88 protein-coding genes and 1 pseudogene (1 of these 89 running past the window's edge) are annotated in these 115,343 nt (G+C 71.7%); 51 read left to right on the top strand and 38 right to left on the bottom strand.

What is annotated here, in order from left to right:
- The 6 genes in view from ACIRR9_RS43070 to ACIRR9_RS43045 are tightly spaced (at most 28 nt apart) and all read right to left on the bottom strand, a layout consistent with a single transcriptional unit that may run on beyond the window.
- Positions 1-1,810, bottom strand: the 5' portion of a protein-coding gene (locus ACIRR9_RS43070; protein ID WP_403764124.1) for an alpha-mannosidase. Its footprint begins 1,208 nt before the window's first position; only the first 1,810 of its 3,018 coding nucleotides appear in the window; its start codon is at positions 1,808-1,810; the stop codon falls past the left edge of the window.
- A gap of 28 nt (positions 1,811-1,838) precedes the next feature.
- Positions 1,839-3,839, bottom strand: coding sequence for an endo-beta-N-acetylglucosaminidase (locus tag ACIRR9_RS43065; protein WP_403764122.1), 2,001 nt, complete (start codon positions 3,837-3,839; stop codon positions 1,839-1,841).
- On the bottom strand, positions 3,836-5,086 hold the full coding sequence (locus ACIRR9_RS43060; protein ID WP_403764120.1) for a glycosyl hydrolase: 1,251 nt from the start codon (positions 5,084-5,086) through the stop codon (positions 3,836-3,838). The genes ACIRR9_RS43065 and ACIRR9_RS43060 overlap by 4 nt, the downstream gene beginning before the upstream one ends.
- 24 nt (positions 5,087-5,110) lie before the next feature.
- On the bottom strand, positions 5,111-6,010 hold the full coding sequence (locus ACIRR9_RS43055; RefSeq protein ID WP_403764118.1) for a carbohydrate ABC transporter permease: 900 nt from the start codon (positions 6,008-6,010) through the stop codon (positions 5,111-5,113).
- Entirely contained in the window at positions 6,007-6,894 is an 888-nt protein-coding gene (locus tag ACIRR9_RS43050; protein ID WP_403764116.1) for a carbohydrate ABC transporter permease, read from the bottom strand. Before ACIRR9_RS43050 ends, ACIRR9_RS43055 begins: the two co-directional genes overlap by 4 nt.
- Before the next feature lie 5 nt (positions 6,895-6,899).
- Positions 6,900-8,192, bottom strand: a complete 1,293-nt coding sequence (locus tag ACIRR9_RS43045; protein WP_403764114.1) for an ABC transporter substrate-binding protein — start codon at positions 8,190-8,192, stop codon at positions 6,900-6,902.
- 226 nt (positions 8,193-8,418) lie between these two features.
- Between ACIRR9_RS43045 and ACIRR9_RS43040 the strand changes: the two genes are divergently transcribed.
- A complete protein-coding gene (locus ACIRR9_RS43040) occupies positions 8,419-9,489 on the top strand; it encodes a LacI family DNA-binding transcriptional regulator (RefSeq protein WP_403764112.1) in 1,071 nt (356 codons plus the stop codon).
- Here ACIRR9_RS43040 and ACIRR9_RS43035 read toward each other — a convergent pair.
- Genes ACIRR9_RS43035 through ACIRR9_RS43025 form a run of 3 tightly spaced genes read right to left on the bottom strand, consistent with a single transcriptional unit; the run spans position 9,478 to position 15,233 of the window.
- Positions 9,478-11,013, bottom strand: a complete 1,536-nt coding sequence (locus ACIRR9_RS43035) for an alpha-L-fucosidase (RefSeq protein ID WP_403764110.1) — start codon at positions 11,011-11,013, stop codon at positions 9,478-9,480. The genes ACIRR9_RS43040 and ACIRR9_RS43035 overlap by 12 nt on opposite strands.
- 16 nt (positions 11,014-11,029) lie before the next feature.
- Complete coding sequence (locus tag ACIRR9_RS43030) at positions 11,030-12,877, bottom strand: family 20 glycosylhydrolase (protein ID WP_403764108.1); 1,848 nt, start codon at positions 12,875-12,877, stop codon at positions 11,030-11,032.
- On the bottom strand, positions 12,870-15,233 hold the full coding sequence (locus ACIRR9_RS43025) for an alpha-L-fucosidase (RefSeq protein ID WP_403764134.1): 2,364 nt from the start codon (positions 15,231-15,233) through the stop codon (positions 12,870-12,872). The genes ACIRR9_RS43030 and ACIRR9_RS43025 overlap by 8 nt, the downstream gene beginning before the upstream one ends.
- Positions 15,234-15,488: 255 nt before the next feature.
- On the opposite strand from ACIRR9_RS43025, the gene ACIRR9_RS43020 reads away from it, so the two are divergent.
- Positions 15,489-16,832 (top strand): amidase, encoded by a 1,344-nt coding sequence (locus ACIRR9_RS43020; RefSeq protein ID WP_403764106.1) that lies wholly within the window; start codon positions 15,489-15,491, stop codon positions 16,830-16,832.
- A gap of 20 nt (positions 16,833-16,852) precedes the next feature.
- Here ACIRR9_RS43020 and ACIRR9_RS43015 read toward each other — a convergent pair whose 3' ends face one another.
- The gene (locus ACIRR9_RS43015; protein ID WP_403764104.1) at positions 16,853-17,431 is read right to left on the bottom strand and encodes a TetR family transcriptional regulator; all 579 of its coding nucleotides are present in this window, start codon (positions 17,429-17,431) and stop codon (positions 16,853-16,855) included.
- Between the two features lie 103 nt (positions 17,432-17,534).
- Between ACIRR9_RS43015 and ACIRR9_RS43010 the strand changes: the two genes are divergently transcribed.
- Both ACIRR9_RS43010 and ACIRR9_RS43005 read left to right on the top strand, forming a co-directional pair.
- On the top strand, positions 17,535-18,518 hold the full coding sequence (locus ACIRR9_RS43010; protein ID WP_403764102.1) for an aldo/keto reductase: 984 nt from the start codon (positions 17,535-17,537) through the stop codon (positions 18,516-18,518).
- Positions 18,519-18,595: 77 nt separating this feature from the next.
- Positions 18,596-19,552: an SDR family NAD(P)-dependent oxidoreductase gene (locus tag ACIRR9_RS43005; RefSeq protein WP_403764100.1), complete on the top strand. Its 957-nt coding sequence runs from the start codon at positions 18,596-18,598 to the stop codon at positions 19,550-19,552.
- Positions 19,553-19,558: 6 nt separating this feature from the next.
- Here the strand turns inward: ACIRR9_RS43005 and ACIRR9_RS43000 are convergent, their stop codons facing one another.
- Both ACIRR9_RS43000 and ACIRR9_RS42995 read right to left on the bottom strand, forming a co-directional pair.
- Positions 19,559-20,041, bottom strand: a complete 483-nt coding sequence (locus tag ACIRR9_RS43000; protein ID WP_365336994.1) for a GNAT family N-acetyltransferase — start codon at positions 20,039-20,041, stop codon at positions 19,559-19,561.
- A 58-nt stretch (positions 20,042-20,099) separates the two neighbouring features.
- Positions 20,100-20,273, bottom strand: a complete 174-nt coding sequence (locus ACIRR9_RS42995) for a hypothetical protein (RefSeq protein WP_123978978.1) — start codon at positions 20,271-20,273, stop codon at positions 20,100-20,102.
- Positions 20,274-20,759: 486 nt separating this feature from the next.
- Between ACIRR9_RS42995 and ACIRR9_RS42990 the strand changes: the two genes are divergently transcribed.
- Complete coding sequence (locus tag ACIRR9_RS42990; protein WP_403764097.1) at positions 20,760-21,134, top strand: hypothetical protein; 375 nt, start codon at positions 20,760-20,762, stop codon at positions 21,132-21,134.
- A gap of 25 nt (positions 21,135-21,159) precedes the next feature.
- Entirely contained in the window at positions 21,160-21,918 is a 759-nt protein-coding gene (locus ACIRR9_RS42985) for an SDR family oxidoreductase (protein WP_403764095.1), read from the top strand.
- 172 nt (positions 21,919-22,090) lie between these two features.
- Here ACIRR9_RS42985 and ACIRR9_RS42980 read toward each other — a convergent pair whose 3' ends face one another.
- The 6 genes from ACIRR9_RS42980 to ACIRR9_RS42955 form a co-directional block, all read right to left on the bottom strand.
- Positions 22,091-23,593, bottom strand: coding sequence for an SDR family NAD(P)-dependent oxidoreductase (locus tag ACIRR9_RS42980; protein ID WP_403764093.1), 1,503 nt, complete (start codon positions 23,591-23,593; stop codon positions 22,091-22,093).
- 368 nt (positions 23,594-23,961) lie between these two features.
- Positions 23,962-25,287 carry a wax ester/triacylglycerol synthase family O-acyltransferase gene (locus ACIRR9_RS42975; RefSeq protein ID WP_403764092.1) on the bottom strand — a complete coding sequence of 442 codons (1,326 nt, stop codon included), beginning with the start codon at positions 25,285-25,287 and terminating at the stop codon, positions 23,962-23,964.
- A gap of 147 nt (positions 25,288-25,434) precedes the next feature.
- Positions 25,435-27,756, bottom strand: a complete 2,322-nt coding sequence (locus tag ACIRR9_RS42970) for a GH92 family glycosyl hydrolase (protein WP_403764090.1) — start codon at positions 27,754-27,756, stop codon at positions 25,435-25,437.
- Positions 27,757-27,952: 196 nt separating this feature from the next.
- Complete coding sequence (gene glgC / locus ACIRR9_RS42965) at positions 27,953-29,173, bottom strand: glucose-1-phosphate adenylyltransferase (protein WP_403764088.1); 1,221 nt, start codon at positions 29,171-29,173, stop codon at positions 27,953-27,955.
- Positions 29,174-29,289: 116 nt separating this feature from the next.
- Positions 29,290-30,441 (bottom strand): glycogen synthase, encoded by a 1,152-nt coding sequence (gene glgA / locus ACIRR9_RS42960; RefSeq protein ID WP_403764132.1) that lies wholly within the window; start codon positions 30,439-30,441, stop codon positions 29,290-29,292.
- Positions 30,442-30,479: 38 nt separating this feature from the next.
- The gene (locus ACIRR9_RS42955; RefSeq protein WP_403764130.1) at positions 30,480-31,247 is read right to left on the bottom strand and encodes a (2Fe-2S)-binding protein; all 768 of its coding nucleotides are present in this window, start codon (positions 31,245-31,247) and stop codon (positions 30,480-30,482) included.
- A gap of 232 nt (positions 31,248-31,479) precedes the next feature.
- Between ACIRR9_RS42955 and ACIRR9_RS42950 the strand changes: the two genes are divergently transcribed.
- Positions 31,480-32,610 carry a DMT family transporter gene (locus tag ACIRR9_RS42950; protein ID WP_403764086.1) on the top strand — a complete coding sequence of 377 codons (1,131 nt, stop codon included), beginning with the start codon at positions 31,480-31,482 and terminating at the stop codon, positions 32,608-32,610.
- A gap of 187 nt (positions 32,611-32,797) precedes the next feature.
- Here the strand turns inward: ACIRR9_RS42950 and ACIRR9_RS42945 are convergent, their stop codons facing one another.
- A complete protein-coding gene (locus tag ACIRR9_RS42945) occupies positions 32,798-33,964 on the bottom strand; it encodes a transglycosylase family protein (protein ID WP_403764084.1) in 1,167 nt (388 codons plus the stop codon).
- A gap of 352 nt (positions 33,965-34,316) precedes the next feature.
- Here ACIRR9_RS42945 and gndA point away from each other — a divergent pair, with 352 nt between their 5' ends.
- Entirely contained in the window at positions 34,317-35,756 is a 1,440-nt protein-coding gene (gene gndA, locus ACIRR9_RS42940) for an NADP-dependent phosphogluconate dehydrogenase (RefSeq protein ID WP_403764082.1), read from the top strand.
- 829 nt (positions 35,757-36,585) lie between these two features.
- Here gndA and ACIRR9_RS42935 read toward each other — a convergent pair.
- The 3 genes from ACIRR9_RS42935 to ACIRR9_RS42925 form a co-directional block, all read right to left on the bottom strand.
- A complete protein-coding gene (locus ACIRR9_RS42935; protein WP_403764080.1) occupies positions 36,586-36,930 on the bottom strand; it encodes a GNAT family N-acetyltransferase in 345 nt (114 codons plus the stop codon).
- 21 nt (positions 36,931-36,951) lie between these two features.
- Positions 36,952-37,371: an aspartate 1-decarboxylase gene (gene panD, locus ACIRR9_RS42930; protein WP_403764078.1), complete on the bottom strand. Its 420-nt coding sequence runs from the start codon at positions 37,369-37,371 to the stop codon at positions 36,952-36,954.
- 611 nt (positions 37,372-37,982) lie between these two features.
- Positions 37,983-38,552, bottom strand: coding sequence for a TetR family transcriptional regulator (locus tag ACIRR9_RS42925; protein ID WP_403764076.1), 570 nt, complete (start codon positions 38,550-38,552; stop codon positions 37,983-37,985).
- A 245-nt stretch (positions 38,553-38,797) separates the two neighbouring features.
- Between ACIRR9_RS42925 and ACIRR9_RS42920 the strand changes: the two genes are divergently transcribed.
- The 3 genes from ACIRR9_RS42920 (at position 38,798) to ACIRR9_RS42910 (ending at position 43,129) form a co-directional block, all read left to right on the top strand.
- A complete protein-coding gene (locus tag ACIRR9_RS42920; protein ID WP_403764074.1) occupies positions 38,798-40,204 on the top strand; it encodes a carboxypeptidase regulatory-like domain-containing protein in 1,407 nt (468 codons plus the stop codon).
- A gap of 271 nt (positions 40,205-40,475) precedes the next feature.
- Positions 40,476-41,984, top strand: coding sequence for a CoA-acylating methylmalonate-semialdehyde dehydrogenase (locus ACIRR9_RS42915; RefSeq protein WP_403764072.1), 1,509 nt, complete (start codon positions 40,476-40,478; stop codon positions 41,982-41,984).
- Between the two features lie 233 nt (positions 41,985-42,217).
- Positions 42,218-43,129, top strand: coding sequence for an NAD(P)H-binding protein (locus ACIRR9_RS42910; RefSeq protein ID WP_403764070.1), 912 nt, complete (start codon positions 42,218-42,220; stop codon positions 43,127-43,129).
- A 12-nt stretch (positions 43,130-43,141) separates the two neighbouring features.
- Here the strand turns inward: ACIRR9_RS42910 and ACIRR9_RS42905 are convergent, their stop codons facing one another.
- Both ACIRR9_RS42905 and ACIRR9_RS42900 read right to left on the bottom strand, forming a co-directional pair.
- A complete protein-coding gene (locus ACIRR9_RS42905; RefSeq protein ID WP_403764068.1) occupies positions 43,142-43,309 on the bottom strand; it encodes a hypothetical protein in 168 nt (55 codons plus the stop codon).
- A gap of 160 nt (positions 43,310-43,469) precedes the next feature.
- Positions 43,470-46,322 (bottom strand): helix-turn-helix transcriptional regulator, encoded by a 2,853-nt coding sequence (locus ACIRR9_RS42900; RefSeq protein ID WP_403764066.1) that lies wholly within the window; start codon positions 46,320-46,322, stop codon positions 43,470-43,472.
- A gap of 159 nt (positions 46,323-46,481) precedes the next feature.
- Here ACIRR9_RS42900 and ACIRR9_RS42895 point away from each other — a divergent pair, with 159 nt between their 5' ends.
- Positions 46,482-48,005, top strand: coding sequence for a 4-hydroxyphenylacetate 3-hydroxylase family protein (locus ACIRR9_RS42895; protein ID WP_403764064.1), 1,524 nt, complete (start codon positions 46,482-46,484; stop codon positions 48,003-48,005).
- A gap of 22 nt (positions 48,006-48,027) precedes the next feature.
- Here the strand turns inward: ACIRR9_RS42895 and ACIRR9_RS42890 are convergent, their stop codons facing one another.
- The 4 genes from ACIRR9_RS42890 to ACIRR9_RS42875 all read right to left on the bottom strand — a co-directional run bounded on the left by ACIRR9_RS42890 (position 48,028) and on the right by ACIRR9_RS42875 (position 53,210).
- Positions 48,028-50,247: a LuxR C-terminal-related transcriptional regulator gene (locus ACIRR9_RS42890; protein ID WP_403764062.1), complete on the bottom strand. Its 2,220-nt coding sequence runs from the start codon at positions 50,245-50,247 to the stop codon at positions 48,028-48,030.
- 134 nt (positions 50,248-50,381) lie between these two features.
- Positions 50,382-50,870, bottom strand: a complete 489-nt coding sequence (locus ACIRR9_RS42885; RefSeq protein ID WP_403764060.1) for a flavin reductase family protein — start codon at positions 50,868-50,870, stop codon at positions 50,382-50,384.
- A 344-nt stretch (positions 50,871-51,214) separates the two neighbouring features.
- The gene (locus ACIRR9_RS42880) at positions 51,215-52,084 is read right to left on the bottom strand and encodes a dioxygenase (protein WP_403764058.1); all 870 of its coding nucleotides are present in this window, start codon (positions 52,082-52,084) and stop codon (positions 51,215-51,217) included.
- 70 nt (positions 52,085-52,154) lie between these two features.
- The gene (locus tag ACIRR9_RS42875; RefSeq protein WP_403764056.1) at positions 52,155-53,210 is read right to left on the bottom strand and encodes a maleylacetate reductase; all 1,056 of its coding nucleotides are present in this window, start codon (positions 53,208-53,210) and stop codon (positions 52,155-52,157) included.
- Positions 53,211-53,590: 380 nt separating this feature from the next.
- On the opposite strand from ACIRR9_RS42875, the gene ACIRR9_RS42870 reads away from it, so the two are divergent.
- The 6 genes from ACIRR9_RS42870 (at position 53,591) to ACIRR9_RS42845 (ending at position 58,844) form a co-directional block, all read left to right on the top strand.
- Entirely contained in the window at positions 53,591-54,373 is a 783-nt protein-coding gene (locus ACIRR9_RS42870) for a CoA transferase subunit A (protein ID WP_403764054.1), read from the top strand.
- Positions 54,373-55,017 (top strand): CoA transferase subunit B, encoded by a 645-nt coding sequence (locus ACIRR9_RS42865; RefSeq protein WP_403764052.1) that lies wholly within the window; start codon positions 54,373-54,375, stop codon positions 55,015-55,017. The genes ACIRR9_RS42870 and ACIRR9_RS42865 overlap by 1 nt, the downstream gene beginning before the upstream one ends.
- Positions 55,014-56,255, top strand: coding sequence for a thiolase family protein (locus tag ACIRR9_RS42860; RefSeq protein ID WP_403764050.1), 1,242 nt, complete (start codon positions 55,014-55,016; stop codon positions 56,253-56,255). The genes ACIRR9_RS42865 and ACIRR9_RS42860 overlap by 4 nt, the downstream gene beginning before the upstream one ends.
- 122 nt (positions 56,256-56,377) lie before the next feature.
- Positions 56,378-57,061 (top strand): TetR/AcrR family transcriptional regulator, encoded by a 684-nt coding sequence (locus ACIRR9_RS42855; RefSeq protein WP_403764048.1) that lies wholly within the window; start codon positions 56,378-56,380, stop codon positions 57,059-57,061.
- Complete coding sequence (locus tag ACIRR9_RS42850; RefSeq protein ID WP_403764046.1) at positions 57,058-57,813, top strand: SDR family NAD(P)-dependent oxidoreductase; 756 nt, start codon at positions 57,058-57,060, stop codon at positions 57,811-57,813. Before ACIRR9_RS42855 ends, ACIRR9_RS42850 begins: the two co-directional genes overlap by 4 nt.
- Before the next feature lie 152 nt (positions 57,814-57,965).
- Positions 57,966-58,844: an ABC transporter substrate-binding protein gene (locus ACIRR9_RS42845; protein WP_403764044.1), complete on the top strand. Its 879-nt coding sequence runs from the start codon at positions 57,966-57,968 to the stop codon at positions 58,842-58,844.
- Between the two features lie 893 nt (positions 58,845-59,737).
- Here ACIRR9_RS42845 and ACIRR9_RS42840 read toward each other — a convergent pair.
- Positions 59,738-60,619 (bottom strand): helix-turn-helix domain-containing protein, encoded by an 882-nt coding sequence (locus tag ACIRR9_RS42840; RefSeq protein WP_403764042.1) that lies wholly within the window; start codon positions 60,617-60,619, stop codon positions 59,738-59,740.
- A 101-nt stretch (positions 60,620-60,720) separates the two neighbouring features.
- Between ACIRR9_RS42840 and ACIRR9_RS42835 the strand changes: the two genes are divergently transcribed.
- Positions 60,721-61,413 (top strand): SDR family oxidoreductase, encoded by a 693-nt coding sequence (locus ACIRR9_RS42835; protein WP_403764040.1) that lies wholly within the window; start codon positions 60,721-60,723, stop codon positions 61,411-61,413.
- Between the two features lie 226 nt (positions 61,414-61,639).
- Here the strand turns inward: ACIRR9_RS42835 and ACIRR9_RS42830 are convergent, their stop codons facing one another.
- Complete coding sequence (locus tag ACIRR9_RS42830) at positions 61,640-62,008, bottom strand: MarR family transcriptional regulator (protein ID WP_403764038.1); 369 nt, start codon at positions 62,006-62,008, stop codon at positions 61,640-61,642.
- A 679-nt stretch (positions 62,009-62,687) separates the two neighbouring features.
- Here ACIRR9_RS42830 and ACIRR9_RS42825 point away from each other — a divergent pair.
- Complete coding sequence (locus ACIRR9_RS42825) at positions 62,688-63,692, top strand: GlxA family transcriptional regulator (RefSeq protein ID WP_403764036.1); 1,005 nt, start codon at positions 62,688-62,690, stop codon at positions 63,690-63,692.
- 55 nt (positions 63,693-63,747) lie between these two features.
- Positions 63,748-63,963, top strand: a pseudogene (locus ACIRR9_RS42820) (hypothetical protein); the annotation flags it as partial.
- 46 nt (positions 63,964-64,009) lie between these two features.
- On the opposite strand, the gene ACIRR9_RS42815 reads toward ACIRR9_RS42820, so the two are convergent.
- The gene (locus tag ACIRR9_RS42815; RefSeq protein WP_403764034.1) at positions 64,010-64,633 is read right to left on the bottom strand and encodes a TetR/AcrR family transcriptional regulator; all 624 of its coding nucleotides are present in this window, start codon (positions 64,631-64,633) and stop codon (positions 64,010-64,012) included.
- Between the two features lie 73 nt (positions 64,634-64,706).
- On the opposite strand from ACIRR9_RS42815, the gene ACIRR9_RS42810 reads away from it, so the two are divergent.
- From ACIRR9_RS42810 to ACIRR9_RS42790, 5 genes are all read left to right on the top strand, one after another.
- Positions 64,707-65,363: a hemerythrin domain-containing protein gene (locus ACIRR9_RS42810; protein ID WP_403764032.1), complete on the top strand. Its 657-nt coding sequence runs from the start codon at positions 64,707-64,709 to the stop codon at positions 65,361-65,363.
- Positions 65,360-66,337 (top strand): hypothetical protein, encoded by a 978-nt coding sequence (locus ACIRR9_RS42805; RefSeq protein ID WP_403764030.1) that lies wholly within the window; start codon positions 65,360-65,362, stop codon positions 66,335-66,337. Before ACIRR9_RS42810 ends, ACIRR9_RS42805 begins: the two co-directional genes overlap by 4 nt.
- Positions 66,338-66,819: 482 nt before the next feature.
- Entirely contained in the window at positions 66,820-68,280 is a 1,461-nt protein-coding gene (locus ACIRR9_RS42800) for an MFS transporter (RefSeq protein ID WP_403764028.1), read from the top strand.
- Between the two features lie 59 nt (positions 68,281-68,339).
- Complete coding sequence (locus tag ACIRR9_RS42795; RefSeq protein WP_403764025.1) at positions 68,340-68,462, top strand: hypothetical protein; 123 nt, start codon at positions 68,340-68,342, stop codon at positions 68,460-68,462.
- Between the two features lie 450 nt (positions 68,463-68,912).
- A complete protein-coding gene (locus tag ACIRR9_RS42790; RefSeq protein WP_403764022.1) occupies positions 68,913-70,049 on the top strand; it encodes an acyl-CoA dehydrogenase family protein in 1,137 nt (378 codons plus the stop codon).
- A 169-nt stretch (positions 70,050-70,218) separates the two neighbouring features.
- Here ACIRR9_RS42790 and ACIRR9_RS42785 read toward each other — a convergent pair whose 3' ends face one another.
- Together ACIRR9_RS42785 and ACIRR9_RS42780 are read right to left on the bottom strand one after the other, a co-directional pair.
- Positions 70,219-71,130, bottom strand: coding sequence for an oxidoreductase (locus ACIRR9_RS42785; protein WP_403764020.1), 912 nt, complete (start codon positions 71,128-71,130; stop codon positions 70,219-70,221).
- 166 nt (positions 71,131-71,296) lie between these two features.
- The gene (locus tag ACIRR9_RS42780; protein WP_403764018.1) at positions 71,297-71,974 is read right to left on the bottom strand and encodes a uracil-DNA glycosylase; all 678 of its coding nucleotides are present in this window, start codon (positions 71,972-71,974) and stop codon (positions 71,297-71,299) included.
- Between the two features lie 316 nt (positions 71,975-72,290).
- Between ACIRR9_RS42780 and ACIRR9_RS42775 the strand changes: the two genes are divergently transcribed.
- Positions 72,291-73,286, top strand: coding sequence for an N-acetylglucosamine kinase (locus ACIRR9_RS42775; protein ID WP_403764016.1), 996 nt, complete (start codon positions 72,291-72,293; stop codon positions 73,284-73,286).
- A 142-nt stretch (positions 73,287-73,428) separates the two neighbouring features.
- Complete coding sequence (locus ACIRR9_RS42770; RefSeq protein WP_403764014.1) at positions 73,429-74,352, top strand: sirohydrochlorin chelatase; 924 nt, start codon at positions 73,429-73,431, stop codon at positions 74,350-74,352.
- Positions 74,353-74,521: 169 nt separating this feature from the next.
- On the opposite strand, the gene ACIRR9_RS42765 is transcribed toward ACIRR9_RS42770, so the two are convergent.
- Together ACIRR9_RS42765 and ACIRR9_RS42760 are read right to left on the bottom strand one after the other, a co-directional pair.
- A complete protein-coding gene (locus ACIRR9_RS42765; RefSeq protein ID WP_403764012.1) occupies positions 74,522-75,553 on the bottom strand; it encodes a lactonase family protein in 1,032 nt (343 codons plus the stop codon).
- Positions 75,554-75,656: 103 nt separating this feature from the next.
- Entirely contained in the window at positions 75,657-77,144 is a 1,488-nt protein-coding gene (locus ACIRR9_RS42760) for an FUSC family protein (protein WP_403764010.1), read from the bottom strand.
- A gap of 248 nt (positions 77,145-77,392) precedes the next feature.
- On the opposite strand from ACIRR9_RS42760, the gene ACIRR9_RS42755 reads away from it, so the two are divergent.
- The 5 genes from ACIRR9_RS42755 (at position 77,393) to ACIRR9_RS42735 (ending at position 86,327) form a co-directional block, all read left to right on the top strand.
- On the top strand, positions 77,393-77,869 hold the full coding sequence (locus ACIRR9_RS42755) for an Lrp/AsnC family transcriptional regulator (protein WP_384555511.1): 477 nt from the start codon (positions 77,393-77,395) through the stop codon (positions 77,867-77,869).
- Positions 77,870-77,884: 15 nt separating this feature from the next.
- The gene (locus ACIRR9_RS42750; RefSeq protein WP_403764007.1) at positions 77,885-78,574 is read left to right on the top strand and encodes an HAD family hydrolase; all 690 of its coding nucleotides are present in this window, start codon (positions 77,885-77,887) and stop codon (positions 78,572-78,574) included.
- A gap of 75 nt (positions 78,575-78,649) precedes the next feature.
- Positions 78,650-81,751 carry a carboxyl transferase domain-containing protein gene (locus ACIRR9_RS42745; RefSeq protein WP_403764005.1) on the top strand — a complete coding sequence of 1,034 codons (3,102 nt, stop codon included), beginning with the start codon at positions 78,650-78,652 and terminating at the stop codon, positions 81,749-81,751.
- 159 nt (positions 81,752-81,910) lie between these two features.
- Positions 81,911-84,709 (top strand): beta-L-arabinofuranosidase domain-containing protein, encoded by a 2,799-nt coding sequence (locus ACIRR9_RS42740; RefSeq protein ID WP_403764003.1) that lies wholly within the window; start codon positions 81,911-81,913, stop codon positions 84,707-84,709.
- A gap of 178 nt (positions 84,710-84,887) precedes the next feature.
- A complete protein-coding gene (locus ACIRR9_RS42735) occupies positions 84,888-86,327 on the top strand; it encodes an MFS transporter (RefSeq protein ID WP_403764001.1) in 1,440 nt (479 codons plus the stop codon).
- Positions 86,328-86,345: 18 nt separating this feature from the next.
- Here ACIRR9_RS42735 and ACIRR9_RS42730 read toward each other — a convergent pair whose 3' ends face one another.
- Positions 86,346-87,377: a methyltransferase gene (locus ACIRR9_RS42730; RefSeq protein WP_403763999.1), complete on the bottom strand. Its 1,032-nt coding sequence runs from the start codon at positions 87,375-87,377 to the stop codon at positions 86,346-86,348.
- Between the two features lie 126 nt (positions 87,378-87,503).
- Positions 87,504-88,292 (bottom strand): LysR family substrate-binding domain-containing protein, encoded by a 789-nt coding sequence (locus tag ACIRR9_RS42725; protein WP_403763997.1) that lies wholly within the window; start codon positions 88,290-88,292, stop codon positions 87,504-87,506.
- Between the two features lie 155 nt (positions 88,293-88,447).
- On the opposite strand from ACIRR9_RS42725, the gene ACIRR9_RS42720 reads away from it, so the two are divergent.
- The 18 genes from ACIRR9_RS42720 (at position 88,448) to ACIRR9_RS42635 (ending at position 114,227) form a co-directional block, all read left to right on the top strand.
- Positions 88,448-88,840: a DUF5997 family protein gene (locus ACIRR9_RS42720; protein ID WP_403763995.1), complete on the top strand. Its 393-nt coding sequence runs from the start codon at positions 88,448-88,450 to the stop codon at positions 88,838-88,840.
- A gap of 314 nt (positions 88,841-89,154) precedes the next feature.
- Positions 89,155-90,009, top strand: coding sequence for a DUF4132 domain-containing protein (locus ACIRR9_RS42715; RefSeq protein ID WP_403763993.1), 855 nt, complete (start codon positions 89,155-89,157; stop codon positions 90,007-90,009).
- Positions 90,006-94,940: a hypothetical protein gene (locus ACIRR9_RS42710; protein WP_403763991.1), complete on the top strand. Its 4,935-nt coding sequence runs from the start codon at positions 90,006-90,008 to the stop codon at positions 94,938-94,940. The genes ACIRR9_RS42715 and ACIRR9_RS42710 overlap by 4 nt, the downstream gene beginning before the upstream one ends.
- A 47-nt stretch (positions 94,941-94,987) precedes the next feature.
- On the top strand, positions 94,988-96,151 hold the full coding sequence (locus ACIRR9_RS42705) for an AAA family ATPase (protein ID WP_403763989.1): 1,164 nt from the start codon (positions 94,988-94,990) through the stop codon (positions 96,149-96,151).
- A 4-nt stretch (positions 96,152-96,155) separates the two neighbouring features.
- Positions 96,156-99,641 carry a DUF5682 family protein gene (locus tag ACIRR9_RS42700; protein WP_403763987.1) on the top strand — a complete coding sequence of 1,162 codons (3,486 nt, stop codon included), beginning with the start codon at positions 96,156-96,158 and terminating at the stop codon, positions 99,639-99,641.
- On the top strand, positions 99,638-101,416 hold the full coding sequence (locus ACIRR9_RS42695; RefSeq protein WP_403763985.1) for a hypothetical protein: 1,779 nt from the start codon (positions 99,638-99,640) through the stop codon (positions 101,414-101,416). Before ACIRR9_RS42700 ends, ACIRR9_RS42695 begins: the two co-directional genes overlap by 4 nt.
- Positions 101,417-101,582: 166 nt before the next feature.
- Complete coding sequence (locus ACIRR9_RS42690) at positions 101,583-102,395, top strand: LuxR C-terminal-related transcriptional regulator (protein WP_403764128.1); 813 nt, start codon at positions 101,583-101,585, stop codon at positions 102,393-102,395.
- A gap of 43 nt (positions 102,396-102,438) precedes the next feature.
- On the top strand, positions 102,439-103,179 hold the full coding sequence (locus ACIRR9_RS42685; protein WP_403763983.1) for a class I SAM-dependent DNA methyltransferase: 741 nt from the start codon (positions 102,439-102,441) through the stop codon (positions 103,177-103,179).
- A 139-nt stretch (positions 103,180-103,318) separates the two neighbouring features.
- The gene (locus ACIRR9_RS42680; protein WP_403763981.1) at positions 103,319-104,665 is read left to right on the top strand and encodes a helix-turn-helix domain-containing protein; all 1,347 of its coding nucleotides are present in this window, start codon (positions 103,319-103,321) and stop codon (positions 104,663-104,665) included.
- Between the two features lie 598 nt (positions 104,666-105,263).
- The gene (locus ACIRR9_RS42675; RefSeq protein ID WP_365337076.1) at positions 105,264-105,965 is read left to right on the top strand and encodes an iron-containing redox enzyme family protein; all 702 of its coding nucleotides are present in this window, start codon (positions 105,264-105,266) and stop codon (positions 105,963-105,965) included.
- A 1-nt stretch (position 105,966) separates the two neighbouring features.
- Positions 105,967-107,247 carry an ATP-grasp domain-containing protein gene (locus tag ACIRR9_RS42670; RefSeq protein WP_403763979.1) on the top strand — a complete coding sequence of 427 codons (1,281 nt, stop codon included), beginning with the start codon at positions 105,967-105,969 and terminating at the stop codon, positions 107,245-107,247.
- A complete protein-coding gene (locus ACIRR9_RS42665; protein ID WP_403763977.1) occupies positions 107,240-108,523 on the top strand; it encodes an acetyl-CoA carboxylase biotin carboxylase subunit family protein in 1,284 nt (427 codons plus the stop codon). The genes ACIRR9_RS42670 and ACIRR9_RS42665 overlap by 8 nt, the downstream gene beginning before the upstream one ends.
- Positions 108,520-109,611, top strand: coding sequence for an LLM class flavin-dependent oxidoreductase (locus tag ACIRR9_RS42660; protein WP_403763975.1), 1,092 nt, complete (start codon positions 108,520-108,522; stop codon positions 109,609-109,611). Before ACIRR9_RS42665 ends, ACIRR9_RS42660 begins: the two co-directional genes overlap by 4 nt.
- Positions 109,611-110,879 carry an MFS transporter gene (locus ACIRR9_RS42655; RefSeq protein WP_403763973.1) on the top strand — a complete coding sequence of 423 codons (1,269 nt, stop codon included), beginning with the start codon at positions 109,611-109,613 and terminating at the stop codon, positions 110,877-110,879. The genes ACIRR9_RS42660 and ACIRR9_RS42655 overlap by 1 nt, the downstream gene beginning before the upstream one ends.
- A gap of 58 nt (positions 110,880-110,937) precedes the next feature.
- Positions 110,938-111,927, top strand: a complete 990-nt coding sequence (locus tag ACIRR9_RS42650) for a 2-hydroxyacid dehydrogenase (protein WP_403763971.1) — start codon at positions 110,938-110,940, stop codon at positions 111,925-111,927.
- Between the two features lie 128 nt (positions 111,928-112,055).
- Positions 112,056-112,670, top strand: a complete 615-nt coding sequence (locus ACIRR9_RS42645; protein ID WP_123978937.1) for a DUF1326 domain-containing protein — start codon at positions 112,056-112,058, stop codon at positions 112,668-112,670.
- Positions 112,667-113,425 (top strand): DUF2182 domain-containing protein, encoded by a 759-nt coding sequence (locus ACIRR9_RS42640; RefSeq protein ID WP_403763968.1) that lies wholly within the window; start codon positions 112,667-112,669, stop codon positions 113,423-113,425. The genes ACIRR9_RS42645 and ACIRR9_RS42640 overlap by 4 nt, the downstream gene beginning before the upstream one ends.
- Before the next feature lie 163 nt (positions 113,426-113,588).
- Positions 113,589-114,227, top strand: a complete 639-nt coding sequence (locus tag ACIRR9_RS42635) for an RraA family protein (protein ID WP_403763966.1) — start codon at positions 113,589-113,591, stop codon at positions 114,225-114,227.
- A 134-nt stretch (positions 114,228-114,361) separates the two neighbouring features.
- Here the strand turns inward: ACIRR9_RS42635 and ACIRR9_RS42630 are convergent.
- Positions 114,362-115,343, bottom strand: a 982-nt coding sequence (locus tag ACIRR9_RS42630) for a serine hydrolase domain-containing protein (protein WP_403763964.1), incomplete at its 5' end; no start/stop codon positions are given.

Here is a 115,343-nt window from a genome sequence, read left to right as displayed (position 1 = left end):
GTTCGGCGGCGATCCGCTGGTAGGTGGCCCGCGCCTCCCGGTGCACCCAGGCGATCGACGAGCCGGGCAGGATGTCATGGAACTGGTGGAGCAGGACCGTCTTCCAGATCCGGTCCAACTGCTCGTAGGCGTAGGGGAATCCGGCGCGCACGGCAGCCGTCGCCGCCCACAGCTCGGCCTCCCTCAGGAGGTGTTCGCTGCGCCGGTTGCCCTGTTTGGTCTTCGCCTGGCTGGTGAGGGTGGCACGGTGGAGTTCGAGATACAGCTCGCCGACCCAGACGGGCGGGTCGGGGTATTCGGCCTCCGCCTTGTCGAAGAACTCCTCCGGGGTCTCCCAGACGACCGTCGGCGAGCCCTCCAGGTCGCGCACCCGGGCCGCCTTGGCGACCATCTCACGGGTCGTACCGCCGCCTCCGTCACCCCAGCCGGTGGGCGCGAGGGAGTGCCGGGCCCGTCCCTTGTCCTTGAAGTTGCGGGCCGCGTGGGCGAGTTCGCTGCCCTTCATGGAGCAGTTGTAGGTGTCGACGGGCGGGAAGTGGGTGAAGATCCGGGTGCCGTCGATGCCCTCCCACCAGAAGGTGTGGTGCGGGAACCTGTTCGTCCGGGACCAGGAGATCTTCTGGGTGAGCAGCCGTGTCGAGCCCGCCGCCCTGATGATCTGCGGGAGCCCGGCGGCGAAGCCGAAGGTGTCGGGCAGCCAGGCCTCGTCGTTCTCGATGCCGAACTCGTCGAGGAAAAACCTTTTCCCGTGCACGAACTGACGGGCCATCGCCTCCGAGCCCGGCATGTTGGTGTCCGACTCCACCCACATCCCGCCGGCCGGCACGAACCGCCCTTCCGCGACCGCCTTCTTCACCCGCGCCCACACCTCGGGCCGGTGCTCCTTCACCCAGGCCCACTGCTGCGCCTGGGACATGGCGAACACGAAGTCGGGCTCGTCCTCGATGAGCGCGGTCATGTTGGCGGTGGTGCGGGCGACCTTGCGGACCGTCTCGCGCAGCGGCCACAGCCACGCCGAGTCGATGTGCGCGTGCCCGACCGCGCTGATCCGGTGCGCGGACGGAGCCGCGGGGACGGCGAGGACGTCAGCGAGACATGAACGGGCCTGTGCCGCCGTACCGTTGACGTCCTGGAGGTCGATCGCGTCCAGGGCCCGCTCGACCGCGCGCAGGATCTCGTACCGGCGCGCCGCGTCCGCCGGCAGCTCGGCCATCAGCTCGCCGAGCACCTCCAGGTCGATCACCAGCTGCCACACGGTCTCGTCGAGGACGGCGAGGTCCATCCGGGTGAGCGTGTACTGCGGTTCGTGCCCGGCGGTGTCCTTGTCGCCGAGCCAGGTGGGCCGGAAGGGGTGGTAGTCGAGGATGACCGGGTTGGAGGCGGCCTCGATGTGCAGCCGTACCTCCTCGCCGCCCTCCACCGGGGCGCCGACGCGGACCCACTGGTTGCGCGGGTTGAGGCCCTTCACGGGAGTGCCGTCGGGCCGGTAGACCAGTCCCTCGCACTGGAAGCCGGGCATGTTCTCGTCGAACCCGAGGTCGAGCAGGGCCTCCACGGTCCGGCCGACCCACTCCTCGGGGACGGTCCCGGTCACCCGGAACCAGCTGGTGCCCCACGGAGCACCCCACCGGGCGCCCACCGCGATCGGCTCGGGCTCGGCCGCGAGCCCCTCCGCGACCGGCACGGGCTCGCCGGGCGCGTGCCACACGGCGACGTCGAGCGGCACGGACTCGGGATACACGGCGGGGCGGATACGCTCGTCGAGGACGCGCTTGAGGCGGGCTTCGATCAGGCTGCGGTCGTCATGCATGTGGGGTGCTCCGTTTGATCGTTACCGGTTACCAGGTGTGCGTGACGGTCACGGGGTCCGACGAGGTGTACAGCTCCCCTACGGCCCGTACTTCGAACCGTGCGGTGTCCTCACCCTGCTCCGGTTGAAGCCCGGTCAGGAAGTAGGCGCGCTGTCCGGTGGCGCCGAGGAAGCGTCTGGTGCCGTCGGGGAGCAGCCGGTGCAGTGTGTAGTGCCGCACCGCGCCGGGAGCCGCGTCCCAGGCGAGACGCAGGTCGCCGCCGGTGGCCGCGGTGATCTGCGGGGCGGCGGGCGCGGCGGGGGTGCTCTCCGCGTCCCGGACGGCGATGCCGCCGAGCCGCCACTGGACGGGCCCGTCACTCGCCGTGAGCCGGACGCCCAGGGCGTGGATCGTGCCGGAGAGGCTGGTGAGCGGGACGGTCGAGGTCGACCAGCCGTCGCCCTGGTCCACCGGCAGATAGGTGTACGGCGGTGCCGCGCCGGCGCTGCCCGGCTCGGCGGTGGCGACGGCGAGTTCGACCTCCACGCTCCCGGCGTCGGTCCGGTACGTCAGCTCGACAACCGTCTGGTCGCCGATCGGCAGCCGGGTCGCGTACAGGTCCAGCACCACGGGCCGGTCCGGATCACCGGCCACCAGCACGCTGCTGCCGCCCCGCCAGGCGTCGGCGAAGTCGAAGGTCACGGTGGGGCGGGTGCCGTCCGTCCGGACCGTCCAGCGCCGGGACGGCAGCCGGTCCTGCAGGCCGAGGTGGTTCCAGGCGGTGTCCGAGGTGATCCGACCGTCCTCGTACCAGCGCAGCCCGTGCCCGGTGTTGAAGACGCTCGCGAACGGCACCGCCGTGACCGTCGACCGGTCCGCAACCGACACCGCCGGCGCCCGCCACGGGTCCGTGCCGTCCGGCCCGGACGGGTCCAGTGACCGCCCGGTCCAGAACCGGTCGTCGGCGGCGTGGAAGTCGCCGGGGGTGCGGCTCGCGGGGAGGTGGTTGCGGGTCCACTCGGGCCGGTAGAAACCGATCGACGTGACGTGCGCAGAGCCACCGGGCACGATCGCGTCCCAGTTCACGGAGGTGTCGGACCCGTTGGACTCGACGTCGACGCCGGCCCACAACTCGTATCTGCTGCGGCCGAGCTGGACCGCCTTGGTGCCCGACGAGGCGAGCGTCGAGGCGCTCCAGCGGAAGTCCACGAACATGTCGTCGGCGGCCTGGAAGAAGGCCTGGTTCTGGCTGTTCAGCGCGCCCTGCCAGCTGACCGTGCCGTTCACGGTCATCGCGTCGTACCAGGTCACCCGCTGTCCTCGGGCCGCGGCGAGGGACTTGAGCTCCTTGACGAAACCGAGCATGGCGGTGCCGAGGGCGGTGTTGCCGCCGCCGGTCTCGGCGTTCACGAACCAGCCGTCGAAGCCGTAGGCGGCGGCCACGGCGACGAGTTGGGCGGCGAGTGGATAGTGCCCGGTGGAGTCCGTCTGGACCAGGTCGCGGGTCCACTGCAGCTGGCCGCCGTACGCGGTGGGCGGCAGGAAGATGTTGCCGAGGACGGGTACGCCGTGCCGGTGGGCCGCGTCGACGATCGGCGCGTTCGGGGCGAGGATCAGGCCCTCGCCTGCCGAGCCGCCCCAGAAGACCAGTTCGTCGAGGTAGGCCCAGTGGGTGAGCGCGTAGTAGTCGGCGGTGGCCGAGCCCTGGGAGGCGTTGCTGGAGGTGGGGCCGAAGGACACCAGTGCCTGGATACGGGCCTGCCCGGAGCGGGCGGTGGTGTTGGCCGGGGTCGGGGTGAACCGGGCGGCGAGCGGTACGGAGGCCGCGTTGAAGGCGAGGTCGGTGTCACCGGCGGCCGTCCAGCTCTTCAGACTGCGCCAGGTGATGCCGGTGCCGGGGCTGCCGGAGGGGAACGAGTCCGGGTACCAGTAGGAGGCGTACGGCGCGATGGCGGCCGCCGCGGCCTTCGGGACGGCGGCGCGGGCCGGGGTGGGCAGTAGGGCCGCCGTGGTGGCGGCGATCAGGACGGTGCGTCTGCTGGGGTTCACGAGCGGGTGCCTCCTTGTGGGATGGGGAGTACCTGATCGGGAGTGACGACTTCGGTGATGCCGCGTGCGGTCAGATGGTCCTGGTCGGCCGCGCGCGTGTCGAGGACGGTGGTGGGGCGGACGCCGTCCGCGACGAGCCGGAAGTAGGCGTCGAAGACCGGCCCGCCGGGGGCGCACCGGGAGCGCGAGGCCGGGGCGGACGGCACGACGAGGGCCGTACTGCGCTCAGGTGCCGTGCGGGGCTCGGCTGCCGCGAGGACGCGTGCGATGTCCTTGGGCTTGCGGTCGTTGCTCAACAGGCCCAGTCCGTATTCGAGTTCGGGGAAGTCGGCGAGGCTCCGGCTGACGTCGTGCGAGCACCACCAGGTGACGCCCCAGAGGTCCGGGCAGTCCAGTACGGCGGTGATCGTGGCCTCGGCGAAGGCGGCCGCGTGCTCGGCGGGGATCAGCGGGGCGGGCGCGCCGACCTCCTGCAACCAGACGGGCCGGTGCGGCCGATGGGCCCAGGCCTTGCTCAACTCCACCAGGTACGCGGCGTGCTGCTCGGTCTGGAGGGCGGTACGGCCGTGCCGCTGGGCGGTGCCGTTGAACACCCAGGAGTGCACGGCGGTGACATCGCCGAGGCGGGCCGAGTGGGCGGGGGTGAAGGGCTGGTCGTCCTGGTACCAGGCGGCGTCGTAGGAGGCGTGCAGGTGAAGCCCGCCCGGGGCGCCCTCGGCGCAGGCGGCCAGCAGCCGTACCAGCCAGCGCTCCGCGTCCTCCTCGGTGATCCGGTCCGGGTCCGGATGAGGGCCGGCGGCGAACTGGTTGACCTCGTTGCCGATGGTCATCCCGATGAAGTTGGGCCGGTCCGCGAGGGCGGCCGCGAGGGTGCGCAGATAGGCGGCCTCCGCGTCGACCGCGTCCGGGTCGGTGAAGAGGTTGCGCCGGTGCCAGGTCCGGGTCCAGGCGGGCAGGAAGTCGAAGCTGCTCAGGTGCCCCTGCAGGCCGTCGACGTTGACGTCCAGGCCGCGTTCCGCCGCCGCGTCGGCGAGGGCGGCCAGCTGCTCGACGGCGCGTGGGCGGATCAGGGTGCGGTCGGGCTGGAAGTAGGGCCACAGCGGGAAGACCCGGATGTGGTCCAGGCCGAGCGCGGCGATCGAGTCCAGGTCGGCGCGTACGGAGTCCAGGTCGAAGTCGAGCCAGTGATGGAACCACCCTTCGCTGGGGGTGTAGTTGACGCCGAAGCGCGGCGCGGCAGGAGGCATGCGGTCTCCTTGCGGGAACGGTGGTCAGCCTTTGACGGCGCCTTCGCCGACCCCGCGGAAGAAGTACCGCTGGAGGCAGGCGAAGAGGGCGATGAGGGGGGCCACGGCGATCACGGTGCCGGCGGCGACGAGGCGCTCGTCGTTGGCGAAGGTGCCGTGCAGATAGTTGAGGCCGATGGTGAGCGTGAACCTGGAGGGATCGCTGAGCACGATCAGCGGCCACAGGAAGTCGTCCCAGGCGCCCATGAAGGCGAAGATCGCGACGACGGCGACCGTGCCCTTGACCGACGGCAGGGCGATCCGCAGGAACCGCTGCCAGACGTCGGCGCCGTCGACGTAGGCCGCCTCCTCGATCTCGTAGGGCAGGTTGAGGAAGGCGTTGCGCATCAGCAGCACGTTCATGGCGCCGACGGAACCGGGCAGCACGACCCCGATCAGGGTGTTGTTGAGGCCGAGCTCCCGCATGGTGGTGAACTGGGCGATGATGATGCCCTCCACCGGTACCAGCATCGCGAGGATGAAGACCAGGGTCGCGATCCGGCGGCCCCGGTAGCGCAGCCGGGCGAGGGCGTATCCGGCGAGTGCCGAGCCGACGCAGTTGGTCACCACGCTCGCGCTCGCGACCTTCAGCGAGTTGAGGGCGTAGTCCCAGACGGGGATGGTGTCGGCGACCCGCTGGTAGTTGTGCAGGGTGGGATGCTCGGGCAGGAAGCTCGGCGGTGAGCCGAAGATGTCCTCGGTGGGGCCCTTGAGGGACGTGGACAACTGCCACAGGAACGGGCCGACGGTGAGGGCGAGGACGAGCAGCAGCAGAGCGTACCGCCAGACCAGTTCGCCGATCCGGATCCGGCGCCCGTGCTCGTCGGTGACGCGCGCCTCCTTGGCCCGGGGCACGGCCTGGACCCGTTCCTCGGTGACGGTCATGTGCGCTCCCTCCGGTCGGCGCGCAGCACGAGGAGCATCAGCGCGACGGTGACGACGAAGACGACGACGGAGAGCGCCGAGGCGTAGCCGACCCGGCCGGTCAGTCCGGTGCCGGTGCGCTGGACGAGCATGACGAGGGTGGTGTCCTCGCCGGCCGGGCCGCCGCTCGGGCCCGCCATCAGGTACACCTCGGAGAACACCTTGAAGGCGGCGACCGAGGAGAGCGCGGCGACCAGCACCATCGTGGAGCGTACGGCGGGCACGGTGACGGTGAGGAAGCGGCGCACCGCTCCCGCGCCGTCCACGGCGGCGGCCTCGTGCAGTTCGCGCGGGACATTGGCGAGTGCGGCCAGGTAAATGATCATGTAGTAGCCGAGGCCCTTCCAGACCGTGACGGCCATCGCGCTGAGCAGGAGCAGCCACTGGTCGCTGAGGAAACCGATCCGCCCGATCCCGACGGTCTCCAGCAGGGAGTTGACCAGGCCGCGTTCGTCGAGCAGCCAGACCCAGATCAGCCCGACCACGACGATCGAGGCGACGACCGGGGTGTAGAAGGCGGACCGGAAGAAGGTGATGCCGGGGATGTTCTTCTGCACCAGCAGGGCGAGCAGCAGCGGCAGGACCACGAGGGCGGGCACCACGCCGAGGATGTACAGCGTGCTGTTGCGCAGACCGGTCCAGAACATGTCGTCGTGGATCAGCTCACGGAAGTTGGCGAGGCCGACGAACCGGCCGGGGATCAGGGTGCGGCGGTCCGTGAAGGAGTTGACCACCGTCGAGACGAACGGATAGAGCACGAAGGCGCCGACGACCAGCAGCCCGGGGGCGGCGAACAACCAAGGGCTGGTGGGCAGTTGACGCCGCACCCGCGACACACCGGCCATCCGTGTCACCCCTGCTGCCGAAGGAGCTGGTCGCAGGCCTTGACAGCGTTGTCGAGGGCCGCCTTGGGGCTCTCCTTGCCCAGCAACGCCTTGGCGACCTCGTTGCGCAGCGCGGTCTTCATCTGGTCACTGAACAGCACGGGCGTGTAGTTGACCGCGTTCTTCAGGGACTTGGCGGCGGCGATCCGGACCCGGGTCTCGTCGGTGCCGTCCTCCTTGGTGAAGTACGGGTCGTCGAGGGAGCCGGCGGTGCTCGGGAAGATGGCGACCTGCTTGGCGAAGGACATCTGGTTCTGCGCGTCGGTCACGAAGTGCGCGAAGGCGACGGCGGCCGGGGTGTGCTTGGTCCTGGTGTTGACCATCACGCCCATCACGTACATGTTGACGTGCCCGGTGCTGGTGATCTGGTCGGTGATGCCGATGTTCTTGTACAGGTTCGGCGCCTGCTTCTTGAAGTTGTCGAGGTCGAGGGCGCTGCCGGGGTTCATGGCGACGGCCTCGGTGAGGAACTTCTTGCCGGAGGACTCCGGGGTCGCGGTCAGCGCCTGCGGGTCGAGTGCCTTGGCGTCGTACAACTCCTTGTACTTGGTGAGCAGTTCGACCCCCTTGGCGTCGTTGAAGGCGAACCCGGTGCCTGCCTTGTTCATCAGCTCGACGCCGTAGCGGCCGAAGTCCTCGACGGTGGGGACGTTGGCGAGGGTGGCGACCTTGCCGCCGCTCTGCTTCGCCATCTTCAGGGCGTCGGCGAAGAGGTCGTCGTATGTCTTCGGCGGCTGGGCGGGGTCGAGTCCGGCCTCCTTGAACAGGGACTTGTTGTAGAAGAGCGGCCCGGTGTTCAGGTACCAGGGGAAGGCGTACGTGCCGCTCATCCCCGGTATCCGGTGACTGGCCCACGCCCCCTCCAGATACTCGGACTTGTACTTCGCCGCCGCCTTGTCGAGGTCGAGGGCGAGGCCCGCCTTGGCGAGCGGGGCGACGAGGTCCGGGGAGACGTTGACGACGTCGGGCAGCGTGCCGCCGGCCGCGTCGGCGCTGATCTTGTCGGCGTAGCCCTCGGCCGGCTGGTCGATCCACTTCACGTGGACGGCCGGGTACTTCTTCTCGAAGTCCGCGACCAGACCGTCGAAGTAGGGCTTGAAGTTCGCGCGCAGGTTCCAGGTCTGGAAGGTGATGTCGCCCTCGACCTTGCCCGAGGCGTCGGTGGATCCGCCGCCGTCCTCCCCGGAACCGCAGGCGCTCAGCGGCAGAGCGAGCAGGGCGGCAGCGGCGAGGGCGAAGACTCTGCGGGAGATGTGCATGGTCCGTGACTCCTTTGCGGTGGGGTTGCCGAAGGTGCCGCGCCAGACCTTGCACGCCGTTTCCACGGCAAGTCAATGGATTCGGCTCAGCTAAAGTCATTAGTGGCCCAAAACCCCTGCTCAGCAGAGTACTTACGAGGTATTGCGGCCGATCGCTAATGCGCTTTAGGCTGTTTCAGCTCAAGCGCATTAGCGGATCACGCCCCGAACCGAGTGAGGCAGTGTCTTGGCGGAGAAACGCTCACCCGCGCGCCGGCCGACGATGAAGGACATCGCACGCCGGGCCGGAGTCTCCGAGAGCGCGGTCTCCTTCGCGCTCAACGGCCGCCCCGGCGTCTCCGAGACGACCAGGGCCCGGGTCCACCGGGTCGCCGAGCAGCTCGGCTGGCGGCCGAGCACGGCGGCCCGCGCGCTGTCGGGCGAGGGGGCTGCCACGGTCGGCTTCGTCCTCGCCCGCCCCGCGCACTCCCTGGGCGTGGACTCCTTCTTCCTCCAACTGGTCTCCGGTATCCAGGAGGTACTGGCCGAGCGCCATCTCGGCCTGCTCTTCCAGATGGCGGAGGACGTGGCCGACGAGTGCGCGGTCTACCGCCGCTGGTGGGCGGAACACCGGGTCGACGGCATCCTGATGGTGGACCCGCGCGCCGACGACCCCCGCCCCGGCCTCCTCGACGAACTCGGCCTGCCTGCCGTGGTGATCGGCGGCGCCCCCGACGAACGCCACCCCGAGCTGTCGACGGTGTGGGCGGACGACGCGGCCGCGATGGCGTCGGTGGTCGACGAGCTCACGGCGCTGGGCCACCGCAGGATCGTGCACATCGCCGGCCTGCCGGGCCTCGCCCACACCCAGCGCCGGATCCGCACCCTGCGCGCCGAGGCCGACCGGCGCGGCCTGTCCGAGGTCCGCTCCGTCACCACCGACTACTCCGACGCCGAGGGCGCGGCCGTCACCCGCCGTGTGCTGCGCGCGGCCCCGCCCCCGACGGCCCTGATCTACGACAACGACGTGATGGCGGTGGCCGGGGTCGCGGCGGCGGCCGAACTCGGCTACTGCGTACCGGACGACGTCTCCGTCGTCTCCTGGGAGGACTCGGCCCTGTGCCGGATGGTCAAGCCCTGGCTGTCGGCGCTCTCCCGGGACAGCGCGGAGTTCGGCCGCACGGCGGCACGGGAGCTGACGGCCCTGCTGGACGGCGGCTCGGCGCGGGCCGTGCGGGTGCCGGTGCCCCGGCTGACCGTACGGGGCAGCACGGCACCCGCCGCCGACCGCGACGCGCCGTCTCGGTCAGCCTCGTGACCGGTACAGCCCGAACTCCGAGATCCGTACGGCCCCCCGGGCCGCCGTCACCCGCACTCGCCATCTCCGTGCCGTCACCGGCTCCGCCAGCCGCAGGATCCTGCTCGCCCCCACCGTCCCGGCCGTGACCACCTCGGCCCACGCACCGGCCGTGTACGCCTCGACCGCGACCCCCTCCGCCTGCTGCCCGTACCGGATGTCCTCCGCGAGCCGGACCCGGTCGACCTCCCGCTCCCGGCCCAGGTCGACCGTCACACCGCCCGATGTCACCGTCTTCCGCGCACCCGATGCGAAGTCCTCGGGCAGTTCCCGGTCCACCCGCTCCCGGAACTCCCGCAGCCGGACCACGTCCGTGGCGTGCAGCCGACCGTCCGTGTCGGGCGGGACGTTGAGCAGCAGCACGGCGTTGCGGCCGACCGACCCGAAGTAGATCTCCGTCAACTCGTCCACGGATTTGGGCTGTTGGTCGGCGTGGTAGAACCAGCCGTCCCGGATGGACACATCGCACTCGGCCGGCCACCACTGGAGGTAGTCGGTCTTCGGCTGCGCCGCGACCAGTGCGGCCCGGCTGCCCTCGTCGGCGGTGTCGTAGGACAGGGCCCAGTCGGTGCGGCCGTACTGGTTCTCTTTGACGGGCAGCACACTCCACTCGTCCTCGCGGGCAAGGCCGCCCTCGTTGCCGACCCAGCGCACGTCCGGGCCGGTGACGGCGATGGACGCGTCCGGGGCGAGCGTGCGCACCAGCGTGTACCAGCTGTCCCAGTCGTAGTTCTCCACCTTGTCCGGCGGGATGTGCCCCTGGGCGCCGTCGAACCACACCTCGTCGACCGGGCCGTACTCGGTGAGCACCTCGTAGAGGGTGTTGAGCATGTGGGCGCCGTAGTCGGTGGCGTCGAGGGCGAAGAAGCGGCCGGGGGTGCGGTCGTCGCCCTCGGTGAGGGTCGGGATCGTGTGGGTGGTGCGGGCGCTGCCGTTGGCGTACACGCCGTGCAGGTACTGGTTCTCGTCGGCCGGGGAGAGGTAGACGCCGACCTTCAGGCCGTGTCGCCGCATCGAGTCCGCGAAGGAGCGCAGGACATCGCCGTGGCCGCTCTGCCAACTGCTCGACGCCACCGTGTGGTCGGTGTACCGGGACGGGTAGAGGACGAAGCCGTCGTGGTGTTTGACTGTGAGGATGGCGAGCCGGAAGCCGCCGTCGCGGAGGGCCTGTGCCCACTGGTCGGTGTCGAGGCCGGCCGGCTGGAAGACGTTCGGGTCCTCGTCGCCGGTGCCCCACTCCAGGCCGGTGAAGGTGTTGACGCCGAAGTGCAGGAAGGCGGTGCGCTCCAGCTGTTGCCAGGCGATCTGCCGTGCGGTGGGGCGTACCTGGGAGGCTTTGCGGACCAGGTCGGCCGGGGTGTCGCCGGGGCCCACGGGGATGCGGGAGAGGTCGGTGTCCGCGGCGGTGGCGGGGAGGGCCGGAAGGCCGGCCGTCACCGCCACGGCGGCGGCCGAGGTGACGAAGACACGTCTTGAGAGATCCATGCGGGTGCTCCTCGGGTCAGGAAAGGTGCCAGAGGGCCGGGGTGCGCTGGTCCGGCGGGTACTGGACCGGCCGGCCGTCGTCCGTCACGGTCACCGCCATGCGGGTGATCGCGTTGATCAGGTGGTAGCCGCCGGCCGCGGGCTCCAACTCCCAGCGCTGCAGGGTGTTCGCGCTGTCGCACGGCTCCCAGGTCGCCTCGACGCCGGGCTGGAGCGGGACGTTGAGCGTGAGCTCGCCGCCGCGTATCTCCAGACAGCCGTCCGTGCCGCGCAGGGTCGCGTAGCCGTCCGCCGTACGCTGCACGGCCACCGTGTACGACGCTCCGTCCGCGCGGAAGGAGTACGTCCCGTCCGGCACCGGCACCCGGTTCAGGTCCCGCCATCCGGGCGCGTGTCCGACCGCCGTGCCGCGCGCCGTGAACTCCGCGTACGTGGCGTCGGGATGCGGGTCGCCCCAGGTCGCCTGGGCGATGTGGCGCAGGGCGGGCCAGAGTTCGGCCGCGACCTCGTTCTCGGTCTCGCCGCGGCCGTTGTCGGGCCACAGGCTGATCTTCGCGCCGGTGATGCCGGCGGAGGAGGTGAGTCTCTCGCCCTCGAAGGAGCGGGGGTCCCAACTCTGGTCGTAGAGCGCCTCGGTGTCGCTGTGGAAGCCGCCCCGGACGAGATAGAGGGAGTACGAGGCGTTCATCACGTCATACCCCTGGGCGACAAGTCGGCTCGGTTTCACGGCCACGTTCAGCCAGTGCTCCACCGTCGTGCCGGCGGCCACGGGGACGGTGTTGGCGCCGGTGAGGCCGTCGTTCCAGATGCGCAGCCGGCGGCCCTTGCTCGCCGCGTAGGCCTGGACGCGGTTGATGAAGTCGACGTACGCGTCCTGCGGGGTGGCGCCGGGGCCGTACTTCTCCTGCGCGTACTTCAGCATCTGCGGGTACTTGGCGTAGTCCGAACCGAGCATGTACTCGTCGGCGCCCATGTGCCAGGACTTGGCGGTGAAGACCTGGGCGTACTCGTCCATGAGGCTCGTGTAGTAGTCGAAGGCCGCCTGCTGGGTGACGTCGAGCCGGGCGGGCTGCCTGTTGCCGTCGGAGTCCGTCAGCTGCAGGTCGGGGCGGTTCTCGATCCAGGGGTCCATATGGCCCGGGGAGTTGATCTCGGGGATGATCTCGACGTGGTAGCGGTCGCCGAGGGCGACCAGCCGGCGCATCTCGTCCTTGGTGTAGTAGCCCCAGGTGTTCGCCTCGGGATGGGCGTCGCTCTTCACCTTCAGCTCCAGGAGCAGCTGGTTGAGCTTGTGGTACGCCATCTCGCGGACGAGGTTCTCCAGCCAGGGCAGGGAGATGTGGATGTAGCAGGCGCAGACGCCGACGCCCCGCTCGCGGTAGCGCGGCACGTCGACCGTGCGCCCGGCCGGGATCCGGTCGCCCTGGGCGAGGAGCTGGAGGAGGGTGCGGGTGCCGTAGAAGGCGCCGGTCTCGGTGGCGCCGGTCACCGACAGCCGTCGGCCGGAGTGGAGTTCGTACCCCTCGGTGCCCAGCGTCGCCTCGTCCGACGGCCGGATGTCGATAACGATGTCACCGGGGCGGGAGGCACCCGTGACGACCGGGACGGCGCCGTGTCCGGCCGAGCGGAGATCGTCGGCGAGGGTGTCGGCGACCCTGCGCGCGGCCGCGCCGGAGGCGACCAGACGCGTCCCGGCGCCGAATGCGTAACTCCCCTGTTCCGGCGTCCAGTCGGAGAGGGCCGGCACGGTGACCGGCGTCCGCTGCGGTTCCTGTGCGACCGCCGGGGTCGGTGCCGTCAGCAGCGTCAGCAGCGCCACGACCCCGAGCAGCCGCAACAGTCCCTTTCGCAAGACGTCAGCCACGCCAGGCCACCTTGAACACCCACGCGTGCTGTCCCGCCCTCCGGGCCGCCTCGGGCACGTCGATCACCAGGGCGCCCTTGCTGAAGGTCCAGGTCAGCAGCCGGTCGTGGCCGAGCATGGTCACCTTGTCGCCACTGCGGACGGGTACCGGCGCCTCGACGGTGAGTTTCGCGCCCGGCCGGGTCAGGGAGTGGATGTAGAAGGCCTCGTCCGGGCGGACCGTGAACCTCAGGTCCTCGCCGAGTCCGGCCATGCGCGACCAGTAGGTCGTGCCGTGGATCGCCTCGCCGTTGACCGCGAGCCAGGCGCCCGTCTCACGCAGCCGGGTCTGCATGATCTCCGGGATGGTGCCGTCGGCGCGCGGGCCGATGTCGAGGAGGAAGTTGCCGTTCTTGGAGACGATGTCGACGAGGCTGTGCACGACCTCCTCGGTCGTCATGTAGGCGTCGTCCGGGGTCGCCCGGTTGTAGCCGTAGCTGCGGGGGTCGAGGCCCCGGCTGGCCTCCCACTTGGCGACCACGGTGTCGGCGTACGTCGTGTACTCGGGCGTCGTGTAGTCGTGGAAGCCGATGCCCGAACGGTCGTTGACGGTCACGTCCACCGGGCGGGCGCGGTTCTTGGCGTGGTTGAAGTACTCGGCGAGGACATGGACGCTGTCGTTGGCACCGCCGATGTCGCACCAGATGATCTCCGGGTCGTAGCCGTGGATCAGTTCGAGCATCTGCGGGGCCTGGAAGTCCTTCACATAGTCCTTGCCCGCGGTGTACCCGGTGTACGGCAGCGGTTCCAGGGTGTACGGGTTGCGCGGGGCGTGGCCCATCCACGGGCTGTCGGGGTTGAACCACTCGGGCATGGAGAAGTAGAGGCCGCAGTGGAGTTCGGGGGTGTGGCGCCGGGACGCCTCGAAGAGTTCCCTGACCAGGTCCCGCTTCGGGCCGAGTTTCACCGCGTTGCGATCGGAGACCTTGGTGTCCCACAGGGCGAAGCCCTCGTGGTGCTTGGACGTCAGTACGTGGTACTGGGCGCCGGCGTCCCGGAAGAGCTCCGCCCAGGCGCGCGGGTCGAACTTCTCGGCGGTGAAGCGCGGGATGAAGTCGTCGTAGGCGAAGTCCTCGCCGTAGGTGTCCCGGTGGTAGGTGTACGTGGGGTTGTTCGGGTCCTGCATCTGGTCCCAGTACCACTCGGCGTACTGCACCCCGACCGGTGCCCAGGCCGGCACCGAGTAGACGCCCCAGTGGATGAAGATGCCGAACTTGGCGTCGTTGAACCAGTAGGGCGCCCGGTGGCCGGCCAACGAGGCCTCGGTGGGCTGGTAGTCGGCGGTGCCGAGGGTCAGCGTGCGTCTGCCGGTGGCGACCTGGGTGCCGCGGCCGCGGACGGTCACCGTGCCGTCCTGCTCGGTCCCGGGTGCGGTGCCCGTGCGGTTGCGGATGCCGACCTGGACCCGGGCCTGTTCGCCGGGGTCGAGGCGGCGGATGCGGGCGGGCTCGACGGTGCGGGCGCCGGGGACGTCGACGCCCACGGACACCGCGTCGCCGGCCAGGATCGCGACGGTGCCCGCGTTGACGACGGTGGCCTCGACGCTCTGGGCGCCGGTGGCGGCCAGCAGGGAGCTGGTGGAGCGGGCGTCACGCAGGGCCAGCGCCCGCCCCTGGGCGACGGGCTGGAGGGAGAGCGCGAAGACGTGCAGGGCGGTCGTGCCGGCCTCGGCCGGGCCGGTCACCGGCAGGGTGAGGGCGACGGCCTCGCGCTGCGGGTCGATCCACACCTCCGAGGTGCCGATCCCCACACTGTGCTCGTCCTTGCCGCCGTCGGGCCGGTAGCGGTACGGCGCCGCCAGCGGGCCGCCCACCGCGTACCAGTCGCCGCCGCTCAGACCGGCGGTGGTGGTCGAGCCGTCCGCGTAGTGGACGGTGGCGGTGCCGGAGGCGTTGCCGTAGCTGCCCGCGGTGAGGAAGACGGCGGACAGGTAGCGGCCTCGGGGCAGGTCGACGCGCTGTCCGAGCGCGACAACGTTGTTCTTGGCGCCCGCCGTCGCGGCGGGGAAGTCGAAGGGGACGCCGTCCACCTCGACGCGGCCGGACGGGAGTTCCTCGCCCGGGAAGGTGTAGCCGGAGCCGTCGAAGTCGCCGCCCCGGGCGGCGGCGGTGTCGATGCCGTCGTTGTCGTAGAGGGAGTCGAGCGGTACGGGGATCGGAGCGGGGACGGGGACCCATGGCGATGCGGCCTGGTCAGCTGCCGTCGCACCGGTGGGTTCGGCGGCGTGTGCCTCGGGCGTCACGGCGAGGGGCAGGGCGGCTGCTGCGGCGGCACCGGCCGCTGCCCCCAGGACCTGGCGTCGTGGCAAAGGAGACATGCTCATGCGCGGCTCCATTCATCGGATGTCTGATGATTGAGCGGGTCCAGGGGCCTGTCAATGGGGCATGCACACGCGGGAGTTGAGGCAGTGATCGGATGACCTGCGGTGAAAGCATCGAGGACGAGGACGGGCCCGCAGCGGGCCCGGCGGCGGCCCCTTCGGCCGCCGCTCTCGACGCGGGGGCATACGGCGGGGCAGAGTGCCCTTTCGTACCGACGAGTAAGCCCGTTTTCCGCACCCCTAGGAGCGCCCGTGACCAGCTGGGCCGGCCGGACCGCCACCGACATCGCCGCCGCCGTACGCGAGAAGCGGGTCACTCCCCGGGAGGTGGTGGCCGAGCATCTGGAGCGGATCGCCCGGCTGGACGGGCGGATCGGCGCGTTCCGGAAGGTCCGGGCCGAGGCGGCGCTCGCGGCGGCGGACGAGGTCGCGGCCCGCGCCGATCTCGCCGAACTCCCCCTCGCCGGTGTGCCGTTGGCGGTGAAGGACAATCTGGCGGTGCGCGGTGAGGCGCACCGGGACGGCTCGGCCGCCACGCCGGACACACCCGCCGACGCCGACCATGTCACCGTGGCACGGCTCCGGGCGGCGGGCGCGGTGGTCGTCGGGCTGACGAACGTGCCCGAACTGTGCGTCTTCGGTACCACCGAGGGCGTGCACGGCACCGCACGCAACCCGTGGGACACCGCACGCAACGCCGGCGGCTCCTCGGGCGGCAGCGCGGCCGCGGTGGCCGCCGGGCTGGTGCCGATCGCCCTCGGCAACGACGGCATGGGCTCGCTGCGCATCCCGGCGGCCAACTGCGGCCTGGTCACCATCAAGCCGGGGTTCGGGGTGGTACCGGCCGGGATCGGCAACGGCGACTGGTTCGGCATGTCCGAGAACGGGCCGCTGGCGACCAGCGTCGAGGACGCCCGGCTGATGCTCTCGGTCCTGGCGGAGACGGGGTTCGAGAGCGCGGAGGAGCGATCGTCGTACCGGATCGCCGTCTCGGTGCGCAGTCCGCTGGCCGGGGTGAGCGTGACCAAGCCGTATACGAACGCCGTACGGGAGGCGGCCGGACTGCTGGCCGGCGCCGGACATCAGCCGCGGCCCGCCGAGCCGCCGTATCCGATGTCGCTGAGCGTGACCTCGCTCCAGCACTGGACCGCGGGTGCGGCGGTGGACGCGGCGGGGCTGGATCCGGCTCTGCTGGCACGGCGGACGCGGGTGCACGCGGCGATCGGACGCCGTTTCCTCGGCGCGGTGCGAGGCGGCGACTCCCGTGACCGGCTGCGGGCCCGGCTCACCCCGTTCTTCGCCGAGCACGATGTCCTGCTGGCCCCCGCCCTGGCCCGCCGCTCCCCCAAGGCGGGCCCCTGGCACGAGCGCGGCTGGCTGCGCAATGTGCTGGTCAACACCAACTACTCGCCGCTCACCCCGCCCTGGAACCTCACCGGCTGGCCGGCGATGTCGGTCCCCTTCGGCACCCTGCCCTCGGGCGCCCCCTGCGCCGTACAGCTGGTGGGGCGGCCGGGTTCGGAAGCGGTGCTGCTGGAGGTGGCCCAGCAGCTGGAGACCCTGCGGCCGTGGCAGCGGACGGCACCGCTCGACTGAGACCCGCTAGGAGCTAGGAGCTAGGGCTTGGGCTCGGTCATCCGGCGGGCCGCCTCGACGACCGCCGAACGGTGCAGGGCCAGCCGCTCCTCCGGCCAGGACTCGCCGGCCTCCTTGGGGTCGACGCCCTCGGCGGCCCAGAACCAGGCCTGGGCCCCGGCGAGCACCAGGGTCAGCAGGTCGTCGGGGGCCATCGCCGGGTCGAGGTCACCGCGCTGCTGCGCCTCGGCCACGAGCGCGGCCTTGTTCCGGAACGCGTCCTGTTCGAGTCCGGTGGCCGAGGGGCGCTCCAGCAGCTTCCACAGGCGCAGGCGCATCAGGTCCGGCCGTGCCACGAGGTGGTCGAAGACCGCGCCGGCGTATCCGGGCAGGTCCTCGACGTCGAACGGCACGGCATCGGCGCCCGCCGCCATGGCCCGTTGCAGCACCTCGTCGAAGAGCTGCTCCTTGTTGCCGAAATAGACGTAGATCAGCCGCTTGTTCGCCCCGGCGGTCTCGGCGATCCGGTCCACCCGGGCACCGGCGATGCCGTAGGCGGCGAATTCGGTGAAGGCGGCGTCGAGCAGCCGGGCCTTGGTGGCGCTGGAATCCCGTGACATGCGCACAACCCTACCAAGTAACTATCTAGTTATTGACATGGAGACGGGATCGGGTCTACGGTCAAGGTATCTATCCAGTTAGTTAGGGAATTGAGGAAACTCCATGGAACAGCGCGCACTGGGCGGCCAGGGCCTGACCGTCGGCGTCCAGGGCCTCGGCCTCATGGGCATGAGCGCCTTCTACGGCGCCACCGACGAGACCGAGTCGCTGGCCACCGTCGACCGGGCGTTGGAGCTCGGCGTGACCCTGCTGGACACCGCCGAGAGCTACGGCCCCTTCGTCAACGAGCAGCTGCTCGGCAAGGCACTGGCCGGGCGCCGGGACGCCGCCGTGGTCGCGACCAAGACCGGCGTCGAGATCACCGACGACGGCCGGGTGGTCGGCCTCAACGGCACCCCCGCCTATGTGCGCCGGGCGCTGGACCGCTCGCTGCGCCACCTCGGCACCGACCACGTCGACCTGTACTACCTGCACCGCATCGACCCTCAGGTGCCGATCGAGGAGACGGTCGGCGCGCTGGCCGAGCTGGTCGCCGAGGGCAAGATCGGGCACATCGGCCTGTCCGAGGCGTCCGCGCAGACCATCCGGCGGGCCCACGCGGTCCACCCGGTCGCCGCCCTGCAGATCGAGTACTCCCTCTTCGAGCGGGGCATCGAACACGACGGCGTCCTGGACACCCTCAGGGAGCTGGGCATCGGCCTGGTCGCCTACTCCCCACTGGGCCGCGGCTTCCTGTCCGGCGCGATCACCAGCCCGGACGACTTCGCCGCGGACGACTGGCGGCGTACCGACCCGCGTTTCCAGGGCGAGAACTTCCGGCGCAACCTCGACGTGGTCCGCGAGGTCCGCCGGCTCGCGGCCGACAAGGGCGTCACCCCCTCCCAGCTGGCGCTCGCCTGGGTCCAGCACCAGGGCGCGGTCGCGATCCCCGGCACCAAGCGCCGCCGCTACCTGGAGGAGAACATCGCCGCGACCGGCATCACACTCACCGCGGACGACCTCGCCGCCATCGAGGCGGTCGCCCCGCACGGCACGGTCGCCGGTGACCGCTACGCGCCCGAGCACATGGGCACCCTGAACGGCTGAGCACCGACGGCACCCCTATGACCCCGCCGGGCACCACCCGGCCTGCCCCCCACACACACCCACAGGAGACACCTCTCATGTCCGTGTCCCAGAACCCCGGAGCCTTCGGCGTGACCACCACCGCCGCCGAGGTCGTCGACGGCGTCGATCTGCACGGCCGGCGGGCCGTGGTGACCGGAGCCAGCTCCGGCATCGGCGTGGAGACGGCCCGTGCGCTCGCCTCGGCCGGCGCCGACGTCACACTTGCCGTGCGCAACACCGAGGCCGGCGACCGGGTGGTGACCCGTCTGCGGGCCGAACTGCCGCCCGAGTCGGGCAGGTTGACCGTGGCACGGCTCGACCTGGCCGACCGGTCGACGGTCGCGGCCTTCGTGGCCGACTGGCAGGGCCCACTGCACATCCTGGTCAACAACGCTGGCGTGATGGCGCCGTCGGAGATCACCCGCACCCGGGACGGCCGGGAGCAGCAGTTCGGCGTCAACCACCTGGGCCACTTCGCGCTCACCGTCGGACTCCACCCCGCGCTCGCGGCCGCGGACGGCGCACGGGTCGTCTCGGTCAGCTCCACCGGGCATCTCTTCTCACCCGTCGTCTTCGACGACCTGGACTACCGGTTCCGCCCCTACGACCCGTGGACCTCCTACGGGCAGTCGAAGACCGCCAACATCCTGTTCGCGGTCGCCGCGGCCGAGCGCTGGGCCGGTGACGGCATCACGGCCAACGCCCTGATGCCGGGCAACATCGCCGACACCAACCTGGGCCGGCACATGGACATGCAGCAGGTCGCCGACTTCATCGCCTCCGGCGAACTCGCCCTGCCGCCGCAGAAGACGGTGGAGCAGGGCGCGGCGACCTCGGTGCTGCTGGCCGCCTCCCCGACGGTGGCGGGCGTCACCGGCCGCTACTTCGAGGACTGCGCGGAGGCGAAGCCGGTCACCGAGCGGGCCGGTTCGGTCGGCGGTGTCGCGCCGTACGCCCTGGACCGGGACAACGCGGCGCGACTGTGGGCCGTGTCCGAGGCACTGGTCGGCTGACCCGCCTCAGAGGGCTCGGTACATGATGTGCAGGCCGACCGGCCCGTGCTTCGGGTGGTCGAAGGCCTGCGGGACCGTGCCGATGACCGTGAAGCCGAGGGAGGTCCACAGGGCCACGGCGGGGTTGGTCTCGACGACGGCGTTGAAGACCATGGCACGGTAGCCGTGTGTCCTGGCCTCGGCGAGGATGTGCTCGGCGAGTGCGCGGCCGATGCCCTGGCCGCCGTGGTCGGGGTCGACCATGAAACCGGCGTTGGCCACACCGGCGGCGGGGCCCCCGTAGTTGGGGGTGACATAGGCGGACCCGACGACGGCTCCGGTGGGGTCCTCGGCGACGCAGACACGCTTCCCCGGGCTCATCCACAGGGCGCGGGCCGCTTCCTCCGACGTGTCGGGATCCCAGGTGTACGTCTCGGCGGCGGCGACGATCCGGTGCCAGAAGGGCCAGATCTGCGGCCAGTCGGCCGCGGTGGCTTCTCTGATCAGCATGGGCGTGAGTCTCGCACGCCCATGCGCGTCGGCGATCGCGACGGGACTGACCGGCCGGTCAGTCCACGCTCGGCAGGATATGGGGCTCGGCGAGGTCGTCCTCGTAACCCGCGAGGCGGATCGGGGCGGACCGGGCCCACACGTCGAGGCTGCCGAGCTGTCCGGGCCGATTGCCCACGCGCTCCGTGCGTTCCTTGGGGCGCTGCTCGCGATTCGTCTTCTCAGGTGTCACCGCGCACTCCTTATGTGTCGGTCACCCTCGGGGCGTGCCGGACAGCCTGCGTTCCGGTGCTCGGGCGCCCGCTCGGGTCTGGATGGAAGGCCAGTTCGGACGCGGTGGCGCCGGTAACTCAGAAGAGAGCAGGCCGTTGTCTGCCGGCTTGTCCCGGGACGGACCGTGGGTGTGGGTGGGACCCCGTACTGCTGTCCGTCCCATATAGATTAACCAAATGAGCGCGGGTCCGCTCGATAGGGAGTGCAAACTTGGTGTAACTATCGCGAGTCGCTCCGTACTTCAGCGGCCCGGAATTACACCCGTTCGTAACATGATGCCCCGATTGCGATCCACTCGCTCGGCCTATACGAACGAACACATCTTCGAATCGAAAGATCGCCGCTCCCTTCACAGGCTGTGCAGTTCAGGTTGCGTTGGCCGGGTCGAAAACTCGACATGATCCGATGGCGCAGGACAACGGCTGTCTCGCGGAAGGACTGACGCATGGAGCTGCGCAGCGTCGAGGAGCTGATGGATCTGCTGTACGCCTGCCGGCACCAGCGCGCACTGCGCACCGCCGCGCTGTTGCGCCGCAGCCGCCCCGCCGACAAGGAACTGCAGGTCGCGGGCCTGGTGCACGGCATCGAGGAACTACTGGGCCCCGCCGACGGCGCCGCGCACGCCGTACGGCACCTGCTCGGAGAGCGCGTCTACCATCTCGTCCGCGGCGACGGCGTCCCCGCCGACGATGTGCTGCGGCTGCGCCAGGCCGACGAGGAGAGCCGCACCGCGGGCTTCGACGCCGGGGTCCTGGAGGACTGGCGGACCGTGCTCGAACTGGTCGCTGCCCGCAACTCCCGCCTGGGGGCTGTCGACTGACGGCCCGTCATGAGACGGTACGGCGATGACGTCGTCGTACGGGCTCAGGGGCAGGGCGGCCGTCGTCACCGGCGGCACGCGCGGGATCGGGCGTGCGATCGCCGAGGCGTTCGCGGCGGCCGGTGCGCTGGTGTGCGTGAGCGCGCGGGACGCGGACGAGGTCCGGCGGACGGCCGCGGAGCTCGGCGGGATCGGCCTGGCCGGCAGTGTGGCCGAGCCCGAGCACGCCCGGGAGCTGACCCGGCTGGCGCTCACCGAGTTCGGGCGGCTCGACATCCTCGTCAACAACGCGGCCACGAACCGGCCGTACGGACCGCTCATGGACGCGGACCTCGGGGTGTGGCGGGAGGCGTTCACGGTGAACGTCGAGGCGCCGCTGCGGCTGACGCAGTGCGCATGGCGGGGCTGGATGCGCGAACACGGCGGCTCGGTCGTCAACATCTGCACGGAGGGTGCGGCGCATGTCGGCCCCGACGTGGGCGCGTACGGCACCAGCAAGGCCGCGCTGCTCCACCTCACCCAGCAGCTGGCGGGGGAACTGGCGCCCCGGGTACGGGTCAACTCGGTCTCGCCGGGGCTGGTGCGCACGGAGATGGCACGCTTCATGTGGGAGCCGCGCGAACAGGAGATCGCCGCCGGGCTGCCCCTGGGGAGGATAGGGGAGCCGGAAGATGTGGCGGGGGCGGTGCTGTGGCTGGCCTCGGACGCCGCACGGTGGGTGACTGGAGCAGACGTACTGGTGGACGGCGGTACGAGGGTGCGAGCGGCACACATCCCTACCTGAAGGAGCGACCGGCAGCATCTCGCGACGCCGCAAGCGCAACCCGCCAGGGGCGCTGGGGGTACCGCCGGCCGAAGGCCGGGGGAGGAACCGCGCGACCAGCCCCCGCACACCCGCACCCACCCCGCAACCGCTCGCACCCCACCGGCCGGACCGCCGGAGGATCAGGCGGGGCTCACCACTTGCCGGGCGCGTAGTCCTTCAGGAAGACCCCGTACACGTCCTCGCCGTGCTCGCCGAGCACGATCGGGTCGTAGACCCGGGCCGCGCCGTCGACGAGGTCGAGCGGCGCGTGGAAGCCCTCCTCGGCGAGGCGCAGCTTGTCGAAGTGCGGACGCTCGTCGGTGATCCAGCCGGTGTCGACGGAGGTCATGAGAATGCCGTCGGTCTGGAACATCTCCGCCGCGCTGGTCCGTGTGACCATGTTCATGGCCGCCTTCGCCGCGTTGGTGTTGGGGTGCCCGGCGCCCTTGTAGCCGCGACCGAAGACGCCCTCCATCGCGGAGACGTTGACGACGTACGCACGGCCGCTGCCGGCCTTCTTCGCGGCGTCCGCCATCGCCGGGCGCAGGGCGCTGATCAGGATGAACGGCGACGTGTAGTTGCACAGCTGGGTCTCGAGGAGCTCGACCGGGGAGATCTGGTCGATGGTCTGCACCCAGGTGTTGGACTCGACGACGTCGGGGACGAGCCCGCCCGCGTCGATGGCGGTGCCGTCGAGGTGCCGGGCGACGCTGGCGTTGCCCGCGACGAGGGCGAGGTCGGCGACCCTCTGTGCGTCCAGGCCGCTGATGCCGATGGGCAGCGCGGCGATGCCGTCCACGGCGCCCGAGTTGAAGGCGCCGATCACGTGGTGGGCGGGGAGTTCGCCGGCGGGCAGCGGGGCGCTCTCGCCGTCGACCAGGGCCGCGTACGCGGAGGGCAGCCGGCGTACGGTCTGGGTGGCGTTGTTGATCAGGATGTCGAGCGGGCCCGCCTCGGTCATCCGCTCCGCCAGCGCCACGGCCTGCGCCGGGTCGCGCAGGTCGATACCGACGACCTCCAGGCGGTCCAGCCAGTCCGCCGAGTCCTCCATCGCCTTGAAGCGGCGGATGGCGTCCTTCGGGAAGCGGGTGGTGATCGTCGTGTGCGCACCGTCACGCAGCAGCCGCAGCGCGATGTACATGCCGATCTTGGCGCGGCCGCCGGTGAGCAGGGCGCGCTTGCCGGTCAGGTCGGCGCGGGCGTCGCGCTTGGCGCGGTTCAGGGCGGCGCAGTCCGGACAGAGCTGGTGGTAGAAGTAGTCGACCTCGACATAGCGGGTCTTGCAGGTGTAGCAGGAGCGCGGGCGCTGGAGTATGCCGGCGATCCTGCCCTCCTCGGTGACCGACGACGGCAGGATGCCCTCGGTCTCGTCGTCGATGCGCTGGGCGGAGCCGGTCGCGGTGGCCTCGGTGACCGCCTTGTCGTGGGCGGTCTTGGCGGCCCGGCGGTCCTGACGGCGGCGCTGCTTCACCGTGCGGTAGATGCCGGCCGTGGCCCGGCGCACCGCGATGGCGTCCGGGTGGTCGACGTCCAGCTTGTCCAGCTCGTCGAGCACGCTGAGGCAGACGGCGAGCCGCTCGGGGTCGATGCCGGGGCCGTAGACCACCGTGTCCACCGCGTCCTCGGCCGTCGAGCCGTCCTGTGTCACCGTCATCGCGCTGCCGCTTCCCTGGTCAACCAGCGGCGCTCCGACTCGCGCCCGCTTTCGAACGGGGAATTTTACGGAGCACCGGGCCCCAGCACCAAACCCGCCCGAATGCCGGATCGCGGACCACGGCAAACCAGCCCGCACCGACCCGGGCCGGCGACCGCGGACGGACATCACACAGCCCGCCCACGGATCCGCCGGGCACCACCGGCAGAGCCCTGCCCCGCCGCACCACCACCGATCACGACCCACCGCCCGCAGACCCCAGGGCACCGCCGGGAAGCCTGCCGTCCCGGCGGTGTGGAAGGGCGTACGCCCTCGGGCGGGGCTTCCGGTCGGCGCCGGCCGCCCTCAGACAGTCCTTCGGGCCCGCCTCACTGGTCGCAGACCGCGATCAGTGAGTCGACCTCGTCGGTCACCGCGCGGGCGAGTACGTCGAGGTCCGGGACGGCGGATGCGTCGGCGACCAGGCCGTAGTGGACCTGGTTGCGGTAGGTGGAGATGGCGACGGCGAGGGACTGGCCGGGGGCCAGCGGGGCCAGGGGGTAGACGGCGGTGAGCGGGTCGCCGCCCAGGCGCAGGCCGAGGCCGGGCAGCGGCACGCTGGTGACCAGGATGTCGAACCAGAGCCGGGCGGCCTGGCCGACGAGCGGTCCGCCGAGCCGGTGCCCGAGCGCCGGCACATGGTCGGCGAGCAGGGCGACGGCACCGGCGCCCCGGTTGGGGCCGGCGTCCTTGTTGCGGACCATCGCCGTGCGGACGCGGTCGAGGCGGGCGAGCGGGTCGGGGTTGTCGACCGGGAGCCGTATCAGATAGCCGGAGAGCCGGTTGCCCTGTGGGGAGGCGGCGCGCGGACGGCGCTTGGAGACGGGGATCAGGGCGCGCGGGGCGACGCCGTCGGTGCCGTCGCCGCGCTCCTCCAGCCAGCGGCGCAGCGCGCCGGCGACGACGGCGATCAGGACGTCGTTGACGGTGCCGCCGACGGCCTTGCGGACGCGGTGCACGTCGTCGATGTCGAGGTCGACCCCGGCGATGGAGCGGGTGCCGGTGGGCGTGGACTTCAGCGCGGAGGACGAGCTCACGCCGAGGGCGGACAGGGCGACCGAGGCGCCGATGTCCAGGGCCCGGCCCACGTCCGAGAGTGCGCCGCGTACCAGCTCGGGCACCCTGCGTACGTCGGGCAGCGCGAGCATGGGGCGCGGCGGCTCGATCGACCGGGGGGTGCGCTCGGGCAGGTCGAGCGGGTCCATGACACCCGCGGCCAGTTTGAGGGCGCGCAGTCCGTCGGCGAGGGCGTGGTGGAACTTGAACAGCACCGCGAAGGACACCCCGTCCTCGCCGGGCAGCACATGCGCCTCCCAGGGCGGCCGGCCGCGCTCCAGCGGGCGTTCCATCAACCGGCCGGCGACGGCGTGGAAGTCGGCCGTCGGCGCGTGCAGCCGGACGTGGTTGAGGGAGTCGAAGTCCGGGTCGGTCTCGCGGGCTGCGCCGCCGAACGCGAGCGGCTGCCAGACGTCGCGGATACGCATGCGCAGTCCGGGCACGGCGGCGGCCCGGGCCGCGAGCAGATCGGCGGCGTGGGCGCCGGCGGTCGGCGAGTGCGCCGAGAAGACGCCGAGCGCGCCGAGGTGCATCGGGTGCCGGTCGGACTCGATGTTCCAGAACGCCAGGTCGAGAGGAGCGAGCAGGTCAGCAGTCAAGGGGCTTGCCTCGCGTCGACGAAGGTGTGGATGAGCAGTCAAACGCCGACACCTGATTACGGTCAAGTACGATCACGCTACGCTCAGTTAACAGCAGATTAAGTCCCGCCTCCTCCGAAAGAGGCGGGGCTCAAGGGACACCTGAGGTCATCTCAGCGCCGGTGGCGCCGCCTCGGGTGACGTACCCCACCCTGACGGGCGCGGGCCGACCGTGAACGCCAGTGAGCGCAGGGAACGCAGGGAACCCGTCGTCAGATAGGTCCGGCCGTACCCCTTCCCGTCGGTCCGGGCCCGCTGGATGTAGCGGGCGGCGGCGGAGGTCCCGGGGGCCGTGACCGTGAAGCCGCCGCTCGGCCAGTAGCGGCGGTCCAGGCGGACGTCGATCCGGTCGAAGACGGGCGTGGACAGTCCCCAGGTGTCGTATCCGGGCTGGACCGGGAAGAGCCCGATCGACGACAGCACGTTCCAGGCGGACATGGTGCCCAGGTCGTCGTTGCCGGTCATCCCGGTCGGCCCCTCGGTGAACAGGGTGAGTGCCGCGTGCACCACGTCGGTGGTCTTCCAGGGCTGGCCGGTGGAGAGGTAGGTGTAGGGCGCGATGAGGTCGGGCTCGTTCATCGGGTTGTAGACGGCCGCGTTGTAGTAGGCGTACGCGTTGCCGTGCACCCACACCTGGCGGGCGGTCTTCGCGGGGTCGGCGAGCAGCTTGCCGTACGCGAAGAAGGAGTCGAGCCGGGCGTTGGTGGCACGCTTCCCGCCGATCAGGGAGATCACGCCGGGCAGGTCCTGCGGGACCAGCCACTGGTACTGCCAGGCGGTGCCCTCGTGGAAGCCGATGCCACGGGCCGGGTCGGGGTTCCCGGTGAAGACTCCGGAGGCGTCGCGGGCGCGGAAGAAGCCGGTGGAGGGGTCGAAGACGTTGCGGTAGTACTGGGCCCGGGTGGCATAGCGGGCCGCGTCCGCGCCATGACCGAGCTTCCGGGCCATCTGGGCGAGCATCGCGTCGGAGAGGGCGTACTCCAGGGTGACGGAGGCGCCGTGGTCGTAGTCGGAGTCGCCGACCTTGGTGTGCGGACGGCCCTTGACGTACGGCGCGAAGCCGTTCGCGAGGTACTCGGCGTTGGCCTCGCGGCCGACCCCGGCGTTGGCGGCCGGCGGCACGCCGTCGGCGTTCTTCTTCAGCGCCCGGTACGCCCGCTCCTCGTACCCCTTCAACAGGCCCATCTGGTAGGCGGTGGTCAGGAACGGGGTGACCGGGTCGCCGGTCATGATGTTCGTCTCGACGGTGGCGTAGCCCCACTTGGGCAGCCAGCCGCCCTCCTCGTCGATCTTCAGCACCGACAGCGCCATGTCACGGGCCTCGCGCGGAGCCAGCAGCGCGAGCAGCTGGGCCTGGGTGCGGTAGGTGTCCCAGAGCGACCAGTTCTGGTAGTAGGTGAAGCCCTTCGCACGGTGGATCCGGCGGTCCCAGCCGGTGTAGCGGCCGTCGGCGTCCCCGCCGACGGTGGGCGCGAGGAAGGTGCGGTACAGGGACGAGTAGAAGGTACGGCGGAGGGTGGCGCTGCCGCCCCGGACGTGTACGCCGGCGAGCCGCCGCTCCCAGGCGTCCCGGGCCTGCCGCCGCACGCTGTCGAACGAACGTCCGCCTTCGGCACGCAGGTTGACCTCGGCGCCGTGCGCGTCGACGTACGACAGGGCGGTGGTCGCCTCGACCGTACGGTCCCGGGTGGTGTCGAAGCGGACATAGGCGCCGTCGGTTCCGGTGCGGGCGCCGGGGGTGACCGCGGTGCCGTGCCAGGTGCCGTACGCCGTGAACGGGCGGCTGAAGCGGGTGACCGTGTAGACGGTGTAGGGGGCGGTGTCCCGGCAGAATCCATGGCCGGTGATCTTTGTGCGGACGGTGTGGTCGTCGAGGATCTCGACCTTGCTGCTCACCGGTTTGTGCAGCGCCTGGGCCGCGTTCAGCAGGACGTTCGCCTTGGTGGTGGCCGGGAAGGTGTAGCGCTGCACGCCGGTGCGGGCGGTCGCGGTGAGTTCGGCCCGGACTCCGGAGTCGAGGCCGACGCGGTAGTAGCCGGGGCTCGCCGCCTCGCCGGTGTGGCGGAAGCCGGCGGCGTACTTGGCGTAGTCCGTCTGTGTGACGTACCCGGTGGTGGGCAGCACGGGCAGGTCGCCGCCGATGGCGCAGCCCACACCCGAGAGGTGGACCAGGGAGAAGCCGCGGATCCGGTTCTGGGAGTAGTCGTAGCCGGTGCTGTGTCCGGTGTCCGGGGAGAGCTGCACCATGCCGAAGGGCACGGCCGCGCCGGGGAAGGTGTTGCCGTCGTCCTGGCTGCCGATGAAGGGGTCCACCAGGTCGGCGAGGTGGCCGTCGGCCGGTTCGGCGGCTCCTGCGGCGGGGGCGGTGAGCAGCGCGGACGCTGTCAGCACCCCGGCGAGGCACAGCCGCGTGCGCCGGGTCCCTCTCATGTCGGATGACCTCCGAAGTTCGACATCGCTGTCTGCATCGTGAGGGGGGAAAGCCGAAAAGCCCCGCAAATAGGGGTTTTCACGCGCGGCGCGTCGCACAGGAGTCAGGCCCGGCGCGGGAACAGCGCGCCGGGCCCGTGACGATGGGGACGGTGAAATCGGACGTAGTGGGGTTGTGAAACCGGACGTGGCGGGGCTACGAGACCAACTGCCCCTTGCCGAGGCCGATCACCCCGCCCTTGGAGACGGTGTAGAGCTCGGCGTCCCGCTCCGGGTTGACGCCGATGGTCGCGCCGGGCGGGACCTCCACGTTCTTGTCGAGGACCGCGCCGCGCACCACCGCACCGCGCCCCACGACGACGTTGTCGTGCAGCACCGACCCCTGGACCACCGCGCCCGGGTCCACGCGTACGCCCGGTGACAGCACGGACCGGGTGACCTGACCCCGGATCAGGCAGCCCGCGCTGATGATGGACTCGCTCGCCATGCCGCCGGCGTTGAAGCGGGCCGGGGAGAGCTGGTTGGAGTGGGTGTAGATGGGCCAGCTGCGGTTGAAGAGGTTGAAGGCGGGCCGCTCGGCGATCAGGTCCATATGGGCGTCGTAGTACGCGTCGAGGGTGCCGACGTCGCGCCAGTAGCCGCGGTCGCGGCTGGTCTCGCCGGGCACGTGGTTGGTGCCGAAGTCGTAGAGCTGGGCCTCGCCGCGGGCGGTGAGCTGGGGCAGGATCGAACCGCCCATGTCGTGCACCGAGTCGTCGTCCTCGGCGTCCCGGTGCAGCGACTCGACCAGGGCCTTGGTGGTGAAGATGTAGTTGCCCATGGAGGCGAACACGGTGTCGGGGGCGCCCGGCAGCCCCGGCGGGTCGGCCGGCTTCTCCAGGAAGGTCTCTATCGTCTGCCCGTCCGAACCCGGGGTGATCACACCGAACGCGGAGGACTCGGCGCGCGGGATGCGGATGCCCGCGACCGTGACCCCGGCGCCGCCCTCGATGTGCTGCTGGAGCATCTGCCGCGGGTCCATGCGGTAGACGTGGTCGGCGCCGAACACCGCGACGTACTCGGGCTGTTCGTCGTGGACGAGATTGAGGGACTGCAACAGCGCGTCGGCGCTGCCCAGGTACCAGCGCGGACCGAGCCGCTGCTGGGCCGGTACCGGGGTGACGTAGTTGCCGAGCAGACTGGACATCCGCCAGGTGGTGGTGATGTGCCGGTCCAGCGAGTGCGATTTGTACTGGGTCAGCACGCAGATGCGCAGCACATCCGCGTTGACCAGGTTGGACAGAACGAAGTCGACCAGGCGGTATGTCCCGCCGAAGGTCACAGCTGGTTTGGCACGGTCGGCGGTCAGCGGCATCAGGCGTTTGCCTTCCCCGCCCGCGAGCACGATCCCGAGTACCGAAGGTCCACCACGACGCATGGCCGCTCCCCTCACCCTGGTGCTCCATCCTTGCCCTCGGAGCAATCCCGCTAAGCCTGCATCGGGATCTCGTCGAACAGGCGGCCTGTTAGTTACGCCTGCCTGTGAATCTCTGGTTACGACGGTTTCAGGATCTCCTCGTAGAGCCGGACCGTGCGCCGGGCCACGGCGTCCCAGCCGAACTCCCCCACGGCGCGCTCCCGTCCGGCCTCGCCCATCCGCCGGGCCGTCTCCCGGTCGCCGACGATCTCGTCCAGCGCCCGCGCCAGCCCCGCCTCGAAGTCGTCGTCGAGATCGACCAGCAGGCCCGTCTTGCCGTCCTCGACGACCTCCGGGATACCGCCGACCCGGGACGCGACGACCGGCGTACCGCAGGCCATCGCCTCCAGGTTGACGATGCCGAGCGGCTCGTACACCGAGGGGCAGGCGAACACGGTGGCGTGCGTGAGGAGTTGGATGACGTCCGCGCGCGGCAGCATCTGCGGGATCCAGAGCACGCCCTCACGGACCCGGCTGAGCTCCTCGAAGAGCTCGCGGAACTCCCGGTCGATCTCCGGGGTGTCCGGCGCCCCGGCACACAGCACGACCTGCGCCGCCGGGTCGATGTCCCGTACCGCGCGCAGCAGATGGGGCACACCCTTCTGTCTGGTGATACGGCCGACGAACAGCACGTACGGGCGGCCCGGGTCGATACCGATCCGGGCGAGGACGTCGGTGGAGCGGTCGGGCCGGTAGAGGGAGGTGTCGATGCCGTTGTGCACGACGTGGACCTTGGCCGGATCCAGCGCCGGGTAGCAGCCGAGGATGTCCGCGCGCATGGCCCCGGAGACGGCGATCACGGCGTCGGCCGCTTCGATGGCGCTGCGTTCGGCCCAGCTCGACAGGGCGTATCCGCCGCCGAGTTGCTCGGCCTTCCAGGGGCGCAGCGGCTCCAGCGAGTGCGCGGTCACCACATGCGGGACGCCGTACAGCATCTTGGCGACATGGCCGGCGAGGTTGGCGTACCAGGTGTGGGAGTGCACCAGTTCGCGGCCTTCGAGGCCGGCGGCCATGGCGAGGTCCACGGAGAAGGTGCGTAGCGCGTCGTTGGCGGTGTCCAGGGCGGACCAGGGGCGGTGCCGGACGACGCCGACCCCGCGGCCCTCGCCCCAGCAGTGCACCTCCAGGTCGACCAGGGGCCGCAACTCCCGGGCGAGGAACTCGACATGAACACCAGCACCGCCGTAGACGTCCGGGGGGTACTCCCGGGTCAGCAGTCCGACTCGCACCCGCAACCCCTCGCTCTCCACGCCCGGTTGGTCCATGGTCACCCAGATGCGGCGCGCGGGGAAGAGCGCGGGGGTTGTGTGAAACAACAGTCACCGCAGACCCCGCCGCCCGGTACCCGGTAGTAGAGGCAGCAGCTGCGCCGCCGGAAGGCCGGGCCGGTGCGGGTGCCGGTGGCGCTCAGCAAGGGGTGCGCGAAGAGGGCGGCGGTGAGGGTACGGGTCCGGTGGGCGACGTCGGTACGGCCGTGAGCGCGCGCCCAGCGGTCCAGTTCGCGGGCGGCTCCGGCCAGCGCGGACCCCGCGTTGCCCCGCAACAGGCCGCCGGCGACACCGTAGCGGGCCCGCAGCGCCTCCCCCAGGGGTTCCAGATGGCCGTGGACGACGGCGTCCACGAGCGTGGCCGGTTCGGCGGCCCCGGGCAGCGGGCGTACCACTGCGAGCCAGAGGTCGTCGGGGGCGCCGGCGCCAATGTCCCAGTGCAGCAGCCGGGCGTCCAGGTCGGGGAGGCGGCCGTACCGGACGGCGCAGCCGAGCGCCACGGACCAGAGCCGGGCGGCCAGCCCCTGCTGGGCGATGGAGGCGGCGACCCGGGGCTCGGACGCGCGCAGACGCTGCTTGACCACCTCCACGCGGCACGTCACCACATCCCGTTGACCATCCGATATCTCTGTTCCATAGGCCTGTGCGAGGGTCGGCAGCCCGTCGATGCGCGGCCGCGCCGGGCCTCCGGCCGCCGATCGGGCCGTGCGCAGGACGAAGAAGCCGCCGAGCGGCCGGAGCGCGGCGAGGTCGGGGTCCAGTTCCAGGTCCACGAACAGCAGTAGTACCAGGAGTTGGGATTCCGGCTTCCCGGCCCTCCACCCTGCGTTACCCACCCTGGGGATGATCAGGGGCCTGCCGTACTCCATCGGTAGTACGACGCATTGGGTGCTCAGGTACGACGACGGGAAGCAGCGGGGCGGGCAGAGTGTTGCTCATGGAAGCCGACCGATCACCGCACGGGACCAAGAGGCCCTGTCCGACGCAGAGGAGCCGTACATGAGCGCCCTCGCGTTGTCCGTGCTGCTGTCCATCGTGTCCGCCGTCGCCTACGCCGGCGGAGCGATCGTGCAGGAGCAGGTCGCGGTCTCCTCCCCCGCCGAGCAGTACGCGCCGCTGCGCCGCCCGAGCTGGTGGGGGGCGATGGCGCTCAACAGCCTCGGTGGCCTGCTGCACGTCGTGGCTCTGGCCTACGGCCCGCTGAGCCTGGTCCAGCCGCTGGGTGCGCTCACCATCGTGTTCGCACTGCCGATGGCGGCCCTGTTCGTCGGCCGCCGGGCGGGTGCCACCGCCTGGCGGGGCGCGATCATGGCCACGGTGGGGCTGGCCGGTCTGCTCTCCCTGGTCGGCTCCTCCGACTCGCACGCCCTCGACTCCGCCGGACGGATCGGCGTCGCGCTGGTCACCGGCGGGGCGGTCGTCGCGCTGATGATCGCGGGCCGGGCCGCGCACCGGCACCCGGCGGTGCGCAGCGTGCTGCTCGCGACCGCTTCCGGCATAGCCTTCGGCATGTCCTCGGTGTTCACCAAGGTCGTGGCGATCGACTGGGACGGCGGCATCGCCACGGCCGATGTGCTCTGGCTGATCGTGATCGGCGCCTACGCCGTCGCCGGCGTCCTGATCTCCCAGGCCGCGTACCGCGGTGGCGGCCTCGCCGCGCCGCTGGCCACTCTGACGGTGGTCAACCCGGTGCTGGCCGCCGCGGTCGGCATCACGATGTTCGGCGAGACGTTCCGCTACGGCGCCACGGGCACGCTGCTCGCACTGGGCTGCGGTGTGGTGGCGGCGGGCGGCCTGATCCTGCTGACGACCGAGCGCATCGAGCGCACCCCGCACCCGGTGGAGCCGGAGCCCATCACCGGGGCCTCGCCCGAGCCGCTGGTGGAGGCGCTGGTCGAGCTGGCGGAAGCCGGTCTGGCGGATGCGGATGCGGATGCGGCGGGAGTCCGGTCGGCGGCCACCCGTGCGACGCTCGCCGAAGCGGTGGAGGACGAGACGCGCCCGTCGCTGCTCCAGATGCCGCAGCAGCGCACCGCGTCCGCGGCGGAGGTGGCCGACGTGCTGCTGCCCGCCGCCGACTATGTGCACGGCCCACTGGCGGACCGACACCGCACACGGGTCAAATCCTGACGACCCATCGGGCCGCGGGACGAGGCTCGGTTCCCGACACGGGCCCGAGCCGGGACACGATGGCCGGTTCCCGACGCCTCCCCGGGTCGGGAGCCGGCCGTCGGATCCGGACGGCGGCCGGGAGCCGACGTTCAGACCGTGAGACTGCCGGCCCGGGGATCAGACCGTGACACCGCCCGCCCGGAGATCAGACCGTGACGCCGCCGGCCCGGAGATAGGCGAGGGGGTCGATGTCCGAGCCGAATTCGGGCCCCGTCCGTACCTCGAAGTGCAGATGCGGGCCCGTGGCGTTTCCGGTGGAACCCGAGCGGCCGATGCGCTGGCCCGTGGACACGCTCTGTCCGTCCCGCACGGAAATCGCCGACAGATGGGCGTACTGCGTATAGCGCCCGTCGGCGTGCCGGATCACCACCTGGTAGCCGTACGAGCCGCCCCAGCCCGCGGTGACGACCTCGCCGGCCTCGACCGCCTTGACGGAGGTCCCGGTGGGGACGAGGAAGTCGACGCCGGTGTGGTAGCCCTTCGACCAGTGCGAGCCGGACGCGTGGTACTGCGTGCCGATGGGGGCGTCGACCGGCGCGACGAGCGAGTGCCCGGAGTGTGTGGAGGCCTTCCTCGCCTCGGTCTTCTCCTTCGTTCTCGCCTTGTCCTTCGCCTTCGTCTTCGTCTTCGTGGTGGCCTTCTTCGCCGACGACTCGGCCTTCGCGGCCTTGCCCGTCAGGCTCAGCCGCTGGCCCGGCAGGATCAGGTCGGGGTCGGAGCCGACCGTGGCGCGGTTGGCCGCGTACAGGCGGTGCCAGCCGCCGGCGACCTCGTGCTCCTCGGCGATCCCGGAGAGCGTGTCACCGTGCACCACCGTGTACATCTCGGCCTTGCCGGCCCGGGACTGCGGTGTGGTCTGCGGCTGTACGTCCCGTACCGAGCTCTTGGCGGGGCGGGTGTGGGCGCTCTCGGTGTGCACGTCTGGCGTGCCGCCGCCGCGGGTGAGACCGGCCCGCACCGAGCAGACGGGCCAGGCGCCCGGTCCCTGGCCGTCGAGGACCTTCTCGGCGACGGCTATCTGCTGGTCCCTGGTGGCCAGGTCGGCGCGCGGCGCGTATCCGGTGCCGCCGTAGGCCTCCCAGGTGGACTGGGTGAACTGGAGCCCGCCGTAGAAGCCGTTGCCGGTGTTGATTCCCCAGTCGCCGCTGGACTCGCAGGCGGCGACCTTCTCCCAGGTGGACACGGAGGCCGCGTCGGCGCTTGTGGCGGCGGCGAGCGGGATCGCCAGCCCGGCACCGCCCGCCGTGACGGTGAGCGAGGCACGGTTGATCCTGTTGGGCTGGTACCGGCGGTGCCGGCCGCGTTCGGCCATGTCTGATGCCCCCTCGCCACGCGCGTCAAGAAGGCCAAAAGTAAGTGCCCCGAACAGGCCATGACAAGACGGCAATCAGCCGCCTCGCGCCCCTCCACGCACGGCCGTCACGCGCCGAACCGGCACAGTGGGGAAAGGAGTTGACGCGAGGTCAATCCCGCAGGCCCCGCAGCGTCTCCGTGAAGCGTTTCGCGAGGTTACTGAGGCGTCGGCCCGTCCGGTCCGTATCTGCAAGTGCGGCCGGTCGGACGGCGGGTCAGGATGGCCTTTGGGCAATACTGGCGGTCATGAGCGGCGGCAGCATCCCTTGCACGTGCTATGGGATCGACTTGATCTTTGAGGAGCAGGCGGTATGAGCACTTCGGCGCAGATCGGCGTCACGGGTCTGGCGGTCATGGGCCGCAACCTCGCCCGGAACTTCGCGCGCAACGGCTACACGGTGGCGTTGCACAACCGCACGGTGTCGAAGACACACGAGCTGGTGGAGAACTTCGGGGACGAGGGCGACTTCATCGCGGCCGAGACCGCCAAGGAGTTCGTCCAGGCGCTGGAGCGGCCGCGCCGGCTGGTCATCATGGTGAAGGCGGGCGGTCCGACGGACGCGGTGATCGAGGAGTTCGCGCCGCTGCTGGAACCCGGTGACATGATCATCGACGGCGGCAACGCGCACTTCGCGGACACCCGGCGCCGGGAGAAGGCGCTGCGCGAGCAGGGCATCCACTTCGTCGGCATGGGCGTCTCCGGCGGTGAGGAGGGCGCGCTGCACGGACCGAGCATCATGCCGGGCGGCCCCAGGGAGTCGTACGACTCGCTCGGCCCGATGCTGGAGAAGATCTCGGCGAAGGCGGCGGACGGCGCGCCCTGTGTGACGCATGTCGGCCCCGACGGTGCCGGGCACTTCGTGAAGATGGTGCACAACGGCATCGAGTACGCCGACATGCAGCTGATCGGCGAGGCCTATCAGCTGCTGCGCGATGTCGCCGGGTACTCCCCCGCGCAGATCGCGGACATCTTCCGTACCTGGAACACCGGCCGGCTCGATTCGTACCTGATCGAGATCACGGCCGAGGTGCTGGCGCACGTGGACGCGGCGACCGGCAAGCCGTTCGTGGACGTGGTCGTGGACCAGGCGGAGCAGAAGGGCACCGGCCGCTGGACGGTCCAGATCGCGCTCGACCTGGGCGTGCCGGTGTCGGGCATCGCCGAGGCGGTCTTCGCGCGGTCCCTGTCGGGCCACGCCGATCTGCGGGCCGCGTCCCGCGAGCTGGCCGGTCCGAAGCCGACGGCGCTGTCCGAGGCGGAGGCGGCGGCGTTCGCGGACCGGGTGGAGCAGGCGCTGTACGCGTCGAAGATCGTGTCGTACACGCAGGGCTTCCACGAGATCCAGGCGGGCAGCGACGAGTACGACTGGAACATCGACCTCGGTGCGGTGTCCGCGATCTGGCGGGGCGGCTGCATCATCCGGGCGGCGTTCCTGGACCGGATCCGTGCGGCCTACGACGCGCGGGCGGACCTGCCGAGCCTGCTGTCGGACGAGACGTTCGCGCGAGAGATCGCGGCGGCGCAGGACGACTGGCGCGAGGTGATCATCGCGGCGACCCGGGAGGGTGTGGCGGTGCCCGGTTTCTCGGCGGCGCTGGCGTACTACGACGCGCTGCGGGCGGAGCGGTTGCCTGCGGCGCTCACGCAGGGGCAGCGGGACTTCTTCGGGGCGCACACGTACCGGAGGGTGGACCGTGAGGGCGCGTTCCACACGCTGTGGGGCGGGGACCGGAGCGAAGTCACTGCGTGAGCCCGGCCGTTGGCTGGTGAGGGGTGCGGGGAGTTGCGGATTGCGCAGTTCCCCGCGCCCCTCGGGTGCGTGAGGGCCGCGCACGTCGGTTCGGTGCGGGTGCGCGGTGGTTCTTGCGCAGTTCCCCGCGCCCCTGAGGTGCGTGGGGGCCGAGCACGTCGGTTCGGTGCGGGTGCGCGGTGGTTCTTGCGCAGTTCCCCGCGCCCCTGAGGTGCGTGAGGGCCGAGCACGTCGGTTCGGTGCGGGTGCGCTGTGGATCTTGCGCAGTTCCCCGCGCCCCTGAGGTGCGTGAGGGCCGAGCACGTCGGTTCGGTGCGGGTGCGCTGTGGATCTTGCGCAGTTCCCCGCGCCCCTGAGGTGCGTGAGGGCCGAGCACGTCGGTTCGGTGCGGGCCCGTCGTGGGATTTTGCGCGGTTCCCCGCGCCCCTGAGAGGTGAGTTCGATCAGGCGCGTTTTGAATGTGCTGCCTGTTGTCGTCAGGTCAGGGGTGGGCCAGGTTCCGGGGCAGGTGTTGGTTCCGGACCCGGGGGGATCGGGGACGGTGAGGGGTCCGGGGGCTGCGGGGGCGGGGTGGGACCTGGGCCCGGGGGTGGTGGGGTGGGGGTCGGGTCGGGGCCCGGGGGTGGTTCGGGGGTGGGTACCGGGCTGGGGTAGGGGTCCGGGGGGTGTGGGGTGGTCATGGTGTCCTCCGGCCAGTGGCTCGACGTCGCCTCTGGGGGCCTATTGCCCCACGTACCCGACCAGCGCTCGCGCACTCCCCCGGGTGGCCGCACCGCCCGTACTGCCGCCGTCAGGGCCGGGCGCGGCCACCGCCGGCAGGTGCGGCTGCTCAGAAGCGGCCGGGGTGGGCGATCAGCCACTCCTTCGCCGCGCGCAGCAGCTCGGGGTCGGCCGCCGGGGCCGCCTCGGGGTGGCGCTCGGCCCACCTGACGACGTACGGGCAGAGCGGGGCCACCACGATGGACTCACGCTCGGCGATCGCGTACAGCTCACGGGCGAGGGAGCCCGCGATGCCCTTCCCCTCGTGCTCCGGTTCCACGATGGTGTGGACAGGCACGAGGGCCCGGGAGGGCGACTCCAGCACGAAGTACTCGACATGGCCGACGACTTCGCCGTCGGCGACCGCTTCCAGACGGCCGGCCTCCCGGTCGTCGCGGATCTCGATGTCGCTCATGTCGCCCTCCTGGTCCGCCGGTCAGGCCGATACGGCCTGCGGGCTGCGCTCCTGGTCCGATCCGGGGACCGGCTCGGACGGGTCGGCACCGAGGGCCACGACCCGGTTGCCGTGGTCGACGTGCACGACCCGCGGCCGAAACGTACGTGCCTCGGCATCGGTGACCTGAGCGTAGCTGATGATGATCACGAGATCGCCGGGATGGACGAGGTGGGCGGCCGCCCCGTTGATCCCGACGACCCCCGAGCCCCGCTCGCCCTCGATGACGTACGTCTCCAGCCGGGCGCCGTTCGTGATGTCGACGATGTGGACCAGCTCGCCGGGCAGCAGGTCCGCGGCGTCGAGGAGGTCCGCGTCGATGGTCACCGATCCCACGTAGTGCAGGTCGGCCTGGGTGACGGTGGCTCGGTGGATCTTGGACTTGAACAGAGTACGAAGCATTCAGAACTCCCGGAATTCGCTCCCTGCCTGCTTTGTGCAGGTCAAGGGCTGTTCACTCAGCTTATAGCGGGCCTTCCCCACCTGACGGCCCCCGCTGGGGGGTGGACTTGCGCTGACCGCTTGCCGAGTTTTCTGACAGGTCGCCAGTCGAAATTGCACAGACTTGTCGCAGCCAGGGTATGGACCGGAGCCGGGAAGCCGCACCGAGATCCTGGTCACGTCGTGATGGGACAAAACCCACGACTCCTCGGCCCACTACTGCCTGGCCGGCGTCTTCGCCCTCGGCTTCCCGTCGGGTCGAGCGTGGACGCCGCGGACGCCGCCGCCTCGCCGGAGGTGCCGTCACCGGATTTCCCGTACGCCGCAACGGTCGGGTCCGGCGTCGTAGTGCCTTGTCCGGATCATCCGGGACGACACCGTGCCTCCCGGCCGCGCAGCCGAGAACGGGCGTACGGCCGGTACGCCGACCTCGGCCGGGGCCCCCGGAGCCGCGCCGATGGTGACCGTCGGCCGCATGCCCGCTCGGCCCCTGAGGCGATGCGCCGGAAACCCGGACCGGACGCCGCCTTCGGGGTGAGCTCCGCGATCAGTGCCCGGGCGGGGGCACAAGTTCAGTCGGCCGCCGCGACCGCACCCATGATGAGGCGGCGAGCGGCCGCGTCGGTACGGGCGACGTCATGGGTCACCAGGCGGTCCTGGCACAGACCGCGCAGGCCGGAGACGAGGAGTGTGGCCCCGGTCCGCGCCTGTTGCGGCGAGTGCCCCAGCCGGACGTACGCCGCGGCGATGGGGCCGACCATGGCCTCGACGGTCTCGGCCGCGATGCTGCCGTACTGCCCGGGATCGGTGGCGGCCAGGCTGAGCAGTTGCAGCAGCATGCGGATCGGCCCTGCCTGCTCCCCTACGGTCATCGCTTCCCACAGGGCATGGGCCGCCTCGCACAGTTCCGCGGTGTCACGGACGTCGTCGAACATCGCGTGGGCGTCGGGACGGCTGGCGGCCAGCGCCTGGGCCAGCAGGTTCTCGCGGCTTCCGAAGTAGTACAGAAGCATGCGCTTGGTGGTGCCGATCGACTCGGCGAGCGGACTCAACGACATCTGCGCGACGCCGTGGTGCTGGAGGTGGTGCACCACCTGCTTCAGCAGTTCGGCGCGCTTTTCGGCATTGACGGGGCGAGGCACGGCTTTGACTGTACCGACCGGTACGAGTACGGTCCAACCGATGTAGATGTGCCGATCGGTACGTTTATCGAAGGGCGCCATGGCGATGGCCGGGCGCGGGCGGCCGAGAGGAGCGCCGTGAAACTGGTTGGACCGCGGGTGGTACAGGGCCACCGGCACCGAAGAGGCGGCCGTCGGACCGCCGGGCATCCGGTCGGCCGCATGCTCAGTGACATGACTCGCCGGGGCGCCCGGGGGGTGGCTCTGTGAAACACCGGACCGAGCGTCCCCGCGGTGTCACCCTGGTCAAAGTCCTGGCCGAGACCCTGACGATCCCCGCACTGCTCTTCCTAGGCCTGCTGTTCTGCTTCACCATGGCCTTCCACCAGCCTCAGCCCGACCACGCGAAGCTCGCGATCGCCGGTGGCCCGGTGGCGCGCAAGGTCGACACCGCTCTGCAACGGCAGCATCCCGGCGGGTTCGACGTCACCGCCGTGACAGACGCCCAGGAAGCCCGCCGGGCGGTACTGGACCGGGACGCCGTGGCCGGCTTCGCCGCGCAGGGCAAACACGCCGTGCTCTACGTGGCCGGAGCCAACGGGGTGAGTCTTGAGCAGGCCCTGACCAAGGGCTTCACCCAGCTTGCGGCGCACAACCACCAGAAGCTGACGGTCACGGACGTGGCGCCCACCGTGAGCAAGGACGGACTCGGCACGACCCCGGTGTACTTCGCGATCGCCTGGAACATACCCGGCTACATCCTCGCGACGTCCCTGCTGCGGGCGGTGACCCTCAACCGGCGCAGGAAACTGCTGACGGTCGCGGGCTTCGCCGCGGTCCTCAGCGCCGCGGGCTTCTTCGTCGGCGTGGGGCTGGGCTACCTGCCCGACTCCCCCGCCGCCCTGGCGATCGCCTTCCTGCTCACCACGGCGGTGGGCACGTTCTCCCTCGGCATGGCACCTTTCGTCAAGCACTTCTTCCCGCTCGCGGGCCTGGGCCTGTACATCGTGCTGAGCGTCCCCTCCAGCGGCCTCGTCCCCGTCCAGCTGCTGCCGAGGTTCTTCCAGGGCCTGCACACCGTCATGCCCCTGGGCAACGCGGTCGACGGCCTGAGAGGGGTCCTGTACTTCGACAATGCGGGCGTGCTCCAGCCGGTCCTCGTGCTGTGCGCATGGATCACGGCAGGTATGACCCTGCTGGCTCTTGACGCGTGGCGGCACCACCGCACGGCCGTACGACAGGGAGCCGAGAGCGCGCAGGAGGACATTCCGGAACCGCCGGTGGAGGACCCCTCCGTGGAGGCGCCCGTGCCGACGGCACTTCCGGTCCGGCCCCACCACTTCGGCGAGCTGCTGCCGATGCTGGAGGGCACCGTCCACGACGGCGAACAGCAGCCCGTCCGCCATGCCGTAGTGACCGTCATGGACACCAGCGGCCGGCAGGTCGTGCGAACCACGACGAACGCGCGGGGCGAGTACGCCGTGACCGGTCTGCCCGAGGGATACATCAATGTGGTGGTCTCGTACCCCGGCCGCAATCCGCTGGTACACCAGAAGCTCCTGCAGTCCGGTGTGGCCGTCCGGGCCGACTTCACCCTGCACGACCGGCGCGACGGGACGACTCTCGCGGCGGCTCGACCCCTCGGTCTCGAACCCACGGGACGCGGATCCTGAAGAGCTGACCGACTGCCGCCCGGCATCTGGTGACCCGGGCCACCACAGTGCGGGACATGAGGGGGGCACTTCGCGCCCCGGCCCTCGGATCTGCCGCAACACGGAACTCTGAGCAATAGATTCCATATCAGCAGCAGTCCCGCCCGCGTGGCCACGGTGGCATGTGCCCCTGGCTGAGAGCGCGGCCCGGTCCGGACGCAGCCAGGGCCCCCGAGGTGCAGCGACAGGAACCTCGCGACCCGGCACCGTCATCCTCGAAGGAGTTCCGCCGATGAAGACCGTCACCCATTGGATCGCAGGCAAGCCCTACGAAGGCGTCTCGGGTGCCTCAGGCACCTGGGGCCCCGTGACCGACCCCGCGACCGGAGAGGTCACCACGCAAGTGGCCATGGCCGGCGCCGACGAGGTCGACGCCGCGGTCGCCGCGGCGAAGGAGGCCTACGCCGGCTGGCGCACGTCCTCGCTCGCGCAGCGGATCGCGATCCTCTTCCGCTACCGCGAGCTGCTGAACGCGCGCCGCGACGACCTCGCCGCGCTGATCACCGCCGAGCAGGGCAAGACCCACGCGGACGCACTGGGCGAGGTGGCCCGCGGCCTGGAGATCGTCGAACTGGCCTGCGGGCTCGGCATGGCGCTCAAGGGCGAGACGTCCACGGAGGTGTCGAGCCGGATCGACGTGGCGTCGGTCCGCCAGCCGCTCGGTGTCATCGTCGGCATCTCACCGTTCAACTTCCCCGCGATGATCAGCATGTGGATGTTCCCCATGGCGATCGCCTGCGGGAACACCTTCGTGCACAAGCCGAGCAGCAAGGCCCCGTCCGCGTCCATACTCCTCGCGGAGCTCGCGGCCGAGGCCGGCGTGCCCGACGGTGTGCTCAACATCGTGCAGGGCGACGAGGTCGCGGTGAACGCGCTGCTCGACCACCCGGACGTGGCAGCCGTGTCCTTCGTGGGCTCCACGCCGGTCGCCCGCCACGTCCACACCAGGGCGTCCGCCGGCGGCAAGCGCGTCCAGGCCCTCGGCGAAGCGAAGAACCACATGCTGGTGCTGCCCGACGCCGACCTCGACGCGGCCGCCGAAGCCGCCGTGACCGCCGCCTACGGCTCCGCGGGCCAGCGCTGCATGGCGGTCTCCGTGGTGGTCGCGGTCGGCTCGGCGGGCGACCCGCTGGTGTCCCGGATCGCCGAGCGGGCCGAGAAGGTCAAGATCGGACCCGGGAACGACCCGACATCCGAGATGGGCCCGCTCATCACCAAGGCGCACCGCGACCAGGTCGCGGACTACGTCGCGGGCGCGGCCGCCCAGGGAGCCGACGTGGTGCTCGACGGCCGGGGCTTCACCGTCGAGGGTCTGGAGAACGGGCACTGGATGGGCGTCTCGCTCCTCGACAAGGTCAGCACGGACTCGGACGCCTACCGGAACGAGATCTTCGGTCCGGTCCTGTGCGTGCTCCGCGCGGAGACCTACGAGGAGGCCATGACCATCATCAACGGCTCCCCGTACGGCAACGCCAGCTCGATCTTCACCCGCGACGGCGGCGCGGCCCGCCGCTTCCAGCTGGAGGTCGAGGCCGGCATGGTCGGCGTGAACGTGCCGATGCCGGTGCCGGTGGGCTACCACTCGTTCGGCGGCTGGAAGGACTCGGCCTTCGGCGATCACCGCATGTACGGAAGCGAAGCCGTGCACTTCTACACGCGCGGCAAGGTCATCACGACTCGCTGGCCCGATGCCGCCGAGACGGCGTCCGGTCCGGACCTGGGCTTCCCCGCGTCCCGCTGACGCCCGCTCAAGCGGCTGCCCGGTCCCCGGGTCGCCGGTGCGGTCGCAGGCCCGGCCCCGGGGCGGCCCGGCGTCCGGGGCGGTCGGATTCCCGGGAACAGTGACGCTTGCGTGGCGGTGAACCACCACGCCATCCCGCAACCGGGGAAGGCAGCCGGAGGCAAGATTTCTTTCGCCAGACGCAATCGGAAGAGGGGCGCGCGATCGACGCGGGCCCGGACGGAGGCAGACGGATGTCCGAGAAGAACCACGCCACGGTGGCGGTCACCGGGGTGACCGGGGCGCTGGGCAGCCGGATCGCGGCCCGGCTGGCCGACCGCGGCGTCCCGCAATTCCTCGTCGGGCGCAACCCCGACCGCATGCCCGAACTGCCCGGCGCCCAGCGACGCGGCCCGGCCGCCTACGCCGACGCCTCCGCCATGCGCAAGGCGCTCGAGGGCGCGTCGACCCTCGTCCTGGTCTCCGCACACCGCACGGGCCGCCGGCTGGAGGAGCACGCCAGTGCGGTCGAGGCCGCGATCGCGGTCGGCGTGGACCGGGTTCTCTATGTGTCCCTCGTCGGCGCGGCGCCCGCCGCCACGTACCTCAACGCCCGCGACCAGTGGCTGACCGAACAGTTCCTGACAGGGGCCGGGATCCGCCACACGGTGCTCCGGGCCGGCTTCTACACGTCGACTCCGGCCGCCCTCGCGGACGAGGAATTCGTCGTCAGCGGCCCGGCGAGCACCGGCCGGGCCGCCTTCGTCACCCACGAGGACATCGCCGACGTGATCACGGCCGTCGCCCTCGACGAGGGTCCCCGCTCCGAGCACGACGGCGCGACCCTTGAGATCACCGGGCCCGAGGCCCTGACCCTCGACGAAGCGGTCACCCGGATCGCCGCGGCCACCGGCCGGCCCTACCGCTACGAACCCGAGACCCTTGAGCAAGCCTTCGCACGACGATGGCGACGGGGCAGGAGCGGGACCCAGATCGAAACCTGGATCTCGTGGTACCAGGCGATCGAGAGGGGCGAGATTTCCACAGTCACCGATGTCGTCCCGCGACTCACCGGCTCACCGGCGACCCCGATCTCGGACGCAGCCTGGTGGCCCGCACCGAACACCGCGCGCGGCACCGCCGAACTCGGGCGGGGCCGAAGCTGAGCGCCACCGCTGTCAGGCGGCGAATCGGTCGGGTCCGCGCCGTGCCGATCCGCCGCCCAGGACTCGGGCGGCTGGATCAGCAACTGCCCGGAGGCCGGCGAACTGGAAGGGCTGGACCCGGACCGACTTGTCGTCGGCTTGCAGCGCGTCGGTCGTGTCGTAGCGCTTTGCGGCGCACATGTCCCAGCACAGGGTAGTTGCGCAGCATGGGGACCTCGTTGGGTCTCGGCCAGTGGCCGACGGTCATCAAGCGGTCACCCGAAGATTTCCATCCGCAGGTCGCGCCTATCGCTCGATGACGTGATGGACCTCAGCACCGCAGACCTTGCTCGTGCACGGTTCAGTCGTCCTCGTCGGCGCCGATACCCCGCTCGATCGACAGCCGGGCCAGCTCGACCCGCGAGTTGATGCCGAGCTTGGCGAAGATGTGCTTCATATGGGTGTTGACGGTGTGCACGGACACATAGAGCCGGTCGGCGATGGCCCGGTTGGTGAGCCCCTCGACGACGAGCGGAATCAGTTTCTGCTCGGATTCGGTGAGATCCCCCCACCCTTGGGGGCCGACCGTCGAGCTCCGCACGGGGGCGGTACGCACGCCGAGCCGGCGAAGACGCCGCCTGATCCGTTCCTGATCACGGCCGGCTCCCGAGGCCGACGCCAGCCGGCCCGCCTCTTCGAGGTACCGGACCGCCTGTGTCGTATCGGCCGATGCCGCCATGAGCTCGCCGAGGTCCTCGCAGGCCCCCGCCAGAGCCAGCGGCCGGCCAGTGCTCCGGTAGCCGGTCACAGCGGTCTCCAGTGCACGGGGGTCGCGGTCGAGCAGGCCGTCCACGTGGGCGCGGACAGCCCCGATGATCTGCCGGGTCTCGTTCTGTACGGTCAGGCTGCGCAGTGCGCCGGACACGGCCTGGCCGAGCGAACGGTCCTCGCCGCCGAGGGCGATGCGCACGATCGTCGGCCAGTGGGACGGAGCGAGCGCGAGCAGCCGGGTCGGCTCATGCCTTGCGAAGCTCGCCCCGAGTACCGCCGCCGCCTCGCCGCCCTCGCCCTCGGCATCCGCCAGACACGCACGCGAGAGGGACACCCACGGACCGTACCGCTGGTCGTACGTGCCGGAACCGGTTCCAGCGGCGCGGAGGTGGTCTGCGGCCTTGGCGAGGTCACCGCGTCTGATCTCCACCAGTGCCAGTACGGAACGGGCCTGCGGATTCACCGGTGTGACCTCGAGTTCGTCCGCCACCATGAGACTGGCCTCGGCCTCCACGGCCGCGTCGTCCAGGGCTCCCCGTTCGAGGAGTGCGCAGGCACGGGCGGCGTGCCAGTGGGGCAGTGACCAGCCGAGGCCCAACGCCTCCGCCTCGCGCTGTCCCTCCCGCAGGGTCTGCCCGGTCTCGGCGAGCCGGTCGGTGGCCGGCAGCACGGTGGCCAGCCACAGCGCCGGAATCCGCGGGGGGTGCAGGTAGAGTGCGGCGGGCTGGGTGGCGGCGCGTCGGGTGGCCTCCTCGGCGAGTTCGAGGGCGCTGTCCAGGTGCCCGCGGTAGAACTCCGCCTGTGACTGGAACACCATGGCGCTGACGATGACGGCCGGATCGTCGCTGCGGTAGGAGGCCTCGACCAGCCCGGTCCCGGTCTGCTCGGCAGCGGTGACGTCCCCCAGGTAGACATGGCCCGTGGCCTTGGTCTTCAGCAGCCGGACCCGCAGGTCGGACGGCAGCCCGGGAAGTTCGAGGGCCTCCTGGAGATGCGTCATCGCGGCGGTGTCGTCACCCGAGGCCTGGTGGATCTCGGCGGCCACCAGGCGCAGACGGGCCTCCTGCAGGGGTTCGAGGCCCTCCGGCAACGTGGCGTCGACCAGGTCGAGCGCCTCGTGCAGCCGGCGAGTGCGGCCGAGATACTCGGCGGCGTCGGTCAGCAGGGCGATACGGCGCCCGTCGTGCGGGGGCAGCAGGCCGGCGACCCGCTGGGCCAGATCCGCCGCCGCCTCGGGAGCCGACGACGACAGGTCCCGTACGGCGGTGATCATGGTGGTCACGGCATCGTCGTCGACCGGGCCGCCCGACATGACGACGTGCCAGGCCACCTCCGCAGGCCGTGCTCCCGTGCCGCGCAGGCTCTCGGCCGCCTCCCGGTGCAGGGCGGTCCGCACGGCCAGGGGCAGGTTGTCGTGGACCGCCTGCCGTGCGAGGTCGTGACGGAAGGCCAGTCGCGGGCCGTCGCCCGAGAGCAGACCGGCGTTCAGCGCGGCTTCGACACCCGGCAGCAGGCTGCCGACCTGCCGGCCCAGCATCCGGGCGGCCGTGCCGAGGTCGAATTCGCGGCCGAGGACGGATCCGATCTGGAGCAGGCGCACGGCGTCCTCCGGGAGCCGGTCCACTCGCGCGCCGACACTGCGCCGGAAGCTGACCGGGATGCCGTCTTGGAGAAGGCTCGCCTCACCCGCCTCCATCCTGCCGGCATCCATGTCGCCGAAGGCGCGTACCAGTTCGATGGCCAGGAAGGGATTGCCCGCGACACCCCGCAGCAGCCTGGCCAGACCGGGTGACGGCGTCGCCCCGAGGACATCGGCCGCGATGTGCTCCAGAGCCTGCTGAGGCAGGGGACCGAGGGTCAGCCATCGGGCTCCGAGGCGTTCGAGGTCCTCCCGCACCCGGGACACGATCAGTCGCTCGGTGTCCGACCGTACCGCCAGCACCCACAGGATCCGCGAGGCTGCCAGTCGTCCGGGGAGGGTGCGCAGCACGAAGAGCGTGGCGGGATCCGCCCACTGCGCGTCGTCCACCAGCACGGCCACCGGGGCGCGCTGGGCTCGGTCCTCCAGAGCGTCCGTGATGCTGTCCAGCAGCCAGAGCCGCTGGTCGCCGGAGGCCGCGCCGGCTCGGTGAGAACCATCGGAGGACTGCAGGGCGGCCTGCAGGGCCGCTCCTGCCACGTACTGGTCGAGCTCGTCGGCCCGTACCGACACCACGTCGAACCCGGACCGCCGCGCCATCCGGTCCAGCTCCCCGAGGAACCGGGTCTTGCCGACGCCGGCGGCGCCCTCCACGACAACGCAGGCGCCGCGTCCGCCACGCACCACGTCCAGCGCCTCACGGGCAGCCGTGATCTCGCGGTCCCGTCCCCGCAGGCGCAGTCCCGTCCTGTCCTGGTTCCCGCGCCCCTCGGCCTCGTCGCCGGTGGGGTCTGAGCTGTGCATGGGGCCCAGCATGGCGCAGGGCTCATCCGCCCTCAACGTCAGATCCGCCGTGATCGCCGCTTTCACCCGGGTGAAAGCGGCTCCGGCACCGTCGGCTCACCCCGTCCCGGAGCATGCTCCGTGCCATCCAGATCGCTGTCCCCCGGAGAGGAGCACGACATGCGTACAGGCAAGGAGTACCTGGCGGCGCTGAACGACGGTCGCAAGGTGTGGGTGGGAGACGACCTCGTCGACAACGTGGCCACGCACCCGAAGACCCGGGCGTACGCCCGGAGCATCGCGGCCTTCTACGACCTTCACCACCGCCCGGACCTCCAGGACGTCATGACGTTCGTGGACGAGGACGGTGTGCGGCGGTCCATGACCTGGTTCCAGCACCGTTCCAAGGACGACCTGCGGCGCAAGCGGATCTACCTGGAGACGGTGCAGCGGGAACTCGGAGGCGGGGCGGTCCCGCGCACACCGGACGTCAACAACTACGTCCTGCTGACCTACGTCGACGACCCGGAGCCCTGGAGCAGCCAGTCCGTCGGGACCGACGGGAGGGACCTCACCGAGGGCATCCTCGATTTCTGGAACGAGGTACGGGACGGTGACCTCAACGCGACGCCGGCCTTCGTCGACCCGCAGGCGGACCGCTCGCGCGATTCCGCACAGGCCGAATCCCCTGCCCTGCGGGTGGTCGGCACCTCCGACGAGGGCATCACCGTACGGGGCGTGAAGGCCATCAGCACCGGCGCGGCCTTCGGGGACGTGATCCACATCGGCGTCTTCTACCGCCCCGGCATCGTCGCCGAACAGATCATCTACGGGGCGGTGAAGCCGAACACCCCCGGGGTCACCGTGATCTGCCGCGAGAGCAACGTGCGCGACGGCGAGGAGGTGGAGCACCCGCTCGCCTCGCAGGGTGACGAGCTGGACAGCATCATCGTCTTCGAGGACGTCCTCATCCCCTGGAACCGCGTCTTCCACATCGGCAACCCCCAGCACGCGTCCCTGTACCCGCAGCGCGTCTTCGACTGGCTGCACTACCACTCGCTGGTGCGTGCAATGGTGAAGGCCGAACTGATGCTCGGTCTGGCGCTGCTGGTCACCGAACACATCGGCACCTACCAACTGCCGCCGGTCCAGGCCCGGATCGCCCGCTTCGCCGGCTTCCTGCAGACACTCAAGGCGCATGTGATCGCTTCCGAGGACGAAGGGTTCTTCACGCCCGGCGGCATCTACAAGCCCAACGTCCTGATGTTCGACTTCGGGCGGGCGTACTACATCGAGCACATCGGCGAGATGGTGCACGAGCTCATCGACCTGGCCGGCCGGGCCGCGCTCATCTACCCCACCGAGGGGCAGTGGCAGCGGCCCGAACTGAGGCCCTGGCTGGAGGCGCTGCAGACCGGACCGGTCGGCAGGCCTCATGACCGGCTGAAGATAAGCCGGGTGATCCGCGACATGTTCCTGTCCGACTGGGGCGACCGCATCAGCGTCTTCGAGAACTTCAACGGCACGCCCCTGCTGGCCATCCGCACCCTCACCATGAAGCGCGCCGAGATGTCACCGAACGGCGCCATGGCCGACCTCGCCCGCAAGGTCTGCGGCATCGAGAGCGTGAGCGAGCAGGAGTCGGCGTACCAGGCCCAGGCGAACTACGCCCGGCGCCAGGACGCCTCACGCCAGGACGCCTAGAGGCCGAACGCCGGGGCCCGTGTCACAGCACACCGCACTGCCGGGCCCTGGCGACCGCCTCGCTTCTGTCGTGTGCGTCGAGCTTGCGGAAGATCGCGCGTACCTGTGTCTTGACGGTGTTGTGGGACACAAAGAGCTCGGAGGCGATCTCACGCAGTGTCAGCGTGCCGCAGAGCGCACGCAGCACCCTGCGCTCACCGAGCGACAGGTCCTGGGGGCGGGGCGCGGCGGCGGACACCACGGTGTCCTCGCAGACCCGGCCGAGCAGGTCCGTCAGCATTCCGGGCAACTCGCACCGGGCCGCCGCTCGTTCGGCGGCCTCCCGGGACTTTCGTGCCGCGTCGGTTTCGCGCCGTGCGCTCTCCAGCCGTGACCGCATGAAGTGCCACAACGCACGCATGTGGGGTTCGCCCTCCGTCCGGGGCGAGCCCGCCAGCGCTGCCTCCGCGTCGGCGAGTACCGCTTCCGCCTCCTCGACGAACCCGTCTTCGAGGAGGAGCCCGGCCCGGCCGATGTACGCGGGAACAGAGACGAAGTGCCGGTCCAGGCCGAGCGTCGCGGCCTCTTCGAGGGCCTCGTCGCTCAGGATGCGTGCCAGTTCGTGCCGTCCGGCCAGGAGCGCGCACACGGTGCGAAGACCCAGCGCGCGGACGAGCGCCAGGCCGTGCCCGGCGGCATGCGCGTCGCGGGTCGCCTCCCCCAGCAGCGCCTCCGCCTCCTCGTATCTGCGGGTCCACAGGAGAGCGGCGCCACGCGCCGTACCGGCCAGCGCCCGCCAGGAAGTCAACGGAAGGGTGCCGGCGACGGCGGACTCGCCGAGGCGGTCGGCCGTCAGGACCTCCCCCAGCAGACAGCACGCCACAGCCTGAGCGACGGCTGCCGCATCGGACACCGTGCTGCCTTCGCCGACCGTCTGCCGCCCCGTCTCCCTCAGCCGGGCCACGTCCAGCCAGCGCCGGGCCGCTTCCGGGGAGCCCGCCGAGAGCGCCGCCATCGCCGCCACGACGCACAATCGCGCGTCGGCGGCCACCGTGCGCGGCGGCAGCAGGTCCAGCCACTGCGAGACCTGCGCACCGCGCCCCGCCGAGAGCGCCCTCTCCCAGCCTTCGAGGACGGACGCGACGGCCGCGGACTCGTCGCCGCCCAGTATCCAGTGCCGTACGGCTGCGGTCGTGTGCCCGTGCCGGGAGTACCACTGGGCCGCGGACCGGTGCAGGGACACGATGGTGTGCGACGCTTCGGCCTCGAGGACGTCGGACAGCAGCAACGACAGTGCCCGGTGATGCCGGTACGCCGACGGCTCGGCGGCGACGGGCACGAGCAGTTGCACGGTCCGTGCCAGCTCGTGCAGCAGGATGCCGGCCCGCTCCCCGGCGAGGGCCTGGCACGGCCCGACGCTCAGCTGGTCGAGCACGCTGGTGCGCAGGAGGAACCGGCGCTGTTCGGTGGTGAGCCGATGGAGGACCTCGGTGGCCAGGTACTCGGTGACCGCTCGTCTGCCCCGGGCCAGGTACCCCTTGGTGTCGGTCTCGTTCACCGAGCGGGCGAGGGTGCGTCCCATGAGGCAGAGCCCCGCCGCCCATCCCTCGGTGGCTTCGTACAGGGCGGCGGAGATCTCCGGGGTCGGGGCGGATCCGAGCAGTTCGGTGAGCACTGCCCGGGCCTCCTCGGGGGTGAAGGCCAGGTCGCGCTGGTCGAGTTCGGCGATCAGGCCCCGGGCCCGCAGCGTCGGAAGAGGGCTTCCGGGGATGTGCCGCGTCGACAGCACGATGCGGAAGCCGTGCGGAAGTCTGGTCAGGAAGTCCGCGAGGGTACGCATCGCGTCGGCGTCCGTGATGGATTCCAGTCCGTCGAGGATCAGCGTGAGCGGTCCCGCCGTGCCCAGACCGGTCACCAGATTCGGCAGGATCTCCTCAAGCCATGCCTCGACCCTCCACTCACCGTCGTCGAGGTGGGCTGGCAGTTCGGGCCGTGCGTGGCGCAAGGCCCCCAGGATGCCCGCCCAGAGCCGGTCCGGGGCGTTGTCGTGGGCGTCCAGGCTGAGCCAGGCGAACTGGCCGCGAGCCGCCGAGCCCCGCCACCACTCGGTCAGCAGTACTGTCTTTCCGGCACCGGCGGGCGCGGAGACGACCACCACGGGCTCGGTCGCCACGTCCAGTCGGCGCAGCAGACGCGGGCGGGGCAGGAGATGCGGGGGCTGGGCCGGAGGGCGGAGCTTGAAGGCTGGCACGGAGCTGGTCATGGCACTTTCCGTGGAGTGGTCGGGACGAGCGGAGCCCTCGACATCCGTGACTCGCCTCGCGCGAGCCGGACGTCGGGGGCGGTGGCGGGCGGGTCACGGGACCCGCAGCGGCTCCCTTCGCAGGGCTGCCAGGGCTAGAGCGCAGCCCTGAGCGCGCCGAAGCCGCCGGCGAAGTGGAGCAGCGGCCGGCTGTCCGCACGGTGTGAGCAATAGCGGACGTCACCCACGAAGATGGTGTGATCACCGCCGGGAAGTGCCTCGGAGACTTCGCACACGACGGCCGCGATGGCGTCCTTCAGCACCGGCACGCCGTGGTCGTCGATGGTCTCGACGCCCTCGAACTTGTCGGGTTTGGAGGCGGCGAAGTTCCGCGCCAGTATCTCGCTGTCCTCCCCGAGCACATTGACGGCGAAGCGGCCGTGCTCGGCGATCGCGGCCCGGGTGTAGAGGTGGTTGCCGATGCACACGAGCAGCTGGACCGGGTCCAGGGAGAGGGCGGACACGGCGCTCGCGGTCATGCCGATGGGCGTGTTTCCGGAGCATGTGGTGATCACGCTGACACCCGTGGCGAGCCGGCTCATCGTGGCTCGGAAATCGACCGTCATGTCGAGGATTTCAGTCATCGGAACCTCCGTGGGAGTCGGGAAGGGTGTCGGTCTGTTGCACGGGGACGGGGATTTGCTCCCGGTCGCGGTGGGCGTGTGGACGGACGTGTCGTTCGGGCAGGACCCGAGGACGTGGGCGGCTGCCTCGTGACTCACGTGAGGTCATCGGGCGTGCAGGGTGCCTCCCGCTTCGCCGAGTTGTCGGCGCTCGTCCGCGGCAGTCCCGTACCCGGGACTGCCGACGCCCCTGCGGAGCGGAGCTGTGGTGACCGTGGTGACCTGTGCGGCGCCGGCCGCTCAGCCGGACGGGGCGCGTTCCTCCCCGCGGATGCCATGGCGAGCGCGTCCGCGCGGCGAGGAGTTCAGGCCGCGGGAAGCGGTTCGAGGACGAAGGTGCGGCGCAGCAGGGTGTACGGCACGTCGGTCAGCCCGCGGCAGGGGCCGTCGTCCGGCGCGTACGTGTCGTAGGCCTCCAGCAGCGACTCCTTGACCCCGAACACCGGATCCGCGTCCAGGTACGCGTCGTCGGACGGGAACAGCATGGTGGTCACCCGCTGGAATCCGGGGGCCTCGATCAGCAGGTGCACATGAGCGGGACGCATCAGGGACCTGCCGGTCGCGCTCATGAGTTCGCCGACCGGGCCGTCACCGGGTATCGGGTAACTGGACGGGCGGATGGAGCGGAAGCTGAAGTGTCCGGTCTCGTCGGTTCGGAACAGCGCGCGCATGGCCGGGTCGACCTGACCGGGCACCTCCATGTCGTAGTGGCCGTCCGCGTCGCTGTGCCAGACGTCCACCGCGGCGCCGACCACCGGCGCTCCCTCGCCGTCCACGACCCGCCCTTCGAAGAACAACGGGATGCCGGGCAGGCCTCCGGAGATGTCGGCGCCGTCGGTGTGCTGCGGCCTGTCCTCCCTGAAGTACGGGCCCAGGACGCTGTTCTGAGTGGCGTCGGCAGGGCGCCGATTGCCCAGGGCGTCGACCAGCATGGTGACGCCCAGCACGTCGGACAGCAGGATGAATTCCTGGCGCGTCGGCGTACACGTGTGCCCGGTGCGCGTCAGGAAGTCCACTCCCTGGGCCCACTCCTCCTCCGTCAGTCCGACCTCGCGGACGAAGGAGTGGAGGTGCCGCACCAATGAACCCAGGATCTCCGCGAGCCGGGGGTTCTTGGTGTCCCCCATGGTCGAGATCACGGCTCCGGTGATGGTGTCGCTGGTCAGATCACGCATGGCGTCCTCCTGCGGAGAGTGGGTGTTCGGTGACGGAGTCGGCCCGGGAGCGGGTACGGCCCGGTGATGTCTACGGCGTCTCTCCGGCCCAGGCCCGGGCCAGGAAGGCGCGGACGGTGCTCCGGTCCACGGGACGCGGATTCCAGTAGCCGTCCCGCACGACGAGTCCGGCCGCCTGGTCGATTCCCGATTCGGGCATGCCGAGGTCCCGCAGTGCCCTGGGCGCGCCCAGCCGCCCGGCGAGGTCGTACAGGGCGTTCGCCGGGTCGTCCCCCGGCAGTGCCTGCGCGATGCGTGCCATGGCCTCGCCGGCCGCCGGGGCGTTGTAGGCGATGACGTGCGGCAGGACCACTGCGTGCGTTTCGGCGTGCGGAAGTCCGAAGGTGCCGCCCAGCACGTGGCACACCTTGTGATGCAGTGCCATGCCCACCGTGCCCAGACATGTGCCCGCCAGCCACGCTCCGTACAGCGCGTCGGCCCGTGCCTCCGTGTCGTCCGGATGCCGCACGACGAGGGGAAGGGACCGAGTGAGGGCGTCGAGTGCTTCACCCGCCATCAGAAAGGCGACCGGGTCCCGGTCCTGTGCGTAGAGGGCCTCCACGGCGTGCGCCATGGCGTTGATGCCGCTGACCACTGATATCTCCGGCGGGAGGGTGAGCGTCAGGTCGACGTCGTACACCACCGTCCTGAGCAGTACTTCCGGTAGCCGCCGGGTCGTCTTCCTGCGGCCTTCGGTCTCTCCGAGGATCGGTGTCATCTCCGAGCCGGCGTACGTGGTGGGCAGCGCCAGCTGCGGAAGGCCGGTCCGTGCGGTGATCGCCTTGCCCAGGCCGATGGTGGAGCCGCCGCCGATGGCGAGCACCGCGTCGGCTCCCACGGACCGGGCGTACGCGACCGCCTTCTCGGTGACCTCGACGGGGGTGTGCGGGGCCGCCTGTGCGAAGGTTCCCGCGGCTGCCGCGCCCAGCAGTTCGCCGGTCTGGGCAGCCTGGTCCGCCTGGTCGGGCGTGCACAGGATGAGCACCCGGCGGCATCCGAGAGCATCGGCCTCTTCGGGAACACAGCTGCGGGTACCGCTGCCGAAGACCACCTTGGTGATCTGTCCCCGGTGCACGAATTTCTTCACGATGATTCCCTCGGTCCTGCGGCTCCTTTGATGAAAGGAAGCGTCACCACCGAGACGAAGTGCGTCAACGGAATCCATGGGGGATAACGCTGATCGGCGCCGGAATACCCAGTTCGCGCGACCCCCACCCCTGCACCCGCCTCGGGACGGCCTCCGATATCACTCATCTACGGGATACCCGCGCAGGACGGGGCGTTGGACCGTGGACGCAGGTGCCGACCGGGGCGGACGCGTGGCATACGGGCCCGTCCTGGGCGGATTCGCTCCCACGACTCCCATAATTCCCGAAAGCCGTGACAGGGTCCGGGTGAATTTCTTGTGCATTGCCTTACGGAACGGTGTCCGGTGGGTCCGCATGGGCGAAAGGCAGGGTAATAGACATGGACAAAGTGGTCGCCACGGCCCGGGAGGCGGTGTCGGACGTGCCCGACGGCGCGTCACTGGCAGTGGGCGGGTTCGGGTTGAGCGGTGTGCCGAACGTGTTGATCCAGGCGCTGTTCGACCGAGGAGTGTCGGGGCTTTCGGTCGTCTCCAACAACTGCGGTGCGTTGGAGTCGGGGCTGGCGGTGCTGCTGGCGGCGGGCCGGATCGGACGGGTGACGGGCTCGTACGTCGGGGCGAACAAGGAGTTCGCACGGCAGTATCTGGCCGGTGAGCTGGAGGTGGAGCTGATCCCGCAGGGCACGCTGGCCGAGCGGCTGCGGGCCGGAGGTGCCGGGATTCCCGCCTTCTACACCCCGGCCGGGGTGGGCACTCAGGTGGCCGACGGCGGACTGCCGTGGCGGTACGACGGCTCGGGCGGGGTGGCACTGGCCTCGCCGGCCAAGGAGGTACGGACCTTCGACGGCGTCGCGTATGTGCTGGAGCGCGGAATCCGTACCGACTTCGCGCTGGTCAGGGCGGCCAAGGGCGACCGGCACGGCAACCTGGTGTTCAGCAGGTCGGCGCGCAACTTCAACCCGTTGGCCGCGATGGCGGGACGGGTGACGGTCGCCGAGGTGGAGGAGCTGGTCGAGCCGGGCGCGCTCGATCCGGACGCGGTGCACGTGCCCGGGATCTTCGTGCAGCGGGTGGTGGCGCTCACCCCGGAGCAGGCGGCGGACAAGAAGATCGAGCAGCGCACGGTGTCCGTGTCTGCCGCGCGAGGATCGGTGAGGGGCTGATGGCCTGGAGTCGTGAGGAGATGGCCGCCCGGGCCGCACGGGAGCTGACGGACGGCAGTTACGTCAATCTCGGCATCGGGCTGCCGACGCTGATACCCAACCACCTGTCCCAGGGGGTGGAGGTGGTACTGGAGTCGGAGAACGGGATCCTGGGCACCGGCCCGTATCCCACCGAGGACCAGGTCGACCCCGACCTGATCAACGCGGGCAAGGAAACCGTGACGGTGCTGCCGGGCGCCTCCTTCTTCGACTCGGCGCTTTCCTTCTCGATGATCCGCGGCGGCCACATCGACGTCGCCGTGCTGGGTGCGATGCAGGTGTCCGAGCACGGCGACCTGGCGAACTGGGCGATCCCCGGGAAGATGGTCACGGGGATCGGCGGGGCGATGGACCTGGTACACGGCGCCCGTACGGTCATCGTCGTGATGACGCACACCGCCAGGGACGGCTCGGCCAAGATTCTCGCCGAGTGCACGCTGCCGCTGACCGGAAGGCGTTGCGTGCACCGGATCATCACCGACCTCGGCGTCCTCGACATCACCGACGAGGGCCTCGTGCTGGCCGAGTGCGCGCCGGGCGTCGGTGTCGACGAGATCATCGCCAGGACCGGCGCCGAACTGAGTGTCGCGGAGGGCCTGAAATGAAGAACGTGTACATCGTCGACGCCGTGCGCACCCCGATCGGACGTCACAACGGCGCCCTGGCCTCGATACGCCCCGACGACCTGGCCGCCCACACGATTCGCGAACTCCTCGCCCGCAGCCCCCGGTTGGATCCGGGGCGCGTCGCGGACGTGTACTTCGGAAACACCAACGGGGCCGGGGAGGAGAACCGCAACGTCGCCCGCATGGCAGTGCTGCTGGCCGGTCTGCCCACCAGCGTCCCGGGCGTGACGGTCAACCGGCTGTGCGGCTCCGGGATGGAGGCGGTGGTCCAGGCCGCCCGGGCCATCGCCGTCGGCGACGCCTCCGTCGCCCTCGCCGGCGGTGTGGAGTCGATGACCCGGGCTCCGTACGTGCTGCCCAAGAGCGACCGGCCCTTCCCGGCCGGTCACGCCGAGCTGTACTCCACGACCCTGGGCTGGCGTCTGGTCAACCCGAGGATGGAACCACGCTGGACGATTCCGCTGGGCGAGTCGGCCGAACTCATCGCCGACAAACACGGGATCGGCCGGGAACGGCAGGACGAGTTCGCCCTCTCCTCCCACCGAAAGGCCGCGCAAGCGCAGTCGCAGGGCCTGTTCGACGCCGAACTGGTGCCGGTAACGGTCCCCCGGCGCAGGGGCGTGCCCCACGTGTTCGACACCGACGAGTCCGTCCGCCCGGACGCCTCTTCGGACGCGATGGCCGGACTCAGGCCCGCCTTCCGCGCCGCGAGTGAAGCGGCATGGGGGTCTCCCCGGCCGAAGGCTGGGGGAGGCACCGTGACCGCGGGCAACGCCTCCCCGCTCAGCGACGGCGCCGCCGCCCTGCTCCTGGCCGACGAGGACGGTCTGAAGGCCATCGGCCGCGAACCGCTGGCGCGCGTCCGCGCCACCGCGGTGTCCGCGATCGACCCGGACTACTTCGGCCTCGCCCCCGTCGAGGCCGTCGACCGGGCGCTGGCCAAGGCCGGCCGGACCTTCGCCGATCTCGACGTGCTGGAACTCAACGAGGCCTTCGCCGCGCAGGTTCTGGGGTGCCTGGCCGAATGGCCCGAGTTCGATCAGGCGATCCTCAATCCGCTGGGCGGTGCCATCGCCCTCGGACACCCCCTCGGCGCCTCCGGAGCCCGCCTCGCCGGCACCGTCGCCCACCAACTCGCCCGCCGCGGCTCCGGCACCGGCATCGCGACCCTCTGCATCGGCGTCGGCCAAGGCCTCGCTCTGGTCCTCGAACGCTGACACGGGCCTGGTCTCTCCAGCGCTGACACGAGCCGCCCGCATCGCCACCGATCCCGGCTGCGACAACCCCAACCGGACGACATGCCTTGACAGTACGCAGGGAGGCGCCCACGATGAAAACCATGGAAACTAAATCAGTTTCGAAAGTTTCCGCAGACGACAGGCAGCGCGCCGAGGCGATCGTGGAGGCAGCCGGCCGGTTGTTCCTCACGCCGGGCCTGGCGCGGGTGAGCATGGACGATCTCGCGCGTGAGCTCAGGATGAGCAAGAAGACGATCTACCGTTGCTTCCCGGACAAGCGCAGCCTGCTGGCCGCAGTGCTGGACCGGCAGTTCGCGGCGGTGGAGCGCACGCTGGTGGCGGCGGCCGAGGACGCGGAAGGCCGGCCGTTCGATGAACGCGTCCAGTGGTTCCTGATCGCGGCGGGCACCGAACTCGGGCGGATCGGCGCGGCACAGCTCGCCACGGGGCGCGGCGGAGATCCGATTCTGCGCCAGTACGTGGAACAACGTGTGGACGCGGTGGTCTACCGGCGTGTCGACGAGTTGTTCCGTGACGGTCACCGGCGGGGACTGCTGTCGGCGCCGCCCGAGCTGCTCGGTGAGATCACCCGCGGCGCCCTGGAGCGGCTGTTCACCTCCCGGCTGCCGTACGAACTGGACCGGACCGCGGCGGATCTGCTGCGGGCGACCGTCGACACCGTGCTGTACGGGGCGATCCGCTCCACCGGTCCCGCGATCGACGGCGAAGGACTCGGGGCGGTCATTCCGACGGCCCGCGACGACGAAAAGGAGGTGAGCCCATGACCGGGACGGCCGGCAGGGTGGCACTGGTGACGGGGGCCAGCAGCGGAATCGGTGCGGCCACCGCACGTCTTCTGGCCGCGCGGGGGATGCGCGTGGTGGTCAACTACCTCAGCAGCGCCAAGGCGGCCGAGGAAGTGGTGGCCGACATCGAGACCGCCGGTGGCCGGGCCATGGCCGTGCAGGCCGACGTGCGCGAGGTGGCGGCGGTCGGCAGCCTGGTGGAGCAGGTCCGGGCCGCATGGGGCGGCATCGACGTGCTCGTGCACAACGCGCTCATCCCGTACGCGGTCAAGTCGTTCCAGGACATGACGTGGGGGGAACTGGGCGGCAAGCTCGACGCCGAGATGCACGCGGCCTTCGCGGTCACCAAGGCCGTGCTGCCCGCCATGACCGAACAGGGCTGGGGGCGCATCGTCTACATCGGTACCGGCCTCAGCCGCCGGCCCCGGGAGGGCATGATCGCGCTGGGCACGTCCAAGGCCGCCCTGGAGCAGTTCGCCCGGTACCTCGCCCAGGAACTGGGCCCGAAGGGCATCACCGTCAACGTCGTCGCACCCGGTCCGGTGGAGACCCGTACCACCGAAAACCTGCTGGACGACGCGACAAGACAGCGGCAGGTGGCAGCCACTCCCCTGGGCCGCCTGGCACACCCGGCCGACGTCGCCCAGGCGGTCGCCTTCTACGCCGCCGAGGACAACGCGTTCATGACGGGCACCACGGCCGCGGTCAACGGCGGAATGGCCATGTACTGACGCCTCGCCGACGCCCCGGCACACGGGGCCGTTCGGCCCGGGTCCGGCGGACGGCCGGACCGTATCCGGTACACCGTCACCCGAGCCCGGAGACCACGGCGCCCGTAACGGGCCCGGCCGCAGGACGGTGACACGATCAAGGACAAGCACCCATGCACACGATCGATCTTGCCTACGTCGGACGGGGCCTGCACGAGGAACTGGCCGCCTACATCGCCGACCAGGAGGACTTCTACGCCGCCGAGGACGTCCACGTCGCACTGCGCGACGGCTGCACCTGGGACGAGGAGCGGCTGCGCCGCTGCGCCACCATCGGGCTCGGCCGGGCACTGCTGTCCCGGCTGACCGACGGCACTCCCTGGGTCGGGCTCAACGTCAACACCCACCGGCCGCTGTTCTGGTTCCTCGCCCGCTCCGGCCTGACCTCCCTGTCCGACCTGGCCGGCCGGCGGCTGGCGGTGCATGCCCCGCACACCGCGCCGGGGTGCTTCACCAGGATCGTGCTGCGCGGGGCAGGCCTCGACCCGGACCGTGACATCAAAACCGTCGTCCGCCCGCCCGGCGACTACGGCATGGACCTGCGCCGGCTGCGCGAGGGCGAGATCGACGCAGCGCTGGTCGGCAGCACCATGGCGCCGGAGGCGGTGGCCGCCGAGCACGGCTGGGAGGTGCTGGCCTGGGTGGGAGACCACTTCCAGATCCCCACCGTGGGCCTGGCCGTCGACCCCACCTACACCGACCCGGACGGCCCCGCGGTCCAGGCCGTCCTCCGAGCGCACCGGCGCGCCCTGCAGGTGATCCGCAACGACCCCGACACCACGGTGCGGCACATGCAGACATTCCTCGGCGGACACACCGCGGACGAGGCCCGAGCTCACTACAAGACGTTCATCGCACCGCATTTCACCATCGACGGCCAAGCCGATCTGGCCGTCGGCGACAGGGCGATCACCGCGGTCGCCGCCGAACTCGGCGTCCCCGCCACCGTCACCGCGGCCGAGTTCTACCGCACGGCCACCACCACGTCCTAGAGGTGGGTTTCTCGAACGGCGTCCATGAACCCGTGCCATGGACGCCGTGTCGAGGGTGCGGTCCTCCCTGTCCTTGCAAGGGCATCTCGTCCGGGACCACGGCCGCCGCCACACCCGTACAGACAACGCGGCCCGGCCCTCGCCCGGTGGCCGTTCCGTCCATTTTCCCCATCCCGTTTTTCGCATCTGCGGACCCGTCGAACCCTGTTTCCGTAATTCCGACCGGACTTTGTGCAGCGTCGATGAGTAAACGCGGTCGTTCCCGCCACCGACTTCCACAATCCGTTCAGTCGGCCTGTCACGTCGTCGCGCAGATGGGGATATCGGTGGAGAGGTGCCCGCCATTCGAGCATCGGGGCCTTTCCATAAGAAGTCGGCAAGGCCGAGGTGTCCTTTCACAATGAGACGATCAAGGGCTCTTCGACCTCGCAGGCGAGCGCGACTCCGGTCCGCGGCCGACGCCCGAAGGCTGTCTCGCCCTCGGCGACCACGTGCACGCCACCGTCGCCGCCCTGCCCCGGAACGCCGCAACGTGATCTGGCTCTTCTTCGGCCGGCAGCCGATGCGTACCGTCCTCAAGAACCGGGAGAGCGAGTGCCCGGCGATACCGGCCCGGTTCCGGGCCTCCGCAGACCGCCACCGGCACGATGTGGCGGGCCCAACTCCCGCGCTCGGGCGCTTCGGCCATCCGCGGCCCGGCATGCTGACATTCCGTCAGGCTACGCTGATCTCGGTGGAGGACCCCGAGCTGTACCTCATCGCGCGCTGCCCGGCCGGCCCTTCGACGCGCCGGGCGCTGGAATCCATCGCCGCACAGCGGTGGTCGACCAGGCAACGGCCGGGCCGCGGTGGTGTTCTCACCTTCCTCGGGTGGTGCGGGACCGGTGACGGCGTCAGTACGTGGTCTGGCTCTGCTCGACCTCGTCGTCCTGACCTGCCGCCCAGGAGGCGAGGAGCGACAGGCTGTCGTGCGAGGTCGTGCCCGGTTCGGCGGTGTAGGTGATCATCGTCAGGCCGGGTTCGGCGACGAGGTGGAGGAGGTCGTAGCGCAGTTCGAGCGCGCCCACGATCGGGTGCTGGAATCGTTTGGTGCCCTGCCCGAGGGCGCGCACGTCGTGCCGGGCCCACAGCTCGCGGAAGATGTCGCTGCGGGTGGAGAGTTCGCCGACGAGATCGGTGAGAGCACGGTCCGGAGCGTTGACGCCGACGGCGGCGCGCAGCTGGGCGGTGAGGTCGTCGGCAGCCTCGTCCCAGTCCCGCCAGAACTGGCGCGCGCGGGGGTCGAGGAACGTGAACCGGGCGAGGTTCGGCGCTGTGCGCGCACCGATGTGGAGCACGCTGTACAGGGCGCGGCCGAGGGAGTTGGCGGCGATCATGTCGAGGGTGGGGTTGCGGACCAGCGCGGGGACGCCGACGAGGGCGTCCAGGACCGTCTGCAACTGCGGAGCGATCGCCGTGGGCGAGGTGCGGCGGGGACGGGATGCGGCGGACGGTCGGCAGGCGCGGGCCAGATCGACCAGGTGGGCCTGCTCGGCGGCGTCGAGTCGCAGCGCCCGGACGATGGCCTGCAGGACGCTGTCGGAGGCGTTGGTGAGCGCACCGCGCTCCAACCGGATGTAGTAGTCGACGCTGAGCCCGGCCAGGGCGGCGACCTCCTCACGGCGCAGCCCGGGCACCCGGCGCTTGCGTCCGGCCACGGGCAGCCCGACCGACTGGGGGCTGATCCGCGCCCGGCGGGAGGCCAGGAACTCCTGAATCTGGCTGCGCTGGTCCATGCCTCCACAGTAAACACAGGCGCAGCGGTTAAAGAGGGCCTGCCAGTACCCCCTTCGACACGTCCTGCCGCACCGGCCGCACCTTCGCTTGCCTTGAGGCCATGACCAGTAAGACCACGGCTGAAAGGACCGCCATGGCCCTCGGAACCGCAGTGATCGTCGGTGTCGGACCCGGCATCGGCCTCGCGATCGCGCACACATTCGCCCATGCCGGACACCCGGTCGCCATGCTCGCCCGCGACGAGGCGAAGCTGGGCGCCTATGCCGACCAGTTCGCCTCCGGCGGCCAGGAGGTCCGCGGCTACGCCGCGGACGCCGGCGACCCCGACGACCTGCGCGCCGCGATCCATCGCGCGATCACCGAGCTGGGCGCTCCCGACGTGCTGGTGTACAACGCCGGCGTGCGGCGCAAGGACTCCCCCCTCGGCGGTGACGACCAGGACTGGGCCGATGTCACGGCCGTCAACGTCCTGGGCGCCAGGGTCGCGGCCGACGCCGTGCTGCCCGAACTGCGTGACGGCCGCGGGAGCCTGCTGTTCACCGGCGGCGGCTACGCGCTGTCGCCCTCCCGAGAACACGCGTCCCTGTCCGTCGGCAAGGCCGCACTGCGCGCGTATGTGCACACGCTCCACGACCAGCTGACGGGAACGGGTGTGCACGCGACGTGCGTCACGATCACGAGGGACATCGGCGGCGGCGAAGCGCGCTTCGACCCGGCAGTGCTCGCCCAGGCATACCTCGACCTGCACAACCAGCCCGCGAGCGCATGGCAGCTTGAGCTGATGCGGTACTGAATCCTCCCAGGGCCCGCTGTGCACCCGACGGGCCGCGTGCCCGTCGACATGGCGCGCCGCCCCTCAAGGTCACCAGTGGCGGACCGAGGGCATCACCGGCGGAGACTCGTGTCCGGGGGACGGTCTCCGCGCGGGAGGAGCCGGAGTACGGCGAAGGAGTGGAACCGCCGAGCCCTCGGGCGCCGACGACGACCGGTTTCCGGCCGACGACCGTGGGGTGAATCAGTCAGAGGACGACGTGCAGGCGCAGCCGCATGTGCGCGGTCCTCTCGGCGTCGGCGAACCTGACACGTCCTGCCTCGGTCAGTGTGACCTCGACCGTTCTGCGGTCCCTGCCTCGGCGATTGCGTTCGATCAGTCCGGCGGCCTGCAGGTTCTTCAGGAGGTAGGACATCCGGGTCCCTGATTCCCGGAGGAAGGCCGTCAGGTGGGTCACGGGCACGGGCCGGCCCTCGGCTTCGGAAAGGGTGCCGAGGACGAGGTAGTCGTGGAGCGACAGACCGTGCCGTGCCCGCAACTCGCCGTGCAGGAGGCCAAGGCTCCACAGGACCGGCGGAGACTGCCCTGCGGTGTCCGCCGGATCGAAGTCGGTCATGTTTGTTCCCCGGGTGGGTTCACCGGCCGCGGGCCCGCGGCCACATGGTCGCAACCAGGTTCCCCGCGTGGCCGATTGCGGGCCGGTGGGACGTGAAGCCCTCGGATCGGGACACCGCGTCGTCCGCGCCCGCTCCGCCATTCGGCGGCGGCACCCGCGGCCGGCCGTCCGGCCGGTGTCCCGATATGAGGCTGATGTGGCCCGGAAGACCGTCCGTTTCTCGTGTCGGATGCGTCAGCGCCCACGAGTGGCGACGGTGACCGGACGACCGGCCGGACCGCGCCCGACAGCTCACGGGGGCACGGGGGCACGGCCGGGACCGTCGGCCCGTCGGTGCCTTTGACGCTATGGCGAAGCACGGCTCCCGCCGCAGAACAGCGCGCGCCATGACGCCCTCACATCAGGACATGAGCATCGTGCAGGCCCGCTGCCGAGTGCCGGCGGATGCCCCGATGTCCTTGTCGGAGCGTGTTGTGGCCGCATATGCGGGAATGACGAGACGGCAGGCGACCGCTGAAAACGGGTGAGGCGCCGAAACCCGACGCCTCGATCCACACAACGGGACGCAGCATCATCCCGCGGGGACGCGGACGACACTGAGCACGGGCGCGGGCAGGTCGTCGCCGGGCGGATGATGGTGTCTTCCGCTGCAGGCCCCATTCCGTCCGGGAGGCGCACGATGAAGGAGCTGCCGTCAGGCAGGAAGCCGCTGCTGGTGACCGTGCTGGTTTTCCCCGGCGTACGACTGCTCGACGTCACCGGCCCGATCGAGGTGTTCGCGACGGCCAACGAATTCGGCGGCCGCTACCGCGTGCGCACGGTCTCCCCCGACGGCGCCGACGTGGTCACCGCAGCGGGCACCGGACTCCGCGTCGACCTGGCTGCCGCGCAGGTGCAGGAGGCCAGCGACGTGGTCGTCATCCCCGGCGGCCCGGAGTGGCCGTCCCTCGTCAAGGACGACACCCTGCTGGACGCCATAGGGGCGCTCGACGCGCGCAGCTGCCGCACCGCGTCCATCTGCACCGGCGCCTTCCTCCTCGCCGCGGCCGGACTGCTCGACGGACGCAGAGCGACCACGCACTGGCGCTTCGCCGACCAGCTCGCTCTGCGCTACCCGCAGGTGACTGTCGAAGCCGACGCCCTGTTCGTGCGCGACGGTCACATCATGACCTCCGCGGGCGTCAGTTCGGGCATCGACCTCTCGCTCTCGCTGGTCGAGGAGCACCTCGGCGCCGACGTCGCCCGCGCCGTGGCCAAGGACATGGTCGTGTTCATGCAGCGGCCGGGCGGCCAGTCGCAGTTCAGTGTCCGCACCCACACCCCTCACGCGAGACAGGAGATGCTGCGCCGGGTCCTGGACGCGGTCGCCGAGGACCCGTCCGCCCCGCACACCCTTGCCGCCATGGCGCGCCGGGCGGGTGTGAGCCCCCGTCACATGACACGCCTGTTCCACGACGAGATGGCCACGACCCCGGCCCGCTATGTGGAGCAGGTCCGTATGGAAGCCGCCCAGGCGATGCTGGAAGGGAGCGACGACCCCATGGCCACGGTGGCGCGGCGCACCGGCTTCGGCTCGGCGGAGTCGCTGCGCCGGGCCTTCACACGCAACCTCGGCATCACACCGGGGGCCTACCGGGCACGCTTCCGCACCACGCACACCGCAGCCGACGGCAAGCGCGCCTGACGCCCTTGAGATATCCGGCCGGCACGAGCGATCGCCGAACTCCGACAGGCGGGCCGTGCCTGACGAGGCCGATCAGGTCTTCGGCTCTGCGAGCGCGACCCGCCACGCGGGCGTGCCGAAGGGCTTCGCCCCGAAGTGGCAGGCCGAGCGAATCCTGCTGAGCCGGGCCGAGGAAGCGAGTGCCGCGATAACGCGCGGCGCCCGGGTCACAGGGCTACGGCAGGACCCGGAGTGCGTCGACGTGGACGTGAGCTGGACGGTCGATTCTCCGGCAACCCGACTCCACAGATCTCGCTACACCTCACCCTGCTCAGGATTCAGGAGTCCTTCAGCAGTGCCAGGCAGGCGGAGCGGGCGATCCATTCCTGTGCTCGGTCGAACGTCCAGGCGCGTTCGCCGACCAGCGTGGTCCAGGCGTGCGGACCCAGGTAGAACCAGAGCAGGTCGAGGGCGCCTGTGCGATCGGTCCCGCCACGGAGCGCGTCGAGTGCGATGAGCCGGTCGGCCACCAGGGTCAGGGCCTGGACGTAGTCGTCCTCTCCCTTGTCCAGAACCGCCTTGACCGCCGGTTCCCCGGGCGGGTCCCGGTAGAACAACCCGTACACGAGGTCCCAGTGGCGTTCGTGCGTGAGCCGGGTACCTTCGGCAGTCAGCTCGATCACCGCGCGTGGGTCGTCGCTGGCTTCGACCGCTGCGAGAGTGCTTACGACGGCCGGGTCCGTCAGGGCCGGCTGGAGCAGGGCGGTCAGGACGCCCGCCTTGTTGCCCACGCTGCTGTACACGGTCGGCACGGCGACGTCCGCCGCCTCCGCGATCTCCCCGATGGTGACCCCTGCGTACCCCCTGGCCAGGAAGAGCGCTTGCGCACTGCTCAGGATGGCCTCCCGCGTGGCGGTGGCCGAGTTGGCGCGGCGGGGCGAGTTGTACTTCCGGGTCGTCACCGAAGCATCGTATCCCTTCCACGGTAGGTCACCATATTGACAATAACGATCTCTAATGAATAGCTTCCCTTACATGACGATGGATACCCTCGGCGACCCCATGGCGGTCGTCGAAACCAGGCTTGCCCACGACGTCCACCGTGCGGCCACCAGCCTCCTCGCCGAAGCGGCCGCCAACCGGTCGGTGCCGCTCGGCGCGCTGACCCGACTGCGTGACTTCCTCGTTGCGAACATCCGCCACCACCATGAGACCGAGGACGGGGACCTGTGGCCGCAGATCCTCGCGGTCGCTCCGTCCGCGGCACGCGCGCTCGACGTGCTCAGCGAGGAGCACGAGCGACTGGACTCGGCGCTGGATGCGCTGGACGCCGTCGTCATGAACGAGGGTGACTCCGGCGCGGCGGACCAGGTCCGGGACGCGCTGCGTGCGGCGGCGGTCGAGGTGCGCGACACGGTGCACGACCACCTCACCCACGAAGAGCCTTTCCTCCTCCCGGCGCTCCGTGATCACATCAGCCCCGCGGCATGGGAGGACTTCTCACAGCGGGTGATCGCTACCACGCCGCCCGTCGGCGGGCACCTGATGATCGGGTTCCTGGACGAGGTGGGAAAGCCCGACGACGTGGAGACGATGCTCGCGGCCCTGCCTGAGCCCGTACGCCCGTTGCTTCCGGCGATGCGTCTTCAGGCGGCCCAGGACCTCCGAGTCCTCCGCGGGACCGGATCGTGACTTCTGCTCCCGTCGCGTGGCCGGACACTGCGGACGCCGTGATCCGGGGCGACCTCGCCGTCGCGGTCGCCTACGTCACTCCGGCCGGCGGTGCGGTGGTCACCAGCGTCTCTCCCGTGGGCCTCGCCGACCGCCAGGCGGCCACGGTCAGCTTCACCACCTCGCTAGGTTTCCCGAAGAAACTGGAACGCATCCTGCGGGACCCGCGCGTCTCGGTCGCTTACCACACGCGTGAGCACGGCTTCGCCGACAGCAGTACGTATGTGCTCGTGCAGGGCAACGCGTCGGTGGACCTGCTCCCCTCACGGGAACGCCTGGCGGACCTGATGCGCGCTTCCGAGCCGTTCCTCGGAGCGACGAAGCGCGGACCGGTGTGGGACTGGCTGCTGCGCGAGTACCACCAGGAACGGGTCTTCGTCGACATCGAGGCCGAGCGGGTGGCCGTCTGGCCCGATCTGGCGGCAGGCGGCACGATGGCTGTCACAGGCTCGCCCTGGCCCGTCATGCCGTCCGGGCAGAGGGCCCCGAAGAACGGCACGGGACCGCGTGTCGACGTCGCCGCGCTGGCCCGCCGGATCGATCGGCTGCCGCACCGGGTGCTGGCCTACCGGGGCGCGGACGGGTTCCCCGTCATCCTCCCGGTGAAGATCACCGGGTACGACGACACCGGACTGCACCTGGACGCTCCCCGCCACCTGCTGCCGGCCGGCGGCCGCAGAGCCGGGTTCCTTGCCCACGCCTTCGAACCGCAATGCATCGGGCTGGGTATGCGGACACTCACGGGGTGGCTGAGCGTGACCGACGAAGGCGTTCTCTACGCCCCCCACACGTCAAAGGGGCTGGCTGCGCCACCGTACAAACGGCTCCTGACGGTGTCGAACGGCCTGCTGGCCAAGTACGGGCTGTGGCGCGCCCGCCGAGACGGCACCGCCGACGGCCTGCGGCACCTTGCCGACCGCGGTCCGGTGGGCTGAGGACGGCAGACTCCTTGAGCCTGCGCCGTCTTGGACCACCTACGGGCCGGTCCGGACTTCGCGGCCAAGGTCCGCCAAGTCACCGACCGGATCGAACCGGTGGATCTCATCGCACGGGGCGTCCTCATCCGACGGTGCCGGGCTATGCCCCTGGGCGCACCCGGGGTACCGCCGACGGATGAGGACGGAGGGCTGACTCCTCCGCCGTCCTGAAACCCGTTCGGGTGCCGCCGCTCCTCGGAGTCGGCGGCACCCGAACGGGTTTCAGGCTCGCTGCGGTGCCGGCACCGGAGATCGGCGAGGAGCCCACGGCGAAGACCTGATGTGCGCCTTCCGTGTCCTTGTCTGCGGCCACGCACAACCGGGGCCTGCGAGTTGAACACCTCAGGAAAGTCCGTGGGCCGGGCCGGCATGCTCCCTCGCCTCCCAAGGCGGGGCCTGGGGGCACGACGGCGACCCGACCGAACAGAAGGCGATCAGCGATGACTCCGACCAGTCCCACTCCCGAACCGGATCCGCGCAGGTGGCGCGCGCTCGGGATCATCTGCCTGGTGCAGGTGATGCTGCTCCTCGATGTGACCGTGGTCAATGTCGCGCTGCCCCCCATCCAGCACGATCTCGGCTTCACGACCGCGGGCCTGGCATGGGTCGTCAACGGCTACACCGTCACCTACGGTGGGCTGCTGATGCTCGGCGGGCGCCTCGGTGATCTGCTCGGCCGCAGACGCCTCTTCCTGACCGGCTTGGCGATCTTCGCGCTGTCGTCGGCGAGCGCAGGAGTGGCCCAGCAAGCCGATGTACTGGTCGCCAGCCGCTTCGTACAGGGTGCCGGTGCGGCACTCGTCAGCCCGGCAGCCCTGTCTCTGGTGACGCTGCTGTTCACACAGCGGCAGGAAAGGGCACGGGCCATGGCCATCTGGAGCGGCCTGGCCGGAGTCGGCGTGGCCCTGGGAGTCGTGCTCTCGGGCGTCCTGACCACCATCGCCTCCTGGCGTTGGATATTCTTCATCAACCTGCCCATCGCCGCCTTCGCGTTTCTCGCCACCATCAGGCTCGTCTCCGAAAGCCGGGCCACCAGGCGCGGTCGGCCCGACGTCCTCGGCGCCGTGACGGTCACCCTCGGTCTGCTCCTGGTCGTGTTCGGCCTCCTGGAGAAGGACAGCCACGCATGGCTCTCGTTCTCCGTCCTGGGCTGCGTCGGGATCGGTGTGCTCTGCTTGATCGGCTTCGTGCTGGTGGAGGCCCACGTGGCCCATCCCCTGGTGCCCCTCGCGTTCCTGCGCTCACGTAACCGGAGCATCGCCAACATCGTTCGCATCTGCTACTACGTCGGCTTCGCCACCCTCTTCTTCTCGCTGAGCCTGTATGTCCAGCGCATACTGCACTTCTCCGCACTCGCGACCGGATTCGCCTTCGTACCGTTCGGGTTGGTCATTCTTTTCAGCGCCACCGTGATGGCGCCACGCCTGCTTCCCCGGTTCGGTCTGCGGGCCCTGAACGGAGGAGGTCTTGCGGTCACCACGGTCGGCTACCTTCTCCTTGCCGGGCTGAGCAGCCACGGCACCTATGTGGCCGACGTGCTGCCCGGACTGATCCTCGTGCCGTTGGGAGGCGGCCTCGTCCTCGTCGGATCCACCGTCGCCGGAGTGGACGGCGCCACTGGTGAGGACGCGGGCATCGCCACCAGCATGAACAATGCGTCCATGCAGATCGGCAGTGCCATCGGTCTGGCTGCCCTGGTCTCACTGGGCACAGGCCACGCCGCCGTGCTGCAGCGTGCGGGCGCCGACCCGGCGACCGCTGCCGCGCACGGTTACGGCTTCAGCTTCACCGTCGCCGCCGGCATGACGGCCTTCGGCGCGCTCCTCGGCTTCATCGGGATCCACCCGACGCCGACCGAGACTCCGACGGTGAGGGCCGACGTCAGGCAGCGCGTGGTCTGACCTGCCGCCGGCGGCCGGAGTGAGAGTCCGGGGCCACGACCTGCCCGGTTGAATGACATGTGCGTCGGTCCTACCACCGGGCATGCCGCAAGGCGGCCGACGCACTGCAACCCGACCGGCTGCTCATCCTCTCCGCGAACCGCACCGACATGGGCCAGGGCGGCGCAAGGACCAACCTGTGATGGCGATCACCACGGCCCGGGAGACCTCGGCCGGCGGTGCGAAGTGACCGGCGACCGAGTCCCGGTCCCTGTCGAACTCGCCGTGGCGCAGGCGCGCCTTCGCCGGCGACAGTCAACACCTTCTCCGGACGCCCTTCACAGGGTCGTCCGTCATGGCACCCCTGCCATAGGCATGCCGGAGTCCGAGAACGTCCCCATCCCAGCAGCAGGGCATGCCACGGGCCGCGGGGCGGCACGCCGGACACCGTCCGGTCCCATGTTGACCTTTTGCTGACCCGGACGTGGCAATCGCCACACAGCCGGAGAGCGGTTCGACTCTGCTGCCCTGACGGGGCGTTGACAGTCGCCGGCATCGGCGCGACCGTGAGGGTTCTGCCGTGGCGCGAGACCGGAGGTCGTCCCTTGGCCGGTTCGTCAGCACCTCTGTCGGACACCGACATCGTCGAACGCGTGCGCGAGCTGCAGCCGCTCATCCGCTCGCACGCCCTCCGCGCGGAGCGGCAGGGACGGGTGACCGGCGAGGTCGTCGAGGCTCTCACCGGGGCCGGTATCCACCGTATGAACGTCCCCCGCCACTTCGGCGGTTACCAGACCTCGTTACGGACCCAGGTCGACGTGCTGAGCGAGGTCTCCGCCGCGTGCGGGTCGACCGGGTTCATGGCGTTGATCCAGGCCGGGTGCGCGTTCATCGCGGCCCTGTTCCCCGACGAGGCGCAGGACGAGATCTTCACCGGTCCCGACGTACGGGTCGGCGGCACTCTCATCCCGGGGTCGAGGGCGGTTGCGGCCGACGGCGGCTACGTGGTGAGCGGAAACTCCCCCTTCGCGACCGGCTGCCAGGACGCCGACTGGCATCTGCTGACCGCGCTGGCCCACACCGGGGACGGACCGCCGCAGCTGCTGTGGCTGGCGATCCCCATGGCGGAGCTCAAGGTGCTGGACGACTGGAACGTCTCCGGTCTGGCCGCCAGCGGCAGCAACACCGTCGTCGCCCAGGACGTCCATGTGCCCGCCCATCGCGTTCTGCCGGTCGGGCCGTTGCTGGCGGGCGTGTCCGAGTCGCGGCGCAACAGCGCCGACCCCTTCTACCGGATGCCGGTGCTGCTGCTGTTCTGCGCCTGGACGGCCGCGAACGCCCTCGGTCTGGCTCGGGCGGCCCTGACGCAGTTCGGGGAGCGCATCCATCAGCGGGGCATCACGTACACCGTCTACGAGCGCCAGCACGAGGCCCCGGTGACGCATCTCCAGTTCGCCGAGGCCACGATGAAGGTCGCCTCCGCGGAACTCATCGCCGCCGACTTCGTGGGGCTGATCGAGGCCAGGGCGGCCGACGGGGAGCCCTGTACGACGCAGGAGCGTGCGCGGATCAGGGCACAGTGCGGGTATCTGACGCGGTTGTGCAAGGAGGCCGCCGACCTGATCGGGTCCGCTTCGGGTGCCTCGTCCCTGCACCGGGAGGTGCCCGTCCAGCGGATCGTACGGGACCTGAACGCCCTGAGCCTGCACTCGTTCGTCAACCCCGCCGCCAACCTGGAGCTGTACGGCAGGGTGCTGTCGGGGCTCGACCCCGGGACGCCGTTCCTCTAGCGGCGCCGGTCATTGATCGATCCGGTCCCGCGTGGTTGCCGGCCCGCCGGCACTACGCGCCCCACGTGATGACACCGTCGCGAGTACGGAATCGTGGTGTGGGTCTCCTGTTGCGTCTACAGCCGGACGGGAGCCGCGCGCGTCGCCGTGCTGGGGGCACGGCGGGGATTCACGAACCCAGGTCGGCGGCACCCGGTTCGTCGAGGAGGGTCAGCTCCTCCTCGGTCAGACGGAGGGCGCCGGCGGCGATGTTCTCGGCGAGGTGGGCGGGGTCGGTGGTGCCGGGGATGGCCAGCACGTGCGGTCCGCGGTGGAGGGTCCAGGCGAGCCGTACCTGGGCGGGTGTCGTGCCATGGGCGCGGGCGACCGTGTGGACGCGTGCGTCCTGCTCCTGGACCGCGGCCGCCTCCCGCCGCAGACCGGAGACGGCGAAGTACGGGACGAAGGCGATGCCCTGATCCCGGCACAGGTCCACCATTCCGCTCTCGTCGGCGCGGCGCCAGTCCAGGCTGTAGGAGTTCTGCACGCAGACCACGGGTGCGATCGTCCGGGCCTCGGCCACGTGCTCGGGCCGGACGGCGGAAAGCCCGAGGTGCCGGATGAGGCCGGCGTCGCGCAGCTCGGCGAGAGCGCCGAAGTGCTCGGCGATCAAGGCTGTGCGGGGGCCGCCGGCGCGCAGGTTCACCACGTCCAGGTGGTCCCGGCCGAGCTGGCGCAGGTTCTCCTCGACCTGACCGCGCAGTTGGTCGGGGCGGACCGTGTGGAGCCACTCGCCGGAGGGATCGCGCGCCGGGCCGACCTTGGTCACCACGACCACGTCGCCGTGCCAGGACGAGAGGGCACGGTTGATCAGCTCGTTCGCGGACCGCAGCGGCGAGAAGTAGAACGAAGCCGTGTCGACGTGGTTGACGCCCTGCTCGAACGCGCTGTGCAGCAACCGCACCGCGGCGTCGCGGTCGATCGGCGTGCCGTCGGAGTTGCCCATCATGCCGTTGCCGGTGAGCCGCATCGCACCGTACCCGACGCGGTTCACCTCCAGGTCCCCGAGCTTCCAGGTCCCTGCCGCCGCCGCTGCGCCCATCGTGCCCCTCCACCCTGCAGGTTCGTCAGGTTCTGGAGTATGGGCTGGTCAGAGGTGTTGTGACAGGTCAACGGGCTGGGCGAAGCATCACATTCGGATCGGGAACGAACCGTGGCCGCCCAGCCGTTGGACCTGCAGAGTGACGTTCGGTCGGAACGTCGTCGGCCTACGGCAGGCGCCACTCCACCGGCTGTGCCCCCTGCTGGACCAGCAGTTCGTTGGCCCGGCTGAACGGCCGCGATCCGAAGAAACCCCGGTCCGCCGACATCGGCGAGGGATGAGCGGACTCCACCGCCGGCAACTGGCCGAGGAGCGGGCGGAGATTGCGGGCGTCGCGGCCCCAGAGAATGGACACCAGCGGCTTGCCACGCGCCGCCAGCGCCCGGATCGCCTGCTCGGTGACCTCTTCCCAGCCCTTGCCGCGATGGGCGCCCGGGCTGCGCGGGGCCGTGGTGAGTGCCCTGTTGAGCAGCAGCACCCCCTGCTCTGTCCACGGCGTGAGGTCCCCGTTGGAGGGCCTGGGCAGCCCCAGGTCGGAGTGCATCTCCTGGAAGATGTTCTCCAGGCTGCCCGGCAAGGAGCGCACCTCGGGCGAGACCGCGAAGCTCAACCCGATGGCCATCCCGGGCGTGGGATAGGGATCCTGGCCGACGATCAGGACGCGAACGTCGTCGAAGGGCTGCTGGAAGGCCCGCAGGACATTCGCTCCGGACGGAAGGTAGGTCCGGCCCGCCGCTATCTCGGCCCGGAGGAAGTCTCCCATCGCGGCGATGCGTTCGGCCGCAGGTTCAAGAGCCTTCGCCCAGCCTGCTTCAACAAGTTCATGCAAGGGTCGTGGTGCCACAGCGCGTCACCCTACTGGCACACACCGGGGTCCCGCACAACCGCGGACGCCCCCGCGCACGGCCGCCGCCCCCGGCGCTACCCTTCCACCCCATCAAGGTCATCGAGCCGATCCAGCGGATCGCCCCGCCGGGCACCGGGAAGGAGGGGAGCCCGTTGCAGCAAGTGATCGAGCCACTCCGTCACGGTCATCGGGCCTGGCGAGCCGCTCGCCGCCGGTGCCCGGATCCCGGAACCCCCGCACCCACGGTGAACCCGCCCCGGCCGGCGACGGAGTCCGCGCACCCGTCGCCGGTGCCGGCGGACCGGCGCCTGTCGTGAGCGGACCGGGCGGCAACGCCCCTGCTGCCGGCTTTCTCGCCGTCGACTCCGGAGGCTCCGGGCTGCGGGCCGTCGTAGGGCTGCCGGGGCGGGAGCCCTCGGTGCCGCGCGTTTCACGGGAGCCGGTGCGCACCGGGGCGCGGGGGATCGATCCGGGGCATCTCCTCGAACAACTCCTGCCCATGGCACGGGCGTCGATCGCCGAGTACGGGCTGGACCGGGTGGAGACGGTCGTCGTCGGCGCGGCCGGGATGGCCGGTCTCGGGGATGCCCTGCGGGCAGAACTGCCGGGCGCGCTGGCGCGTGAGCTCGGTGTGCGGACGGTCGCGCTGGCCGCCGACGCCGTGACGGCGTACGTCGGCGCCCTGGGCCCGTGTCCGGGGGCGGTGCTGGCCGCCGGTACCGGGCTGATCGCGATCGGTACCGATCTGGCCGGATGGCGGCGGGCGGACGGCTGGGGCCATCTGCTGGGCGACTGCGGCGGCGGGGCCTGGATCGGCCGGGCGGGGCTGGAGGCGGCGCTGCGCGCCTTCGACGGGCGGGAGGGCGGCTCGGCCGCCCTGCGGGCGTGTGCCGAGGAGCGGTTCGGGCCGCTGACCGGGCTGCCCGGCCTGCTCTATCCGCGCACGGACCGGCCCGCCGTACTGGCCTCGTTCGCCCCGCAGGTCGCGGAGTGCGCCGTAGACGACCCGGTCGCGGCCGGGATCCTGCACGCGGCGGCCCGGCACATGGCCGAGTCGGCCGCCGCGGTCTGTCCCACGGCAGGCGAGCCCCGGGTCGCCCTCACGGGCGGCCTGCTCAAGCTGGGGGACCCGCTTCTCGCACCACTGGCCGAGAAGTTGACCGTTCTGCTGCCGCGGGCGCGGCAGGTCCCGGCGGCGGGCGATCCGCTGCACGGGGCGGTGCGCCTGGCGAGTGACCTGGTCAGCGGGCTGCTCACCCTGCCGAGTGATGAGCGGATGTTCTCCGTGGTACACACAAAAGGTGATTGATCCCATCGGGACATGAAGTGTCCGACAGTTGATGGGATCACCTCCGAATCATGCGTAACTCATCAGACAAAACCGGACGGATACCGCTCACCTGCACCCTCCCCGAACAGGGGAGCCCAGATAGCCAGTAACATGCGGCGCCATGAGCTCCCCCACTGGGCCCGCCGGCCTGCCAGTACGAATGCCGCGCCCCCGCCAGCCCGGACGGCACCGCCGCCCCGAGCCGCTGGTGGCGCCCGAGGATGCGCCCGCGCTCGTCCTCGCGGTGCCGGGTGCGCCCAGCGCGGCCACGCGCGGCCTCGCCGAGGAGGTCGTGAGCATCGCCCGCTCCGAGCTGCCCGGCCTGGACGCCCGGATCGGGTACCTGGACGGGGACGACGCGGAGTTCCCCACCCTCCAGTCCGTGCTCGCCCATGCCGCCGAGGAGCGCACCGCCCGCTACGAGCAGGCCGTCGCCGCCGGTGTCGAGGGCATCAAGGCGCCCGACGGCCCGGTCGCCGTCGTCGTGCCGCTGCTGGCCGGCCCGGACAGCGCGCTGCTGCGCCGGCTCCGCCAGGCCGTCATGGAGAGCCGGGTCGCGGCCGACCTGACCGACGTCCTCGGCCCGCACCCGCTGCTCGCCGAGGCCCTGCACGTGCGCCTCTCCGAGGCGGGCCTGGCCCGCGCCGACCGCGCCCGGCTGTTCACCGTGGCGACGGCCGCGGACGGCATCATCCTCGCGTCCGTGGGCGGCGACGAGGCCGTGCAGGCCGCCGGGATCACCGGCATGCTGCTCGCCGCGCGCCTCGCCGTGCCGGTGATGGCCGCCGCGCTGGACGAGGAGGGCTCGATCGCGTCCGTCGCCGAGCAGCTGCGCGGTTCCGGCTCGCAGCAGCTGGCGCTGGCGCCGTACCTGATAGGGCCGGAGATCGACGCCGCGCTGCTGGCCGCGGCTGCCGAGGAGGCCGGTTGTGCCACCGCCGAACCGCTGGGGCCGTATCCGGCGATCGGCAAGCTGGCGCTGGCCAAGTACACGACGGCGCTCGGCATTGCGCCGCAGCAGCCGCAGGGGACGCCGGTTCGCTGACGCGGGCAGGCGTTTCCCGACGGGGTCCTTTCTCGGAGAGGGCCCCGTCGGTTGTTTTTTGGGGTGGTGCGGAGTGCTCTCGGCCTCGGGCCGGTGGGGGCTTGTCGCGCAGTTCCTCCCCCAGCGCCCCTTCGGGCGCGCCCCGGTCGGGGCGCCTTCCAGGTCCGGGTCAGTCGAAGATCACACAGGAGGCCGCCGGGACCTCCACGGAGCCGTCGTAACGCGGCAGGCCCGTCTCGCCGTCGATGGCGAACCAGGTGACGTTTCCCGAGCGCTCGTTGGCCGCGTACAGGAAGCCGCCGGACTCCGTCAGCGCCCGTGGCCAGTGGCCGCCGCACGGCACCGTCGCCGTCAGGCTCAGGTGGTCGTCCTCGACCGCGAACGTCGTCAGGACGTCCTCCCCTCGGGTCGCCGTCCAGACGAAGCGGCCGTCGGGGGACACGGCGATGCCGGAGGGGTACGCGTCGCCTGCGGGGGCGCCGGGGAGCACCGGGGTCTCGGTCAGGGGCTTCAGGGAGCCGGTGCCGGCGTCCCAGCGGCAGACCGTGACGGTCGGGGTGAGTTCGTTGACGACGTAGGCGTACCCGCCGCCGGGGTGGAAGGCCAGGTGGCGGGGGCCGGAGCCGGCGCGCAGGGCGATCTCGCGGTGGAGGGTGAGGGCGCCTGCCCTGAGGGTGCAGACGCGGACCGAGTCGGTGCCGAGGTCCACGCTGACCGCCCAGCGGCCGCTGGGGTCCGGTTGCACCTGGTGGGCGTGCGGCCCGCGCTGGCGGCGCTCGTGCGGGCCCGAGCCGGTGTGCTGGAGGACCCCGGAGGCGGCGCCGGCGAGGGTGCCGTCGGGGCGGACGGGGACGGCGGTGACGCTGCCCGAGCCGTAGTTGGCGGTCAGCACGTGGCCGTCGAGGACGCTGAGGTGGGTGGGGCCGCTGGCGTCGACCGGGACCGGCGGTCCGGCGAGCCGTGGTTTGTCGTCGTGGACGTGGTACGCGGCCACCGCGCCGTCGGCGGTCTCGCTGACCGCGTACAGCGTGCGCCCGCCGGGTGCGAGCGCGAGAAACGACGGGTCGGGGACGCCGTCGACGCTCTCCAGGAGGGCCAGGGCGCCGTTGTACGGATGGACCGCCGCCGTGACGACCCCGGGGCCGCCCGCCGCCGTGAACGAGCCGATGAACGCCCTCCGCCGCCTGCCGCCCTCTGCCACCGCTGTCCCCTCTCGCTGCGAGCCGGTACGAGTCAGTACAAGCCGGTCCCGGGCCGACGGTAGCAGCTTGAGGTCTAGACCAAGGCGTCCGGGGCGGCGCGTCTCAGGCGCCGACCAGGGGGGAGCCCGAGGGTACGCGCAGGGGTTCGGCGAGTTCGGCCAGGGCGCGTTCCAGGCCGTGCAGGTGGGCGAGCGCGGGTTCGGTGGGCGGCTCGGCCGGGCCGGTGACGTGCTCCGAGCCCTTGGTCAGGGCCGACACGGCCGCCTCGACACGCCAGCAGGCGGCGGCCAGGCGGGCGTCGTGCGAGGCCTCCGGGTCGGCGGCGACGGCGACCAGGCCGTGGATCTCCCGTGCGCAGTCGTCCAGCAGGGCGAGGACGAGACGGGCGCGGCGCTTACGGCCGGGCATCGGGTTGAGCGGGTGGACGAGAGGGGCGACCGAGAGCCGCACCCGGCCGAGGAGTTGTTCGAGTTCGGCCACCCGGGGTGCCGGGTCGACGGTGACGGCGCCGGCGAGGCGGGCGGCGGCCTCGGCCGTGCAGGCATGGACGCAGCGCAGGGCACGCTGGATCCAGGCGTCGGTGGTGAGATGGGTGGTGACCGGCAGCACGAACAGGACGGCGAGTACGGCACCGACGGCGCCCACCCCGGTCTCGGCGAACCGCAGCGCCAGCAGGCCGGGGCTCAGGACGCCGAGCAGACCGTAGAGCAACTCCGCCAGCAGGGTCACCCAGAGCATCATCCAGGTGTAGGAGACGGCGGCCGTGTAGAAGATGCCGAACACGGCGACCGCCACCAGGACGGCGGTCGGGACGGGGGCGCCGTGCACGGGGACGGCGACGAGCAGGCCCAGCGCGATACCGATGACCGTGCCGAGGACCCGGCGGAAGCCGCGTACCAGCGTCTCGCCGCGCGAGGCCGTGTTGACGAAGATCCACCAGGTGGCGCCGACCGCCCAGTACCAGCGCTGGCCCGACACCAGCTGGCCGACGACCAGCGCGAAGCCCGCGCCCGCGGTCGCCTGGACCGCCTGCCGGGTGGTCACCCGGGCCAGCCCGGTGCCGGCGGGTGCGGCGGGCATGGGCGCCGGGGGCAGCCGGCGCTCGTAGCACCACAGACCGAAGCGGACGGCGGCCGCGCTGAGCACGGAGAGCAGGACGGCGGCGTACAGCTCGGGCAGCCGTCCCGGGGTGGCGTGCAGGAACTGGGCCACGAAGAAGGTCATGAAGGCGAACACGCCGAGGCTGTGGCCGCGCGGTCCCCACCGGCGGGCGTACACGCCCGCACCGACCACGGCGAGGAAGACCAGGTCGCGGGCGACCGGTACGTCGTGCAGTTCGGCCGCGGCGGCGAGCACCGGCAGGCCCACGGCGGGCAGCAGCGCGGTGGTGACCGCCTGCCCGCGGACCGTGGGGTCCGCGACGGTGAACAGGGTGAGCAGCGCGGCGAGCCCGCCGGTGACGGCGCCTACCAGGGAGTGCCCGGCCAGTCCGCAGACCACGACGGCGAGGCCGATCCCCAGCACGGCCCGCGCGGCGAAGCGCAGCCGCACCCGCCCCGGGTCCGGAGCCGTGAACACCCTCTTCAGCACTGCTTCCCCTCTCACGGACGACTCGGACCGGACGGCACGGAATTGGACCGGACGGCACAGAAATGGCGCCGCGGGGATCCGCAGCGCCATCGACACGGACATGAGAGCATCGCCGGGGCTACTGGCTCAAGTGTCTTCGAATTCACTGGGCCAATGGTCCAGCGATGACGGGTAGTGGCTGTCATCTGGAAGGCCAATGGACCAGGTCGGACGGACAGCTCCCTGAGCCATTGGTACAGTCGTTCGCCATGACCGTGGACGAGCTCGACACCCGCATCCTGCGGTTGCTGCTGGAGCAGCCGCGTACCAGCGTGCGCGAGTACGCCCGGGTGCTCGGGGTCGCCCGGGGCACGTTGCAGGCGCGCCTGGACCGGCTGGAGCGGGACGGTGTGATCACCGGCTCCGGCCCCTCCCTCTCCCCCGCCGCGCTCGGCCACCCGGTGCTGGCCTTCGTGCACATCGAGGTCACCCAGGGCCATCTGGACGACGTCGGGGACGCGCTGGCCGCCGTACCGGAGATCGTGGAGGCGTTCTCGATCACGGGCGGCGGGGATCTGCTGACGCGGGTGGTGGCGCGGGACAACGCGCACCTGGAGGACGTGATCCAGAAGCTGATCAGTCTGCCGGGCGTGGTGCGCACCCGCACAGAGGTGGCGCTGCGCGAGCGCGTCCCGCACCGGCTGCTGCCGCTGGTGGAGTCGGTCGGCCGGGCGGCACGCGGGTGACGGCATGCTGGTCCCATGAGTGATCTCGGTAGTCTCTCGGTCATCTTCGATCTCGACGGAACGCTCGTGGACAGCGAGCCGAACTACTACGAGGCCACCCGGCAGACCCTGGCCGCGCACGGTGTCCCGGACTACACATGGGCGGAGCACGAGCGCTTCGTCGGCATCAGCACGCTGGAGACCTTGGCCCTGTTCCGGGAGCGGTACGGACTCCGGCCCCCGGTGGCGGAGTTGCTCGCGGAGACCAACCGGCACTATCTGGAGCTGGCCCGGACCCGCACGCCTGCGTATCCGGAGATGCGGAAGCTCGTGGAGTTGCTGACGGCCGAGGGCGTGCCCATGGCGGTGGCCTCCGGCTCCTCCCCCGAGGCGATCGCGGCGATCCTGTCGGGTACGGGGCTGGACGCGCAGCTGCGGACGGTGGTCTCGGCCGATGAGGTGCCGCGCGGCAAGCCGGCGCCGGACGTCTTCCTGGAGGCGGCCCGCCGTCTCGGGTCCGCCCCGGCCGACTGTGTGGTTCTGGAGGACGCAGCCCCGGGCGCGGCCGCCGCGCACGCCGCCGGGATGCGCTGCATCGCGATCCCGTACGTCGCAGCGCAGGCCGGCGCTCCCGAGTTCGCCGACGCCGACCTGCTTCTGCGGGGCGGCCAGCCGGAGTTCACGGCGCAGATGGCGTTCGACTGGCTCCTCCGATCGGTCCGGTGACCGCATTGACGTCGGTGCCGGGGGCGATGAGCATGGCCGGGCCGGTTGTCGACGTCCGTGACCTGGAGGGTTTTCGTGGGTGCTGCCGCCGTGCTGGTCGCCAACCGTGGCGAGATCGCCGTGCGTGTGCTGCGGGCCGCGGCGGAGGCCGGGCTGCGTACGGTCGCGGTGTACGTCGAGGGTGACGGCGGGCACACACAACTGGCCGACGAGGCAGTGCCGTTGGACGGTTACCTGGACGGTGACGCGCTGCTCGCCGCGGCACGGAGCGCGGGGTGCGACTTCCTCCACCCCGGCTACGGCTTTCTGAGCGAGGACGCGGATTTCGCCCGTCGGTGCGCGGCGGCCGGGGTCGTCTTCGTGGGCCCCTCGCCGGAGGTGCTGGCGGTCTTCGGGGACAAGGCACGGGCCCGAGAACTGGCCGCCGGGGCGGGGGTTCCGGTGCTCGCCGGTGCCGACGGCCCTGACGGGGCACGCGAGTTGCTGGCGGACGGGCCCGTGATGGTCAAGGCGGTCGGTGGGGGCGGCGGTCGCGGGCTGCGGGTCGTACGGCGGGCCGAGGAGCTGGACGAGGCGTGGGAGCGGTGCCGTTCGGAGGTGCAGCAGGGCTTCGGAGGCGGCGAGTTGTACGCGGAGCGGCTGCTGGAAGGGGCCCGGCACATCGAGGTGCAGGTCGTCGGGGACGCCACCGGCGCCGTCACACACCTGTGGGACCGGGACTGCAGCGCGCAACGGCGCCACCAGAAGCTGGTCGAGATCGCTCCGGCCCCGGACCTCCCGGAGCCGGTGCGGGAGCGGCTCCTGGACTGCGCACTGCGGCTGGCCCGTGCGGTCCGCTGCTCCAGTCTGGTCACCTTCGAATTCCTGGTCAGGGAGCAGGAGTTCTGGTTCATCGAGGCGAATCCCCGGATCCAGGTGGAGCACACGGTCACCGAGGAGGTGACCGGACTCGACCTGGTCGGTGTGCAGTTGCGGCTCGCGGCCGGGGAGACGCTGGCCGGCCTCGGGCTGTCGGAGGCTCCGGCCCGGCCACGCGGGTTCGCCGTGCAGGCCCGGGTGAATGCCGACGGGGCGGGGCGGATCACCCGCTTCGACGTGCCGACCGGGCCGGGGGTGCGGGTCGACACGGCGGTCCGGTCCGGGGCCGAGGTCGGCCTGGCGTACGACCCCTTGCTGGCCAAGGTGGTCGCACATGTCCCGCACGGCGATGTCGAGGCGGCCTGTGCGCGGGCGCGGCGGGCGCTGGGCGAGTTCGGCGTGGAGGGGGTGCGGACGGGGATCCCGCTGCTGAGGGAGGTGCTCGCCCGGCCCCGCTTCTGGGCGCACACCGGCGTGGTGGCCGAGCTCGCGCAGAACTTCACGGGCGTGGCCGCCCCGTCCCTGGAGGGCTCCGTCGTCGCACCACTGGGCGGCACCGTCGTCTCGGTCGACGTGTCGGACGGTGAACCGGTGCGCGCCGGGCAGCAGTTGCTGGTGCTGGAGGCGATGAAGATGGAGCACGTGGTGCGCGCGCCCGGCTCCGGAGTGGTGCGGACGCTGCATGTTCGGGTGGGCGAAACCGTCACCGAGGGCTCGCCGTTGGCCACCCTGGACGAGTTGACCGGCGCGGACGCGGCCGCTCCCGCCGAGCAGGAGTCCGATCCGGATGCCGTCCGCGACGACCTCGCCGAGATGGTGCGGCGCCACGCCTTCGGGCTGGACGAGAACCGGCCCGAGGCCGTGGCCAAGCGGCACACGCTGGGGCGGCGGACCGCCCGGGAGAACATCGCGGACCTGTGCGACAGCGGGTCCTTCACCGAGTTCGGCGCCCTCGCGATCGCCGCCCGGCGCAGCAGGCGTTCCCTGGACGACCTGATCCGCTCCACGCCGGCGGACGGCATGGTCACCGGCACCGGGCGGGTGAACGGCCGGCCGTGCGTGGTGATGTCGTACGACTACACGGTGCTGGCCGGAACGCAGGGGCTGCAGAACCACCGCAAGGCCGACCGGCTGCTGGAGCTGGCCGGGGAACGGCGGCTGCCCGTGGTGCTGTTCACGGAAGGGGGCGGGGGCCGGCCCGGGGACACGGACACCACGGCCGTGGCGGGGCTGGATGTGGCCACCTTCCAGCGGATGGGGCGGCTCAGCGGCACGGTTCCGCTGGTCGGCATCGTCTCGGGGCGGTGCTTCGCGGGGAACGCGGCGCTGCTGGGCTGCTGTGACGTGGTGATCGCCACTCCCGACGCGACCATCGGGATGGGCGGGCCGGCGATGATCGAGGGCGGCGGGCTGGGGGTGTTCCGGCCCGAGGAGGTGGGGCCGCTCTCGGTGCAGGTACCGAACGGGGTCGTGGACCTGGTGGCCGCGGACGAGGCGGAGGCCGTGCGGCTGGCGCGGCGCTATCTGTCGTACTTCCAGGCAGAGCTGGGCAGTTGGGAGGCGCCGGACCAGCGGCTGCTGCGCCGGGTGGTGCCGGAGAACCGGCGGCGGGCGTACGACATGCGGGCGGCGGTCGCGGGGCTCGCGGACACGGACTCGGTGCTGGAGCTGCGGCCGGAGTTCGGGGTCGGTGTCCTCACCTGTCTGGTGCGGGTCGAGGGGCGGCCGCTCGGCCTGCTGGCGAGCAACCCAATGCATCTGGGCGGGGCGATCGACCGGGACGCGGCCGACAAGGCGGCGCGTTTCCTGCAGTTGTGCGACGCGTTCGGGCTGCCGGTCGTCTCGCTGTGCGACACCCCGGGCTTCATGGTCGGCCCGGACGCCGAACGGACGGCCACCGTACGGCACTTCGCGAGGCTGTTCGTGACGGGTGCCAATCTGCGGGTGCCGTTGGTGGGTCTGGTGCTGCGCAAGGCGTACGGGCTGGGGGCGATGGCCATGCTGGGCGGCTCCACGCGGGCTCCGCTGGCCACGGCCGCCTGGCCGAGCGGGGAGTTCGGCGGGATGGGGCTGGAGGGGGCCGTCCGGCTCGGTCACCGCAGGGAGTTGGAGGCGATCGCGGACCCGGCCGAGCGAGCCCGCGTCTTCGAGGAGCGGGTCGCCGAGTTGTACGAACGCGGGAAGGCCGTCAACACGGCGGCCGCACTGGAGATCGACGCGGTGCTCGACCCGGCCGGGTCGCGGGCCTGGATCCTGGCTGCGCTGGAGGGCTGCCCGCTTCCGCAGCCGGGGCATCGCCCGTTCGTCGACACCTGGTGAGCGGGGCTCTTCGCCGAGTCGGCCGGCCGTCGTCCGGGTCCGCCGCTCCATAACCGTTGACCCCCACCCGCGTCCTCCTTATCGTCTGGTCGACTATCCGCACGCCGTTCGGGTTTTCGAACGGCGGATGCATGCGACCGGCACCTTGGAGGAGCACCCATGGCATCGCCCCTCTCCCGACGAACTCTTCTGCAGGCAGCGGCCGTTGCAGCAGCCTCACCAGCGTTTTCGTACCCGGCTTCCGCGCGCCCGGCCTCGGCCGTCCGGACCGCGGTCCCCGCCGCCTGGAGCGTGGTGCCCTTCGCGCTCGACGAGGTGGCGCTGCGGCCGGGTGTCTTCGCCGACAAGCGGCAGCTGATGCTGGACCATGCCCGTGGCTACGACGAGAACCGGCTGCTGCAGGTGTTCCGGGCCAACGCGGGCCTCGACACGGGCGGTGCGGTGGCGCCCGGCGGCTGGGAGGGGCTGGACGGGGAGGCCAACGGCAATCTGCGCGGGCACTACACCGGGCACTTCCTGACCATGCTCGCGCAGGCGTACGCGAGCACCGGCGAGGAGGTGTTCGGGGCGAAGATCCGCACCGTGGTGGAGGCGTTGGACGAGGTCCGCGAGGCCCTGCGCCACGAGCCCTCCGCACTGAGCGTCGCCGGGGTCCTCGACGGGCGGGCCGTCGAGAACGAGCGGGGGTCGTACCGGTACGTCGAGTTGCCCGCCGATGTACTCGGCGGCGCTTCCGCCGTCACCCTGTCCGCCTGGGTGAAACCCACCCACCAGGACACCTGGGCCCGGGTGTTCGACTTCGGGAACGACACCACCCGCTATCTGTACCTCGTCGCACGGAACGCGAGCGGGGTGCCCCGTTTCGCGATCACCACCGGCGGGGCGGGTGCCGAGCAGGGGCTGAACGGCACCACGGCACTGCCCCTCGACCAGTGGAGCCACCTCGCGGTGACCGTCGCGGACGGCACCGGCACGCTGTACGTCAACGGCACGGCCGTGGCCCGGAATGCGGCCATGTCCCTCACCCCGGCCGCCCTCGGCACCCTCGCCCACCACTGGCTCGGCCGTTCCCACTACGCCGCCGACCCCGTCTTCGCGGGCGCCTTCGGCGGGTTCGACGTGTGGTCGCGGGCGCTGGGTGCCGACGAGATCGCGGAGCTGCAGAACGTGCGGGCGAGCGGCGACCTCGTGTCGTACGCCTTCGAGGAGACATCGGGATCGGGTTTCGCGGACACCTCGGGGCGCGGCCTCGACGCGGTCCTGCGCCGCACCTGGGGCGGCCCCAGCCACCCCGGGTTCCTCGCGGCCTATCCGGAGACGCAGTTCATCCTGCTGGAGTCGATGACCGGCAGCGACTACACGAAGGTGTGGGCTCCGTACTACACCGCGCACAAGATCCTCCGGGGGCTGCTGGACGCCCACACCGCGACCGGCGACGAGCGGGCGCTCGACCTCGCCTCCGGCATGGGCGACTGGATGTACTCCCGGCTGTCCGTGCTGCCCGCCGCCACCCTCCAGCGGATGTGGGGGATCTTCTCCAGCGGTGAGTTCGGCGGGATCGTCGAGGCGGTCTGCGACCTGCACGAGCTCACCGGCAAGGCCGAACATCTCGCGCTGGCCCGGCTGTTCGACCTCGACAGCCTCATCGACGCCTGCGCCGCGAACACCGACACGCTGGACGGCCTGCACGCCAACCAGCACATCCCGGTCTTCACCGGTCTGGTCCGGCTGTACGACGCGACCGGCGAGGAGCGTTACCTCACCGCGGCGAGGAACTTCTGGGGCATGGTCGTACCGCATCGCATGTACGGCATCGGCGGCACCAGTACGACCGAGTTCTGGAAGGCGCGGGACGTGATCGCGGGGACCATCAGCGCGACCACGGCGGAGAGTTGCTGCGCGTACAACATGCTGAAGCTGAGCCGGGCGCTGTTCTTCCACGAGCAGGATCCGGCGTACCTGGACTACTACGAGCGGGCGTTGTACAACCAGGTGCTCGGCTCCAAGCAGGACCGGGCCGATGCCGAGAAGCCGCTCGTCACGTACTTCATCGGGCTGACGCCCGGGCATGTGCGGGACTACACACCCAAGCAGGGCACGACCTGTTGCGAGGGCACGGGCATGGAGTCCGCCACCAAGTACCAGGACTCGGTGTACTGCGCGGCGGCCGACGGCAGCGCCCTGTACGTCAACCTGTACAGCCCGTCCACGCTGACCTGGGCCGAGAAGGGGGTCACGGTCAGCCAGACCACCGGTTATCCCCGGGAGCAGGGCAGCACGCTCACGGTGGGCGGGAGTGGCCGGCCCGTCTCCTTCGAACTACGGTTGCGGGTGCCCGCGTGGGCGACGGCCGGCTTCCGGGTGACGGTCAACGGGCGGGCGGTGAAGGGGACTCCGGTGCCGGGGAGCTACTTCGCCGTGTCCCGGACGTGGCGGCCCGGGGACAGCGTGCGGGTGTCGGTTCCGTTCCGGCTGCGGGTCGAGAAGGCCCTCGACGATCCGTCGGTGCAGGCTCTGTTCTACGGCCCGGTCAATCTGGTCGGCCGCAACGCGGCCACGGAGTACCTGGAGTTGGGGCTGTACCGCAATGCCGGGCTCTCCGGGGACCTGCTTCCGTCCCTGACCCCGGTGGCCGGCACCCCGCTCCATTTCACCCTGGACGGCACCGAGTTCGCCCCTTTCTACGAAGGCACCGAGGACCCGGCCCACGCGTACTTCCGGCGCTCCGAACCGACGGTGGTGTTCGGCGGCCTGGACTCGCAGGTGGCCAACCCGGTCAGGTCCGGCGGCGACTCGCTCTTGGACGAGGTGTGGGCCGGGGCGCCGTTCCACGGCAAGAGGGCACTGGTGGCGCGGGTGCGGTCGGTGGTGGACGCCTGGGTGACGGACGGGCTGCTGGGCGAGGCGGACGCCGACCGGATCGTGGCCACGGCGCGGGAGGCGTCGTACGCGCGCTGACACAGCGCCCCGACACCGCACGCCAGCACCGCGGGCCGACACCGTGGCGCCGACACCGTTGCTCGTCGCCACGGGTCGGCCGCCGGGCGGAAGCCGGCAGGCACCCGGAAGGAGCAGTGGGCCAGCCGTTCGCTCCGCCGGTCGTGCGATGACCGGAATGACTGCATAGCGTGGCCGTATGACCACGACCTGGGCAAAGCCGCAGCAGCCGGCCGCCGACGAACGGCGGTGGCCGGCCCTCGGGGTCTGTCTCGCGGCCGGTTTCATCTCGCTGCTCGACACCTCGATCGTGAACGTGGCGCTGCCCTCGATGGAGCGCGGGCTCGGCACCACGGAGGCGGCCCAGTCCTGGATCGTCTCCGGGTACGCCCTGACCTTCGGACTGGCGCTCGTCCCGGCCGGCCGGCTCGGAGACATGCGCGGGCGGCGCCAGGCGTTCCTGATCGGCCTCGCCGTGTTCACACTGGCCTCGGCGGCCTGCGGGCTCGCGGCCAGCCCCGACCTGCTGGTGGCGTTCCGGCTGATCCAGGGCGCGGCGGCGGGCATGGTCGCGCCGCAGACCTCGGGGCTGATCCAGCAGATGTTCCAGGGCGCCGAACGGGCCAAGGCCTTCGGTCTGCTCGGCAGTGTCATCGGGGTCTCCACGGCGGTGGGCCCGCTGGCGGGCGGTCTGATCATCGACGGGGTCGGTACCGACGACGGCTGGCGCTGGGTGTTCTTCGTCAACCTGCCCATCGGGGTGGCCGCGTTCGTCGCCGGACTGCGGCTGCTGCCCAGGTTCCCCGAGTCGGCGGGCAGACGGGAGCAGTTCGACCCGATCGGCGTGCTGCTCCTCGGCGCCGGCGTGCTCGCGCTCATGCTGCCGCTCGTGCAGGAGCAGCAGTGGACCGGTCGGCAGAAGTGGGCGCTGCTGCCGGTGGGCGCGGTGCTGCTGGGACTGTTCTGGACCTGGGAGCGACGGCAGGGGCGGCTCGGCCGGGCACCCCTGATCGATCTGAACCTGTTCTCGCTGCGGTCCTTCACACTCGGCGCGCTGATCAGCTTCAGCTACTTCGCGGGCTTCACCACGGTCTTCTTCGTCCTCGCCCTGTACCTGCAGAACGCGGCGGGATACAGCGCCCTGGCCGCCGGTGTCACCGTGCTGCCCTTCGCCACCGCCTCGGCGGTCGGCGCCGCGCTCGGCGGCCGGCTGGTGGTGCGCCACGGGCGCACGCTCGTCGTCATCGGGCTCAGCGGGGTGGCACTGGGGCTGATCGGGATCATCGCGGTGGTACAGCTGGTGCCGTCGGACAGCATCGGCTGGGCCGCCGCGGTGCCGATGATCGTCGGTGGGATCGGCTCCGGCATCACCGTCTCCCCCAACACGACGCTCACGCTCACCCGGGTCCCGGTGCAGCGGGCCGGCGCGGCCGGCGGAGTACTGCAGACCGGCCAGCGCGTCGGCTCGGCGGCCGGGATCGCCGTGGTGGGCTCGGTGTACTTCGCCCACCTCGCACACCACGGCCCGGCCGGCGAGGCGCTCCAGCTCGGCCTGCTCACATCCGTCGGATTCATCCTGGTGGCGCTGGGCCTGGCGGTCGCCGATCTGCAGGAACGGACGACCGAGCCGGAGGACTGAGCCCGGCCGGGCCCGGAGCTAGGCGGCCACCGCCTCCACCACCGAGAGCACGGTCGGGGTCGGCACGATCCGGGACAGCTTCAGACCGGCGGCCTCGAACAGCGCGGCGAACTCCGGCTCGGTGCGTTCCCGGCCCACCAGGGCCGCCATCAGCAGCAGGTCCAGCATCTTGGCCTGATGGGGTGTGTTGCCCGGCGGGACCACCGCGTCGACGACCATGATCCGCCCGCCCGGCGCGAGTGCGGCACGGCAGCGGTCGAGGAGGGTCACGCACTGGTCGTCCTCCCAGTCGTGCAGGATCCGCTTGAGCACGAGGACGTCACCCTCCGGTACTGCGGTGAAGAAGTCGCCGGACTCGATGCTCCAGCGGCCGGCGATCCCGGGCGTGTCCAGCAGGTGGCCGGCCAGGACATGCGGCTGGTCGAGCAGGACGCCGTGCAGACCGGGGTGGTGGCCGAGGACCGCCAGCAGGAAGCCGCCGTGCCCGCCGCCCACGTCGACGACCGTCCCGGTGGCCGGGAACTCGCAGGCGGCGGCGATGGGCTCGTTCTCCGCGTCGGACATCGCGGCCATACCGGTGTGGAAGACGTCGGCGGTGTCCTCGTCCTGCGCGAAGTACTCGAAGAACGGCAGCCCGAAGAGGTGCTCGAACGCCGACGTGCCCTCGCTCACGCAGCGGCTCAGGTCCGCGACGGGCAGCCACATGCTGCGGTCGGTGTTCATCAGGACGGCGGAACGCGCCGAACAGGGCGCGTCGCTGCGCAGGGTGTCCCCGACGGAGGTGAGCCGGAAGCGGCCGCCGGCGTCCTCCTCGAAGATGCCGCGGGTGGCCAGCAGCCGGAGCACCCGGTAGAGGCTCCGCGCGTCGGTGCGGGTGGCCTCGGCCAGTTCGGCCGCGGTGCGGGGCCCGCCGGCCAGGTGGTCGGCCACGCCGACGACCGCGGCGACGCGCAGGGCTGCCGGGAACAGGTAGCCGAGCGATTCGTTGACGAGGAACGCGGACGACGTACGGGGGTCGACGGCTTCGTCCGGGGCTGCTTCAGGGCTCACGGGCGCCTCCAGCGGTGGATGTCCGGGATGTCCGGAGGCATCGTGACATCGCACGGGCCCGAGTTCGGGGAGGTGATCAGGGCGTGTGGGAGCAGATCGGGAGCGGATGCGGGGCCCTGCGGGGCGTCACGACCGGCGGCGGGGCTTTCCGCGCTTGGCGGGCTTCGCCGTCTTGGCGGACTTGGCGGACTTCGCGCCGGTGGTGCGGGCGCCGGCGGTACGCCCGGCCGACGCCGCCTTGGCGGCCGCGGGCTTCTGCACCCGTTTGGGCTTGTCCTGCGACGCCGGGGACGCCTGTGCCGGCTGACGGCCGCGGGTGCTGTTGACCGTGCGGCCGCGGACGATGCCGATGAGGTCCTCGACCAGGTCCGTGGTGGCCTCCTCGGGCCAGGACAGGGCGACGGTCGACTCGGGGGCGTCGGTGAGCGGGCGGTAGGTGAGGTCCCGGCGGTGGTACAGGCGGGCCAGGGACTGCGGGACGACCAGGAGGCCGACGCCGGCGGCGACCAGCTCCACCGCGTCCTCGGTGGTGGCCGGGCGCTCGAAGGCGGGCTCGCCGGGCGGCGCGTCCCAGTCCAGGACGTCGTCGAGGGGGTGGAAGAGCACCTCGTCGGCGAGGTCGGCGACGGTGACCTCCTCGGCCGCCGTGATCACGTGGTCCTTGGGTACGACGACCACCGTGGTCTCGCTGTAGAGGGGGATCGCGCTGAAGAACGTACGGTCCACCGGGAGCCGTACGAAACCGGCGTCAGCGTCGCCCGCGCGCAGCATGTCGGACACCTCGGCGGGCGGGACCTGGTGGAGCGTGAGGGGGATGTCGGGCAGGCGCTCGTTCCAGATCCTTACCCATTTGGCGGGCGTCACGCCGGGAACGTACGCGAGCCGGAACGACGGTGTTTCCTCCGAGCCTGTCACCAGGCCAGGTTAACCGGCCGCGGACGGCTGCCCCGCATCGGCCGCGGTGGGCGGCCCGTCACCGGCGGTGGTCGGCGGCCCGTCACCGGCCTTCGTCGGCCGCCCGTCACCGGCCGTGGTCGGGGCTTCTGCGCTCGGCCGATACCCTTGACCTCATGAGTTCGCACCAGACCGCCCAGACGATGAAGCCCGCGACCGCGGCGAGGAAGCTGGGCGTGTACCTGCCCGCCACGCCCGCATCCTTCCAGGAGGGCGTCGTCTCGCGCGCCGAGCTGAACGAGCTCCAGGCAAACCCGCCGGAGTGGCTGCGCGAGCTGCGGGAGAACGGTCCGCACCCCCGTCCGGTGGTCGCGGCCAAGCTCGGCGTGTCCATCGCGGGGCTGGCGCGCGGCGGGGTGACGGAGCCGCTCACCACCGAGCAGATCGAGGAGCTCAGGCGCGAGCAGCCCGAGTGGCTGGAGAAGGAGCGCACCACACAGGCCGAGGTCCGCAAGGAGGGCGCACGGCTGAAGAACCTGAAGCGGGAGAAGGAGTCGGAGCAGGGCTGACGGCTCGCCCGATCCTCTTACGGCCCCGGTCCGGACGTTCTTCACGTCCGCGCCGGGGCCGTTGCCGTACCGGAGTCGTTGCCGTTCCGGCCTCGGCGCGCACCGCCGCCCGTCGCATCCGTCGCGGTCCTCTCCTCCCTTCGGTTCCTCCCCTGGACTCCTCCCCCCGGCCTCGCCGTCCATCGGTCTCATCCACAGCCGCTCACCCTCGACGACCTGCTGGTTTCCCGTCCCCGCGGTGATCGTGGAGGGCGTTGTCAGTGGCCTCCCCTACAGTCCCCATCACTTGATCACTGCGGTGCGGGGAGGCACGCATGGGGTGGGTGACGGCCGGGGAGTACGAAGTGGCCCTGGACGACGGGAAGGTGGTCTGCCGCAACGCGGCGGGGCGGCGGCTGAAGTCCGTGCCCTCGAAGCTGGCGGACGATCCGGCGGTGGTGGGGCTACGGCAGCTCGTCGAGTGGCTGGAACGGCACGAACGGCAGTGCCTGGCCGACGTGGAGCGGTGGATGACCCGCTCGCTGCCGGTGCCCCTGGCCGTGCTCGCCCAGGTGTGGCCGGACCCCGCCTGGCAGGCCGCGCTGCGCGACCTCGTCGTGACCGGCGCCGACGGCGAGGTCGCCGGATTTCTGCGGGACGCCGACGCGGAGCGCGGGCTCGGCCTGGTCGATCTCGACGGCGACACCGTGCGTATCGCTCCCGAGCTGGTCCGGCTGCCGCACCCGGTGCTCCTCGAAGACCTGGAGGAACTGCGGGAGTTCGCCGTCGAACTCGGCGTCGAGCAGAAGGCCCGGCAGCTCTTCCGCGAGGTCTGGCACCGCCCGGCCGCCCTGGACCCGGAGGCCGGCCAGGTCGACGAATACGCGGGTGGGGTGTTCAAGGAGCTGCGGTTCCTGCACGGCCGGGCCACACAGCTGGGGTACCGCGTGCGCGGGGGCTACGCGGTGTGCTCCGTGCTGGAGGACGGCCGCGGGGTCGAGGCCCGGGTCTGGGTCGGCGACTTCGACGGCTACTACGAGACCGAGACCGGTCCGTTGGTGTGGACCGATCCGGCAGGGCGGTCGCTGAAGCTCGGTCAGATCGGGCCGGTCGCCTGGTCGGAGGGGATGCGGATGGCGGCGGCACTGTACGCCGGGCGTGACATCGAGGACGAGGAGCGGGCGGCATGAGCACGTACGACGACATCACTGCGGGCGCGTTGCTCGACGCCGGCGCGATCCTGCCCGTGGGCACGACCGGGCGCGAGGACGCCGATGTCCTGACCGCCCGCACGTACACCCACCCGGCCCTGGACGACCGCGCGGTGGTCCGTCTGGTGCCGGGCACCCTCGGTGACGCCGAGGACCTGGCCCTGGAGTTCCTCGGCCTCGCCCGTGATCCGGAGGCGCCCGAGGTCGGCCAGGTGCGCCGGGAGACGCTCGGCTTCCCGGCCTGGGCGCTGGTCCACGACCCGGCCAACGGCCATCACGCCCTCGCCCTGGTCAAGGACGTCGAACGACTGGCCCGGCAGGCCAAGTCCAAGCCGGGCAACGCGAAAGAGGGCTTCGAGGCGCTCGGCGGGCAACTCGGCCGCGCGGTCCCGCACTTCCTGCCGACCTTCTACGAACAGGCCGCACGGGTCTTCCTCCAGCACGAGAACACGACCTACGCGGCCGCCTTCTTCGGCAAGGCCCGCGAGGCCGAGCGGGTGCACGCCCTCGCGGTGGACGAGGAGCGGCAGCGGGCGGTGTTCCTGGAGTTCGCGTTCGCCGGGGCGCTCACGGTGAAGGCGCTCAAGGAGTATGTGAAGGACCTCGCCCGGCGGCTCGAACCGGCCACCGCCTGGGCGCAGTTCCGGCAGCTGACGGTGGAGCGCTGCGCGGCCGGGATGCCGCCGTACGCCTCGCTGCCGCAGGACGCGCGCGGGCTGGTCAAGGCGGCGAAGCTGGACCCGGTCACCGAGGAGTGCGCGCTGGTGGCCGACCTGCTCGCCTCCCCTGCCGCCGTGCGGGCGCCGGCCGCCTTCTGGAACGCCTACCGAAGCGTGCTGCCGACCGTCGCCGAGCGCCGGCCGGAGGTCCGGGCACGGCTGCTGGAGATCATGCCGGCCGGGCTGGGCCGGCAGGTGGAGGACGACGAGCTCTGGCTGGCGCTGCTGGCCGAGTGCGGCGCGGACCTGCTGCTGACGGACGAGAGCGGGGAGGCCGACGCGGCGGACTGGCTGGGCCGTTGGGCGCTGCACCGCAAGCACGGGGCGGCGGCCCCGCACCGCTCCCCCGCGACACTGGCCCTCGTCGAACGGATGGCGCCCCGGCTGCGCGCGGCCGGCCGGCCCGTCGACCTCTTCACCGGGCGCTGGCAGAGCGGGGCCGACCTCGACCTGCTGGACCTCTGCGTGGCGGAGCGCATCCCGCTGGCCGCCCCCGACGCGGACACGGACGTGTATCTGCCGCTGAGCAGCTGGCTGCGCGACAAGCGGCCCGGACAGCGGGACCTGACGGCCGTCGCGGCCGAATCCCGTTACCGGACCCTGCTGTTCCGGGCCGTCGCCGGGCTCGGCCGGGGGCAGGGGGCGACGGACCTGCCCAAGGTGGCCGAGCACCCGGTTCTCGGCGATGTGCTGGTCGAATGGCTGCAGGTGTCGACGGCGGAGTTCACCTCCGCCACGGGGCTGCCCGGGGTCGACACGGAGCTGGAACGGCTGCGCCCCTTCCGGCCGGTGATGCAGAAGAGCGGACTCTCCGTACGGCGCCTCGCGGAGTACGACGTCGTACCCGTGCTCGGCCGTACCCTTCGCGCCGGGATCCTGGACGAGCTGGGCTGGCCCGCGCTGGACGAGGCGCTGGTGCTGCTCGACGCCGAGGTCCGCAAGAACCAGGACAACTCCCTTTCGGTCACGGAGGCTTGGCCCGCACTGATCCTGGCGCGCGGGCGCAAGGCGGTCGCCGTCGGCCCGCAAGGGGTACTGCTCACGCACGACCTGCGGCTGCCCGCCGATCTGGACAGCTGGCACCGGCCCGTGTTCCGGTACACCGACGGCGAGTTGCTGGTGCTGTGGCGGCAGGGGTCCAAGCAGTACGGCTACTGGTCGGCCCGTCCGACCGAGGTGTTCCCGGTCGCCGGCGAGCAGATCCCGGTCTGGCGGTCCGGCAACGACACGGCCAACGCGTCGATCCCGCTGCCCGGCGGCGGCCGCGCCACGGGTGGCCGCACCCTGCACGCCGGGGACACGGTCCTGCCGCCGAGCCGTCCGGTCATCGGCGACGGCACCACGTACTGGCGCCAGGGCAGGCACGGCAAGCAGACGGTGTGGCTGGAGTACGACCCGGTGAGCGGTGAGCACGGACGGGCCTCGCTCCCCGCGCTGCTGGCCTCGGCCGTCCGCGAGGACGCCACGCTGCTGCACGGCTCCTGCGAGGTGCTGCCCCTGCAACCCGGGCTGGAGAACAGCCCGTTCGGCACCGACGGCACGGTGCTCGGGCGGTGGGTGCGCACGGAGGGCGAGGAGACGGCCGCGGGCACTCCGGACGGACGTACGGTCACCCTGCGGGCGGGCCGCAACGGCCGGGTGCCGGGGGTTCCGCTGGGCGCGCTGCGGCTGCCGGGCGGGGCCGAGCCGATCGCCGCGCAGATGTACCAGAGCCTCGCCCTGCACGCGGACGACGGCACCGAACTGGGGCGGGTGTCCTTCGGCGAGTCCGGCGGGGCGTACGCGGCCGGCACCCGGCTGGTGCCGCCGGTCGCGTTCTGGCACGCGCTGCGCCCCCGCGACGAGCGCGGGTCGGCCGTGCTGCGGACCCTGGGCGACGAGGCGGCCGGTGAGCTGATGCGGGCGACGGCGGCGGCGCTCACCGAACGGCGGGAGGCGCTGGCCCGGGCCGGAAAGGACGACAGGGCCAGGGCCGCGGTGCCGACCGCCGACGAGGTCGCCGTGACCGCGGTGGCACGGGCGCTGCCGGAACTGACCGACCGGCGGCTGCTGACCGGTGTCGCCGCTCTCGTCCGGGCCGCGGTGCGGGTCGCCGAGTCGGCCGCGACCCTCGCCACGCCTCCCGAGGAGCGGCCACGGCAGCCCCGGCACCGCACCGAGGGCATGTTCGCCGACTACCGGCCGCCGCACGGCGAGGATCCTGTGCTGTCCCAGGCCGTATCGGGCGTTGTCGGTCTGCAGAACACCTGGCAGAGCGACTGGACCGCACTGCGGCAGATCCGCGCGGTGAACCATGTGCTCTCCGGGAAGCCCGCCGACGGCAAGCCGCTGCCCGACCGCGAACCGCTCGCCCTCGGCGACGGCTGGCAGAGCGACGAGCACACGATCCCCGGGATCGGGATGGTGTGGCCGCCTCTCCTCGGCGTCCTGCGGCCGCTCGCCTACCGCGCCGCGTCGCCCACCCTCACCTGCGCCCGGCGAGAGCCCCTGCTCCTGCTGTTCGAGGCACTGACCGAGGGGCCGCTCCCGGCGCTCGGGGACACGCTGCGCGAGATCGTGCTCAGCGAGGAGCAGCACAAGCAGCAGCGGACGGGACAGGTGCTGCGCCGCGACGGCCGTACGGTGGTCGTCCTCGGCTGCCAGAGCGTCGACCCCCGGCTGGGCCGGATCAACTGGCTGGCGCTGGACCACGACCCGTCCGGCGCGTTCGGCCCCGTCGGACACTTCACCCTGACCGGCGAGACCCGGTACACCACCGGGATCCCGGCGGACCGGCTCGCCGAACTGGCCCGGCTGGTGCGGGACAAGGGCGCCGCACCCTGGCGGTCCGACGCCCCCGAGGCACTGATGGCCGCGACCGACGGCGGACTCGGCCCCCTCCAGGCCACCGTGCTGCTGGCCGGCCTCCCGCACGCGCCCGCCGCCGAAGACCTCACCACGATCGGCCTGAAGCCCCGTCAGAGGGAGTTCGGCGCCCAGCTGCTGAACTCGCTGGGCGGCGAGGAGCAGCGGGCGCTGCTCGGCGCGCTGCTGCCCGACGACCCGGCCGAACTGTGGACGACCGGACCGGACACGGCCACCGCGGGCCGCCTGTGGGCCGAACGGCTCGGCACGCTGGTGCGGCTGCCCGAGGACCTGAGCGCCGAACTCGCCGGAGCCGGCGGCGAGTACGCCGAGGCCGTGCTCAACCCCGCACGCACCCCCTGGCTCAGCCGGACCACCGTGCTGCGCCCCGACAAGGACGGCGACCTGGTCCCCGAGGACCCCTCGGCGGTGCCCGTGCGGCACGCGCTGTCCGGCGCGGTGGAGAGTCTCGCCGCCCTGGCGTACGTCCTGCCGTACGGACATCCGCTGCGGGCCGTGCTGCCGGAGGGACTGGCCGCGCTGCGCCACCGGCTGACCGACCCCGAGCTGCTGCTCGATCTCGGCGTCGCGTGGACGGAGAAGGGCGGTTCGACGGCGGTCGAGTTGCGCAAGGTGTACGGCCTTCCGCAGACCGGTGGCGGTGACGCGCACGGCCGGACGCGGGCCGGGGACGCGCTGGTGCTGCGCCCCTGGTACCGGGACATGGAGACCGTGCTGGTCCGGTCGGCCGCGTTGGGCGGCCCGGACGACCCGGTCCTCGGGCTCCTCGAAGGCCTGGTCGATGCGGGAAGCCGGTCCGGTCCACGGACGCTGCGGACAATCCTCGGCGACGACCTGGCCCGCGCCCTCGCCGCCGAGGGGCCCGCGGGGTACGCCCAGGACCCCTCGGTCTGCGTGCCCGGGCTGGTCGCCGAGGTCGCCGCGGCCCACGGTCTGGGGGAGGACGCGGCCGCGCTCTACCTCCAGTTGCTGGCGCTGCCCGACCCGAACGACCGCAACTGCGCGCGCTGGACCGGCTGGAAGCCCGCCCGTATGAAGAGGGCGCGCACCGAACTGGCGGCGACCGACCTGGTCGTCGAGGCGAAGCGCCCGCGCGCCGGCCGCACCCTGTTCCTGCCCTGCGGCTGGCGGGACCTGAAGGCCCCGGCCCTGCCGGTGGAGACCTGGAAGGAAGCCCTCTACCCGGTCTCCGACGGCGACCGCACCCTCCCGCTGGTCCCGGTGCCGGAGCTGTTCGCCCGCGCCTGGGAGCGCGTACGGGCGGGAGATGCTCCCTCGTACGAGCAGCTGACGACGCGCGCGACGCGCAGAGGCCGCCGCCGATGACCACGATCCGTACCGCTTCGCAGCACCACCTTGAAGGACAGCCACCGATGACCACCCACACCGCTCCGCTCCGCCAGATCGTCCCGCCCGAGGACCGCTACGCCACCGAACTGGCCTTCCTCGCGGCGTACGACGACGGGCCGCGCCCGCCCGCCTGGCGGCTCACACCCCGGGCCGTCGTCACCTTCGTCATGGGCAGCGCCGGCCAGGCGCTGCGACTGCCCGACGGCGCCGAGGTACTGGAGGGCGTGCCGCGCCGGCTGGTGGTGGAGGGCAAGTTCGTCGGCGACCGGGCCCTCGTCGAGCGCTGTGTGGTGACCCTCGCGGGCGAGCGGGGTCTGCTGCTGGTCGGCGAGCCCGGTACCGCGAAGTCGATGCTGTCCGAGCTGCTGTCGGCCGCGGTGTGCGGCACCAGCGGGCTGGTCGTGCAGGGCACCGCGGGCACGACGGAGGACCAGCTCAAGTACGGCTGGAACTACGCCCTGTTGCTCGCCCAGGGCCCCAGCCGCCAGGCGCTGGTGTCCTCCCCCGTGCTCACCGCGATGTCCCGGGGCGCCATCGCCCGTGTCGAGGAGGTCACCCGGTGCCTCCCCGAAGTCCAGGACTCCCTGGTGTCGTTGCTGTCCGAGCGGCGCATCGCGGTACCCGAACTGGCGGGCACCGAAGACGCGTTGGCACACGCCGCACCCGGCTTCAACCTCATCGCCACGGCCAACCTGCGGGACAAGGGTGTCTCGGAGATGTCGGCCGCGCTCAAGCGCCGTTTCAACTTCGAGACCGTGGGCCCCATCCCGGACCTCGACGCCGAGACCGCGCTGGTGCGGGGCCAGGCCCGGGCGTCGGTGGAGCGGGCCGGGGCACCCTTCCAGGTCGACGACGCGGTCCTGGAGGCCCTGGTCACCGCGTTCCGTGACCTTCGCGAGGGACGGTCGGCCGAGGGCTGGGAGGTGGAGCGCCCGTCCACGGTGATGAGCACGGCGGAGGCGGTCTCGGTGGCGGGCGCGCTGGCCCTGGCGGCCGCCTACTTCCCTGGTGACCGTGACGTCCTCGGCCTGCTCCCGGGCCACCTCCTCGGTGTCGTGCGCAAGGACGATCCCGCCGACGCTGCCCGGCTGCGCGGCTACTGGGACGGTCCGGTACGACGGCGCGCGGAACAGGGCTCGGCGACCTGGCGCACGCTGTGGGACCTGCGCACGGTCCTGGAGGCGTGACCCCATGTCCGACTCCCCCGAGGCGGCTCTCGCGGCCCTCACCGACCCGGCGGCGCCGTATCTGATCGGCGTACGGCACCACGCGCCCTCCCTGGCGGCGGCGGTGCCCGCGCTGCTGGACGCGGCGAAGCCGGACGTGCTGCTCGTCGAGCTGCCCGCGGAGCTGCAGGAGTGGCTGCCGTGGCTGGCCCACGAGGAGACCCGCGCCCCGGTGGCCCTCGCCGCGGCACCGGCGGACGGCAGCGGCGGCCCGGCGTTCTATCCGTTCGCGGACTTCTCCCCGGAACTGGCGGCGGTGCGATGGGCCGGGCGGCGACAGGTGCCGGTCGTGGCGTGCGATCTGCCGCTGGCGGACCGGGGGTGGCGGGAAGGGGAGGCTGCGGACCGCGGCCCCGGCCACCTCTCGGCCGCCTTGCGCGCCCGGCTCACCGGCCGCCCCGGGGACGACCTCTGGGACCGGCTGGTGGAGGCGACCGCGCCCGGCTCGACACCGGAGGCACTGCGCCGGGCGGCGCTGCTGACGGGGTGGGCACTGCGGGAGGAGTCGACCGTGTCGGAGGTGGATCTGCGACGGGAGGAGTGGATGCGCTCGCGGCTGGCCGATGCGACAAAGAACGGTGAGCGAGCAGTGGCAGTGGTCGGCGCCTTTCACACACCAGCACTGCTGCGCCCCCTTGGGGGCGCGGGGCTGCAATCGATGCGCGGCTGCCGCCGCGTGGGCGCGACCGGCCACACACAACCCGCACCCGAATGGACCACCTCCCTCATCCCCTACACCTACGCCCTCCTGGACGAGCGCTCCGGCTACCCGGCCGGCATCCGCGACCCCGAGTGGCAGCACATGGTTCTCGAAGCGGCCGGTGAGCCGACCGCCATGGAGGACATGTTGACCCGCGCGGCCGTCCGTATCTGCGCCGAACTCCGCGAGCAGGGCCACCCCTCGGGCCCCGCCGACGCAAGGGAGATCACCCGCCTCGCCGGAGACCTCGCCCGCCTCCGCAACCTCCCCGCCGCAGGCCGCGGCGAGTTGGTCGAAGCCGTCCAGACGGTGCTGACACAGGGCGAGCCCTACGGCCGCGGCCGGGCGGTGGCCAGGGCGATGGAGAACGTCCTGGTCGGCGACCGCGTCGGCCGCCCCGCGCCCCGCGCGCCCCGCAGCGGTCTCGCCCCGGCTGTGGAGGCGGAGCTCACCGCGCTCGGCCTGCCCGGCCCCGCGGACGGCGTCCCCCGCGCCGCCCGGGACCTCCGGCTCGATCCCCTCCGCTCGGATCTCGACCGCCGCCGTGAACTGCTCCTGCGCCGACTGGAGTTCTGCTCGGTGCCGTACGCCGAGTCAAAGCCGGTGACCGGCACCGGGGGCGCCGACGCGCTCACCTCTCGCTGGGAGGTCCGCTGGACGCCGGCCACGGCGGCGATGCTGACTGCGGCCGGGGTGCGCGGGGTCACCCTGGCCCAGGCGGCGGAGGGCCTGCTGCGGGAGCGGAGCCGCAAGGAGCGGGACGCCGGCGGGCCCACGGCGGCGCAGGTCCTCGACGGCTTGCGGCAGGCGGCACACTGCGGTCTGCCCGGACTCGTGGACGAGGGGCTCGACGCCACCGCCGACGTGCTCCCGGGCTCCGGCACCCTGCCCGAACTCCTTGCCGGGCTCGCCCTGTTGGACCTGCTGCGGGCCGGTCACATCGCGGGCCTGGAGGCGGACGAGGACCGTACGGCCAAGGCCGTCGCCGTGACCGAGCTGCTGACCGTCGCGGCGGTGCGCCAGGTGGACGGCCTCACCGGTTCCGAGGATCCGGCCGACGCCCACGCCCTGCTCGAACTCGCCCATCGCGCGGACCTGTCGGGCGGCATCCGGCTCGCCGACGCCCTGGCCCGGCTGGCCGCCGGCGGCTCCCCGTTGATGCGGGGCGCCGCCGGAGCCGTACGTGTGCTGCTGGGGCAGGAGGAGCCGGCTGCTTTCGGCGGCCGGGTCGCCTCCTGGGTGGACGGGGCGGTCGACGCCGAGTCCCGGACCGCGCTCACCGCCCGTCTCACCGGGCTGCTGACGGCCGCCGGGCGGCTGCTGGACGCGGCAGCCCCGGCGTTGGAACCCCTGGTCGAGCGGGTGTCGGAGCTGTCCGACCGGGACTTCCTCGATCGGCTCCCGGCCCTGCGCGGCGGTTTCGACACGCTGAGTCCGGCCGACCGTGGCCGGCTGCTGACCGGTGTCGAGGAGCGTCTCGGTATCGACCGGGTGGCCGACACCGGCGCGACCGACCCGGCCGCACTGGCCATCTGGACCAGCGCCGACCTCGCCGCCCGCGCAACCCTGGGCGCCCTCGGCCTGCTGCCCCCGCCCCGGGCACACACGGAGCCCGAGCCCACCGCCACCGCCACCGTACGGCCGGAGGACCACCGGCTGGCGCCCGCGGATCGCTGGCGTCTGCTCCTCGGCCGCCGCACCGATCAACTACCTGGAACGGCACGCGCGTTGGCCACCGCTCTGGACGAGTTGTACGGCAGCGGACGCGGCGAGGGCAGCCGCGGTGACCTCGGCGGCGGGGGCGGTCGCGAGGCGTCGTATCCCGGGGTGCGGGAGTGGTCCGAGGAACTGGCTGCGCTGTTCGGGCCGGGCATTCGGGAGGAGGTGCTGGCGGCGGCCGCCGCGACGGGCCGCCAGGATGTGCTGGCCGAGCTGGACCCGGACGGAGTGCGACCCTCCGTGGACCTGTTGCGGTCGGTGCTGCGGCACGCGGGCGGACTGCCGGAGGCCCGGCTTGCCGCGCTGCGCCCACTGGTACGGCGTCTGGTGGACGCGCTGACGCGGGAGTTGGCGACCCGGCTGCGCCCCGCACTGCACGGCACCGCCCTGCCGCGCCCCAGTCGGCGCCCGGGAGGCGGCCTCGACCTGCCGCGTACCCTGCGGGCCAACCTGGCCACCGCTCGCCGGGCGCCGGACGGCACGGTCCGGGTGATCCCGGAGCGTCCCGTCTTCCGGACGCGGGCCCGGCGGGCGGCCGACTGGCGGCTGGTCCTGGTGACGGACGTGTCGGGGTCCATGGAGGCGTCCACGATCTGGGCGGCGCTCACGGCGTCGGTGCTGGCCGGGGTGCCGATGCTGTCCACGCACTTCCTGGCCTTCTCCACCGAGGTCATCGACCTCACCGACCATGTCCAGGACCCGCTGTCGCTGCTGCTGGAGGTCAGTGTGGGCGGTGGTACCCATATCGCGGCCGGGCTGCGGCACGCGCGTGAGCTGGTGACCGTGCCGTCCCGCACGCTCGTGGTGGTGGTCAGCGACTTCGAGGAGGGCTATCCGGTCGGCGGACTGCTCGCCGAGGTCCGGGCGCTGGTCGGGGCGGGCTGTCACGTCCTGGGCTGCGCGAGTCTCGACGACTCGGGGCGGCCCCGCTACTCGACCGGGGTCGCCGGGCAGCTGGTCGCCGCCGGGATGCCGGTAGCGGCGCTCAGCCCGCTGGAACTCGCCCGCTGGGTAGGGGAGAAGGTCGCATGAGCACGGAACGGGAACTGCCCGCCGTCGCCCCGGCCGTGACCGCCGAGTTGGTCGCGGCTCTCTCGCCCCGGCTGCGCAAGCGGCTGGACGCGGGCGTCGCCAAGCTTGCCGGCCGTCCGCTCGTCCGGGACGGCGACACCGTGCGCATCACCGTCGACGACGAGGGCTCCGAGCTCGAACTGCACGCCCCCGGGGGTGTCGTGGCCGACGCGACGGCCATTCGCTGCGGCTGTCTGCTGGCCCCGGACTGCCTGCACCGCGCGGCGGCGGCTTCGGCAGCTCCGGTGAGTTCGGTGGATCCGGTTAGTCCGGTGAGTCCGGTGGCCGATGCGTCCGGGTCCGTCGAGAAGCCCGCACCCGGCTCGACCGCTCCCGAACCCCCCGGCCCCGGCCCTGAGCCCACTCCCGTCCCCGCCGCCGATGAGACCGCGACGCTTCCTCAACACGCCGCGGCCCAGGCTGTTTTCGCCGCCGCGGCCGCCGTGCTGGACGCCGGTGCGGACGGTTCCGGTGCTGTACTCCAGGCGGAGTTGTTGCGCGCCGCCCACACGGCGCGGCTCGCGGGTCTCCCCCGGGCGGCCGCGGCGGCGGTCTCCGTGGTCACCGCGTTGCGTGCGGCCCGCGCCGCCGACCCGGCGTTCCGGCTGCCGGACCTGGTCGCGGCCCTCGGCGAAAGCATGTACGTGGCGTTTCGTGTCCCGCATGCCGGCGGTCCGGAACTGACCGAACTGCGCGGCACCGTACGGCAGCCGTACACCCCGGACGGGTCGCTGCGGCTGTACGGCCTGTTCTCCGAGCCGGTGCTCACCGCGAGCGGGTACGCGGGTGCCGTCACCTGGACCGCCGACGCCGACGGCCGCCTGTACACCGTCTCGGACGTGGCCCCGGGCGGCGCGGGCCGCGCGGTGGGCGCCGCCGACCGCGCCGTACGCATCGGTGACACGGCGCTGACGCACCGCGAGTTGTCGCGGGCAGGCCTCGCCGTGTCCGGGGCGACGGTGTCGCCGAGCGGACGGCTGGGCGCGGGCTCGGGGGTACGGGCGGTGCGCGCGTCCGGTGCCGGCTGGCGGGCCGAACCGCTGGACCGGTTGTGGGCGGTGCCCGTGGCCGAGCAGGTCGGGCGAGCCCTGGGCGGCGGTCACGGGCTGCTGTTCCTGGAGGTGACTCCGGCCGGCGCGGTGCGCGAGGCGGCCGGCGACTGTCTGCTGGCCGACTGCGCAGGTGTGCCGCTGCGACTGACAATGGCGCACGACCATCCGGCGCTGCCGCACCGCGACAACCTGCGGCTGCTGGCGGCGGCCCGGGGCAGCCGGCTGCGGGTGATCGCGCGTCTCGCTCCGGCTCCGCACGCCCGCGCGCAGTTGCTCGCGGCCGAGCACCCCACGCTTGCGGGGAGCCGTGTCGATGTGGGCCTGGACCGGCTGCAGCAGGCGGATCTGCCGAGTCCGGTGGCGGGCACCGCGGTTCCCGCGTCCGAGGAGGCTCCGGTGCACCTGCTGCGCCGCCGGGTCGAGCAGGCGGCCTCGGGCGGTCGGCGCGTGCTGGCCTTCCCGGGCCACTCCGGGGCGGACGCCCGGCGCCTGGACCGGCACGGTCTCGTCACGGCCGGCGATATCCTCGACGCGCTGCTGGCCGCGGCGGCGGACCGCTCGCGCGACGCCTTCGGGCGGCTCCTCCCGGCGGACCCGGAACGCTTCGCCCGGGCGTGGCTGACGGCAGTGCGCTACACGGACGAGGTCGGCCGTGCGCTGTGTGCCGCTGCCTGGGGCGGATGACTTGGGAAGCGGGCCGGATGCGGGCCGCCGCTCCCCCGTGTCGGCGGCCCGCGCGACCGGAGTCGTCGATCCGGTCTCGGTGCCCGGTTGAAGCATGCGACAGCCGACCGTCGTGTGGGTATGCGTAAAACTGCGTAGGGGCAGGGGCAGAGAGGAACTCGTGTTACTGGGGCTGGACAGGGCCTACGAACGTCTCACCGAGCTGGCCGTGGCCGCGCTGCACGAACGCGACCCCGAGCAGTTGTGGCCGCTGCTCGCCGCTGCCCTGACCGGCCTGTGCGGCGGGGAAACGCTGATCTACAAGCTGGACGACTGGAGCGAGGGCAAGGGCAGGCTCGGTCTGGTGCCCGCAGCCGCCGCCGAGTTGGACCGGCTCGGCGACGAGGCGCTGGGAGTGCTGCGCTCGGGCTACCCGTTCGCCCACCACTACGCGGCCGGCCTCGGCCGTACCCCCGCGACGGCCCGTCAGATCGCGGGCGGGGCCTGGCCGGTGAGCGAGACCGCACTGGTCCTCGGTGGCGCCCTCGGCCTGAACCAGGTCCTGGCGCTGCCGTTGCCCGGGACGGTCGCGCCGATCACGGGGTGCCTGGTCTACCGGTCCGGCGCGGACTTCACCGACGACCACGTACGGATCGCCGAGCGCGCGCAGCCGCTGCTCGCCGCCGTCGAGCAGCAGCGCCAACTGCTGGAGCAGTGGCGTCGGTTGGCCGCGGCGGCCGGCGAGCCGGAGGAGCGGGCGGCGGACTGCGCGCTGACGCCGCGGGAACTCACCGTCCTTCTCCTGCTCACCGACGCCCTGACGGCGGACGCGATCGGCCGGCGTCTGGGCATCTCGGCTCGCACGGTGCACAAGCACATCGAGAACATCTACCGCAAACTCGGCACCCGCGACCGACTCGGCACCGTTCTGCACGCCCAGCGGCTGGGGCTGGTGCCGGCCCCGGGCACGGCACCGGTCAGGGGACCGGCGACCGGGTAATCGCGTGGACAGCACCGCGGCCCGCCCGGCAGAGTGGCCGCCCGTGACAAGCAGTGAGCTGTGGAGCCGCGCCGACGCCGACCGCTACGACGCCGAGGAGACGGAGATGAACTCGGACACCGTGCTCGGGCCGACCGTCGCCTTTCTCGCCGAACTCGCCGCGGACGGCCGGGCGCTGGAGTTCGCCATCGGTACCGGACGGGTCGGCGTCCCGCTGCGGGAGCGCGGAGTGCCCGTGGCGGGCGTCGAGTTCTCCGAGCACATGGCGGCGGTGCTGCGCCGGAAGGCCGACGAGGAGACGCTGCCGGTCGTGATCGGGGACATGGCCACGACCACCGTGCCCGGTGAGTTCACCCTGGTCTATCTCGTCTACAACACGATCTCGAATCTGCTCACCCAGGACGAGCAGGTCGAGTGCTTCCGCAACGCGGCACGTCATCTCGCGCCCGGCGGCCGGTTCGTGATCGAGCTGGGGGTGCCGCCGCTGCGGCTGCTGCCGCCCGGGCAGGTCGCGGTGCCGTTCGACGTCTCCGAGGGGCACCTCGGCTTCGACACCTTCGACCTGGTCGGGCAGATCCTGGTCTCGCACCACCTCACCCGGGACGGCGCGGACGGCCGCTACCGCCGAGGCGGCTCCCGGCACCGGTACGCGTGGCCGGCGGAGCTGGACCTGATGGCCCGGATCGCGGGCCTCGAACTGGAACGGCGCGTCGCGGACTGGGACGGGTCCCCGTTCGTCCAGGACTCCACGAAGCACATCTCCGTGTGGCGGAAGCCGTCGTAGCCGCGGCCGAGGAAGGGCAGTCTCGACCATGCATTACAGGTGAATCACACTCCGCCCTTGCTGTGTCCGGCGATATGACTGTGCGGCATGACCCGCTACGCTGTCCCATCACGCCTCGTACCGGCGAAGGAGGACCGCGATGACCATGTCCGCCAGCACGCTGGGACAGCGCGTGCGCGCGCTGCGCCGGGAGCGGGGCCTGAGCCAGGCCGATCTGGCGGGGGGCACCGTCTCCGCCAGCTACGTGTCGTTGATCGAGTCCGACCGCCGCACTCCGGAGCCGCCGGTGGTCGAGCTGCTGGCGGAACGTCTGGGCACGACCGTGGAGTACCTGCTGACCGGCCGGGACCGGACCGAACTGGACGAGCGCCTGCTGAAACTGCGCTTCGCCGAGCTGGCACTCGCCAACGGCGCGGCCACCGAGGCCCGCGACCGGCTGCTCGACCTGACCCGCGAGGGCGACCACGAACTGATCTGGGAGACGCTCTGGGCGCTGACCCGGGCGCACGAGGCGCTGGGCGAGACCGACAGTGCGCTGGACGGGCTGGAGCGGCTGATCGCCGCGGCCCGGCGCGGTGAGACCTTGCCGGTCGGGCTGCTGCCGCTGCTCACGATGCGCTGCCGATTGCTCAGCGAGGCCGGTGACTTCGGCCGGAGCATCGAGCTGGGGGAACAGGCCCTGACGGAGGTGCGCCTGCTGGGCCTGGAGGGCACCGACGACGAGATCCGGCTGGCATCCACGCTGGTCGCCGCCTACTGGGGCCGTGGCGACCTGACGACCGCGCAGCGGCTCGCGGCCCGGGTGATCGAGCGTGCCGAGCACAACGGCTCGCGCCGGGCCCGTGGTTCGGCGTACTGGAACGCGGCGCTGGTCACCGAGGCCCGGGGCGACTTCGGACTGGCCCTGGAACTGGTGGAGAAGGCTCTCGCCCTGATGGCCGAGGACGACTCCGAGCGGAGTCTGGCCCGGCTGCGCCTGACCTACGGCTGGCTGCTGCTGCGTACCGATCCGCCGGAGCCGGGGCGGGCGGCGCCGCTGCTGGCACAGGCGCACGAGGTCTTCCTGCGAACGTCGGACTCCGGTGACCTGGCGTCCTGCGAGACCGAACTGGCCCGTCTGAAGCTGCTGTCGGGCCGCCCGGCCGACGCCGTCGCCGTGGCGCTGCGGGCGATGGGCCGACTGGAGGGGCGTACGGCCGTCGAGGCGGGCCGGGCCCGCTGGGTGCTGGGTCTGGCCATGGTGGCGGACGGCCGGAACGCCGCGGGTGTCGAGGAGTGCCGGACGGCCGCCGAGGAGCTCCAGTCCCTGGGAGCCCGCCTCGAGGCCGCCCAGGCCTGGCGTGAACTCGCCGAACTGCAGGCCCACCACGGCGACCCCGCCCAGGCTCTGGAGTCCTACCGCCGCATGGCCGACTGCGCGGATGTCAGACCCCCCACCCCGCTGCCGGCGACCCGCCCGAACCACCCTGCTGCCACTACTGGTTGAGGGCGGCCGCGCAGCAGGGGCCGGGGCCGTCGGACTGGGACCGGAGGGCCGTGCCGCGGGCTCCCGCCAGAGGTGAGAGTGCCAGGAGTGCCGCCAGAACGGCGACGGCGAATCCGACCCGGACATGTCGAGTCCATGCCATCTGCATGTTCGTCCTCCCCCTGTGGGGCGCCTCTCGCACCCCGGCAATGAATCGAAAGCAACGCTCACCCAGTCAAGATTTTCTGTCAATCAAAACCCTCGACACTTCACACACATGACATGTGAGCCCTCCCGGCAGACCTGACAGCACATCATTGAACTGGCCTTATCTCCGAACCCGACATCGCTGTCACGGACTCATGACGTCCACTTCCATGGCTCGTTCAACCACCCCAGGCCAGTCAAGAAGATTCTTGACTGGCCTCTGAAGGGCTGTGTACGGTCTGGACGAAGCCGCAGCAAGGGCAGGACCGGCGGCTTGATGTGCCTGCGACACAGCACGGGGGAAGCAAGGCACCTTCCAGGCACGGGTGCGTTGCACTCGATCCCCCTCTCACGACGCCGCTGACAGCACGGCGAATCCGAGTGAAGAGTGAAGAAGGGTCGTCCGATCACCATGTCCAAACTTGACCGCACACGTCTCGAATCCCTGGCCGCCGAACTCCTCGAGAAGCAGTTCGCCCGCGTGCCCAAGCTCCGCGAACTCCACCGCGGCGAATGGATCGACCGCGACTACTACGTCCGGCACATCACCGAAACGGTTCTGCGGATCCGTCTCAACAACGAGGTCGACAGCTACGCCCTCTACAAGGTCGGCTCCCAGGACGACTCCCTGGCCGCCAAGCTCGCCCGTTACCTCGCCGAGGAGTTCGGGCACGAGAACATGTTCACCCGTGACCTGGAGAAGTTCGGCCTCGGCATCGAGGAGCTGAACGCCACCCCGGTCTTCCCCTCCACCGCCCAGCTCATGGGATATCTGCGTCTGGAGGCGGACCGCTCCGGCCCGGCGCCCACCACCATCTGGGACTGGTTCGTGGAGTGGTACTCGGACCGGTACAACCCGGTCATCACCGAGAAGGCCGCCCAGGAGTTCGGCAAGGAGTACGTGCACGGCACCCGCGCGCACATCGCCTTCGACGAGTCCCACGACCACGACGAGCTGATGTTCCGCACCGTCTCCCGCGCCGTCGAGAAGTTCAGCACGCCCGAGCAGGCCGAGGCCTATCTGACCGTGTTCGTCAACCTCATCGGCGACTACTTCGCCGAGTTGTACGAGTCCACCGTCGGGGCCCGCGAGTCGGTGCCGGCCGGAGTCTGACATGACGACCGACCTCCGCGACGCACACGCCGGCGACCGGGTGCTGGTCGTCGAGCCGGTCTCGTCCGGGACAGCGCTGTTGACCGCCGCCCGTGACCTGGGGCTCAGGACCGTGGTGGCGTCCTTCGACCGGGACGACCGCCGACTGCCGGACTCGGTCCGGCCGGACATCGACACCCTGGTCACCGTCGACACCGCCGACGAGACCGCCCTGACGCGGGCCGCCCTGCGACTGCACGAGGACGGTGGCCTCCGCGGTGTCCTGCCGGGCTTCGAGTTCTACGTGCCCGCGGTCGCCCGGATCGCCGCACGGCTGGGGCTGGCCGGGCTCGCGGAGGACTCGGTCGAGCAGGTCCGTGACAAGACCGCGATGCGCCGCCGGATCGACGCCGCCGGGCTGCGGGTACCGCGCTGGGCCCCGGCGGCGTCGGCCGCCGAACTCGACGCCGCCGCCGACCACGTGGGTTTTCCCTGCGTGCTCAAGCCCTCCGACTCGGCCGGCAGCGTCCATGTCACCCGGGCCGACACCCGCGCCGAACTCCACCGGGCCCACGCCCTGTTGACCGCCGACCTCCGCCCCGACCTCGGCCGTAGGCTCGACGGCCGGGTACTGGTGGAGGAGTACCTCGACGGACCCGAGGTGTCGGTCGAGGGCTGTGTGACCGCCTCGGGCGAGGTGGTGGTCGTGGCCGTCACCCGCAAGTTCCTCGGCCCCGAACCGCACTTCGTGGAGCTGGGCCACATCGTCCAGGCCGATCTGAGCACCGTCGAGCGGCAGGCCGTCGAGGCCTATGTCGCCGATGTCGTCGCCGCGCTCGGGGTGCGGGTGGGGCCGTTCCACTGCGAACTGAGGCTGCCCGGCGGCGAACCGGTCCTGATCGAGCTCGGCGCCCGGATGGGCGGCGACCACATTCCGGACCTGGTCCGGCTGGCCACCGGTGTGTCCCTGCCACACCTCGCGGTGGCCGCGCACACCGGCCTGTCCCTCGATCCGGGCCGGCTGCCGCGGGGTGTCCCGGCGAGCGCGCCACGCGCCAAGCACGCCGGCATCCGTTTCCTCACCGCGCCCGGCCGCGCCGACTACCGCACCGTCTCGGGCCTGACGGCCCTGCGGGCGCGGCCTGACGTACTGGACGTCCAGCTGTACCTGAAGCCGGGCGAGCCGATCCCGCCGGACCCCGACTTCCGCTGCCGGATCGGGCACGCCGTCTACACCGCCGACTCGTACGCCGACGCCGTCGAGCTCGGGCACGTCATCGACCGTGGAGTGACCTTTGAGTGACACCGACCCCCTGCCCGCGCCCGGATCCCCACCGCTGCTCCTGGTCATCAACCGTTTCGACGACGAGTTCGGCGAGTACCACCGCTTCCTGCCCGGCGGCACCCACCGGCTGGCCTACCTCACCACCGAGGACGGCCTGCCCCCGCTGGACCGTGCCACGGCCGTGGAGACCGTCGTCGTACCCGACCTGGAGTACGCCACCCTGCTGCCCCACGCCCGGCGCATCGCCGAGACGCACGGGCCGCTCGCCGGGATCGTGGGCCCCTCCGAGTTCGATCTGCTCACCGCAGCCCGGCTCCGCTCGGCCCTGGGCGTCCCCGGCTGGACCCTGGAATACGTCACCCGCTTCCGCGACAAGACGGTCATGAAGCGCTGGGTCACCTTCGCGGGGCTGCGCGCCCCCCGCTACCTCGCCCTGGACGCCGACGCCACCGCCGGCACCGTGCTCGATCCGGGGTCCGGACTGCCCGGACTGCCGCTGATCCTCAAGCCGCGCGACGGCGCCGCCTCCCGGGGAGTCCGGCTGGTCCGCACCGAGGCGGAACTGGCCGCGGCACTGCAGGAGATCGGCCGCGAGCGCCTGCCCGGCTACGAGGCCGAGGAGTACGTCGAGGGCCGGATCCACCACGTGGACGGCATCCGCACCGACGGCCGCTTCCACTTCGCCAGTGTCTCCGAGTACGTGAACACCTGCCTGGACTTCACCGGCGGCACCCCGCTCGGCTCCGTCCTCCTCGACCGCGGCCCGCTGCACGAGCAACTCAGCGGCTTCGCCGCCGACTGCCTGGACGCCCTGGAGCTGTGGGACGGCCCCTTCCACCTGGAGCTGATCCTCCCGCCCTCGGGCGAACCGGTGTTCCTGGAGGTCGGCCTGCGCCCGGGCGGCGCGGGTGTGCCGTTCGTCCACCGCGACCTGTTCGGCATCGATCTGTACTGCGAGGCCGTCCGCACCGCCGTGGGCCTGCCGCCGCTCACCGACGAGGCCGCACTGCGTCGCGTCGAGGCCTCCGGCGGCTGGCTGGTCTTCCCCGAGCCCCGGCCCCTGCCGGCCCGGGTCGCCGCCCGCGGCTCCCTGCTCGGCGAGGTCCCCGAGGTGTACGCCGAGGCACTGCCCGCCGTGGGCCACGTCTTCGACGGGGACGGCGGCTACGACCACGCCGGCGGCCGTTTCCTGCTGCGCGGCGCCGGCCAGGCCGCGGTGCGCCGGGCCGTCCACGAGGCCGTCGCCCGCTACCGGCTGGTGGCCGAGCCCGCCGCCGTGGAGGTCGGCGCGTGAACCAGCTGCGCTTCCACTGGGGCTCCGCGCTGGACGACGGCCAGGAGAAGACCGCCCAGAAGTACGCCTCCGACGTCCTGGACCTCGACGGAGCCGTCGACTTCACCCGCGAGGCCGACGAACTCGGCGTCGATTCCCTGCTGATGGCCCAGAGCTTCGATCTGCCGGACCCGCTCCCGATCATGGGGGTGTTCACACATGAGACCCGGCGGCTGAAGTTCATCCTCGCCTACCGGCCCGGACTCCTGTCGCCGACCCTGTTCACCCAGGTCGTGAACACCCTGTCCTGGATGTCCGGCGGCCGTGTCTCACTCAATGTGATCGCCGGCATCTCCCCTGCCGAACAGGCCTATTACGGCGACTTCCTGCCGCACGACGAGCGCTACGCCCGTGCCGCCGAGTTCCTGGACGTCGTCCACCGGTTCTGGCGCACCCCGGACACGCCCTTCGACTACGAGGGCGCCCACTACCGCGTCAGGGGCGCCCGGCTGGGCCTCGGTTTCCACGGGGGCGGCCGGCCCGAGATCTACATCAGCGGCGCCTCGGCCGTCGCCCAGGCCAACGCCGTTCGGTACGGGGACTGCTGGTTCCGGTACGCCGACATCCCGGAGGCGATCGTCCGGTCCGCCGAGCCCGTTCTGCGGCAGGGCTGCCGGGTCGGGCTGCGGATGCAGGTGCTGGCCCGCGAGACCCGCGAGGAGGCCCTGACCGACCTCGCCGCGGTCGTCGCCGGGGGCGACGAGAAGCACCGCAGCTGGGTCGCCGAGTTCGTGGAACAGGGCGACTCGCAGGCCGTGAAGAACTCCTTCCGCCTCGCCGAGGAGGCCAGCCACGGCTGGCTCGACCCGGTGCTGTACTCCGGTGTCGTCGCCTACCGCGGGGGTCCGGCGCTCTGTCTGGCCGGCAGCTACGCGGAGGTCGCGGAGGCCGTCCTCGCGTACAAGGCGGCCGGCGTCAGCGAGTTCATCTTCTCCGGGTGGCCCGCCCGCGACGAGATGCGGCGCTTCTTCACCCGTGTCCTGCCCCTGGTCCGCGCGCTCGAACAGCGGGAGCTGCCGGAGCCCGTTCCCGGCCGGCAGGCGGTGTGATGGCCGGCGACCGTGCCCGGCGCGCGTTCTTCTCGGCCGGCGTGCTGACCGGGCTCCTGGCCCAGCAGCTCGTGCTGTTCGCCGTGCCTCTGATCATCTACCGCGACACCGGCGAGGTCTCCACGCTGGGTCTGGCCTATGCCCTGGAGTGGCTGCCCAACCTGGTCGCCTACCCCTTCGCGGGGGTTCTCGTCGACCGCGACGGCGGTGTACGGCTGTTCTCCCGCGCCAACGTGGCCCGCGCCGTGCTGCTCGGCGCCGCGATGGCGCTCTGTCTGGCCAGGCCCGGCTGGTCGACGCCGGTGCTCATGGCCAACGGGGCGCTGCTCTCCACGGCCATGGCCGGTGTGCACCTGTCCGTGGAGAAGGTCGTGCCGCGGCTGGCCGCGGGCGAGCAGCTGGCCCGGACCCAGTCCCTGGTGCAGAACATGGAGCTGCTCGCCATGGCGCTCGGCCCGGGGCTGGCGGTGGGCGCGGTACTGGCCCTCGGCAAGGTGGGGCTGCTGGGCCTGGCCGGCGCCATGTTCGCGGCCGCCGCGGCCTGCTGGCTGCCACTGCCCCGGTTCCGCCCCGATCCGGTGGAACGGCCGGCCGGCAATACCCTGCGGGACTCGGTGGCCGAAATACGGCAGGGCTGGCGGTTGATGGTCCGCAACCGGCCCGTCCTGATGCTCGCGGGCTTCAACTTCGCCATCAACCTGGTGCTGTCGGTGGCGCTGGCCGCCAACGCCGCGGTCGTCACCGGGGTGTTCAAGGCACCCGAGTCGTCCTTCGCGCTGCTCAACACGTACGTCGGTGTCATGGGCCTGGTCAACCTGCTGCTCATCCCACTGCTGCTACGGCGGTTCGACGTCCGTGCGCTGGGCGTGATCGGCTTCACCGGGATGTGCGCGGCGACGCTGCTGCTCGGCCTCGCGTCGTCCTTCACCGCCTACGCCCTGGCGTTCGTCGGGATGCTCGTCGCCGCCGCGTACTTCAACGTCTTCAACCGCACCCAGCGGGTGCGGGTCATCGCCCAGGAGCACCTGGGGAAGGTCATGGGCTCGTTCTTCATCATCAACGACCTGGCCTTCCCCCTCGCCGGTGCGCTCCTCGCGGCCGTCGGCGGCACGGTCGGTCCACAGCGGCTCACCGCCCTGCTGACCGTGCCGCTGGCCCTGTTCGGAGCCGTGTTCCTGCCACTGACGATCCGCGGTTTCCAACGGGCGCTGTCCGTCCGCCCCGCGGCGACGACCGGCACGGCGGCCGCGGCGGGAGGACAGCCGTGACGCCGCCGGTCCCCGCCCCGCCCCCGCACACCTCCACCAGCACGGGAGAACCCCAGCCGTGACCGCACCCGCCCACGCCGGACGCCGGATCGTCGTCACCGGCCCCGCCCTCCCCCAGTCCGCCGTCCGCACGCTGCACACCGCCGGGATCGAGGTCACCGGCGCCCCCGGCGACCTCGACGAGGAAGGGGTGGTCAAGGCCCTCGACGGTGCCTGGGGCTACCTCCTCGGCGGCAGCGAGCGGCTGTCCGCCAGGACCTGGGACCGGCTTCCCGAGCTGGCCGTCGCCTGCTTCCTCGGCACCGGCTACAGCTCCTTCATGGAACTGCCCACGGGCCCCTCGCGGATCCGTTTCGCCAACACCCCGCACGCCAACGCCGTCGCGGTCGCCGAGATGACCCTCGCCCACATCCTCGACCTCGTCCGGTCCGTCACCCGGACCGCCACCGAGGTCGCCGCCGGCCGCTGGAGCGAGCGGACCACCCCTTCCCTGGCCGGTGCCCGCCTCGGCATCGCGGGCATGGGGCACGTCGGCCGCGAGGTGGCCCGGATGGCGCACGCCGCGTTCGGCACGGAGATCCTCTACTGGAACCGCTCGCCCCGCCCCGAGCTGGACACCCTGCCGTACACGGCGGTCCCGTCCCTGACCGAACTCTTCGCCGCCGCCGACGTGGTGAGCGTCAGCTTCACCCACGAAGCGGGCGGGAACGACGGGATCATCGGCACCGAGCACCTGCGCGCGCTGGGCCCCGCCGGGTACCTGGTGAACGTGTCCCGCGCGGAACTCGTCGACCCCTCGGCCCTGCGTTCCGCCCTGGCCGAGGGCACCATCGCGGGCGCGTCCCTGGACGGCTACTACACCGAACCCACCCCACCCCCCACCGCCGACCCGCACGGCCTCCTCTCCTTCGCCCCGGCCCGCCTCCTCATCACCCCGCACAGCGCCTTCAACAGCACCCAGGCCCTGACCAGGGTGGCCGAGATGGCCGTGGCCAACCTCCTGGCCGTCCACCACGGCGGGGAACCGCCGTACGGCATCCACGCGTAGCGTCGGCGGCGGATCTGCGCGACGGCGGTAGTCGGGAATAGCCTGGAGAGGAGTGGCACCGGGACGGGACGGAGCCTCCCGATGCCTTCCCTTGGCCGAGGGGGCGTAGAAGAGGGAGGCGAAGAGCCATGCCCTGGAATCTGAGCGGCACGTATCTGGAGAGCTGCAACTGCGACGTGGTGTGCCCCTGCACCACCTCGGGCCTCACCGCCCCGGCCGACCAGGAGCGCTGCCAGGTGACCTTCGCGTTCCACGTGGACCGCGGGAGCGTGGACGGTGTGGACGTCTCCGACCGCAGCGTCGCCGTCTTCATCGACGCGCCCCGGGTGATGGCCGAGGGCGGCTGGCAGGTGGCGCTGTACCTCGACGCTTCGGCCGACGACGGCCAGGCGGAGGCGCTGGGCAGGGTCTTCTCCGGCCAGGCCGGCGGGCCGATGGCGGCGCTCACTCCGCTCATCGGAGAGGTCCTCGGCGTGGAGCGCGTGCCCATCGACTACCGCGACGACGGCCGCCGCCATGCCGCGCGGGTGGGCGACGCCATCGACATCGAGATCGAGGACCAGGTCGCCCCGCAGTTCGGCGAGGACGGTCCGGTCATGGGTCTGACCGGCATGTTCCACCCGGTGAACAGCACGCTGACCATCGCCCGTTCCACCCGGGCGGCCGGCGACGGCGTGTACGGCCGGTCCTGGGACTTCTCCGGCGGCAACGGACATTCGGCGCCCTTCGCGTGGTCCGCGTGACCGGTCGGCCGGTCGCCGTCCGCCGCACGGCGGGGCCCGCCGGACTGCTGCTGGTCGCGGCCGCTGCGGCCTGGATCGGGGTGGTGACGCGCTGGGGCGGTATGCAGGCGATGCCGGGCACCATGGGCCTGGGTCTGCCGGCCTTCCTGGCGGTGTGGACGCTGATGATGGCCGCGATGATGCTGCCCGCCACGGCGCCCGTCGCCGCGCTGTACGCACGCACCATCACCGTGCACCGGGCCGCGCGCATGGTCGTCTTCACGATCGCCTACCTGCTTGTCTGGGCCGCGGCCGGAATCCCCGCGTACGGGCTCGCGGTCGGTCTGGGCCGGGCGGCCGGCCTCTCCGCGTCGGCGGGGACCGCAGTGGCCGCGGCCGTGTTCGCGGTCAACGGCGGCTACCAGCTCACGCCCCTCAAGGACCGCTGCCTGGCGAAGTGCCGCTCGCCGATCGGGCTGATGCTGCGCTACGCCTCGTACCCGGGGCCCTCGCGCGATCTGCGTGCCGGAGCCCACCACGGGGCCTTCTGCCTGGGCTGCTGCTGGTCGCTGATGGTGGTGCTGGCGGCGTTCGGTGCGATGAACCTGTGGGCCATGGCGGTGGTGGCCGCCGTGATCACCACCGAGAAGCTGGCTCCGGCGGGCCGTCTGGTGGCCCGTGCCGTGGGAATCGCCTCGATCGCCCTGGCCGCCGCCGTCTTCTGGGTCCCGGCGCTGGTTCCAGGCCTCACCGGTGGCGGTATGACCGGGGCGTGAGGCCACGCCGTCGCGCGACTCCCCACCCCGGGCCGGCACTGGTGAACGGTGCGCGACGGGGGCACCGTACTGTCGACGCCGGACGGCGGCGCCACCTGGGTGCAGCACTTCTGCAGCCGGGGAAGGACGCGGCCGCACAGCCACGTTGGAGGACACAGGAGTCATGGCAGACGCCACCGAAGCCGTCGCTTCCCCGTTCGCGGACGTTCCGACCACCACCCTCGCCGATGTCCTGGGCCGCGAGCAGGTCATGGACATCGGCATCCGCCCGTTGTGGTCGCCGGTGCCACGCGTGGCCGGACCCGCGTTCACCGTCAGGTGTCCTCCCGGCGACAACCTCATGCTGCACGCAGCCATCCACCGCGCCGCCCCGGGCGCCGTCATCGTCGTCGAGTCGGGTGACCTGGACTACGCGCTGGCCGGCGGCAACGTGTGCGCCGTGGCGCAGCGCCGCGGCGTCGCGGCCTTTGTCGCCGACGGTCTGATCCGCGACCTCGCCGAGGTCCGGGACCTGCGCTTCCCGGTGTTCGCCCGGGGGGTGATCCCCGTTCCCGGAAGCAAGAAGGCCATCGCGCCGCTCAACGCCGAAGTGCGCTGCGCCGGAGTCACGGTGAACGCCGGCGACATCGTCGTCGCCGACGAGGAGGGCGTGGTGGTGGTCCCGTCCGCCCGCGCACGGGAGACCCTGTCCGCCGCCCGGGCCAGACTGGCCGCGGAGGCCGACGAGACCCTCGACGCATGGGAGGAGGCCCACCGCACCCGCATCGACAGGATCCTGCGCGACCAGGGCTTCGAGGGCTGACACGGACGGCTTCGCCCTGGCGGCACTTCGCGGTGCGGGGCCGGCGCGGCAGAGACGGGCCGTGTCCGTGAACCGGCCGTCGTCGGTTCTGCGTGCCGGGGCGGCCTCGTGGGATCGCCCCGGCCTGCATCGGATCAGGATGCCTGCGCCACCCGCTTGAAGAGCCGGCCGGCGAGGTCGACGCCTGTGACCGCGCCGTCTGCGGCACGGGAGAAGTAGCCGCGCTGCCCTTTGAGGCCGCCTTCGGTGATGATGTACTCGTCGTCGCCGGGGAGGAAGCCGATGTCCGCGGCCGGGTGGTCGGGGGGCATTTCCTCGTCCGATGCCTCGCGGATCTCCGGCTTGATCCCGACCGCCAGGGTGAGACGGGTGCCGTCGGAGGCGATGTCGAGGTTTATGGCGTCGATCTCGTAGCGGCCGACGACCTGTCGGGCCTGTCCCTCGTCGTAGGGGAGCGGCTCCACCGTCTTCTCGACGATTCCGAGGCAGTGTTCAAGGGCCCACCGTACGACGGACTGGTTGAAGGGGTAGCCGTCCGGGCCGAGGTTGGCCAGGGAGACCACGGCGAAGTTGCGCTCGGGCACGATGAGCAGCTCGGCGAACTGGCCGTTGCCCGAGCCGCCGTGGCCGATCCCCTGGACGCCGTCCAGGTCGTGCAGGAACCAGCAGATGCCGAAGCCGTCGCCGAGCGTGCTGGCGCGCAGCTCGACCGTCTGCTCCCGCATGCGGTGCAGCTCCGCGGCGGGCAACACGCCCTCGCCGTCGCCGAGTTGGAACCGTGCCCAGCGCAGCAGGTCGCTCACCGAGGAGGCGAGGCCGCCACCGGGGTTGTCGCCGCGCGCGCCCTCCCTGAACGCTCCCCAGGGCCGGGCGGGGCGCAGTTCGCCGTCGTCGCCGCGGTTGTGGCCCACGGCGAACTTGCGGACCATCACCTCGGACAGGCCGTACACGGTGTCCGCAAGGCCCACCGGCTCCAGCACGAGCGAGGCCATGGCCTGCTCGAAGGGCAGGCCCGTGACCTTCTCGACGATCCGCCCGGCCAGGTTGTAACCGGCCTGGCTGTACGAGGCACGGGCCCCGGGCGGTGCGATCAACGGCAGCTGGGGCAGCTTCGCC

The organism is Streptomyces sp. NPDC101234 (genome assembly GCF_044767525.1).
GTDB classification, from domain to species: domain Bacteria; phylum Actinomycetota; class Actinomycetes; order Streptomycetales; family Streptomycetaceae; genus Streptomyces; species Streptomyces sasae.
Note: the sequence above shows the minus strand (reverse complement) of the source record. Positions and strands in the feature narration are given on the sequence as shown.

What these genes read in the sequence shown, in the direction of transcription:
- ACIRR9_RS42905 (WP_403764068.1), bottom strand. Translation starts at nt 43,309, where the DNA reads ATGTGCGCCGCAAAGCGCTACGACACGACCGACGCGCTGCAAGCCGAC.
- ACIRR9_RS42910 (WP_403764070.1), top strand. Translation starts at nt 42,218, where the DNA reads ATGTCCGAGAAGAACCACGCCACGGTGGCGGTCACCGGGGTGACCGGG.
- ACIRR9_RS42710 (WP_403763991.1), top strand. Translation starts at nt 90,006, where the DNA reads ATGAGCACGTACGACGACATCACTGCGGGCGCGTTGCTCGACGCCGGC.
- glgC (WP_403764088.1), bottom strand. Translation starts at nt 29,173, where the DNA reads ATGCGTCGTGGTGGACCTTCGGTACTCGGGATCGTGCTCGCGGGCGGG.
- ACIRR9_RS43025 (WP_403764134.1), bottom strand. Translation starts at nt 15,233, where the DNA reads ATGTCTCCTTTGCCACGACGCCAGGTCCTGGGGGCAGCGGCCGGTGCC.
- ACIRR9_RS42990 (WP_403764097.1), top strand. Translation starts at nt 20,760, where the DNA reads ATGGAGCTGCGCAGCGTCGAGGAGCTGATGGATCTGCTGTACGCCTGC.
- ACIRR9_RS42895 (WP_403764064.1), top strand. Translation starts at nt 46,482, where the DNA reads ATGCGTACAGGCAAGGAGTACCTGGCGGCGCTGAACGACGGTCGCAAG.
- ACIRR9_RS42855 (WP_403764048.1), top strand. Translation starts at nt 56,378, where the DNA reads ATGGAAACTAAATCAGTTTCGAAAGTTTCCGCAGACGACAGGCAGCGC.
- ACIRR9_RS43060 (WP_403764120.1), bottom strand. Translation starts at nt 5,086, where the DNA reads ATGCCTCCTGCCGCGCCGCGCTTCGGCGTCAACTACACCCCCAGCGAA.
- ACIRR9_RS42635 (WP_403763966.1), top strand. Translation starts at nt 113,589, where the DNA reads ATGGCAGACGCCACCGAAGCCGTCGCTTCCCCGTTCGCGGACGTTCCG.
- ACIRR9_RS42985 (WP_403764095.1), top strand. Translation starts at nt 21,160, where the DNA reads ATGACGTCGTCGTACGGGCTCAGGGGCAGGGCGGCCGTCGTCACCGGC.
- ACIRR9_RS42695 (WP_403763985.1), top strand. Translation starts at nt 99,638, where the DNA reads ATGAGCACGGAACGGGAACTGCCCGCCGTCGCCCCGGCCGTGACCGCC.
- ACIRR9_RS42800 (WP_403764028.1), top strand. Translation starts at nt 66,820, where the DNA reads ATGACTCCGACCAGTCCCACTCCCGAACCGGATCCGCGCAGGTGGCGC.
- panD (WP_403764078.1), bottom strand. Translation starts at nt 37,371, where the DNA reads ATGCTTCGTACTCTGTTCAAGTCCAAGATCCACCGAGCCACCGTCACC.
- ACIRR9_RS42845 (WP_403764044.1), top strand. Translation starts at nt 57,966, where the DNA reads ATGCACACGATCGATCTTGCCTACGTCGGACGGGGCCTGCACGAGGAA.
- ACIRR9_RS42830 (WP_403764038.1), bottom strand. Translation starts at nt 62,008, where the DNA reads ATGACCGACTTCGATCCGGCGGACACCGCAGGGCAGTCTCCGCCGGTC.
- ACIRR9_RS42835 (WP_403764040.1), top strand. Translation starts at nt 60,721, where the DNA reads ATGACCAGTAAGACCACGGCTGAAAGGACCGCCATGGCCCTCGGAACC.
- ACIRR9_RS42810 (WP_403764032.1), top strand. Translation starts at nt 64,707, where the DNA reads ATGACGATGGATACCCTCGGCGACCCCATGGCGGTCGTCGAAACCAGG.
- ACIRR9_RS42705 (WP_403763989.1), top strand. Translation starts at nt 94,988, where the DNA reads ATGACCACCCACACCGCTCCGCTCCGCCAGATCGTCCCGCCCGAGGAC.
- ACIRR9_RS42655 (WP_403763973.1), top strand. Translation starts at nt 109,611, where the DNA reads ATGGCCGGCGACCGTGCCCGGCGCGCGTTCTTCTCGGCCGGCGTGCTG.
- gndA (WP_403764082.1), top strand. Translation starts at nt 34,317, where the DNA reads ATGAGCACTTCGGCGCAGATCGGCGTCACGGGTCTGGCGGTCATGGGC.
- ACIRR9_RS43045 (WP_403764114.1), bottom strand. Translation starts at nt 8,192, where the DNA reads ATGCACATCTCCCGCAGAGTCTTCGCCCTCGCCGCTGCCGCCCTGCTC.
- ACIRR9_RS42850 (WP_403764046.1), top strand. Translation starts at nt 57,058, where the DNA reads ATGACCGGGACGGCCGGCAGGGTGGCACTGGTGACGGGGGCCAGCAGC.
- ACIRR9_RS43035 (WP_403764110.1), bottom strand. Translation starts at nt 11,013, where the DNA reads ATGGATCTCTCAAGACGTGTCTTCGTCACCTCGGCCGCCGCCGTGGCG.
- ACIRR9_RS42885 (WP_403764060.1), bottom strand. Translation starts at nt 50,870, where the DNA reads ATGACTGAAATCCTCGACATGACGGTCGATTTCCGAGCCACGATGAGC.
- ACIRR9_RS42715 (WP_403763993.1), top strand. Translation starts at nt 89,155, where the DNA reads ATGGGGTGGGTGACGGCCGGGGAGTACGAAGTGGCCCTGGACGACGGG.
- ACIRR9_RS42880 (WP_403764058.1), bottom strand. Translation starts at nt 52,084, where the DNA reads ATGCGTGATCTGACCAGCGACACCATCACCGGAGCCGTGATCTCGACC.
- ACIRR9_RS42890 (WP_403764062.1), bottom strand. Translation starts at nt 50,247, where the DNA reads ATGACCAGCTCCGTGCCAGCCTTCAAGCTCCGCCCTCCGGCCCAGCCC.
- ACIRR9_RS42980 (WP_403764093.1), bottom strand. Translation starts at nt 23,593, where the DNA reads ATGACGGTGACACAGGACGGCTCGACGGCCGAGGACGCGGTGGACACG.
- ACIRR9_RS42735 (WP_403764001.1), top strand. Translation starts at nt 84,888, where the DNA reads ATGACCACGACCTGGGCAAAGCCGCAGCAGCCGGCCGCCGACGAACGG.
- ACIRR9_RS42670 (WP_403763979.1), top strand. Translation starts at nt 105,967, where the DNA reads ATGACGACCGACCTCCGCGACGCACACGCCGGCGACCGGGTGCTGGTC.
- ACIRR9_RS43015 (WP_403764104.1), bottom strand. Translation starts at nt 17,431, where the DNA reads ATGTCACGGGATTCCAGCGCCACCAAGGCCCGGCTGCTCGACGCCGCC.
- ACIRR9_RS43010 (WP_403764102.1), top strand. Translation starts at nt 17,535, where the DNA reads ATGGAACAGCGCGCACTGGGCGGCCAGGGCCTGACCGTCGGCGTCCAG.
- ACIRR9_RS42755 (WP_384555511.1), top strand. Translation starts at nt 77,393, where the DNA reads ATGACCGTGGACGAGCTCGACACCCGCATCCTGCGGTTGCTGCTGGAG.
- ACIRR9_RS42970 (WP_403764090.1), bottom strand. Translation starts at nt 27,756, where the DNA reads ATGAGAGGGACCCGGCGCACGCGGCTGTGCCTCGCCGGGGTGCTGACA.
- ACIRR9_RS42870 (WP_403764054.1), top strand. Translation starts at nt 53,591, where the DNA reads ATGGACAAAGTGGTCGCCACGGCCCGGGAGGCGGTGTCGGACGTGCCC.
- ACIRR9_RS42740 (WP_403764003.1), top strand. Translation starts at nt 81,911, where the DNA reads ATGGCATCGCCCCTCTCCCGACGAACTCTTCTGCAGGCAGCGGCCGTT.
- ACIRR9_RS42750 (WP_403764007.1), top strand. Translation starts at nt 77,885, where the DNA reads ATGAGTGATCTCGGTAGTCTCTCGGTCATCTTCGATCTCGACGGAACG.
- ACIRR9_RS42785 (WP_403764020.1), bottom strand. Translation starts at nt 71,130, where the DNA reads ATGGGCGCAGCGGCGGCGGCAGGGACCTGGAAGCTCGGGGACCTGGAG.
- ACIRR9_RS42945 (WP_403764084.1), bottom strand. Translation starts at nt 33,964, where the DNA reads ATGGCCGAACGCGGCCGGCACCGCCGGTACCAGCCCAACAGGATCAAC.
- ACIRR9_RS42675 (WP_365337076.1), top strand. Translation starts at nt 105,264, where the DNA reads ATGTCCAAACTTGACCGCACACGTCTCGAATCCCTGGCCGCCGAACTC.
- ACIRR9_RS42865 (WP_403764052.1), top strand. Translation starts at nt 54,373, where the DNA reads ATGGCCTGGAGTCGTGAGGAGATGGCCGCCCGGGCCGCACGGGAGCTG.
- ACIRR9_RS43000 (WP_365336994.1), bottom strand. Translation starts at nt 20,041, where the DNA reads ATGCTGATCAGAGAAGCCACCGCGGCCGACTGGCCGCAGATCTGGCCC.
- ACIRR9_RS42680 (WP_403763981.1), top strand. Translation starts at nt 103,319, where the DNA reads ATGACCATGTCCGCCAGCACGCTGGGACAGCGCGTGCGCGCGCTGCGC.
- ACIRR9_RS42935 (WP_403764080.1), bottom strand. Translation starts at nt 36,930, where the DNA reads ATGAGCGACATCGAGATCCGCGACGACCGGGAGGCCGGCCGTCTGGAA.
- ACIRR9_RS43005 (WP_403764100.1), top strand. Translation starts at nt 18,596, where the DNA reads ATGTCCGTGTCCCAGAACCCCGGAGCCTTCGGCGTGACCACCACCGCC.
- ACIRR9_RS43050 (WP_403764116.1), bottom strand. Translation starts at nt 6,894, where the DNA reads ATGGCCGGTGTGTCGCGGGTGCGGCGTCAACTGCCCACCAGCCCTTGG.
- ACIRR9_RS42700 (WP_403763987.1), top strand. Translation starts at nt 96,156, where the DNA reads ATGTCCGACTCCCCCGAGGCGGCTCTCGCGGCCCTCACCGACCCGGCG.
- ACIRR9_RS42720 (WP_403763995.1), top strand. Translation starts at nt 88,448, where the DNA reads ATGAGTTCGCACCAGACCGCCCAGACGATGAAGCCCGCGACCGCGGCG.
- ACIRR9_RS42915 (WP_403764072.1), top strand. Translation starts at nt 40,476, where the DNA reads ATGAAGACCGTCACCCATTGGATCGCAGGCAAGCCCTACGAAGGCGTC.
- ACIRR9_RS43055 (WP_403764118.1), bottom strand. Translation starts at nt 6,010, where the DNA reads ATGACCGTCACCGAGGAACGGGTCCAGGCCGTGCCCCGGGCCAAGGAG.
- ACIRR9_RS42645 (WP_123978937.1), top strand. Translation starts at nt 112,056, where the DNA reads ATGCCCTGGAATCTGAGCGGCACGTATCTGGAGAGCTGCAACTGCGAC.
- ACIRR9_RS42825 (WP_403764036.1), top strand. Translation starts at nt 62,688, where the DNA reads ATGAAGGAGCTGCCGTCAGGCAGGAAGCCGCTGCTGGTGACCGTGCTG.
- ACIRR9_RS42860 (WP_403764050.1), top strand. Translation starts at nt 55,014, where the DNA reads ATGAAGAACGTGTACATCGTCGACGCCGTGCGCACCCCGATCGGACGT.
- ACIRR9_RS42950 (WP_403764086.1), top strand. Translation starts at nt 31,480, where the DNA reads ATGAGCGCCCTCGCGTTGTCCGTGCTGCTGTCCATCGTGTCCGCCGTC.
- ACIRR9_RS42840 (WP_403764042.1), bottom strand. Translation starts at nt 60,619, where the DNA reads ATGGACCAGCGCAGCCAGATTCAGGAGTTCCTGGCCTCCCGCCGGGCG.
- ACIRR9_RS42770 (WP_403764014.1), top strand. Translation starts at nt 73,429, where the DNA reads ATGAGCTCCCCCACTGGGCCCGCCGGCCTGCCAGTACGAATGCCGCGC.
- ACIRR9_RS42900 (WP_403764066.1), bottom strand. Translation starts at nt 46,322, where the DNA reads ATGCACAGCTCAGACCCCACCGGCGACGAGGCCGAGGGGCGCGGGAAC.